Raw genomic sequence first — 115,343 nt, forward strand, 5'->3', positions numbered from 1 at the left:
GCATTTCGCTTCGCTCAACGCGAGCCGACCCTCCCCCTCCAGGGGAGGGTGAAGCAGCTCGGCACATCCAGGCGCGGGCGATCGCATTCGATGTCGTTCCGGGGCGCGCAAAGCGCGAGCCCGGAACCCATAACCACAGGCTGTCGTGCGGGGCACGCTCGGAGTTGCCGCCTCGCCACCCCGCAGCAGCCTGTGGCTATGGATTCCGGGCTCATTCGCGCTGCGCGCGAATGCCCCGGAATGACGAACTCATGGAGAGCGAGACTGGATCGAAGGGAGACTGCTCCCGCGAGCCGAAGGCTTATTTGCTGTCCAGCAACGGATCCAGGAAGAACGGTTTCTTCTGGCCGCGGGTGGCGGCGGGGGCGGAGTCGGCGCCGTAGCCGGAGTTGAACAGGCCGGGCTTGTTGGCGGCGTCCGTCGCGGTGTCGGCGGGCGCCGCGGACATCTGCGGGGCCGGCGGGGAATTGGCCGGCAGGTCCAACGGGCCCTTGCGGCCGCAGGCGGCCAGCAGAAGGGCGGAGGCGCCCAGGACGAGCAGGACCCGGGCGGCGGAGGTTGGACGGCGAGCGCGATTCACGTGTGAAATCCCCATGCGGGCGGCACCATACAGAGAATGCACCGGCCTGACGAGTGCGGGAGTGCCACGCCAGGACGATCAAATTGCGGCGATCGAATTTCGGGCGAAAGCCCTACTTTCGCTGCTTTTCCAGCCGCTTCAGCCAGGCCTTGGCCTGCGCGGCCACGTTCTTCGGCGCGGTGCCGCCGAAGCTGGTGCGGCTCTTCACGGAGGATTCCACACTGAGCACGCCGAGCACGTCGGCGGTGATCTTGGGCTCGACCTCCTGCATCGCCTTCAGCGGCAGCTCGTGCAGCGCCACGCCCTGCTTGGACGCCAGCGCGACGATGCGCCCCGTCACGTGATGGGCCTCGCGGAACGGCATCTTGAGGGTTCGGACCAGCCAGTCGGCGAGATCCGTGGCGGTGGCGTAGCCCTCGCCGGCGGCGGCCTTCATCCGGGCCTCGTCCGGCACCAGGTCGAGCGCCATGCCGGTCATGGCCCTGATCGCCAGAGACAGCGCGGCGAAGGCCTCCATCGCGCCCTGCTTATCCTCCTGCATGTCCTTCTGATAGGCGAGCGGCAGGCCCTTCATGACGATCAGCAGCCCGTTGAGCGCGCCGATGACGCGCCCGGTCTTGGCGCGGACGAGCTCCGCGGCGTCCGGATTGCGCTTCTGCGGCATGATCGAGGAGCCGGTGGTGAACTTGTCCGACAGCTTGATCAGGCCGACCAGCGGCGAGGTCCAGATCACGATCTCCTCGGCGAAGCGCGACAGGTGCACGGCGCAGATCGCGGCGGCCGAGAGCGTCTCCAGCACGAAGTCGCGGTCGGAGACGGCATCGAGCGAATTGGCCATCGGGCGGTCGAAGCCGAGCGCCTCGGCGGTGGCGTGGCGGTCGATCGGGAACGAGGTGCCGGCGAGCGCGGCCGCGCCCAGCGGGGATTCATTGAGGCGCTTGCGGGCGTCGAGGAAGCGGCCGCGGTCGCGGCCGGCCATCTCGACATAGGCGAGGAGATGGTGGCCGAAGGTCACCGGCTGGGCGGTCTGCAGATGGGTGAAGCCGGGCATCACGGTGCCGGCATGGTCGAGCGCGCGGGTCGCGAGCGCGTGCTGGTAGGCGGCGAGCGCGGCGTCGATGTCGTCGATCTCGTCGCGGACGAACAGGCGGAAATCGGTCGCGACCTGGTCGTTGCGCGAGCGCGCGGTGTGCAGCCGGCCGGCGGCGGGGCCGATCAGCTCGGACAGCCGGCTCTCGACGTTCATATGGATGTCTTCGAGTGCCCGCTTGAACGCGAACGAGCCCTTGGTGATCTCTGACAGGATCGTGTCTAGACCCTTCCCGATATTTTTCGCATCACCCGAGGTGATGATGCCCTGGGCGGCGAGCATGGCGGCGTGCGCCTTGGACGCGGCGATGTCCTGCGCGTAGAGGTGGCGATCGACGTCGATCGAGACGTTGATGTCCTCCATGATCTCGTCGGGACGTTCCGTGAACCGGCCGCCCCACATCTTGTTGCTCATGCCTGCCGCTCTTAAACCTTGATGACCGCGTCTGGATGGGACACATCATTTCGATGCCCCGAAATTCGCGCCTCTGATAGCCGCAACCGACCCGAGATGACAAACGATAAGCCAGAGCCGTCCCCCGCCCGCCCCGCCTCGCGCGGCCGAACCGTGCTCGTCGCCGGCGCGGTGGCCGTCGTCGCCGTGGCCGGCATCGCGGCGGTTTCGTTCGGGGGCTTGCTGAAGGGGAAACCGGCCGGCGACCAGGCCTGCCAGGGGGCGGTCGACACCGCGGCGCGGCTGGCGCCGCTGATCAAGGGCGAGGTGGCAGCGCTGACGGCCGCGAAGGCGCCGCTGCGGCTGCCGGACCTCGCCTTCGAGGACGCTTCGGGCGCGCCAAAGAAATTATCGGATTTCCGCGGCAAGACGGTACTGTTGAACCTCTGGGCGACCTGGTGCGTGCCCTGCCGCAAGGAGATGCCGGCGCTGGACGGGCTGCAGGCCAAGCTCGGCAGCGACGCCTTCCAGGTGGTCGCGGTCAACATCGACACCCGCGACCCGGAGAAGCCGAAGACGTTCCTCGCCGACGCCAAGCTGACGCAGCTCGCTTATTTCAGCGACGCCAAGGCCAAGGTGTTCCAGGATCTCAAGGCGGTCGGCCGCGCGCTGGGCATGCCCACCTCGGTATTGGTCGACGGCAATGGCTGCGAGATCGCCACCATCGCCGGTCCGGCCGAATGGGACAGCGCCGATGCGCTCAAGCTGATCCAGGCGGCGACGTCTAAGGCCGCCGCGGGGCTATAGACCTATCCCCACGGCCGTCATTCCGGGGCAGCCCGCAGGGCTGAACCCGGAATCTCGAGATGAGTCCGACGAACTCTGGATTCCGGGTTCGATGCTGCGCATCGCCCCGGAATGACCGTGGATCAGGGAGGAAGGCCCCTCGCGCTCAGGCCGCGATGTTCAGGTTGCCGCCGACGCCGGGGCCGACATTGGCGAGCGACAGCGTCTGCTGGGCGCCGCCAAGCAGGGTCAGGACGGCGTCCTTCTGCGCATCCAAATTCTGCTTCAAGACCGACGTCGCCACCTGCTGCTGGGTCGCACTCGCCTGCTGCGCCATGACCGCAGCCACCAAGCTCATATCCATACGCATATACCTCGTCTGGGCTGAACGGTAGCCGCTCAGCCTTAACGAAGCGTGTCGATCGTTTCGGATTGTTTCAGCGGGTCGGGACCGGCTTGGGGCCGCGATAGTCGTAGAAGCCGCGCTGCGTCTTGCGGCCGAGCCAGCCGGCCTCGACATATTTCACCAGCAGCGGACATGGCCGGTACTTGGAATCGGCCAGCCCCTCATGCAGCACCTGCATGATGGAGAGACAGGTATCCAAGCCGATGAAATCGGCCAGCTCGAGCGGCCCCATCGGGTGGTGCGCGCCGAGCTTCATCGCCGCGTCGATCGCCTCGACGTTCCCGACGCCCTCGTACAGCGTGTAGATCGCCTCGTTGATCATCGGCAGCAGCACGCGGTTGACGATGAAGGCCGGAAAATCCTCGGAGACGGCGACCTGCTTGCCGAGCCGTCCGACGAACTCCTTGGCCGCCTCGAACGTGGCGTCATCGGTGGCGATGCCGCGGATCAGCTCGACCAGCTCCATCAGCGGAACCGGGTTCATGAAATGAATGCCGATGAAGCGCTCGGGGCGGTCGGTGCAGGCGGCAAGCCGCGTGATCGAGATCGAGGAGGTGTTGGAGGCGATGATCGCCTCGGGCTTCAGGACCGCGCAGAGATCGTGGAAGATCTTGCGCTTGATGTCCTCTTTCTCGATCGCGGTCTCGATGACGAGATCGCAGTCGGCGAGGCCGTCGAGGCTTTCCGTGATCGAGATCCGGCCCAGCGCCTGGCTGCGCGCCTCCTCGGAGATCACCTTCTTGGCCACCTGGCGGGTCAGGTTGCCGTTGATGGTCGCCATGCCCGATTTCAACCGGTCGGAGGTAACGTCGTTGAGCACCACGTCGAGCCCGGCCAGCGCAGCGACATGCGCGATGCCGTTGCCCATCTGTCCTGCGCCGATCACACCGAGCTTGTTGATCTGAGCCATGTCGTCATCCACCGGAACGGCGCGAGGTCGGCGCCCATCCATGCCTTAACAGATGAAACACCGGCCGCGACAGTCCCATGCGCGGCCGGTGTGTAGGGTCTTACTTGCCGAGCGCGTCCGTCAGCTCGGGAACCGCCTGGTAGAGATCCGCCACCAGACCGTAATCGGCGACCTGGAAGATCGGCGCGTCCTCGTCCTTGTTGATCGCGACGATCACCTTGGAGTCCTTCATACCGGCGAGATGCTGAATGGCGCCTGAAATGCCGATGGCCACGTACAGCTCCGGCGCAACCACCTTGCCGGTCTGGCCGACCTGCCAGTCGTTCGGCGCGTAGCCGGCATCGACCGCGGCGCGCGAGGCGCCGACGCCTGCGCCGAGCTTGTCGGCGAGCGGCTCGATGTACTTGGCGAAGTTTTCGCGGCTCTGCATCGCGCGGCCGCCGGAAACGATGATCTTGGCCGAGGTCAGCTCCGGACGATCGCTCTTGGCGACCTCCTCGCCGACGAAGCTCGACAGCGCCGGATCACCGGCCGCCGCCACCGTCTCGACCGAGCCGCTGCCGCCTTCGCTCGCCGCAGCGGCGAAGGTCGAGGTGCGCACGGTGATGACCTTCTTGGCGTCCTTGGACTTCACGGTCTGGATCGCGTTGCCGGCATAGATCGGCCGCTCGAACGTGTCGGGCGCGACCACCTTGATGATCTCCGACACCTGCATCACGTCGAGCAGGGCGGCGATGCGCGGCATCACGTTCTTGAAGCGCGAGGTCGCGGGCGCGACGACCGCGTCGTAGTTGGCGGCGAGCTTGACGACGAGGTCGGCGAGCGGCTCGGCGAGATCATGCGCATAGGCCGCATCATCCGCCAGAAGCACCTTCTTGACGCCGGCGAGCTTGGCGGCGGCGTCCGCCGCGCCCTTCGCGCCCTGGCCCGCGACCAGCACGTCGACATCGGCGCCGAGCGCGGCAGCCGCCGTCAGCGCCTTGTTGGTCGCGTCCTTGATCCCGGCATTATCGTGTTCGGCAATCAGCAGCGTGGCCATCAGAGCACCCCCGCCTCGGTCTTGAGTTTGGAAACGAGCTCGGCGACGTCCTTCACCTTGACGCCCGCCTTGCGGCCGGCCGGCTCGGCGGTCTTGAGCACTTCGAGCCGCGGCGTGAGATCGACGCCGGTATCGGCGGCGGTCTTCTCGGCGATCGGCTTCTTCTTCGCCTTCATGATGTTCGGCAGCGACGCGTAGCGCGGCTCATTGAGGCGGAGATCGGTGGTGACGATCGCCGGTCCCTTCAGCTTCACGGTCTGCAGGCCGCCATCGACCTCGCGGGTGACCTTGAAGTCGGAACCTTCGACCTCGAGCTTGGAGGCGAAGGTCGCCTGCGCCCAGCCGAGCAGCGCGGCCAGCATCTGGCCGGTCTGGTTCGAGTCGTCGTCGATCGCCTGCTTGCCGAGGATGATCAGGCCGGGCTGCTCTTCCTGCGCCACGGCTTTCAGGATCTTGGCGACCGCCAGCGGTTCCACATTGCCCTCGGCCTTGACCAGGATGCCGCGGTCGGCGCCCATCGCGAGCGCGGTGCGGATGGTCTCGGAGGCCTGCGCGGGCCCGATCGAGACCACCACGACCTCGGTCGCCTTGCCGGCTTCCTTCAGCCGCAGCGCTTCCTCGACGGCGATCTCGTCGAACGGATTCATCGACATCTTGACGTTGGCGAGCTCAACGCCCGATCCGTCGCTCTTGACGCGGACCTTGACGTTGTAATCGACCACCCGCTTGACCGGCACCAGAACCTTCATCGATCCTCTTTCGCTCTTAATTGTCCGGGGTTGACCTTTCGGGCGCGGAACCTAAAGCGCCCGTACCCCCCGGTCAACGCGCGAGGGGTGAAAAAAGCAAGCTCGCACGCCGCCGGGTTAACGGTTCTGCCCGGGCACCCACAACACGTCGCCGGCGCCGTTCCGGTTGGCGGCGCGGCTCGCCACGAACAGGAAATCCGACAGCCGGTTCATATAACGAATGGCAGCCTCGCTGACCGGCTCGTCGGGTTTGCCCGCGAGTTCCGCCATGATCCGTTCCGCCCTGCGGCAAATGGTACGCGCGACGTGCAGATGGGCGGCCGCGGGGGTTCCCCCGGGGAGCACGAACGAGGTCAACGGCGCGAGCTTCTCGTTCAGCGTATCGATGTCGCGCTCCAGCCGGTCGACCTGGCTGCCGACCACGCGCAGCCGCTCCGCCTTGCCCTCGCGCTGCGGTACCGCCAGATCGGCGCCGAGGTCGAACAGGTCGTTCTGGATCAGGCCCAGCATCGCATCGATCTCGGGCGCTTCGGCGAGATGCAGCCGGACGACGCCGAGGGCAGCGTTGGTCTCGTCCACGGTTCCATAGGCGGAGACGCGCAGGTCGAATTTCGGCCGGCGCTCGCCATTGCCGAGCGCAGTCGTCCCGTCATCACCGGTGCGCGTGTAGATGCGATTGAGGACCACCATGCTGTTTTCTCAACGTCCCAGTTTGCCAGCGTCGAAGCGTCTCAGCGTCCCATCGCCCAGATCGCCGCCATGGCAATGACGATCGCGACGAATTGCAGGATCACCCGCCAGCGCATCAGCTTCTGCGACAGATTGGGCGAGCCGCCGCGCGTCATGTTGACGAGGCCGAGAAACAGCACCAGGGCCACCGCGCCGACGGCGATCGGAAGGATGAATTTACCGAGAAGTGAAGCCATTCGCGCTAGATAACACCGCAGACGCAGGAGCGCCATGCCGGATCGGGACGTCCAGGGCTGCAACTTCTGGCTTTTGCATCCGTAATATCGGATTGTAGGAGATCGATTGTTTCGCGGAGTGCAGGGACAGGTGAAGGCGCTTCGCTACATCTTCCACGTCGTCATGGATGCGTTCTACACGTTCCTCGCCGATGACGGCTGGGCGATTGCCAGCCACATCGCGCTGTCCACCCTGATGGCGCTGTTTCCCTTCCTGATCGTGTTGACGTCGCTCGCCGGCTTTCTCGGCTCCAAGGACCTCGCCGACCAGGCCGCCACCCTGATGCTCGAGACCTGGCCGGCGCAGGTCGCGGATGCGCTGACCGGCGAGATCCACGACGTGCTGACCACGACCCGGACCGACGCGCTGACGATCGGTGCCGTTCTCGCGGTCTATTTCGCCTCGAACGGCGTCGAGGCACTGCGGGTTGCGCTCAACCGCGCCTATGGCGTGATCGAGCAGCGGCGCTGGTATTGGCTGCGGCTGGAATCGATCGGCTATACCCTGGTTGCCGCGATCACGGCGCTGGCGATGTCGTTCCTGATCGTGCTCGGCCCGCTGATGCTGGCCACCGCCCGGCGCTATCTGCCGCTGGCGGTCGAGGCCAATGAGCGCTTCGTCAACCTGTCCCGCTACGGCATCACCATCAGCGCGCTGGTCGTCGCGCTGTTCATCCTGCACGCCTGGCTGCCGGCGGGGCGGCGCAGCTTCATGCAGATCATGCCCGGCATCGTCTTCACCTTCGTCGCCTCGCTGGTCTCGGGCATCGTGTTCGGCCAGTACCTGGCGCGCTTCGCCAACAACTACGTCACCATGTATGCCGGACTCGCGTCCGTGATCATCGCGCTGGTGTTCCTGTATTTCATCGCCGCGATCTTCGTGTATGGCGGCGAGCTGAACGCCTCGATCATCAAGTCGCGGTTGCCGCGCGGCGTGTCGCTCCAAGAAGCGCAGTCGCTAGAGCCCGCGGCGAAACGGGCTTGAGCAGGAAGGCATCGGCCCCCGCGGCGCGCGAGGCCGCCTCGTCTTCGCCGCGCCCGGACACGCCGATGATCGGAATGGCGCCATGGGGCGCACCAAGGGCGCGGATCCGGGCGATCGTCTCGATGCCGTTGATGCCGGGCAGCACCATGTCCATCAGCACGGCGTCGTAGCTGCCGGCAGCGACCCGCTCGGGCGCGGCTTCGCCGCGGCCGATGAACTCGGCCTGATGGCCGAGCTCGTTGAGGATGGTGTTGAGCACCACGCGGCCGAACGGATTGTCCTCGACGCCCAGGATGCGCAACGGCCGCGTCGGTGCCAGGGTCACGCCGTCCTCGCCGCCGCCTGCCGTCGTGTGCGGCGCAGCTGCAATGGCCAGCGTGACCGTCAGCGTGAAGGTGGTGCCGCCCCCCTCATTCGACGCCACAGCGACATCGCCGCCCATGGCGCGCGCCAGCTGGCGCACGGAGGACAGCCCCAGACCGGCGCCGCCGAAGCGGGAGGCGATCGAGACATTGGCCTGGCTGAACGGGCGGAACAGCCGCTTGATCTCCTGCAGGGTCAGACCGATGCCGGAATCCGAGACGTGAAAGGCGACCGCAACCTTTCCCTTGCCGGCGCTCCTGGTCGCCTTGCCGCGCGCCGACTTGCCGGCCAGGGCGATCTCAAGCGCCACACCACCCTGCTCGGTGAACTTGACGGCGTTGTCGATCAGGTTCTCGAGCGCCGCCCGAAGCCGGACGGGATCGCCGATCACCAGCCCCGGCAGCGCGTCGGAGACATCGACGCGCGCCTCCAGCCCCTTCGCGGCGGCACGGCCTGACAGCGAGTCGCCCGCAGCCCGCGCCAGCGCCCGCAGATCGAACAGATCCTCGCGCAGCAGCGCGCCCGCGGTCTCGTCCTTGGCCGCATCCACGAACAGCGTCGCCAGGCTCGACAGATGCTCCGCACCGGCCTTGATCGTATCCACCCAGCGCCGCTCGCGCTCGCCGAGCTCGGAGGTGGCGAGCAGGTCGCTGATGGCAAGAATGCCCGTCAGGGGCGTGCGCACCTCATGCGCGAACACCGCCAGGGCGGCCTCGACGACACCGGCCCCCGGCGACCCAGAGCCCCCGCCCCTGGACATCGAAGCCCCAGACATCGACTTCGTCGTTTCAGCCTTCCGGGCGTCGGATTTGGACGAGCTTCGCCGTCCGCCCGCCATCGCCGTGACCTGAGGAACATGTTTCTTGAGCGGCCGCGCCTTCGCGCGCTCTTTCGCCGGCGCAGCGCCCGCAGCCTTGCTTTTCGGCTTCTGCGTCTTGGACGACGGCCTTCGCGACGATGTCGTCCTGGTGGACGTCTGTCCCCCGGGCGCTCCGGACGCGCGGCCGGGCCTGGGCGCAGCCGGCTTGGCCGGTCGGGCCCGACGCCCCGTACTCATATTCCGAACGCGCTTCATCATGGCCCCTGTGACATGAACTCCGAAAAACGAAGGGGCACTTCTACTGTCATGTCTCGTCGTGCCGCTTTCGATTGAAGCTCCCGATTAACCCGCGCCACTGAGCAGCATGGCACGGTCGTTTCCGGGTGTCACGATGCCCCGGAGGTTGTCCCCGCCGGAAACATGCGGAGACACCGGGACTTGCGGCGGGACGCGGCTAGACCAAGCCGATCCTGTGTCGGATTTCCGCCGGCGGGACGCCTTCCGCGCGCAATGTGCGCAATCCCGTCGCCTGAGTGGACTTCGACAGCTTGCGGCCTTGCTCGTCGCGAATCAGTTGGTGGTGCCGATAGGCCGGCGCGGGCAGGCCGAGCAGCGCCTGCAGCAGGCGATGGACGCTGGTGGCGTGGAAAAGATCCTGTCCGCGCACCACCTCCGTCACGCCCTGCAGCGCATCGTCGACGACGACGGACAGGTGGTAGCTGGTGGGCGTCTCCTTGCGCGCCAGGATCACGTCGCCCCAGGCCTCCGGTCTCGCTTCGACCGTGCCGGTCTCGCCTCCGGGACCGCTGCCGGCCTCGTTCCAGCTCAACCGACCGACGCGGGCGACCGCTGCGGCCATGTCCAGCCGCAAGGCGTACGGCACGCCGCTGGCGATCAGCTCTGCACGCCGCGTTGCAGACATTGCCTTCGCCACGCCCGGATAGAGCGGCGCCCCGTCGGGATCCCGCGGCCAGCCACCATCGACATCCCGCTCCGCCACCAGCCGCGCGATCTCGGCACGGCTCTCGAAGCTCGCATAGACGAGGCCCATGGCCTGCAGCCGCTCCAGCGCCGAACGGTACTCGGCGAGATGTTCCGACTGCCGCCGCACCGGCTGCTCCCAGCGGATGCCGAGCCAAGCGAGGTCCTCGGTGATCGCCTGCTCATAGTCCGGCCGGCAGCGGGTCGGGTCGATGTCCTCGATGCGCAGCAGGAAGCGGCCGCCTCTCTCCTGCGCGCGCCGGACGTTCAGCAGCGCCGAATAGGCATGGCCGAGATGCAGATAGCCGTTCGGGCTGGGGGCAAATCGGAAAACGGGTGGCATATCATCTCGTCCTTGCAGGACTTGAGCTCGCGTGATCCGACACACATGCTCCTTCGCGGGCACGTTCGATCCGAGATGGATGCGCGGGTCAAGCCCGCGCATGACGATCCAGAAGGCCCTGTCACGATGACCCTCCACCTCGACACCCAGGCCATTCTCGAAGAGGCGATCCGCGACCTCGTCAGACAGGACACGCGCCTCGTGCCGATCCTCGCAGCCACCGGCATGCCGGCGCTGCGGCGGCGGGAGCCGGGCTTTGCCGGGATCGCCCACATCGTCTGCGGCCAGCAGCTGTCCACCGCCAGCGCGGCGGCGATCTGGGGCCGGCTGCAGGCTGCGTTCGATCCGTTCGATGCGGACGCGATCCGCCGTGCCCGGACCGACCGGCTGGGGCGGCTCGGTCTGTCCGCCGCCAAGATCAAGACGCTCAAGCACATCGCCCGCGAGCTCGGTGCCGGCCGGCTGAACCTCGACGTGCTCGCCAATGAGGACGCCGACGCCGCCCACACCACCTTGACTGCCCTGCCCGGCATCGGGCCATGGACGGCCGACGTCTACCTGCTGTTCTGTCTCGGCCATGGCGATGCCTGGCCGGCGGGCGACCTGGCCGTGCAGGAGGCGGTGAAGATCGGACTCGGCCTGGCCACCCGCCCGACCGCGAAGCAGATGATGCCGCTCGCGGAAGGCTGGCGGCCGCTGCGCGGCGCAGCAGCGCATCTGTGGTGGAGCTACTACCGCGTGCTGAAGAAGCGCGAGGGCGTGATCGCGCCTGCCAACTAACAACTCCGGTCAACGGCGTTTGAAACATAATTGGGGTGCAAAACGGTCATTGAGGTCGGCCAGAATCGCAAGAGATCCGTCCATGATGCCGAGGGGATCATCAGGGTTTCCGCCGGTGGCTGACCCGTGTAGCGTCGCGCAACGCAGCTTGCATGGGGAACAACGGCGATGACGACTCTCGGGACCGGCGACTACACCTATCGTGTCGTCAAGGACTGGGCGAAGCTGCCCGACGGTTGGGCGCTGACCGATGTCGCCTCGGTCGCCGTCGACAGCAAGGACCGCGTCTACGCGTTCAACCGCGGCGCCCATCCGATGATCGTGTTCGACCGCGACGGCAACTTTCTGCGCAGCTGGGGCGAAGGCCTGTTCAGCCGCGCCCACGGCCTGTCGATCGATGCCGACGACATTCTCTACTGCACGGATGACGGCGACCATACCGTGCGCAAGTGCACGCCTGACGGCAAGGTGCTGCTGACCATCGGCCTGCCGGAGCGCCCAAGCCCGTTCATGAGCGGCGAGCCGTTCAACCGCTGCACCCACACTGCGCTGTCGCCGTCGGGCGAGATGTATGTCTCCGACGGCTATGGCAATGCCCGGGTGCACAAATACACGCCGGACGGCAAGCTCATCAGAAGCTGGGGCGCGCCAGGCTCCGATCCCGGCCAGTTCAACATCGTTCACAACATCGCGACCGATGATGATGGCTTCGTGTATGTCGCCGACCGCGAGAACCACCGCATCCAGATCTTCGATGGCGATGGCCGCTACGAGACGCAGTGGAACAATCTGCACCGGCCTTGCGCGCTGTGTGCCTGCGGCGCCAAGCGCAAGACCTTCATCATCGGCGAGCTCGGCCCCGGCATGCCCGTCAATCTCAACGTGCCCAATCTGGGGCCGCGGCTGACCATCACCGACGCCGGTGGTCGGCGGTTGGCGCGGCTTGGCGGCGAGCACGGTCCCGGGCTGGAAACCGGCCAATTCCTGGCGCCGCATGGCCTCGCGATCGACAGCCGCGGCGACATCTATGTCGGTGAGGTCGGCGTCACCAATTGGAGCACGAGCTTTCCCGGCCAGGCCATGCCGGCAGAGGTCAACATCCACCGTTGCCTGCAGAAGCTGGAGAAGGTCCCGGCCTGACGGCATCGGGAAACCGCGAGGCTCGGCGACGCCGGATTTGCGAGCGAGTTGCACCGCAGAGATCCACGCTATTGCCTTGCATCCGACGTGCTTTGGGCGCAGGCTCGGAAGGTGGACAAGCGGGACCCAAGCCATTCTTGGGGCTTCACAATCCCGTCACGCTGCATGTAGTATGTCAGGGCATGCTGCTTCGCAGCCGTATATGGAGGCCAGGAGCGTTACTTGAACGCACATGTCTCACAAGGCGGTTGGCCGGTGTTGGTGCTGAACGCGGACTTCCGGCCGCTGAGCTACTATCCGCTGTCGCTTTGGTCCTGGCAGGACGCGATCAAGGCGGTGTTCCTCGATCGCGTCAACATTGTCGAGTACTACGACAGGGCGATCCGAAGTCCCTCCTTCGAGATCCAGCTGCCCAGTGTGGTGTCGCTGAAATCCTTCGTGAAGCCGACGACCCATCCGGCCTTCACCCGCTTCAACGTCTTCCTGCGCGACCGCTTCGCCTGCCAGTACTGCCACTCCGGCGACGACCTCACCTTCGATCACGTCATTCCGCGCAGCAAGGGTGGCCAGACCACCTGGGAGAACGTCGTCGCCGCCTGCTCGCCCTGTAATCTCAAGAAGGGCAACCTGACGCCGCAGCAGGCCAAGATGTTTCCCAAGCAGGCGCCCTACGCGCCGACGGTCCATCAGCTCCACCGCAACGGCCGCCTGTTCCCGCCGAACTATCTGCACGAGAGCTGGCTCGACTATCTCTACTGGGACACCGAGCTGGACCCATAGCGATAGGCCGCACGGCTGTTTGTCATACGTGCTCTGACCATCGCAGTGTCAGCTCGCGCGCGGCAGTCGTCCGCATCCGTCGAGGCTTGGCTTGGTGTGCAACCTCGCCATCCCTGCGACCAGAGTCTCCGCGCGAATCTGCGCCGCGCCGGTCTACAGATCGCCGCAACGACCACCGGCTGATCAGGCTTCGCTCGCACGCACGTCGATCCTCGCCAATCCAGGACAAGCGCCCCTCGTCCGCATCTCCCTCTGAGTGACGAGGATCACGCAGGCAGGAGGCCCGGTTCGACTTTCGGTTGTCCTGCTCGAACGCCGCCCGTCTCCAGTCCGACCGATGATCGCGGCGCCAAACGGTGCGTTCAACCGGGCACGCCGAACATCACGCCATTGATCAAACGGATACAGGAGAAGGACATGAAGCTTCCGGCCAAGATGAACTGTCGGGTCCCGGCATTGATCCGGAATCCGGTCACCGCTTTCACGCTCGCGACCCTCATCGCCGGGGCCGGGTCGATGTCGACGCCAGCGAGGGCGGCTGAAGGCTGCAACCCGCCATGCCCGAAAGGGCAGGTCTGCGCATTCAAGGACGCGAGAGGCGGCAATGGAGAAACGGTCTGCAAGACCCCGATCAAGATCGAGTGCCCCAACAACAACGACCCGCTCTGCGGTTTGAAGAACACGACCGGTCCGAGCTCACTGCGCGCCAAATAGCCGAGGCCGCCGCGGGCGGCGTCGAGCGACCGATCGCAGGCCTGTGACGCAACACCACCTCGACGCACTCCGCCGCCCGGCTCGCCGGCGCACGGCGGAGTGCGACCGCGGCTGTCTTGCCTTCGGCGAGAACGATCGGGGCGTGCGAAGCGGCGCGGCGCCGAAGGCCCGCACCGCCCCCACCAACGAAGTGGCGGCCGCACGGTATTATTTGACGGATTAACTCCACCTTAGGCCTCCGTTCAGCATGCTCCTGCGCTGCCGCATGGCCGCCACCAGAGCTGCCTTCATCCGTGACCGATCCAGCAGGGCCATCCGTTTCGCGCATGCAGACCGCTCCCACCGACCCCAAGGCGGCGGCGCTCGCGAAAGCCCAGGCCGCCAGCTCGCTGCAGAACATCGCCCTGACCCTGTTCGCCAACGTCGCCATCGCGGTGTCGCTGGCGCTGCTCATCTATCTGCGGGAGGGCAGCGCACCGATCCTGTGGTGGCTGGCCGCGGCCGTGGCCTTTGCCGTGCTGCGCGCCGCATGGGTCTCGCACCTGAAATCGTCGGGAAAGATCGAGCGACATCCGCATCGCGTGCTTCGCGGCCTGACGATCATGGCGTTCGTCAGCGGGCTGCTCTGGTCGGTGGTGCCGCTCGGCCTGCCGGTCTTCACGCATGCGCACAACGTCAACGACGTCGTCTTCATCATGGCCGGCACCACGACCGGCGCGATCATCCAGAGCCTGGCCTATTCGCCGATGGCGATCGCCTTCGGCGCGCCGTTGATGGGCGCCACGATCCTGCGGATGCTGCTCTCCGGCGGCGACGTCGGCTACATCGTCGCCGCCGACATCGCGTTCCTCACCGTCATGCTGTTCCGCGCGGCACGGCTCGGCGAGCGCAACTTCATCGCCAGCCAGAGTACGACCATCGCGGCAACCGAGCTGGCGGAATCGCTGGCCGCGGCCAACCAGACGCTCGAACGCCTCGTGAGCATCGACTCGCTGACCGGCCTGGCCAATCGCAGCCACTTCCGCTCCGTGGCCGGCGCCGCCTGCGCTGCGGGGCGCGGCGTCGCCTTCCTTCTGTTCGACATCGACAACTTCAAGATCATCAACGATACCCGCGGCCATGATGCCGGCGACCGCGTGCTGCAGACCGTGGCCGCGCTGCTGCGCTCGGCCTGCAGCGGCGACGATCTCCCGGTCCGCCTCGGCGGGGACGAGTTCATCGTGGTGCTGCAGGGTGAGGATGTGGCCAATCGAGCCGTTGCCCTCGGCGAGCGGCTGATGCAGGCGCTGTTGCGGCCGGTGATGATCGCCGGCCAGCCACTGGCCGTGAGTTGCTCGATCGGCATCGCCACGCAGGCGGAGGGCGCCATCGACCTGGAGGAGCTTTCGGCCCGGGCGGACGCTGCGCTGTACCGCGCCAAGGACGACGGCCGCGCCTGCATGCGGGTGTTCGACGCCAAGATGCAGTGCGCGCTCACGCTGCAACGCCGCCTCGACGCGGAGCTGCCGGCGGCGCTGGCGCGGCGCGAGCTCCATGTCGAATTCCAGCCGCAGGTCGCGATGGCGACCCAGGAGGTCATCGGCTTCGAGGCGCTGCTGCGCTGGAAGCACCCGACCGCCGGCCTCATTCCACCGCCCGACATCGTCTCCGCCGCGATCCGGCTGCGCCTGTCCGGCCAGCTCACGGAATTCGTCGGCGAGCGCGTCTGCGCGTTCCTGCGGGCGCTCGACCGCAAGAAGGCGCAGGCCATCCGGGTCTCGATCAACGTCTCGCCGCGCGAATTCCCGATCCACTCGCCGGCCCAGACGCTCAAGCTCGTGACCGAGCGCTACGGCGTCGATCCCAGGCGGATCGAAATCGAGGTCACCGAGGAGGCGATGTTCGATCCCAAGCGCTGCGCCGATGAGCTCAAGCTGATCGACGAGCACGGCTTCGCACTCGCGATCGACGATTTCGGCGTCGGCCATTCCTCGATCGCCAATCTGATGGCGGTCGAGATCGACACCATCAAGATCGACCGCTCCTTCATCGACGGCATCGCCGGCAATCGCAGGGATCAGCAGCTCGTCGCCGCCATCACCGCCGTGGCGCTGCCGCTCGGCCATCGCATCATCGCCGAGGGCGTCGAGCGCGAGGCGGATGCGGAGTGCCTGCGCATGCTCGGCTGCTCCTACGGCCAGGGCTGGCTCTACGGCAAGCCGATGAAGGAGGACGACGCGATCGCCTGGCTCGTCCGGCATCGCAACTCTGCTGCGCCGGCGGTTGCTCCGGTCGTGGCGCGCAGCGCCTAGCCGCGATTGCACGCTCGCCATCGTCGGCGTCCCGCGCTTCGCCCGCATCGCCTCAGGCATCGCGGCCGCCCCCATCATGCCGACGGCGCCAGAATGGCTGCGCAGCGAAGCGGCGCTCCTGGCCGTACCAGGCCACGAGGTGATCGTCATAGGCTTGCCGGATCGCAGCCAGGCCGGTCGCGTACTCCGGCAGCGCAGCAGCTTCGCCATCGAGGTGGCGATGGGCCGCCTCGGCCGCGGCAAGGCCGGTGTAGAGCGCGTTGAACAGGCCCTGCGACGACAGCGGGTCGAAGGCGAGCGCGGCGTCTCCGGCCGCGAGCCAGCCCTCTCCGGCCGGCGGTGCAAGCGCGGCGCTGTGCGCGGCGCAGACGCCCGATGACGCGTCCGGCGCGAAGCCGCTGGCGGCGAGAACGGCGCCGAGCTCCGGCAGCCTTGCGGCGCGCGCCAGCAGCGCCGTGGCGCTGCGAGTGTCGGACGCCGCGCCAAGGTCGGCATCGGTATGGAACGCGAGCACGCGGCGATCACCTGGCAGCGGCGCCGTGTACCACCAGCCCTCGGGCTCCGCGGCGGTGAAGGTCACGCCGGCGTCGGCGGGCTGTCGTGCGGCCCCCTGAACCCAGCCGCACAGCAGCTTGTCGCCGGCGTTGCGCTGGCCGCCGAACGGCCGCAGCAGGGTCGAGCTCCGGCCACCGGCATCGATCAGAAGCGGCGCCCTCACCAGCAGCCGCTGGTCGCGATGGGCGACGCGCAGCTGCCATGCGCCATGCTCCCACGCGACGCCGATCGGGTGCGCCGGCGACAGCACGGCGGTGCCGCGGGCCGTCGCAGCGGTGCGCAGCATCGTTTCGAAGCGGACGCGATCGAGATGCCAGCCATGGCCGAGGGGATCGCGGATCGAATCCTGCTCGTCGGCCGCGGCGCCGCCCCACACGCTGCGGCGGACGTAGCAGGGCGCATGGCGATCGGCGGCGAAGGCGTCCCACAGCCCCATGTCCGCCAGCAGGCGGCGGATCGCGCCGGGCACGGACTCGCCGATGCGCGGCGCGGGCGCCGCATGGCGCTCCAGCACCAGCACGCGGCGGAACGGCGCCAGATTGAGCGCCGTCGTCGCCCCGGCGGGGCCGCAACCGACGACGACGACATCGGCCTCGATCATTCCGTTCGACGTCCGAGACCTCCCGGGAAGCGCCGCACCTTCTCGATCTGCGTCAGGTCGACATCGACGAACACCGCCGGCGCGCCGCGCTGGCTCGACACCCGCGTCCCCGCGGCGCGCAGCTTCTTCTGCGCCTGCGGCGTATCGGTCGCGTCCTTGATCGGCTCGTGCTGATCCTCGACCTCGATCATGGCCGGGAACGCGGCATCGCCGGGACCCTTGCGCACCTCGACGACGCCGAGATGATCGAAGCCGTGGATCATGTTGTTGATCTGGTCGGTGTAGCTCGTCGTTCCCAGCGGTGCGATCCACGCGGCGCGGTTGGCGAAAGCGGCGAGCCGCTCCTGCATCGGCTTCCCGGTATCCATGACGATGGCGTAGTTCTCCTCGGTGAGAACCTGGTTCGGCACCCGCGCTGGCCAGAAGCTCGGCACATAGGGATCGTAGCTCTTGTCGTAGCCGGAGCGGCAGCTCGCGGTGTCGGTCTGCCACGGCACGGCCATCCAGCGCGTGATGCTGCCTGGCAATTGGCCGTAGAGCGGCCCGTTCGGAATGGTGACGCCGTCGCTGGTCAGCACCTCGCCGAGGCCCGGCTCGATCCAACCCTCAGGGGCGTGCAGGAATCGAAACGGTTCGAGATACATCGTCGCGGCCCGCACCGGCCACGTCATCTCGCAGCCGGGGTGGAAGGCATCGGCCAGGCAGAATTCGAGCGCGGCGCGCGTCAGGGTCTCGCCTTGCGCCGCGACCGGCACCTCCTCGATCGTCGCCGGGGCCTTGCGCGCGGGATCATAGTCGGGCTCGAAATCCCCCGCCGCCCATTGCTGCAACATCATCAGCTGCGTGTTGCTGAGAGAGGCGTGCTGCAGCGGCGTCTGCGCCGGCGGGATGTTCATGGCGTCGCCATACAGCCACGGCCACGGCACCGGCGACCAGGAATCGATCTTGTCGTTGCGGAACTGGTTGGCAATCACCTTGCGCAGCTCGGCATTCGCCGCGCTGCCGTCGCCGAGCCGCGCGATCCAGTCCGGGCTCGCGAAGTCGAACGCGCTGCGCCAGCCGAAGCCGGCGGCGAAGCCTGCATTCACCCATTGCAGGCCGTTGAGGCGCTGGAAGATCGGCAGGATGTCGAAACTGAAGGATGGTCGCGCCGGGCGCGGCAGCTGGCCGGCCGCGATGGCGACGTCGCGCATCAGGTCCCACAGCGTGCGCACCGATTTCTGCTGCGGTCCATAGTTCGGCGGCGCCACCACGACCCAGGCCGGCACCACGTCGAGCGGCGCGCCATCGAGCTCGACGCGCGCCGTCACCGGGCCGTCGGAGACGTCATCGTGCCAGCCTTCATTGTTGGCGAAGGTAATGGCGCGGGAGTGGTCGAAGGATGCCGAATGACCATGACCGCCGAGCACGAGCAGCCGTCCCTGCGCATCGGTGAAGACCTCGCCGAGATAGACGCGCTTGCCCATGAACTCGCCGCTGTCGAATTGTTGCGGCGGGGCGTTCGCCCCGGACACATCGCGACGACCGGGCTTGATCGACAGGCGCATGCGATCGGCGACGGCGGCGTTGCGCAGCACCGTCGGCGGCGCCGACGCCGCCTCGGGAATGTCGAGTGCGAGCTCGAAGCCATACCACGCCGCCTTGGTGTTCGCGAGCTCGACCGACCAGGTGATCTTGGCATCGGCCGCGGTGAGCTCCTTGACGATCACGCCGCGCGCATTGACGCCATAGACGCGAAAGCGCGCCGCCTGCCGCTTCAGCGCGCCTTGGGCATCGCGATAGAAGCCTTTGGGTGCCGGCGGCGGATCGGACACCTCGGGCCCGATGAAGTAGTCGCGCGGGCTGGTGCCGACGCGGGCGATGCCGATCGAGGGATAGATCACCGCCTTGACGATGCAATGATCGGGCTCCGCTTTGGGCTCTGCCGCCGGGCGCGGAGCTGTCGGGTCCTGCAGCGGCTGGCCGTTCGCGATATGGCGCACGTTCGCGCTCGACGCATAGACCACCTTGCGCGCCGCGGCGATCGTCGACTCCTTGGCCGGCGCATTCGCCTCCGGAACGCGCCAGATGTTGTAGGCGAGACCTTGGCCATACTCCGGCTGGCCGCGCTCGTTCACGTCCTGGCGGGGCAGCTCCAGGATGCCGACCTCGACGAACGGACTCTCGCTCTCCGGCCAGTCGACTGTCGCACGGTCGAGCGGCATCGTCGCCGGATTGGTGCGCAGCTGCACCATGAAGCGGAAACGATAGGGACGCTGTGACAGCCTGAGCGCGAGGTCGGTGGCGAGATAGTCGGCGGCGTCGTTGGGCACGTTCTCGGGCGGCGTCTCGGGATCGAGACGATACTTCACGAAGCGGTCGCCGCAGCGGAACGGCAGGATCGCCCAATAGGTCGTCGTCAGCACGCTGCCTTCGACCCGGGCCATGGCGTCGAGGATCTTCGCCGTCTTCGGATGCTTGGCGAGATAGCCGGGATAGTCGCCGGCGACGACGCCGGCATAGGTGAACTCACACATCTCCTCGGCATTGTCGACGAAGAACACCGGGTAGTTCTGCATGATGATGTCGGCGGTGTCGCCGTGGGTCCCCAGCGCATCGCTGCCGGCGACGCCGAACAGCTTGATGCCGATGCCGAGCGTCGACTGCAGGTCCGGCGAGGTCGGTGACGTATCACTCGAGAAGCGGACCCAGGCGGGCAGGCGGTGATGGGCGAAGATGCCGACCTTGAGATCGGCCGGCAGGTCGGCACGCATCTCCAAGGTCCCATGCGCAACGCCATGCAGCTTGCGGAACACCGGCCGCTCGGCCGGCCGCTGGCCGAGCGCGATGCGCTTCTCCTGGACGATGCCGACGAACATCTCGTCGAGGCGCTCGGTTGCCTGGTGAGCGCAGTCGAAGCAGGATGGAGGCGTGGGTGAGGACTCGTCGGTCATCGAAATATCTCCCGGCAGGAGCGAAGGGCGCGCGGCGCTGAGGCGAATCTAAAAATTTATGTAACCAATGGTTGTTGAGCCTAGTCGCGCCGGGAATGACGGTCAAGCGTCGGACCGCCGCGCTTGAGGGAGAGCATGATCGCGCGCGTCTCGTGTTGCTCCTTCAATGAGTGAGAAAATGTTGCGCGAGGTCTACGCCGAACGCGCCGGCCCACGCCGCAGCGACGACGAGAACGAGTCCGGGAACCAGCCGCAGCGCGAACGACGACCCGCCGCTGGTCCATGCCACGACGATCTTGCTGATCGTGTTCATCGACAGCGCGGCCAGGACCGGCAGCACGGCTGCGGCGGCATCGATCTTGCCGGAAGCGGCGAGCGTGGCCGCGGCCACGGCAGGCGCATGCGTGTCGACGAGGCCCGCGACCGCCGCGCTGAGCACGAGGCCGGTTTCGCCGAACATTTCGCGCAACCCGGCGGAGATCACCATCACCGCGGAGATCGTCGCGGCCAGCATCACGGCGCCCGGCAGGCTGAAGGCGCGTCCGGGCTCGAGCTCTGCCCTGCTCGCCTGACGCAGGCCGGCGATGGTGAAGATCGCTCCGTAGGCCGCCGCGGCCGCACCGGCGCAGAGCAGCGGGACCAGCAGCGCCCGCAGCGCGGCGGGGCTCGTTGCGGCGAGAACCGCGGCGAGCTGGATGACGGTCGCAAGGGTCGACAGCGTCGCGCCGGCCGCGGCTGCCCCGCGCAGCTCGGGCGTGGTGCGCGCCCGTGCGCCCATCGCGCCGATCGTCGCCGTGCTGGAAATGAAGCCCGACGCGAAGCCCGAGACGGCGAGGCCGCCACGGGCGCCGAGCAGCCGCATCGAGACATGGCCGGCGGCGCCGATCGCCATCATGAGGACGACCAGCATCCAGATCGCGCGCGGATTGAGCGTGCCGAACGGACCGAGCGGCCGATCGGGAAGCAGCGGCAGGACCACGAGGGTGGCGGCGGCGAAGATGAGGCCGTCCCTGAGCTCGCTTTCGCTGAGCACCGAGCGGACGAAATCGTGCAGCACCGGTCGCGCGGCAAGCAGCACCGCCAGGATGACGGCGACCCCTGCGGCCAGAGCCGCATGCTCGGTGGCGAGGCCACCGAGCAGAACGGTCAGGACGAGCGCCGTTTCCGATGTCAGCCCGGGATCGTCGCTGCGGGACCGCAGATAGGCGATCGCCACCAGGACGATCACCCCGGCGGTGACGACCGCCAGCAGCGTCCTGCCACCGGCCAGCATGCTGACGGCGCCCGCGAGCGATGCCGCGGCAAAGGTCCTCAGCCCGGCGGGCCCGCGCCCCGGCCCCTCGCCCTTGCGGCGCTCGCGCTCCAGGCCGATCAGAAGGCCGATGCCGAGTGCGACGGTGATCGCGATGATCTCGGGGCTCGGCGCCAGGCTCATGACGTCCGGCATGGGTCAGACCGACTGTTGCAGGGTCCGGGTCCCGTCATGGTGCGACGAACGCGCTGATGATCATCAGCATGCACGTGACGAGACCGATGGCAGGGACCCAGAGCGGCACCCGGACATGCCCGGCCGGCGACGCGACGTTGCGGGCCCGGAGCCGCAGCAGGCACAGATTGACGACGGCAAAGATCGTGAGCGTGACCAGCGACGTCCCCTCCGCCAGGCGCTCCAGCGGAAAGCTCAGCGCGAGCGCCGCAACCGCCAGCATGACGAGCCCGGTCGCGATCAGCGGCGTCCCGGTGCGGCGATCGACGCGTCCCGCAATCCGCGGCAGGTCGCCCTGCTCCGCCATGCCGTAGACGACACGCGCCGTCATGGTCATCTGGGCGAGAACCGTGTTCAGCGTCGACACGATGGCGATCATGTTGAATGTCGCCGGACTGATACGCGCCACGGCGTTGAACACCAGGCTGAGCGGTGCCGGCGACGCCGCGAGGACGGCCGGCGGCACGGCGCTGACGGCAATCGCGGCGATCAGCACGTAGAGAAGCGACGTGATCAGCAAGGTGAGCGCCATCGCCCACGGAATGTTCCGCTGCGGGCTCTTGGCCTCCTCGACGACGTTGGCGAGATCCTCGAAGCCGACGAACGCGAAGAAGGCGAGCAGGCCAGCAAAGGTGACGCCGGAGAGCACGCCGACATCGAGCGGCGGCGGCACGAGCAGCGCCGGGCCGAACGACACGCCGGAGTGAACGGCCGAGACGATGATCCACAGCAGTCCGCCGGTCTCGATCAAGGTCAGCAGGCCCGCGAGCATCACCGATTCGAGAATGCCCCAGGCGGCGACGACGCCGAGCGCCCCGACGATCACCAGGGCGACGAATGGCGCCGGCAGATCGATCAGCTGCCGGATATAGCCGGCGCCGCCGAGTGTCACTGCGGCCGCAGCAATCACGCCGGTGGCCAGCCGCAGCGAGCCGACGGCCGTCGAGAGCAGCCGCGACTCGAACGCCGCACGGACATAGGCGGCTTCGCCGGCACTGACGGGATAGCGGGTCGCGAGTTCGGCGTAGGAGGCCGCCGTGAAAGCCATCACCGTGGCTGCCAACGCGAAGGCCCACGACGAATAGACGCCGGCGTGACCAGCGACGGCGCCGATCAGGACATAGATGCCTGCGCCCACCGTGACGCCCGTGCCGTAGAGGACGAGCAATGGAAGTCCGAGCCGCCGCCGCAGGCCGGTTGGAGGCACGATGGGATCTTGCGGCACAACGGCGTCCATTCCTGATCACGACGAGCGACGGATGTTGTAGGGGCTTAATCGAGCAAGCGCGAGTTCTCTTGATCTCGGTCAACCGGGCCGCGCGCGACTCTCGGGGCTGCGGCGTTCGGTCGCCCGTCGGCGTGACGCGCGCGGAGACATGCGTTTGCTGCCTCGCGGCGCGGTTGGCCCGAGCTGTGCTGACGATGTCCCCTCTCCGCCATCGAGAGGGTGCAGGGAAGACCGAGCCTCGGCTGAGGCCCGTGGCCCCCGTGCGGAGAAAATGCACGGGGCAGGAACCACAGGTACAGCCGGAAACGACCCGGCCCTCCCTGCGCGATGGTTGGAACGGCTGCTCCGAGCTCTCCCCGGGGACCGGCTTGTTTGCCCCCGTCACCCGCGGCGACGCACGAACGTCATCGCGAACTTGGCGCCAGCTTCGGGGCGCCAGGACCACACGGCTTGACCGTCCGCCACGCTGCCAGTCGTCTGCGCGAAACGCGCCTGACATCGCGACGGCCACCACTCCCCACCTCCACGTATCGTGACGACGCGTACGTCCCTCTGCATGAGGCGGGATGCGCGGGAGATAAGCATGAATTCCGAAAATAAGAAACAAGAATCTTTTTCGTGGCACGGCTGGACATCGGCGGCGGATTGCGTGTGCCGGTTCGACCGATTTGCCCGACGGGCAGCCTGCGACCATCCCCTGTGCGCGGCGATTTGAACCACATCTCGTCGACGGTCGACAGATGATCCGGCATTCGGTCCTGCAGGCGTGGCTCCCGTCGCGACGACGTCGGCAGGTTGCGCATGCGGCGGCCCCGGAGACGGATGGCTCGGAGACGGACGGCAATGATGGACACGATGGCGCGCTCACGCCGTCTCGGCTCGATCGGCAGCGTGGTCGGGCTTTTCGCGCTCGTCGCAGCGGTCCTGCCTCACTGGGTGTTGCCTGTGATCGATCCGCCGCCGCCCATCGACAAGGTCGTTGTCGACGTCGGACACCGCGTCAAAGACCGGCTGGTGGCACGCATCAAGGGTGTCGACTACCAGGCGCCGGTACACGAGCCATCATGGACCGACCGGCTGCAACAGCAGTTGCCGGTGGCCGCGGTGTTGCTCGGCCTGCTCGCGATCATTCTCGGTGTGGTGGGCCAATTGCGCCGCGAAGAGCGCCACATCGCGGCGATGGCGACGACGCTGGGCAGCTGCGCGATCGCCGTTCAGCTCTCCTTCGTGCTGATGGGCGTTCTGATCGTGATGGCGATCATCTATTTCGTCGGCGATTTCCTTTCGCTGTTCTGATCGCGGGATGCGTGTCCACTCATTCGCTTACCGCGGGCGAAGCGATTTTTTGTCGATCGAGATCTTTCAACGTCATTGCGAGCGCAGCGAAGCAATCCAGGATGGTGGGCGGGACTCTGAATTGCGTCGTCGCTGCGCTCCTCGCAATGACGGAGAGAAGCAGACCACCACAGACGGATGACCCATTCGTGGCCTGTGTGCCACAGCGAGGCAGCGATTGCTTCCTGCACATTGCCAATGCGATCGTGATGTGATTAGTACGCGGCGGCGTCGAGCATTCCGCTCCGCCGCACAGGAGAAAGACGATGACTGCGATCATCCGTTGCTCCGCCAGGAGCCGCCGGGCCTGATCCTCGCGTGAGGCGGGGTGTGGCCAGGCACGCGCGCGGCTGCGCGCGCTGTTAGTCCCAAACCATATCTCCCTGTCTTTCTCCAAGGTACCCACATGGGCAATTCCCATCGCGTGGACGGCCGTGCGCCGGTCCACGGCTTCTACTCGTCCAGCTCCTGGATCGAGGGCGCCGCCGTGCGCCAACTCGAAACCGTGGCTGATCTCGATGGCGTGCGCGCGGTCGCCGGCCTGCCGGACCTGCACCCCGGCAAGTTCGGTCCCGTCGGCTGCGCCATTCTCGCCGACCACATCCACCCGGCCTTCGTCGGCGCGGACGCCGGCTGCGGCATGGCCTTGTTCGCACTCGATCTCGCCGCGCGCCGCATTCGCGTCGACAAGTCGGCCGACCGGCTGCGCGACATCGCCAAGCCCTATGACGGCGACATCGCAGGCGAGCTGGCCACGCATGGGCTGGCATCGTCCGACTTCGACACGTCGCTCGGCACGATCGGCGGCGGCAATCATTTCTGTGAGTTGCAGGCTGTCGAGCAAGTGTTCGATGCGCCCTGTGGCATCGATCGCGACCGCGCTTATCTGCTGGTGCATTCCGGCTCGCGTGGTCTCGGCCATGCGCTGCTCGAACGGCACGTCGCGGATGGACTGAAGCCGCTCGCGCCTGACAGCGCCGATGGCCAGGCCTATCTCGCGGCGCATGACCATGCGCTGCGCTGGGCCCGGCTCAACCGCGGCGTCATCGCGCGGCGGGCAGCAGCGGCGTTGCGCTGCGAGGCCGATCCGGTCTGCGAATGCTCGCATAATTGCGTGGTCCATCGCAGGGAAGGCGTGCTGCACCGAAAGGGCGCGGCGCCGTCCGACCAGGGGCTGGTCGTCGTGCCGGGCTCGCGCGGCGCGCTGTCCTATCTGGTCGCGCCGCTCGCGACGGCGCCGAAGGAGGCGCTGTGGTCGATCGCGCATGGTGCGGGCCGCAAATTCGACCGGTCGTCGATGATCGGCCGGGTCGGCGCCACCAAATCGGATCGCGAGCGGCTGGCGCGCAATCCGTTCGGCGGCCGCGTGATCTGCGAGGACCGCGCGCTGCTCGCCGAGGAGGCGCCGGAGGCCTACAAGCCGATATCAGGCGTGATCGCCGATCTCGAGTCCTTTGGACTCGCGCGCGTCGTCGCCAGCTTCCGGCCGCTGGTGACGGTGAAGAAGATCGCCACCGAGCGACGGCACAAGGAGGACCGCCGATGAGACGGCTCCTCCTCACCTCGGGACGCGGTCCGGCGGAATGCCGGATCGCCGTCGCGCATGCGCTGCAACGGCTTGCCGAGGAAGCCGAGGCTGCGGAGTGCGACTGCGCGATCGCGCAAGGCGACGCGGAACGTCACGGGCCGGCCAGCGCGATCGCCGTGCTGGACGGGCCGGGCGCCGACGCCATCGCGCAACGCTGGACGCAGGGCTCGCTGCTCTGGGTGTGCCGCAGTCCGCTGCGGCCGCATCACGGGCGCAAGAACTGGTTTGTCGGCGTGGTCGATCTGCCACTGCCCGCGCAGGTCCCGGCCTTGGCGGCGGTCGACGTCCGGTTCGAGAGCTTCCGCGCCGGCGGTCCCGGCGGCCAGCACCAGAACAAGACCGAGAGCGCGGTGCGCGCCGTGCATCTGCCGAGCGGCCTCACCGCGATCGCCCGCGACGGCCGCTCCCAGCATCGCAACAAGGCGCTCGCGCTCGCACGCCTCGCGGCGTTGCTGGACGGCCGCGCGCGCGTCGCGGAGGCCGGCGAGGCCCGGCTGGTGCAGGCCGCGCATGACCGCGTCGAACGCGGCGCAGCCGGCCTGCGCTTCGAGGGACCAGCGTTCAGGCCGACGGGGTGATGAAGAGCGGCGGGTGCCCCTGTGTCTCCACGTCGTCATGTCCGGGCCTGTCCCGGCCATCCACGTCGTCCGGCATACTGAGGACGACGTGGATGCCCGGGACGAGCCCGGGCATGACGGAGTAACTAACTGGCAGGATCGCTCCTCGAGGTGACTCCTGGCCGATATGCGATTGCCCTGAAAGCGGATGCGAGACGCAGCGCGTGGGAGAAGCCATGCGCCACGTGCGGATTCTTCATGCCCATCATGCCTCACATTCGCACATGACATTGCACTGCGAAACGGCTAAGCGGTCCGCCCTCCCCGGACGGAAAACGAGACGAGCATGGCGGCAGCGGCCCATTGCGGCATCGACTTCGGCACTTCGAACACCACGGTCGGCCTCAGCGATCACGCCTCCGCACAGCTCATCGCACTGGAGGGCGAGCAGCGGACCTTGCCGAGCGCGATGTTCTTCGACTTCGAGGATCACGGCGTGCAGTTCGGGCGCGCCGCGATCGAGCGCTATCTGACCGGCCATGACGGCCGCTTCATGCGCGCGCTGAAGAGCATTCTCGGCACCGCGCTGATCCACGAGAAGACCTACATCCGGCAGAAGGCGGTGCCGTTCTCCGGCATTCTCGGCTTCTTCTTCGCGCATCTGAAGAGCCAGATCGAAACGCGACTCGGCCACGAGGTCGACCAGGTCGTGCTCGGCCGCCCCGTGCGCTTCGTCGACAAGGACGACGCGGCCGATGCCGAGGCGCAGAGCGCGCTGGAGCAGATCGCGCGCGAGCAGGGCTTCAGGCACATCGCCTTCCAATACGAGCCGATCGCGGCCGCGCTCGACTACGAGCAGCAGGTGAGCCGCGAGGAGCTGGTGCTGATCGTCGACATCGGCGGCGGCACCTCGGACTTCTCGATCGTGCGCGTCTCGCCGGAGCGGCGCGGCAAGGCTGACCGCGAGGACGACATCCTCGCCAATGGCGGCATTCACATCGGCGGCACCGATTTCGACCGGCTGCTCAGCCTCAAGAGCGTGATGCCGCATCTCGGCTATGGCAGCCTGACCGCCGACGGCAAGCGCAATTTGCCGACCGCCTACTATCACGAGCTCGCCACCTGGCACCGCATCAACCAGCTCTACAAGAAGGGCGTCATCCACGAGTTGCGCCAGATCCGCTACGAGGCCGAGCGGCGCGATCTCGTCGACCGCTTCATCAAGGTGGTGGAGGAGCATCGCGGCCATACGCTGGCGATCGGCGTCGAGCAGGCCAAGATCGCGCTGACCGAGGCGAAGTCGCTCACCTCGGTGCTGTCGGAGAAGGACGAATGGGCGCGCATCAAGTTCACGCGCAAGGATTTCGACCGCGCCATCGCCGATTCCGTCGAGCGCGTCGTCCGCACCGTCACGACGCTGCTCGCTGACGCTGCGGTGGACGCCGCCGCCATCAACACGATCTTCCTCACCGGCGGCTCGAGCATGGTGCCGGCGCTGCGCCAGGCGATCCTGGCGCTGTTTCCGGCGGCGCGCGTCGCCGAGACCGACCTGCTCGGCAGCGTCGGCCTTGGGCTTGCGTTGGACGCGCGGCGCAAGTTCGGCTGACGGCGCGGCTCATTCCGAGGAGGCTGTGGCGGCCGGCCGCGCCGGCCTTTTCGGCGCGCCCTGAAGCTGGGTTCGGGTCACGGGATGCGGCACGGCCGACGCCGGCTCGGCGACACGGACGGGCGCAGGCTTTGCGCGGACGGGCCGAGCACCGGCCGGTCCGGTCCGCCCCGGCTCTCCGGCCCGGATGATGCCCCAGGGTCCGGCATTGGCCGAAGGCGACGGAGATCCCGAGCCGGCTCGGCTTGCGCGCTGCGTCCGTGGCAGCTCCGCGCGCGGCACCGGCGCCGAGGCGGGGACGGCCTCGGGAGGCGCGTCCAGCCGGGACATGGCGACGGCGGGCTCGGCCTTCGCACTGACGGCGAGCGTCAACGCGGGTTCGACGACGAGAGCGACCGGCGCGGGCGATGCGACTTCCAACGGAGCTGCGTGCACCGCTCGCTCCTCAGGCAAGTCCACGAGGGCCGGAGCGATGACAGCAGCGGCCTCGCGTCGGGCATCGATCGTATCGTCGGCCAGCCTGTGAAGCATATGGCTCGGCAGCAGGAACCCCGCCGCCGTCAAGGCGACGGCTACGCTCCGGCCAAGCCCGGCCTTCATGGCGTGAGTCGGGGCCGGCAGCGCGCTGGCGGCCCGCCAAGCCATGTCGACGCCAGCCACCGCAATGAATGCCGCAAGACCGAGGCTGCCGCCGACCATCGGCAGAACCGTCGAAGCCTGGACCAGAACCACGGTGAGGGTCAGCGCGGCCACGATCGGCTGCAGCGCGCCGGACAGCCGCTGCGGCGACGACATGCCGAGAAAACATCCAGCATAATAGGCATCGACCAGACAGCGTTCGTCGGACCAAAGCCCCTGCATGATTGCCATTCCGGCAAACGCCAGGGTGGCCGAGACGAAGGTGCGGGCCGCCCGCCCCGACTCTGCAACATGCGAAAGGCGTTGCATCAAGAGTGTCAGGACCGTTCCGGTGAAACAGGCTGCAAGAATCGCCAGCGAGCCGCCAAGCTCCCGGTCGAACTGATTCAGGTGCGCCAGATGGAGTGTTTCGCCGTGCCCGGCGAGCCAGGGTCCGAGGCTGACGAACAGCAGCGATCCGAGCGCAGCCAGCACGCCCAAGCGTCCGCCATAGCCCTGCAACAGCACGATACGCTGCCGGATTTCGATCGCGGTGAAAATGCAGAACAGCAGGCCGCAGAAGACCGACAGCAGATAAAGTGACGCCTCCTGCGGCAGTCCGGTGCGAACGACGCTTTCGCTGAGCAGTCCGATCGGCGTCATGCCGCTGAAGCTGCCGCCATAGACCGAGGACGAGAATGTGGTGGCTGCAAGATTATCGGGAGACGTCGTCACCAGACCTGCGCACAGCACGACCGTCACCGCCGCCGAGGCGAACGCGGGTGACAGGCCCAACGCGCTCAGATGCAACGTCGCGAGGCAGCCGAGACAAGCGCCCGCAAAGGACACGAGAAGCGCGACGGAGAAATCGAAACGCCGCGGCTGAGGACGCGGCTCGAACAGGACCGGCAGGCCTGTTCGCCATGGCGCGCAATCAGAGGCCTGCTGCATCTGCGAACCACCCCCATGTGGATCGACCGGGCTTCTCATCCCGTCCTGACCACCGGACGAGCCCCCCTAAGCACCGCACGGTGCACGATGAAGTGGAAACATGGCGAAACGCGTGCGGAGGTGTGGCGGTGGCGGGTTATCGCCTCAAAAAGGCTTGGCGTCTGCCGTCAGGGGGCCGCCGAGGTCGACGGGTCGGGCCTCCACTCCGGTGCAGGCTGCACATCCTGGCGAGCCATGATGCGCGGGCGCGGGGACGCGTGCGGGACCACCCGCGCCTGGCTGCGCTTGGGCAGCATCGTCGGCACCGTGGCCACCTGGCCATAGCGGACGACGCGCCGCTGCGGCTCCGAGGACATCGGCGCAGGCGCGGCCGGACTTTGCTCGCTGGATCGGCGCGGGGACGGCTCTCCGCCGTCCGGCCGCAGGATCTGCATGGGAAGCTGCGGCACCGGCGCGTTGACCGGCTTCTCGCCGGGCACACCGCCCTCGCCTCTTGCCTCGTCGGCCGGCGCCGTCTGCCGCACCGGCGCAACCGGCTTTGCCGCCGACAGCGTCGAAGCTGCCGGCTCCTCGCGCGGCTGCTCGAACAGCAGCTCGCTCGACAGCAGCACCGCGACGATGGCCAGGGTGGCGAGAAGACCGCGCGACCACGCGATCATGGTCTGCCGCGGCGATTCTCCGGCCTCGACGAACAGCCGCACGCCGGCGTCGACGAACATCACCGAGACGAAGGCGACGTAGCCGAGGCTGCCGCCGACCGCGGGAAGGATCGGGTATGTGAAAATGACCAGAGCCGTGAGCAGCACCGCCGCCGCCATCGCCTGCGGCAGGCTGCGCAGCCGGCGCGACGACGACATGCCGAGAAAGCAGCCGGCGTAATAGGCATCGAGCTCGGGGGCGTTGCCGGGGACGAATTGCAGCAGCAGGACCAGGCCGACGAACGCCACCGTCGCCGCGACGACGATGCGCACCGCACGCCGCGATCCTGCGACGGGGGCCCAGCGCAGCGCCGCCATGGTCGCCAGCATGCCCGCCGTGCACAGCAGGAAGGTGATCGCCGCTGCGCCGAGCCCGAGCTCCGGCACAGGCCGGCGTGCGATCGGAAACAGCTCGCCGTCGGCGCCCAGCAGCGGCGCCAAGCCGACGAACAGGAAGGATGCGACGGCCGCGAGCGCGCCCAGCCGTCCGCCATAGCCGCGGGCCAGCCCCCCGCGCAGCCACATGTCGAGCGCACATCCGAGACAGAACATCAGGCCGGTGAACAGCGACAGCAAGGTGAAGGCGGCATCGAGCGGCAGACCGGCGCGGATCACGCTCGCGTTCAACAGCGCCACCGGCGTCATGCCGACGAAGCTGCCGCCATAGGCCGATGAGAAGAACGTGCTCGGCACCAGATCCGCGGTGCGCGTCAGGATCAGCGACGCACAGAGCAGCAGCGCGGCAGCTGCGGACGCGACCTGCGGCGACAGACCGGAAGCGCTGAGATGCAGGGTCATCAGGCAGCCGAGGAAGGCGGCAATGAAGGAGGCCAGCGGCGGGCAGCCGAGCTGAAACAGCTCAGAGCCGTAAAAGGGCATCGGCCGGCTCAGCTGCCGTGTGCGCCACATGTGTGGATCGAACGCACGCTGCGCCTGTGAGCCACGCGACCGATGTCCCGCCGTCCCGCGATTCATGTCCAACACCTCATCGGGCGCAACTGGGCCCGCTCCGCCTCCGATACCTGCGGCGGTTGTACACACGCTGCATCCCTGCAATTGCGTGCATTCGATTCATGCACCGCAATGCAGCGTTGTGGAAGTATCTGGTTCCATCACGCGGTCGAAAGTCTTCCGTAACCTTAATCGGGGTAACGTCTCCAATGAATCAATGGGATAGCTCTTCGCGAGGCGACCGCGGGCTGGAGTTGCGATCCGCGTTGGTTAACGCCACCATGGCCCATGCTCACGCCCACGTTGCATACTGCTCGCTTGGTGCTGCGCCCGCTCGCGCTCAGCGACGCGCCGGCGATCCAGCGCCACTTCAACAATTGGAACATCATCCGCTCCCTCGCCGCCGTCGTGCCCTGGCCGTATCCGGACGACGGCGCCGAGACCTTCGTCAGGCTGCAACTCGACAAGATCGCGGCCGGCGAGGAGATCCATCAATGGGTGCTGGTGCTGCGGGACGGCGACGGCACGGCAATCGGCAACATCCACTTCCGGCCGCGCGTCGAGTCCCGTAAGGGCCATCGCGGCTTCTGGCTTGCGGAGCCCTATTGGAATCAGGGAGTGATGACCGAGGCGATCGCAGCGGTGAACGACTTTGCCTTCGGTCCGCTCGGGCTCGATGCGTTCTATGTCTGCAACGTCGCGAGCAATGTCGCCTCGCGCCGGGTGAAACAGAAGACCGGCGCCGAATTCTCCGGCTTCATCGACCTCGCGCATCACACGGGTGAGACCCGATCGGAGCGATGGATCGTGCGGCGGGAGACCTGGCTGCGCTACCGGGGCTCGCAGCAGCCTCCCGCCTGAGATCGTCAGGCGCCGGCCATCACGTCGATCACCGCCTGCGCGAAGGCGTGTGGCGCCTCCTGTGGTAGATTATGTCCGATGCCGCCGGTGATCAGCCGGTGCTCGTAGCGGCCGGCGAACTTCTTGGCATAGCTCTCGGGCGCAGGATGCGGCGCACCGTTGGCGTCGCCCTCCATCGTGATCGTCGGCACCGAGACGTCCGGAAATGTCGCCAGCTTCGCCTCGAGCGCATCATACTTCACCTCGCCCTGCGTGAGGCCGAGCCGCCAGCGATAATTGTGCACGACGATGTCGACGTGATCGGGATTGTCGAAGGCTGCCGCACTGCGGGCGAAGGTGGCGTCGTCGAACATCCATTTCGGCGAGGCCGTCTGCCAGATCAGCTTCGCGAAATCGTGCCGGTTCTTGTCGTAGCCCTCGCGGCCGCGCTCGGTGGCGAAATAGAACTGATACCACCATTGCAGCTCGGCGGCCGGCGGCAGCGGCATGCGGCCGGCCTGCTGGCTGCCGATCAGATAGCCGCTCACGGAGACCATCGCCCTGCAGCGCTCCGGCCACAGCGCGGCGATGATGTTGGCGGTGCGCGCGCCCCAATCATAGCCGGCGAGCGTCGCTGATTTGATCCCCAGCGCATCCATCAGCGCGACGATATCGGCGGCGACCGCGACCGGCTGGCCGCTGCGCAAGGCGGTCAGCGACAGCAGCCGCGTCGTGCCGTAGCCGCGAAGGTGCGGAATGATGACGCGATGACCGGATGCGGCCAGCGCCGGCGCGACGTCGGCGAAGCTGTGGATGTCATAGGGCCAGCCGTGCAGCAGGATCACGACGGGACCATCGGCGGGACCTGCCTCGGCATAGCCGATGTTGACGTCACCGGCGACGACCTGCTTGATCGGCCCCAGCGTCGTGGCGGTGCCCGGCCTGATCGCGGGCAGCTTCGATGCAGCCTTGAAGGTCTCGGCCTTCGCGGCATCGGAACCGAGCTGAAAGGCGGCGATGGCGGTTCCAGCCAAGCTCAGGAAATGGCGGCGGCTGTGCTGAAGGACGGTCGGCATGACGAAGCTCCTGGTTCGGATATGCCGGCCTCTTGTGCGCGGTGTGAGCAGGATGCGCTTGGAGAAGGCTTTGATTTTTCCTTGAGACCAGCTTGATTTTGCGTGAGGAGAAGGGGGACCGGTTCCCGCGGCAGCGATGGCGGCGCATGTGGTGTATTGCTTCGACGATTTCGTACTCGACGCCGGCCGCCGCGAGCTGCGCCGCGGCAGCAATCTGATCGCGCTGGAACCGCAAGTGTTCGACCTGCTGACATTCCTCATCAGGAGCCGTGACCGCGTCGTCAGCCGGGACGAGATCCTCGCCGAGATATGGGGCGGCCGCATCGTCTCCGAGGCGACGCTGGCGAGCCGCATCAGCGCAGCACGGAGCGCCATCGGCGACAGCGGCGAGGCACAGCGCCTGATCCGCACCATCCCGCGCAAGGGCATCCGCTTCACGGGCGAGGTCAGCGAGCAGGCCGAGGCCGAGCGGACGGCGACCGCCGCGGCTGCGACGTCGGTCGACGGCCCCGCCATCGCGGTGCTGCCCTTCACCAACATGAGCAGCGATGCCGCGCAGGACTACTTCGCCGACGGCATGGTCGAGGACATCATCACGGCGCTGTCCCGCTGCAGCGGGCTCGCCGTGATCGCCCGCAACTCGTCGTTCACCTACAAGGGCAAGGCGGTCGACATCCGTGAGGTCGGACGCGAGCTCGGCGTCGGCTACGTGCTCGAAGGCAGCGTGCAGCGTGCCGGCGCCCGCCTGCGCATCAGCGGCCAGCTGATCGACGCTCGCTCCGGTGCGCATCTGTGGGCCGACCGATTCGATGGCGAGGTCAGCGACATGTTCGCGCTGCAGGACCGCATTACCGAAAGCGTGGTGGCTGCCATCGAGCCGACCCTGGAGCTCGCCGAGAGCGCGCGGCGCCGCGCGCTGCCGCGCCCCGACGCCTATGATCTCGTGCTGCGCGCCGCCAGCCTGCGCGACGCCTTCACTCCGGAGAGTCTCAAGGCGGCGCTCGGCTGTCTCGACGAAGCGCTGGCGATCGATCCCGGCTATGCGCCGGCGATGGCCGCTAGCGCCTATTGCCAGGCGCTACGCCATTTCCAGGGCTGGAGCGATCCGGGCGAGACCTATCGCGAGACGGCCGTCGCGTTGGCATGGCAGGCGAGCGAGCGCGCCCCCGGAGATGCGCAAGTGCTGTGGATGGCGGCGTTCGCGATCTGGAACATGGCCGACGACATCGCGCCTGCGCGCGAGCTGTTCCAGCGCTCGCTCGCCATCAATCCGAATTCGGCGATGGCGCTCACCATGAGCGGCTGGATCGAGGCCATGGCCGGGCGCCCAGCCGAGGGGCGGGCGATGATCGAACGCGCCTTGCGGCTCAATCCGCGCGATCCGCGCGGCTGGTTCGCGGCCGGCGCCATGGCGATTTGCGCCGTGACCAGCGGCGAGCTGGCAGAGGCCATCACCTGGGCCGAGAAGGCGCTCAGTCAAAACCGCCGATTTGCCGTGGCGCTACGGGTCCTGATCGTCGCCTGGGTCGGAATCGGAGAGATGGATCGGGCCGCCGACATCGCGCGCCAGCTCCTGAGCGTGGAGCCTCATCTCACGGTGACGGGCTTCTTGAACCGCATCCCGTTCCCCGTGCGCGCCATGGCCACAACCTATGCGGAAGCGCTTCGCGCAGCAGGCGTACCCGCTTAGACCGATAGCGTGCAGAACAGCGCGGCTACGGCTGCAAATCACATCATTTCAGCAAAGTCGCGAAACTTGGTCGCACCCCATTCATACTACCTTAGGTTCCAACCCGTAGTTTCGCGGACGTCTCCTGGAGGCTGAATTCGCGGAGGTGGGAAGGGGAACCGATGAAGAAATTTCTTCTCAAATTTTATGAGGATGAATCGGGTGCGACCGCCATCGAATACGGCCTGATCGCTGCCGGCATTGCGCTCGCGATCATCACGATCCTCAACCAGCTCGGACTGACGATCGAGGGCATCTTTACGACGTTGACGACCAAATTGAACGGCGGCTGATCGAAGCACTTCGTCTGGATGGCGTTCTCAGGACCGGAGCAATCCGGTCGCCATGGTCGGACGGGCCGGGCCTTCGGGTCCGGCCTTTGCTTGTCTGGCACCTCCTGGTCTCAACGACCGTTCCCGGACTCAATGGGCCATGCTGCGCCCGGCTTCCTCGCAGGCGCTCATGCAGCGGCGGCAGGACTCGGCGCAGATGCGGCAATGCGCATGCATGCGAGCGTGCTTCTCGCATTCCTCGGCGCGGAACCGGCAGGCCGCCGCACAGGCGTCGAGCATGCGCCGGATCATCTCCTGATCCGATCCGGTGCGCCGAGTCGCCATCCGGCCCGTGATGGTGCACACATCGGCGCAGTCGAGGTTGAGACGGATGCATTGCGTCAGCTTGGCGACATTGTCCTCGGCGAGACAGGCATCGGCGCAGGACGTGCAAGTCTGCGCGCAGGAATAGCACTCCTCGATGCAGCGCACGAGCGCGTCATCGACCTGGCCGCGGACATGCGGATGGGTTTCGATCATCTGTTGGGCGTGCATGGCAAACTCCGAGAGCTGGCCCCCTCAGGGTCAATGATGATCCGCCGAGGAGGTTCTTAAATCGGAGCCCTGCTTGGAAGCCGCGATCTCATCCGGAACGGTTCGCCGGCGAAGCGGTTGTCCTTGCGCATGCCGGGTGACAACCGGCCACAATGGGGAACGGCGGACGCAGCTGATTTTGCCGGTTTCTGGCTGCGACATCAACGTATCGGTACGCGCTGACGCCTAACCTGTTCCCGGCATGCATCCCTTAATCTTCGGCGCGATCCGGTGCGCGGCAGCTCAACTGCCGTGACAGCAGCTGCCGCCGCCTGCCGGTCCCGCCGGCGTGTCCGCACTGAGCACACTCTTCGCGTTGCGCTCCGGAGGAATGTCGAAGCCGGCATTGGCGGCGAAGAAGCCGACCGGCTTGAGCACGAAGCCGGCATATTCGACCGGCATCACCGGAAAATCCTCCGGCTTGCACACATGGGTGTGCCCGAACGAATGCCAGACCACGATGTCGGCGTTCTCGATCGTGCGGTTCTGCTGGATGTAGCGCGGCAGGCCGTCGCCGCCGGCATGCACGTTCGGATAATCGCCGCTGGCGTACTTCTCAGCCGGATCAAAGGCGGTGACCCAGACGTGCCTCGTGGCGAAGCCGCCGCGACTGCGCACGAAGCTGCCCTCCTGCGCCAGCATCAGCGGGCTCGGATTGACCACGAGCTTGTAGCCGGGCGAGGCTCCGACGGAGTTCTTGACGTTGGGATTGGAGATCTTCCAGTAGCGGCCGGTCTCGCCATTGGCAATGCGCGCGGCGTCACGCTCGCGCGACAGCACGCGGCTCGTCGTATCGAATGCGTTGCCGTGCGGGTTGTCGCGCCCCCACGGACGCGGCACGAATTCGTGCTCGCTGACCGTGTTGCCGCCGCCGTCGATGTCCATGTGCAGGCGTACGTTGAAGAAGTGCTGATGCGTCGGACCGCCGAGATCGTCGTCGACCATGCCGCCCCACGGATAGGTCGCACCCGGCGCAATCGCCGCCGTCTGGATGATTCCGGTGAGCTTGCATTCGAGCTGGATGGTGCCGTCCTGGTACATGTACCAGTAGAAGCCGTAATCGTAGTTGCCGACGGTGGCGAAGAAGCTGATCACGAGACGGCGCGAGCGCCGCACCTCGAACAGGCCGTTGCGGAACTCGTAATGCTTCCAGAGGATGCCGTAATCCTCCTCGTGCATGCAGATCGCGTTCTTCATGACGAACGGCTCGCCCTTGCTGTCGGCGGCCGGCACGTCGAAGTAATGGATGTTGCCGAGGCAGTCGCAGCCGAGCTCGAGCGCGTTCGCCAGCATGCCGAGGCCGTATTCGCCGGCGTCGAACGCCGACTTCCAGAAGTGGTTGGCGGTCGGATCGGCGTAGGGCACCACCATCTCGGTGACGCTGGCGCGATGGATGATCGCCCGCTTGCGCGCGCCGTCCTGATAGGACAGCTGATGCAGCACGAGACCTTCGCGCGGTGTGAAGCCGACGCGGAAGCTCCATTTCTGCCAATCGACCTTCCATCCGTCGACGGTGAAGCTCGGCCCCTGGGGCTGCTCGATGTTGAGCGGCTTGATATCGGTGCGTGGGGCCGTCATTTCATGGGCGCCGTAATTGCGCTTCTTGCGGGGGATCGGAATGACCGGGTCCGCGTCGGTGAGATCGATGACCTTGCCGGCGATCAGATCGACCACCGCGACGACGCCTTCGATCGGGTGGGCATAGCCGTTGTCCTGCGGATGCTCGCGGAAGAAGCTGACGGCGCGGACGATGCGGGCTCCGCGCTCGAACGGCAGGTCGAAAAAGCCGGACGAGAACGGATCGACCTGCACCAGCTCGATGTCCTTGTCCGTGAGACCGCGCCGGTGCATCGCCTTGCGCCAGCCGGGATCGGCCTTCACCGCCGCCTCGCAGCGGAAGAACTCCTCCAGCATCACGGGCGGTTGGCCATAGGGCGCCTCTTGGTTGGGCACCGGCTTGCGGGAGACGATCGCCTTCTCGCCGAAATCGACGACATGCTCGACCGACTCGCCATTTTGAATGTCGAGCGAGACCACGAACGCCCTGCGCGGCAGCGCCTGCCCGCCGTCAAGGTCCGCAAGCTCGGCCTTCGTCGGCTCCTCGAGCCGCACGATCGGGAAGCGGCAGCTGTCCGCCGCCACGGCGCCTGCGCGTACCAGATTGCAGGCGGCGGCGATCTCTTCGGAGGTCAGCGGGTCGAGCGGGTGGACGGCGGCGATTGCCGGAGCTGCAGCGATGTCCTGCACGATGATTCTCCCTCGATCTGGTCGGTCCGTCTCGAAGGGGCAGGAGAGTACGCGTCCGACCGCGGCTTGTCTGGCCGCGAGACTGCCAATCAGACGCAGGACAGCGTTATCGAAATCGGGCAAAATCGACGTCTGCCGGTGCGACCGGCGGCCGGCCGGCGTGCATCTTGCACGGCGGTCTCATCAGATGACGCCGTGATGCCATGAGCTTGAAGCCGACGCATAGCGGGGCCGCGTGCCCGGGCCTGGTGCAGACGACCAGCGCCGACGTCGACGAGCATTGCGCGCAGCTCGGTGGCTGGCGTCTGACCTATGACCAGATCAGCGCCGGCGCTTTCCGCGGCAGCTTCACCCAATTGTCGCTGCCGCAGCTCGATGTCTTCCACGAGGTCACGAGCCAACAGGTGCGGCAGCATGGCGAACTCGGGCGCGACTGCTGCGGCCTGGCCGTGCCTTGCAGCGGCGAGGGCCCGGTGAATGTCAACGGCACGAGCATTTCGCAGGACGCGCTGATCGTCTCCTTCGATGCCGAGGTCGACATCTGCACACCGCGCGGCTTCACATTGCGCGGCGTGACCTTGTCGGCCAGTCTCGTCGACGAGATCGCAAGCCAGCTGGCGATCGAGCTGCCGCGCGATCTGCGACATCGCATGCGCGCGATGTCGGCACCGGCGGATGCGCTGGCGCGCTTCCGCACCGCGCTGACGACGATCGACAGGCTGCGCGGCACGCAGACGGAGCGGAGGCAGAGTGCAGCGCTCGGCCGCACACTTCAAGACGGACTGCTGCTGGCGATCACCGATCTGTTGCCGGACGCGCGGCCCTGCGACGACACCCGCAGCAGCGCCGCACGCAAGCGGATCGTCGATCGGGCCTGCGAGCTGATGCTGGCATCGTCAGACCAGCCCATCGCGTTGCTCGACATCTGCAAGGCGGTCGGCGCCAGCCGCCGCAAGCTCAGCTACTGCTTCCAGGACGTGCTCGGCACCAGCCCGATCACCTATTGGCGCGCGGTGCGCCTGAACCGCGTGCGGCGCGAGCTGAAGGCTGCTCACGATCCGCGCGACGGAATTTACGACATCGCCGTGCGCCACGGCTTCTGGCACTTCAGTCAGTTCTCGCTCGACTACAAGCGCCATTTCGCAGAACTGCCATCCGAAACCCTGCGGCGCGCGCGTATGGACGCACCATCCGAGTTGAGGCACAACACCTTCCGTCACTGACGTGCGGCGCGAGCTGCCGAACGAGAAGGGCGCGCGAACAAGTCGCCCGATGATGCGGAGGAAACATGCTGATCCCGATCGCGGATGTGCCGCGCTGGTACGCCGAGCGCAAACCGAAAGACAGCATCGCGGTTCAGCACGGACCTGATGCGCTGACCTGGGAGCAGCTCGAGCGCCGCGCCAATGCGCGCGCCCGTGCCTTCATCGCCAAGGGCGTCAAGCCCGGCGACTTCGTCGCCATCGGCCTGCCGAACGGGAATGCGCTGTTCGAGACCAGTTTTGCGGTTTGGAAATGTGGCGCGACGCCGACATCGCTGTCCTGGCGCCTGCCGCGGGGCGAGGCCGCCGCGGTGCTGGAGATCCTTCAGCCGTCACTCGTGGTCGGCGGCGAAGCCGATTGGAACGCGCCGAATGCGTTGCCGGCCGGCTTCACGCCGGAGGGATTTTCGGACGCACCGCTCACGGCTCCGGTTTCTCGCTATTGGAAGGCGATGACCTCGGGCGGCTCGACCGGCCGGCCCAAGGTGATCCTCGATCATCAGCCCGCGGTGACCGACACGGCGGCCGAGCCGCCGCTGGGAATTCCGAAGGGAGCCTCGCTGCTCAATCCCGGGCCGCTGTATCACAACGCGCCGTTCATCGTGTCGCACTACGCGCTGTTCGCCGGCGGCACGCTGACGGGCATGGTGAAGTTCGACGCCGAGGAAACGCTGCGGCTGATCCAGGCGCAGCGCATCCAGTGGGTCAACTTCGTGCCGACCATGATGCACCGGATCTGGGCGCTGCCGGATGCGGTGCGCAACAGCTACGACGTGTCGAGCCTGAAGATGGTGTTCCACATGGCCGCGCCGATGCCGGCATGGCTCAAGGAGAAGTGGATCGAATGGCTCGGCCCCGAGCGCGTCTATGAGCTCTATGGCGGCACCGAGCGGCAGGGCCGGACCATCATCTCCGGCACCGAATGGCTGCAGCACCGGGGTTCGGTCGGCAGGATCGATGAATCCTGCAAGCTGCGCATCTTGGGCCCCGACGGCAACGATGTCGCGCCGGGGGAAAGCGGCGAGATCTACTTCCTGCCTGCCGATGGTCCCGGCAGCACCTATCATTATCTCGGCGCTGAGCCGAAGCGGCGCGCCGACGGCTGGGAGTCGCTCGGAGACATCGGCCGGCTCGATGCCGACGGCTATCTCTATCTCGGCGATCGCCTTGCCGACATGATCCTGCGCGGCGGCGCCAACATCTATCCGGCCGAGGTCGAGGCGGCGCTGATGGCGCATCCCGACATCCGCTCCTGCGTTGTGGTCGGCCTGCCCGATCCCGAGCTCGGCCAGCGCGTGCATGCCATCGTGGAGATCGACCGGGCCAAGGACACGCAGGCGATCGTCGACGGCATGGGCGCGTTCCTGACCGAGCGGCTCAGCCGCTACAAGCATCCGGAGAGCTATGAGCTGGTCGACATGATGCTGCGCGACGATTCCGGCAAGGTCCGCCGGACCCTGCTGCGCGACGAGCGCGCCGCCTGGATCAAGGAGGGACGGGATTTTCGTCTGCTGCCGACCAGGGGGCGGCCGGCCGCGGAGTGAGGCCCGCGAGAATTTTTCGAACGTTTACGATGCTGGCATAGACTCCGCTTGGGGGTAAGGAGTGTCCGCGCCATGATCTCGAGACGACGGTTTCTACGCACCGCGGCTACGGCGGCGGCCCTGCCCGTGGCGCGGATGCCGGGGGCACGAGCCGAGCTGCGCACCATCCTCAACGACGCCAGCCGGCTCAATCCGACGCCCGTCGCCAAGCATGTTGTGATCAAGAAGCCGGCCACCGACGAATTGATCGCGCGCCTCCGCGCCGAGCTGAAGGAAGCGGCGGCCGCGAGACGCCCGGTGACGGCGGCCGTTGCCCGGCATTCGATGGGCGGCCAGAGCCTGCCGCGCGACGGCACCGCCGTCACGCTCGACGGCGGCGCGATCGAGCTCGACACCGCGGCACGAACCTATCGCACTGCCGCCGGCAACCGCTGGTGGGACGTGATCGCCACGCTCGACGCCAAGGGCTTCTCACCGGCGGTGATGCAGTCGAACAGCGATTTCGGCGTCGGCAGCACGTTCTGCGTCAATGCCCATGGCTGGCCGGTACCGTACGGCCCGTTCGGCTCGACGGTGAAGTCGATCCGCATGCTGCTCGCCGACGGCACGCTGGTGCAATGCTCGCGCACCGAGAATGCCGAGTTGTTCGGCCTGGCGATGGGCGGCTATGGCCTGTTCGGGATCATCGTCGATCTCGAAGTCGAGATGGTGCCCAACCTCCTGCTCGAACCGCGCTTCGAGCGCATGACGCCGGACAGGTTCGCCGAGCGTTTCATGCGCAGCGTCGACGGCGACGCCAATGTGAAGATGGCCTATGGCCGAATGTCGGTGTCGCGCAAGGCGTTCTTCGACGACGCGCTGCTCGTCACCTTCCGGCCGGCTCCCGATGCGCCGACGACGCTGCCTGCGGTGACGAACTCGGGCAAGCTCACGGGCGTCGCCAATACGATCTATCGCGCGCAAACCGGATGGGAGGTCGCCAAGGGCCTGCGATGGTTCATGGAGACGCAGCTCGGCCCGGCCATCTCCGACGGTCGATACACCCGCAATTCGCTGATGGCCGAGCCGGTCGCCAACCTGGCGCAAAAGGACATGCACCGGACCGACATCCTGCATGAATATTTCGTAGCGCCCGAGCGCTTCGGCGAGTTCCTCACCGCATGCCGCGAGATCATTCCGAAGGCACGCGCCGAGTTCCTCAACGTCACCTTGCGCTACGTTGCCGAGGACAAGACGCCTGTGCTCAGCATCGCGCCGGTGCGCCGGATCGCGGCGGTGATGTCGTTCTCGCAGTCGACCTCGCCCGAGGGCGAGATCGACATGATGCGCACGACGGAAGCCCTGATCGACCGCATCACCGCGATTGGCGGCGCGTTCTATCTGCCCTATCGTCTGCACGCCCGCCGCGATCAGGTCGAGAAGGCCTATCCCGCCGTGGCGCGTTTCGTCGCGGCGAAGCGCCAGTATGATCCGAACCTGTTGTTCCGCAACGCGATGTGGGACGCTTATCTCGCATGACCGCATCAGCCGACGGCTTCTCATTGGACCGCCATCGCATCGCCGCGCTCGCTCTCGCCGCGGCGCTGTTGTTCGCGGCCGCCACGGACTACATCCCCGCCTTCATCGATGCGCAGGGACGCGTGTTCGGCCTGTTCCAGCTCGACATCTACAAGGACGCCCTGCACGTCGCCTCCGGCCTCTGGGCGCTGGCCTCGACGCTGTCGCGCCGCAGCGCCGTGTTCTTCCTGCGCGTGTTCGGCACGCTGTATTTCCTCGACGGCATCATGGGCGTGTTCACCGGCGCGGGCTATCTCGACCTCTCGATCGTCATCGACGGCATCCGCAACACCTCACTCCTGGTGAAGGTGCTCTCCAGCCTGCCGCATCTGGCGCTCGGCGCGATCGGCATCGCGGTCGGCTGGTCACCCTGGGGGGCGAGACCCGTCACAGCATGAGCCTGCGCCGCAAAATCCTCTATCTGACCGGCGCGCTGGCGGCCGCTGCGGCGATCGGCATCGCCGCGACGGTGATCAGCGTCGAGACGGTCTGCACCGCCGACGTCCCGACACCGGTAGTGACGTCGCAGTTCGGCATCACCGATCCCGGCTATGTGAGGTCGCAAGGCGACAGCTTCCTCACCTTTCCCGAATGGTACATCGTGCACGCCTACAGCGATCTCGCCGGCGTGACGGGGCAGACCTCCGAGTCGGACTTCCGCTATCTGTCGAGCATCGCCGGGTTCTGGCGCAGCCTGTGCCGGGCCACGCGGCAGGCCGCAGGCTCGGGGCCGGCGACCTCGGACCAGAAGCTGACGAACTACATCATCGGCTTCAGCTTCACCGCGGAAATGGCGCTTCAGGGCGCCTATGAGAAGAGCATCGGCGCGCTCACCGAGGAGACGACCGACGGCGTCAAGACCGCCGAGGACGCCTTCAATCTCGCTCTGCTGAAGGACTACGCGGCATTTCTCTATCAGACCCCCTGGTATCGCTACCCCTTCGCCGCCAAGCTCGACCAGTTCTGGCGCGACACGCCGTTCGTGCCGTCGGTGCGCTCGGTGGAACGGCGATTCTCGCTCAGCCTGCAATATGCCGGCCGTGCGGCCTATGCGGCGGTCATCGGCTATGCGGCCGGCTATGATCCCGCGGTCCTGACGATCCGGAGCGTGGTGACGGGCCTGCCCGCCGCCGAGCTCGCGGCGATGCCGGGCGTGAAGGTGATCCGGGAGGTGAGCGAAGTGAAGGGCACCAAGGGCGTGCTGGTCGAGACCGCGCGCTACGCCAAGTTCGACGCGTTCGCCAAGGAGCTCGGGCGCCACCCCGGCGCCGCGCTCGCCGAAGTGGCCGGCAACCACCAGATCCTGGTCACGATCGTGGTCCCGCCGGGCGACGGACGGCTGGCAGCCTTCGACGGATTGCCTATATTCAGCATCCCGATCCAGTCCCGTCCCGGGGCCCGCCGCATTGGCGTCGATGTGCCGGTGCGGTCGCTGGTTCAGGACATCGCCCGTTTCGAAGCTGCCGGATACGATTTCGAGCATGCCTACGACTACTGACCGGCTCCCATTGTCGACCGCCCTGCCCCTGCGGGGCCTGCTGGCGGTCGCCTTCGCATGGTTCGCAGGCATGGCGGCCATGGCGCTGGTCATCAGGCCCGACGCGGTGGTCGTGTTCGGACCCGCCGACCGCATGATCCCGGCGGTCGTTGCATCCGATGGAGCCTTGCTCGACGCCGGGCGTTTCCACGTCGCGGCGAGAACGGGAACAGCGACGGTGGGCAGCCTCTACGCGGCCGGCGCGTGGCTGGTCTGGCCGATCATGGGCAGGGGTTGCGGCCGCAGCTAGCGCCGAATGCGCCGGGCCTCTCCGCGCGATTGCCGAGGCCTCGGAACTGGCGCCGACGCTCAAAGATGTTAAGCTCGCGTTGACGCTGTGGCGAAGACGCGAAAATCACGCGACACGAAGCAAGAGCCTGGTCGATGCCCCCCGGTTTTCGACAGGGCAGGAGAAAGCAATGCCTTCTTTGACCGAATGGAAAGTGCCGTTCGCCTTCCAGCCTCGCGCCGAAGACTATCAATACGATCTCGATCAAGCCTTGGCCTCGATCGTGGGCCTGCACGCGATCATTCCGCCGGATGCCTTCAGCGCGGAAACGCTGGGCACCGAGCGGGCCGGCAATGCAGTGGTCATCGACGACGGGCTGGTGCTGACCATCGGCTATCTGATCACCGAGGCGGAGTCGGTCTGGCTGCACCTCAATGACGGGCGCGTGGTCGAGGGCCATGTGCTCGGCTTCGATTTTGCCACCGGCTTCGGTCTCGTGCAGGCGCTCGGCCCGCTCGACCTGCCGGCACTCCCGCTCGGGTCTTCGGCGGCCACCAAGATCGGCGACCAGGTCGTGCTCGGCGGCGCCGGCGGCCGGACGCGATCGGTTGCGAGCCAGATCGTCGCGAAGCAGGAGTTCGCCGGCTATTGGGAATACCTGCTCGACGAGGCCATCTTCACCCATCCCGCACACCCCAATTGGGGCGGCACCGGACTGCTGTCCGCCAAGGGCGAGCTGATCGGCATCGGCTCGCTGCAGCTCGAGCGTGAGCGCGACAACAAGGCCGAGCACGTCAACATGATCGTGCCGATCGATCTGTTGAAGCCGATCATCGACGATCTCAGGCGCTTCGGCCGCGTCAACAAGCCGGCCCGGCCCTGGCTCGGCATGTACGCGACCGAGGTCGACGACCGCGTCGTGGTGATCGGCGTCTCCAACAACGGGCCCGCCGCGCGCGCCGAGCTGAAGGCGGGCGATATCATCCTCGGCATCAACGGCGACAAGGTCACGACCCAGAGCGGGTTCTATCGCAAGCTCTGGGCGCTCGGCGAAGCCGGCGTCGACGTGCCGCTGACGGTCCACCACGAGGGCGTCACCTTCGACGTCACGGTGGCGTCGACCGATCGCGCCAAGCTCTTGAAGGCGCCGCGGCTGCATTGAGCAGGACGCTGAGCTCGGCTCAGGCGATGACGTGCCAGGCTGCCGCGACCTGGTCGTGCAGCTGCGCATCGCTCGGCAGCTGCGAAGCCGCCGTCGGATCGAACCCTGGATGCGTCTGGGAGTAGGTCGCCATCGCCTGCACCAGCTGCGAGACGTGCGTATCCAGCTCCAGGCCCCCCGCCTTGATCTCCTGCAGCTGATAGGAGCCGCCGAGGAACCAATCGGCCACGGTGACCTGTTGATGGCTGCCGAGAATGTCGATCTCCAGGTCGTTGCCCGATTTGACGAACCAGAAACTGTCGGCGGTGTAGGCGGTCCCGAAATCGAGCGTGCCGGTCGGCTTGGACAGCGAGGCGATGCCGTTGATGATGACGTCGTTGCCGTCGCCCGGCGCGTACAGATAGGTCGCCCCGACACCGCCGACCAGGATGTTGTTGCCGGCTCCGCCCTTCAGCACGTCGCTGCCAAGGCCCCCGATCAAGAGGTCGTCATTGGCGGTGCCGAGCAGCGTGTCGTTGCCGCCGCCTGCGATCAGGAGTGCGCCGTCGGTGGCTGCGATCATCGCGCCCGACACGGGATCGATCGTCACGATCGTCGAGGCATCGCTCAGCGCGGCGCTGAGCCAATCAAGATTGTCGGTCTTGCCGCCCCAGAGCACGCTGATCGCCATGTCGATCAGGCCGGCATCCTCGCCGTCGAAGCCGGCAACTGCATCGATCAACGCGGTCTTGCCGAGGATGTCGACCGCCGACCCCGTGTCGGTGCGCGACCACAGATCGGACGACAGGTCCGCAACCAGCAGGTTGTTCGCAATATCCTGATACAGGATGCCGTGCTCGTGGCCGATCACGCCCGGCGTTGGCGAGGTCACCTCGTCGTGGTTCTGCGCCAGGAGCGCCGAATACTCCACCACGATCTCGGCCAGCGCCTTCTCGACGCCGCCATTCTTCAGATAGGTCGCCGCCGTCGCCGCACTGAAGCTGTTGCCGAGCACGTCGCCGCCGTTGAACAGTGCCTGCACGGCGCTGTTGCCATAGCCGCTCGCGTCGGTGACGGTCGAATAGGCGATCATGTCCTTCATCTTGTCGGATGGCGCGCCTTCACCGCCCACGCCCGCCGCCGGGATGCCGAGGGCCGAGGCGATCGCGTCATCCTCGAGCGGCGCCAGCAGCACGGCGGCCGCCTTCTTCCAGTCCTGCGCATCGTTGTCGCTGGCCCATTGCATCATCGTCAGCAGCGCGATCGAATGCAGGCTGACCGGATCGAGCCCGAGATCGGTCCCCGCGCCGAGCACCGTCTTCTGCTCGGACGAGATGCCGATCGCCGCATGCGCGATCGCCAGCGCTCCGGCGATCGGCCCGAGTTGCAGCAGCGCGAGCGGCGCTTCCAGCACGGGGGCCGCGGCGCGCACATATTGCAGCACCTCGCCGGACACGGAGACCATGTGGATGTCGTTGAAGCGATCGACGGGATGAGAGGTCAGTGCACCCCAGAAGCCGTGCAGCTGGTCGTAGCGGACTTCGGCCGCGAACTCGAACGGCATCGCGTCATACGCATAGGCCACCTTGTCGTTCAGCGCCGCAACGTAGCCGGCAAGTCCGCCACCCAGCGAATGGCCGGTGAGCGACACGTTCGACGTCGTCGCCCACGTCTTGTAGTAGGCCTCGGCATCGGGAAACTGAGTCGGCCAGCCGACAAGCCCCGCGCCGCCGAGCCAGCCGGGAACGTCCGCGATCGTGTCGGTGCCGCGATAGGAGATGATTCGCGTCGACGGATCGCCGGCGAGCTGATAGGTCGCGGCCTCGAAATTGTCCGCAGCCGAGGTCACGCTGCCTGCCACCAGCTCATAGCTGCCGATGCGATTGAAGTTGACCGCGAGCGTCGGATTGACACCCCTGTTGTAGACGTCCATGGCGAGCACGGCGTTGATCAACGCGGCCGACGGCGACTTGCTCATGATGCTGATCCCCCCTTGCAGCCGGTCGGCAATTTCGTCCGCGCACCGTGCTCCATTCGGAACCCAGGCTCGACTGCCGCCTTTCATGAAGTGCGACATCACGCCCGTTCTTTGTCAATCGCGATTCGTCCACACGTGCATTCGCCGATGTTGCGCCTCTCGCGCGATCCGCCCCGTCAATCGGCGCTGTCTTGCCGTGTTGTGTGCAATATGGTGCAGCAGAACGCTGCTCTGCGCAGATTGAACACACGTTCGGAAAATGATCATTGCCCGCAGAGCCGATTTTGCGTTGCATGAGAGCGCTGGCAGGCCAGCGGGTGACATATCAGGCCCGCCCGACCAAGGAGACCGCATGACCGAAGCCGTGGTGGACGACATCCTCATCATGTTGCCGCCGCTGCTGCAGACGCTCGAAGCTCTGTCCTACGTCGCGCGCTATCTGAACCCGCCGGATTTCGATCGCGTGATGGCCGACATCGGCGATCCCGAGCAGGTGCTGCAGACGGCGCGGGCCCATCTCACGTCGTGGCCGGCCGACTTCTCCCATATCCGTATCGCCTTCGACACCGCGGCCGACGCGGCGCTGATGTCATTTGCGGGACTGCGGGCGGTCCAGCGCGGCGAAGGCGATCTGGTCGACGTATTCAGGGCGTTGCGGCAGCTGCCCCGCGCGCTGGAAGCGCTGTTTCCACTCGCCGCGACCCTGCCGCCGCTCAGCGAATTCTTTCTCGATCCCGCGGTCGGGAACGACCAGGCGCTGCGTCAACTGCTCGCGGCGACCGCCGGCAAGGACGCCGTGTTTCACGACCACAACGAGATCGGTAACCGCGGCGGCTTCTCGCTCTACGTTCCCGAGTACTACACGGCCGACCGGGCCTGGCCGCTGGTCATGGCGCTGCATGGCGGCAGCGGCAACGGACGCGACTTCCTGTGGAGCTGGCTGCGCGCGGCACGCAGCATGGGCGCCATCCTGGTTGCGCCGACCGCAGTGGGACCGACCTGGGCCTTGATGGGGGAGGACGCCGATACGCCGAACCTCGTTCGCATCCTCGATCTCGTGCGCAGCCGTGTCGCCGTCGATCCCGCGCGCATGCTGCTGACGGGCATGAGCGACGGCGGCACCTTCTGCTACGTCAGCGGGCTGGAGCGCCATTCGCCGTTCACCCATCTCGCGCCGGTAGCTGCGACGTTCCATCCGCTGATGGCGCAGATTGCCGACCGGGATCGTTTGCGCGGATTGCCGATTCAGATCGTCCACGGCCGGCTCGACTGGATGTTCCCGGTCGAGATCGCGCGGCACACGCAGGATGCGCTGGCCAAGTCTGGCGCCCACATCGCCTATCGCGAGATCGACGATCTCAGCCATTGCTATCCGCGCGAGGTGAATGTCGATCTGTTGCGCTGGCTGATGAGCTGAAGCGGACCTGCTCAGCCTGCACATGACGGATGGGTAAGGTCGGCGACATAATCTCGACCGATTTTCTCCGCATTGATTGCAGTCTGGCCAAACAGCGGGGGCGCTGCTCAGGGCGGATGTGACGCCGCCGAAGGATCGCTCATGCCCTCGCCCGCCGCGCCTCCCTCCTCGGCCCGCCCCAGCGCCGTCCTGCTCGCGGATGGCGTCAGCCGCCTCGAGGTCACGCTCAAGCTGACCACGGCGATCCTGGCGCTCGCCGCCGGCGTCTACACCTATCTCGGCGTCCGCGAGCTGCTCAACGGCAGTGCCACCACGGTGTTCTTCGCAGCGGTGATCTATTCCGTCGCGGTCTCGGTCGGCATCTATGCTTTCTGGGTCTTCATGATGCAGTTCATGCCCCACGTGACCAGCGTGATGGGACGGCTGCTGATGGGCGGCTGCATGCTGCTGGGCTCGCTGATGATCGTCGCGATGTCGTCCTGGCTGAATGCCTCGGCGCTCGCCGGTGCCGCCGCGATCCAACAGCACCTGGCGATCACCGTACAGAACTACACCCGCGACCTCGACCGGGCCAACAGCCAGGCAATCGCGGCGCAGAGCCTGCTGCCCGACATCCAGCTCGCCTCCTCGCGCTTCGCCAAGCTGGCGGAGGCCGAACGCGCCGGCTCTCTTACCGGGACTTCCGGCTCGGGAACCGTCGTCCAACTGCTCAGTCAGATGTCGACGCAGCTCGATGGTCTCGGACAGCAGGTGCAGGAGTCCGGCAAGCGTGTCTCCGGGCTCTATGAGCAGGGCAGCAAGAGCCTCGCCAAGATGCGCGAGCTGATCTCCGACCGGGGTCCGATCGCCACGCGGAGCGATGCCTTCGCCACCGAGTCGCTCAATTTGATGGGCATCATTGCCAATCTGCAGCAGACCTCGGTGGCTCCTGCTGTAAAGCGTGCCGCGACCTCGCTGTCCGCCGGCTTCATCGCGCCCGCCGCCGGCGGACGCAGCGGCGACCTGGCCGAGCGCCAGACCGCCGTGGTCGGCAAGGTCGAAGGCGCGATCGCGACGCAGGCGGCCTCGCTTGCCGACGCTGCCGACAAGATCCTGGCGCTGCCGCGCATCGAGCCGACGCGATTCCAGACGCTGTCGCCGGCAGAAGCGGTGCTGCGCTATGCCGGCGATTTCATCCCGAGCTGGGCGGGCGCGATCTCGATCGACCTAATGCCGGCCGTGCTGGTGCTGATTCTCTGCGTCGTGCATGCCGCGATCCGCCGCGAGGGCCTGCCCGCCGCGAGCGCGTCCAGCCTCACCGCCAGTGATCTCGTCACGGCCCTGCAGATCGCCCGCGAGGTCGAAGATGCGCGGCGCTCAGCCGAAGCGCGGCCTGCTGCTACGCCGCGCGAAGTCCCTGCCGAGCCACCCATTGAGCCGCAACCGGCGCACGCATCAGGAGCTGTTGCGGACGAGAACGTCACCTCGCTGTCGTCGGCTCGAATCGGGAAGTAGCTCGTGGCTTCGGCTGTCAATCGACGTCTCCAAGCCTGGCTCGCCGACAATCCCGACGAGAGCCTGCTGCGCTGGACGTTCCGCGTCGTCCTTGCCGTGACCGTCGCGGTCCTTGCGGCCGACCTCGTCGAACTGAATGAGCCGCGTGTCACATCCGACACCGCCTCGCCCCCGTTCGACGTGCATCGGGAGCATGCCGACGGGCCGGCCGAGGCTCCTGCCGTGCTGGCACCGCTGCTGAAGCGGCTGATGCCGCTGCCCAAGAGCGATCCCGCGCTCGAGCGGCCGCTCAGCCTCGAACTGCGCGGCGGCGGCCGGCTCTATGCGACGGGCACGATCACGCCGGGCAGCGCGCGGACTTTCGCGGAAGAGGTCGATCGGCACGGCGAATACATCAAGACCGTCGTACTGAACTCCCCCGGCGGCTCGGTCGCCGACGCGCTCGCGATGGGCCGGCTGATCCGGGCGCGAAAATTCGCCACCGAGGTCGAGGCCGGCAAGCATTGCGCCTCGTCGTGCCCGCTGGTGTTCGCCGGCGGCACCGAGCGACGCGCCGGCGAGCGCGCGATGATCGGCGTGCATCAGATCGCCGCGGTAAGGTCCGCCAATGCTGCCCGCTCGGACGACGACATGAGTCTCGCACAGAACGTCTCCGCGCGCTGCCAGCGGCACCTTGCGGACATGGGTGTCGATCTCAAGGTCTGGATGCATGCAATGGAGACGCCGCATGACCAGCTGTTCACCTTCAAGCCCGACGAGCTCAAAGCGCTCAATCTGGTCACGTCGGCGCCGGAATCGCGTCCCGAAAAACCACGCACTTAGTTTGTCTGGTCCCGCTTGAACCTTCCGCTGCGACGGCGGAACCAAGCTACGGCGGCGGCGTTGTCGGCCGTCACACTGGAGAACATGATCATGCGGACATTCGTGGGAATGATCCTTGGTGCGCTCATTCTGGGATTTGGCGTCTACATCCACGATTCGATGCAGACCTCCGAGGTCGCCAACGGCCCGACAGCGCAGACGCGCCGGACCATCGTCAACTGGGACGTCGCCGCGGACAGCTGGAATTCGCTCAAGACCCGCGCGCACGACGATTGGGTTCGCATCTCGTCCAAGTAAGTCGTCAAAGTCAGGCGCAGCGTTGCTGCCGTGAAGGCGCCTCGGCCGATGCCGGGGCGCCTTTTCCATGTGCGCCTATTTGGTGGCCATCGCCTTGCGCGCGTCGGCGATCACCTGCTCGAACTGCGGCATCGTGAGCACGCCGGGGACCCTGAACTTGCCGACGATGAAGGACGGGGTGCCGCGGAAGCGCAGCCCGCGCGCCTGGCTGTCGTTGCGCGCCAGCATCGCGCCGATCGCCTTCGCATTGGTCGCGAGATCCCGCCTGGCACGATCGACGTCGATGCCGGCTTCCGACAGCAGCTCCTCGATGCGCGGCTCGGTGAGCTTCGAGCTGACACCGATCAACGCATCATGCGCCCGCGCGTATTTGTCCTGGTACTTGCAGGCCAGCGCCATGCGCGCGGCCACCACCGACACGGGGCCGAGGATCGGCCACTCCTTCAGCACCCAGCGCACCTTGCCGTCGTCGTGGACGATCTGCTGCAGCTCGGGATCGAGCTTGCGGCAATACGGACAATTGTAGTCGAACCATTCGACGATCGCGATGTCGCCCTGCGGGTTGCCGAGCACCGGCGCATCCGGATCACGCAGCACCGCGGCCTCGTCGGGCTCATCGGCCTCTTCGGCATGGCCGGCGCGCGGCCACAGGGAAACAGCGGCGCCGGCGGCAAGAAGGCCAAGAAGCCCGCGCCGGCCGGCATCGACCGTGGTCGTGTCCAATGTGCTGCGTGTCATGACGATCAGCTCCAGATGTGCAGCAGGCTGCGCGCCAGCATGTACAGCGCGACCGCCGCAATCACCGCCGAAAACACCATGTTCAATGCGCCGCGCCGCTCTGAGAGATGGCGCGCCAGGCGCGTGCCGGCAAGTCCCCCGGCGATCCCGCCTGCGATGAACAGTCCCGCAAGATCCCACGCCACGAGCCCGGACCAGGCGTAGCTCGCAGCCGTGGTCAGTCCGAACGTGGTCACGGCGACGAGCGACGAGCTCACCGCATTCATGATCGGCATGCCCGTCGCGGCCATCAGCGCCGGCACGATCAGAAAGCCGCCGCCGATGCCGAAGAAGCCGGACAGCGTTCCGGTCGCGAGACCGAAGCCGACGATCGCCGGCAGGTTGGCCATGCTCATCTTGACGTCGGGAATGCCGACGCGCGCCCGCGTCTTCAGCATCAGCATCGCGATGACCATCATGACCAGTGCGAACAGCGCCAGCAGCTTCTGGCCGTCGACCATCTTGCCAAGCAGCGAGCCCACGAACGCGCCGACGATGCCGGCGGCCGCGAACAGCGCCGCGACGGGCCAGATCACGGTGCCGCCGCGCGCGTGATTGACGAGATTGAGGGCGGCATTGGTGGCCACCGCAATCGCGCTCGATCCGATCGCAATGTGCGGCTCCGGCACGCCGACGACATAGACCATCAGCGGCACCGCCAGCACGGATCCGCCGCCGCCGACGAGGCCGAGCGAGAAGCCGACCATCGCGCCGCTGAGCACGCCGAGGATGCTTTGAGTGGCAGACATCATGGCGGGGACAAGGTCATTTCCCGAACATGAACGCAAGCCCCAAGATCACCGGAGCCGCAATGTCGCCGCGGCCGGCGCCAGTTGCAAGGAGAGCGGCAGCCGGACGCATCGCGCGCCCGGCCGCCGACGACATCATCGCCAGCCCGCTCAGGCCGCGCCCTTCAGCTTCTTGGTGCATTCGCTGAAGTAGCCGCCGCCCTTCTGGATCCACTTCATGCCGCCATTGGCGTTGGTCGCCTTGTTGGCATTGTACTGATCGACACAGGTGTGCATGCGGGCCTTGCCGGCGGTCTCCTTGGCGTATTTCGGATCCACGGCATTGGGGAACACGGCGGGACCGCTGGGCGCGGGAGCCGCCTCCTTCGCTGCGGACTTCGTCTCCTTCGCCGGCTTGGCCTCGGCGGCAGGCGCGGCTGGAGCCGCCGCGGCCGGGGCGGCGTCGCTGCCACACTGCGCCTTGCGGAAGTCGTTCCACTTCTGGCCGCCCAGCGTGCCGGCCTCCTTCGCCTGCTTGTATTTGGCGCTGCATTCCTGCGCGGTCAGCGCGTGGGCCGGCGCGGCGGCGAAGGCCGTGAGGCCGACCACGGCCAGCGCGGCCAGTGACGAACCAACCAGTGACGAACCAACCAATGATTTTGCCTGAAAACTCATCCCAGATCTCCCCGTGGAGCATGTTGAATGGGACGGTAATTCTAGCGAGGCGCCTGCGGCCGACAAAGCAGGCCGGAGCGTGGCTGCGCGAAAATATAATTTGCCTCGCGCGACGATCCGGCTCATTCCATTCACTCCGGGTTCAGCATGGCCGGACGTCGCGCCATGCCTTTCGTTCGAGGATTTCTGCATGACTTTCACTGCCCGGGCGGCTGCCGCGGCCGTCGCGACTGCCATCCTGCTGGCCGCGGGCCCGGCCTCGTCGCAACCCGGATTGACACTGCCGTCCCGCCCCGATGCCGCCACCGACAAGTTCGCCACCATGGACAAGACGGCGCGGCGGGCGATTTCCGTCGCCTGCTCCAAGGAGGCCGACGACCAGGGACTGAAGGGCAAGGCGCGCGGCAAATATCGCTCCGCCTGCAAGCGCGACAAGGCGGCGGCAGCTGCGGCCGCCGCGCCCGCGCCGACGCCGACGCCGACGCCGGAGAAGCCGAAATGATCGGCAGCGGCGGGCACCCGCACGCATGGCGCCTGCGCAATGCCGGGAATTGTTCGGAACGGCGGCTTTTGGCATAAGGCGCCGTGCGCCAGATCATCTCCTCCCTCCCCTTTGCTGCTCCGAACCGCGCCAAGACCCTGAGCGCGATCGAGACGCTTGCCCTCGGCACCGCCGGCGGTCTGATCTTCCTCGTCGCCCACCTGCCCGGCGGGCTGATCTCCGGGGCGATGATCGCCACCGCGATCGCCGCCATCGCCGGCCGGCCGCTGTCGATGCCGCCGATCCTCACCCAGACCGTGCTGCTGCTGCTCGGCATCTCGATCGGCGCGATCGTCTCGCGCGAGCTGATCACGCATGTCAGCGCCTATCCGGTGACGATCGCACTGCTGGCGCTGGCGACCTTCTGCTCGACCTTCGGCTCCAGCTTCTATCTGCAGCGCGTCCATGGCTGGGACCGCACCTCGGCGCTGCTCGCCGGCAGCCCCGGCGCGCTGTCGCAGATCACGATGCTCGCGGTCGAGCGCGGCGCCGACCTGCCGGCGATCGCGGTGGTGCAGACGCTGCGCGTGATCATCCTGACCGCGGCCCTGCCGCTGGTGCTGGCGCTCGCCGGGGTGGCGCCGGCCGAGCAGATCTCGCTCGGCCAGGCCGAGGCCTCGCCACTCGGCCTGCTCGCCCTGCTGGTGGCCTCGCTGGTCGCGGCCATGCTGATGCAGCTGATCAAGTTTCCGGCGAGCTGGCTGTTCGGCGCGATGGTTGCCAGCGGCATTCTGCACGGCACCGACCTGGTCGAAGGCGGCCTGCCGGAATGGATGCGCGGCGTGGCGCTGATCGGCATCGGCGCCCTGATCGGCAGCCGCTTCGCGCGGATGCGGGTAAAGACCCTGGTCGGCCATCTCAGGGCTGCGCTCGGCTCGTTCGCGATCGCCGTCGCGATCTCTGCCGCCTTCGTCGCCGTCATCGTGCTGACGACGCATGTGCGCTTCTCCGACACCATCGTCGCCTTCGCGCCCGGCGCGATGGACGCGATGATGGCGCTGGCCCTCACGCTGCACATCGACCCGATCTTCGTCGGCGCCCATCACCTCTCGCGTTTCGTCTTCGTCACCATCGCCACCCCCGGCATCGTCCACCTGTTCGGCCGGCCGCAGGAGGATGTCGACGACTAAAGCGCGATGAGATCAGGATGAATCGTCATCGCGCTTTAGGTTGTTGTTTGCGCATGATCTTTTCGGAAAACCGCTGCGCACTTTCCGGATCATGCTTTAGGCGGCGCTCGTCTTGCGCGTGACGCCCCAGGCCGCGACCGCGGCGATCAAGAGCGAGATCAGCACGCTGTAGCCGGCGAGCGACAGTCCGAGGAAGCGAAACTGCACCTCGTCGCAGCGCACGACGTGAACGCTGTCCAGCCGCTCCAGCAGGTTGCCGGCGCTGCCGAGATTGCCGATCGGCCCGGTGCATTCGGTCGGCCCCGGCCAGAAGCCCCATTCGACGCCGGAGTGGTAGACGCCGAGCCCGGCATTGCCGAGCGCCGCCAACGCGATCAGGCCGAGGCCGGCGAGCACCAGCGCGCGCGGCGCGCCGCCCCTCACCGCGAGCGCCAGCACCAGCCCGAGCGGCACGATCGCGTAATAGGCCCAGCGCTGCTTCAGGCAGAGCTCGCAGGGCTGCAGGCCCCAGACCAGCTGCATGTACCAGGCACCCGCCAGCGCCGCCGCCGCGATGCCGGCCGCGAGCAGCGCCGCCGTCACCGCCGGGCTCATGGCCCCCGCCGCCGGGCGCGCCATCACAGAGGTATTGCTCATCGGTCCTCCCGAACGGGCTGCATCCGGTCCAACGCCGGGCCGCTCCGGCTCCTACTCCCGCCAGCGAAAGCTGTCGAGATGAGCCGCCATCACGTCCGTGCGGGTTGACCCTGCCCCGCCGCCCGCTATAGTCCGGCCGCTTCGCTTGGTTCCTGCACAGGGCCACGGCGAATGCCCCTGTGGCGGAACTGGTAGACGCGCTCGACTCAAAATCGAGTTCCGCAAGGAGTGCTGGTTCGATTCCGGCCAGGGGCACCAAGGAATATCTTCCTAGAGACCGCTTTCGGTCATCGCAATCACCCCGCATGCCGGGCCACGATGGTGGCCGGCATACTGCCTATCGCGACGCAGCTTGTGCCCGTGCGGATCGGCGGACTGCTGCTGGGCGGTGGCGGCCGTCGATGGGCGGGGCAAAAGGGCCTCGTCGCCATGGCATGCGCTCGCCGAGAAGATGAGGCTGCGACCTTTCGGCTTAATCACGCGCTCGCACTTTTCGCTTCGAACATGGAATAGATGAATTGGCCGACATAGATGCCGAATGCGCTTTCCGTGACGCCAATCAATGTCTTGAAGGTGTCGAAGTCGGCGATTCCGACATTGTAGGCCCTCAGCGCGATCAGGCACAAAACAGCCGCCACAAACAATGCGGGGATGGCGCATGACACCAAGGCATAGACTGGATTGATTTTATTCTGGCCGTAACTCCTGTCGTCCTTGTGCTTGATTATGAAGGCGATGATCGCGCTAGTGTAGCCGGCAAACAGCGGGCCTATGATGCCGGCCGTCGTAGTCAATTCCTCAAACGAAAATCCGCCCGCAAATGTGAAGGCGACGAGCGCGATAAACACGGCGATATGGCTCGCGATCATGAACAGACCTACAGTGATTCTGTTTCGGTTCTCCGTCATGCCATTGCTCCGAGCTAGGGTGCTTGCCTGATCAGTGTTGCGAGCTGGCGGGCGAAGTCCTCCAAGGGGCGCGAATACTTCGGCTCCATGTCGCGGTCGTATCCTTGATCGGTCGAAGGCGGGTTGATGCCGGAACCGAGACTTCCATCGACTTGGATGCGGAGCCGGCGTCCCGCGGCAGCATTGGAAAGCGTGACCGTTATCTGAAGGCGCTCCCATTCACTGCTGCCGAGGATCACGACGCCGCGCATGCCGCGCGAGACCATTTCCAAATAGTCGCTGTCCTGTTCCACGAGCGTCACGCTGCCGCCGCGGCCGCTCAGATATGACCTGAGGGTGCGTTGAATGCTGCCGATGATGGCGCGATCCAACTCTATCTCGGTCGGCTTGACGAGTGCAGGGACGTTGCCAATTCTTTCTTCGTCTTCTTTCGACAGGGTGATCGGCGTGCTGCGCGACTTGCAAATGGACGTTTCCGGGCGGACGGAGCCTTCGGAATAGACGTGCCACCAGCAATCGCCGGAAAAACCGAGAACAATGTGGCGTCTTGGAACGCCGGAAAACATGCTGATCTTTCCGACAAGGGCTGTCCGGTAATCCATGCCCAATTGATCGTTGAGGGCCTCAGATATGGGTTCCCACTCGTCGTTTGTCTCATGAATCAAGAAGCCTACCTTGAGCTGAGGTTTGTTATTCACATCTTTTGACGCCATGTGGTCGAGGAGAGTGTTTAGTATGCCTTTGAAATCCCGATCGTAGGAATCAACTTGGAAATAACTGGCCAATTGATTTTCCTGAAGCCAGCCGAGAAGCGGGCCGGCCTCGGCCGGCAATATCAACGGGTTGAAGTCGTAGCGAAGGACGATGGTCGCGGCCGGCCGAGTTGAACTCCAGCAACGGAGATCGATTCGATAGGAGCCCTCGTGCGCGAAGTAGGTGTTGTTGAAATGCCCGCCGCCGGAACTGGAGCCCCTCTGTGATATTGCTTTGTTTCGGACGTCCTCGGTCTGAAAGTTGATGTTAGGTGCACAGTCGGAATCATCGATCTGGTGGCCTTCGAGAGTGATCCGACCCTTCTGTGGCAGTGTGACGGTAACCTGGATATTTGCACCCGCCGGAATAGCGACGTTCGTCGACGTCGATGGAGAAAGAGAAATCATCTGGGCGCCGGCATTCGACGGCGCTGAAAATGCCAGACCCCAGAAAATGGCAATCCAGAGAGGGACGAAGTGCGTCCGGCCGACAGGTAGCGATCCGATTTTTGGCATCTGCGCCCCCGGGAATTCCGACCACACGGTTAGGTTTTTTTGTTCTACTCTTCTCGCAAAGAGTGCGATATTTAGAGCTTCTCCGCAAGATGCCCTGGTGTTCAACGCGCTCTTTTTGACGGATCCGCCGAACGCGGTCGGCTAATCGCCAGCGCCCATGCGCCGTCAACGGTGCTCGCCGACCCGGCAGGTCGTGCTGAAAACCGCGATTGCCGCCGGCAGTGCCCGTTCACACTCCGAACGCCGACATCGTAAAGCAACGGCGAGGTAAACTTTTCGAGCGTCGTCAGCCTAGTCTAGCGTCTTCCGGATCGCCCCGGGGAATGCAGCTCAGGTCATCCGGCTTGGGCGATCTACTACATTGAGCTATGAGCCCCCTGTGGTTCGATACACGCGATTGATCGAGAGTATTCTTGAGATAACCCGTCGAGGATCACCTATAGAAAAAGAACTGAACCAGCCCTGACTTGGGACCAAAGATCGTGTGAGTAAGCCTGTGAGTACGCGTTCAATGGGCTGCTAAAGGGCCATATTTTGTAGCGTTATTGGTAGTTGCTCGATTCCGGCCAGGGCACCAACTCGGCTGTTCAGGCCCGTTCCAAATCGTCCGCAACCGTCCGCCCCCTGCTCGGGACCCCTTGAAAAATGGGCCTTTCCGCGCACATTCGTGTTCATCACGGTTTGTTCTCGTTCGATCCCAGCCACCCGACTTGTTGGTATTTTGTTGGTATCGTGTTGGTATCGGGAGAACAAACGTTCACGGCGACCTTCGCTATTCCGAACGAAGGATTGGAGCAGATGACCCGCAAGAATGGTAGCGCGTGCACAAAACCCACCCGGACTCTAAACGCTGCTGGATGAAACTTCGGTGGCAGGTCAAAGGCAGCAGGGTCTGGAGTTAGGCGACGTGAAGCTGCTGACAGCGTCAACTTTTTGGGTTGGTGTGGTCGGAATCCCTCTCCAGCTGTTGTCCGCCTCACTATCGGCGCTTGCGATAGTCGCCACCCTACATGCGGCTGGCTACTCCGTCACACGGAGGAGCGCACTCCCGTTCGGACCATGTCTGGCTTTTGGGCTGCTCGTCAGCCTTGCTGCGCAGGAAAGTGGATGGCTTGTTTGAGTCGTATACATCCGGGCACCCGCAGGAGGATTCTGCCAGCCCTGGGCGCTTGAACCATCAAGCTTAGAACGCCGTCAGTTTCAGGGACAGAGCTGAAGGTCGATCGTGCCCGCCCTGCACAATCTGCACACCCGACGGATCAATCATCTTCACCTGCCAGCCCTGATAACGTCTCGTTTTCGGTGACCCATATGCCACCGCCGGTGCCGATGGAAGGCAGCAGGCTAATATACGGCGTCCGGCCTTCGTATCAGAACATCGACCTGAACTCGCTCACACGGCGATCGAGGGATGTCGCCAGCATGCCGGCATCCCGGCCTGCTCTCAATCGCGTGCCTCGGCGACGGCTTGGGCCATGCTGTGGACTGATTTGGCCTTGCGAACCCGTTCCTCCAAGCGAGCTGCGTCCTCCTGATCCATCGACGACTCCTTGATCAACTTGATTACAAGGGCCTTGGCTTCCTCAAGGGTTAGGACCCGCGAATTGGACAATTGTAGCTGCACAACCAAAGGAATCGATAGGGTCAGCCACCCCAGCACCAGAAGCAGGACATAAGAGAATATCGGAGCGCCGAGAGTACGTGGGCCGGCGAATCCGACAGGCACCACCTCTTCGATCTCCGACAACTCCAATGATGAACTCAGAAGCCGAGCGCCCCGCAGCCTGCGCACCACCAACTCCCCCAGCGAGATGACACATTGTCTCGGCCTGGTCTCAATGATCCGCTCAAGCCTTGGGCCTCGCAGCCCTTCCCGTAAAATGAGCAACCCCGCCGGAGTCATTGGCACCCACATTGTCCTCCACCTAGACCCGAGATTCCGCCACCGACGCCTACGCCCTGAGCCCAGCCAGGGGCCCCGACGATCGTGCGCAACACTGGATTACGCGCATGCAGGAAGTTGTGCCACTCCTTGCTAGGCATCGGATTCAGGTTCCAGGGCTGATTCTTGATCCAATTCGGCACCATTCTGCCAACTGTACTTCTCTGCTCGATGAGCCAATGGTGCACTTCTTGACCTCTCTCGAGATCCCAGACATGCTTCCCGAGCCAACTCCTTGTCACCTTCCAGGCGTTAGATCCTGTTTTCCACATAAACGCTCCATCAGCCACACCACCAGTCAAGGCTCCTGCAATCGTCGCAATCCCTACGTCCGTCCAGTTGACGCACTCAATCCGGCCACCGTTCTCAACAAGTTGGAAAATCAAATCGAGCCCGCCAAAGAACGCCGCGCCAGCGAGGCCAAACTCGCCGGAGGGATCAACGTTGTGGACAGGATTTCCACCCGCGTAGAGGTAAAGGCTGGGGCCATCCACGAGCGCGAGCGGATCGGCCTGGGTGTATCTGCCGATCGACGCATCGTAGTGACGGTGCCAGTTGTAGTGCAATCCTGACTCAACGAGGAAATATTGGCCAGGAAAGCGCAGGTTGATGCTCGCGGTTCCCGTGATTGATCGTACTTCACCATAGGGCCAGTACCACGCATCCCAAGCCACATTCTGGTTCACGTCTGTCATCTTGCTCGGGCGGTCAAGGTGGTCGGGGTGGACGTAGAACTGCCTGGGCTCCGCCGTGTCGAGATCTGAAAACAGCGCCAGCGGCATGTCGTCCAGCCAAACATATTCCCGCTGTGTCGTTCCCACCGCGTTTGCTTCCGCCAGCAGGCGACCGGACCTGTCGTAGATGTAGTGTGTCGTCGCGGATGGCATCATGTTTTGCGTGTCGCGCACCGCCATCCGGTCCAGTCCATCATATGCATAACTGGCAGTCGGCGTCGAGCCGATCGATAGCCGGTCGAGCCGGTTGCGATTGTTGTAGTGGTAGTTGTATGTCGTTGTGCCCCTGATATCGGTCACGATGTTGCCGGCGCCGTCGTTCGTGACGCTGCGCAGCGTGGTCGGCCCCTCCGTGGTGCCGACATAAAGATTGCTGTTATAGGGATATCCCAGAACTCTGGTCGTCGTTGTGCTGTCAACCGTGAAAACGTCGCCAGTTCGATTGCCGACTGCATCCTGCCAATAGGTTTGCGTTCCCCAGTCGCCGTAGACGTTTTGCAGGCGATGACTCGGCGTGAAGACATAATTGTCCGTCCGAGGGGTGATATTGTTGTCCCACACGTTGGTAATATCGAAATCGTTGTACCAGTACGTGTATGCGCGATTGATGATCGAGTTCGCGCCCTGTTCGACGACCAGCGTACTAAGATTATAGTCCTGCGTGAATGTCTTCCAAAGGACCAGCCCGTTACCATACGAAAGCGATTGAAGCGGCCCAAACGATTGATAGGTAACCCACTTTGCCAAAAGAGATTCGACGCTCGTCGCGTCCGCCTGCTGCGTAACAGTCGTGATACGCCCGGCCGCGCCACGATAGTAGTTGACGATGCGGCCCGAAGGATAGGTAACCTTGGTGACCTGACCGTCGAGATCGTAGTCGTAGCCGACGACATAGACGAGCCCTGCGGTCGTCTTCTTCTCTTGGATGACCTGGCCAAGCGCGTTGTAGTTCCATTCGATGGAACCGGAGGCATCGTCTATCCGTGTCAACCGGCCGATGCCCCGATTGCCGCCCCCAGTGGAGTCCCAGGTGTATGTGATGTTCTCACCCGGCGAGGCCGGAAATTGCTTCGTCAAAAGCCGCCCAGCGAGGTCATAGGTCATATTGGTAACAATCCCGCGCCCATCCGTCATCTGGGTCGGCTTGCCTAATTCGTTGTAGACGTAGATCGTCGTGCCCGTATCAGGGCTGGTGCGCTGGACCACATCGCCAAAGCCATTTCTAACAAGGCCTGTGTTAAGCGAACGCGGGTCGCTATAGTTGGTGATATCGTCCCGCCCGTTGAATTGCACCGTTTCGGCGTTGGATTCCTCATCAGTCGTCTTGATCACTCGGTTCAACGCGTCGAAGCTCCAGCCGAAGATATTCGACCGAGGATCGGTGACTGAAATCCGATTGTCGGTTCTATCGTACGCATGCGTCCATGTCTGGTTCGATGCTCCGACGAACTTGAGCAGCCGGCCAAGCTGATCGAATACAGCTGTCTGCGAAAATTGCACGGTACCGCTCGGATCCCTGATCTGACGACCGGTGACGTTGCCCATGCTGTCCCGAGAGTAGACGATCGTCGCCCCGGTGTCGTCCTGCACTTGCGTAAGACGGCGGGCGCCATCATAGGAAAGCTTGAAGTACGCGCCGCTCGGACGCGTAATTTGGGTAATCTGCCCCACGCTATCATAGACAATGCTGGTGGTCGCTGAAAAGCCCGACGGATCGATCGTTATGCTCGTAGGCCTGCCGTAGCCATCATAGCGCAACGCATAGATCACACCGTTTGGGTCCGCAATGGTGGTGGGTTGGCCTCGATCATTCCAAGCCGAGACTGTGGTTACGAGTCCTAACTCGTCGGTAATCGATTGGATGAAGCCGATCGCGTTATAGGTGAAGCTCACCGTCTGATTCGCCAACGGGCCCGACACGCCTGAAAGCAGCCCATTGGCGCCGTAGGTATATGTGAGCGTTCGTGTCTGCCCCGCTGTTGAATATGGAACGGACGTTGTTGTCGTGTCGGTCTGCGTTAAGGACGTGAGTTGTCCGGAGTCGCTCCAGATGAACGAGCTGGTAAGTCCGGGCTCGACGATTTGGGTTGGTACGCGCCATTTGGCATTCCAGGCATAGGTCGTCGTGCTCGCACTTGACGAGCCCGAACCGCGAGTTACCGAAATCGGAAGGCCCGTCGATGGATCATTGACATAGGCAGTCACGCGTCCCTCGGCATCCGCCACTCCCGACAGGAATTGGTTCGAGTCATAGGAATAGCTTGTTGTTGCAGTCGGGAGAAAACTTGCCGCCTGTCTCTGGCGTTGAATCAGCAGCAGATTGGTTCCAGCTCCAAACGATGCGCCTGGGACATTGGCAGAGGAAGCGATCGCGTACGTCGCCACTTCGGTCGCGCCGAGTGGATTTGTTATCGTTGTTGCAATCGTCTGGGCGCTATAACCAGCGGCGGAACTAAAGTGGAGGCTCGCGGGAGAGTAGCTGAGAGCGGTCTGCCCCACGTTTCCCGCCAGGTTATTGGACACAACGCGAGACGATGAATCCATGCTCCAAGTCGAGTAGATCACACCACGGGAATCGGTGTAACTCGAAAGAATCATCCTGTTTGGATCGTTTGGGGAATTGACATACGAATAGGACGTTGTCTCATTCGTCGCAGCGAGGGTCACGCTGCCGAGAGATCCCGTTGCCTGTGCCGCAGCGGCCGGATCGCCGATCGGGCGAATCTGTGAATAGATCTGCGAGTAGATCGCAGCCTGGGCCGGGTTTGCAGCATAAGTGTAGCTTGCCACAATCGATCCGCCGGCGATCAGCGCCGTCATGTGCCCATAACCGTCATACTGAAAAGCGATGCTTCGGCCCAGGCTGTCGCTCACCGACGCCAAGTGCGTCGTCGCGGCGTCATAGTTTAGTGTCTGCGAATAACCTCCTGGATACTGAACGGCGACAAGGGAGCCGCGCCTTGCCGGACCTGTAAGACTGTTAGTGAAAACGTAGTGAATGCCATCCAGATCCGTCAGGGTAACCTGCGATCCGTCCGAGTTGATCGACACGGATTGACCGATGCCGCGCCCACCCGCCACAGACACCGCCTGGTCTGCTGCGTTCACATAGTAGAGTCCCGGAGCGTAATTACCCGAACCGGTCGAGTCGACAAAGAACAAGGTGTTGCCGCTGGGCAGCACGAAGTAGAGCGCGTGCGGATAGCGAGCTCCGGGGTAAGGATTGTACATCCGAGCATCGAAGTTGGAGCGCCACGCCCCAGTAACAGACTCCAAAATCGACTTCTGAAGCCAGATCGACGAAAGCCTTGGCTGATCGCTATTGGCGTAGTAGCGCTCAAATTTGAGCGGATACGGCCCGGCAGTCTGATAGTCGACATAGTGCTGAACTGGAAGTCCAGTTGCTGGATCTATTGGGTCTCCCACGCAAAAGCCGCACTTCGGATCGTCGCGATGCGGATGATCCGGTCTTATAGTCCCGCACCCCTCGCCCTGGATGTACAAGTATCCGGGATCGCAACCATCCCAGAATGCCGTTGCGTAACTCACGGAGAGGCTCGGCGCAATGGGACAATTCGGATGGGTATCATCGATAGCGTGGCAACTATAGTGCGCCTCGATCGTGGCGCCCGGACCGGACGCGCCCTGCAAGCAACCCGTGAAGTATTTGTAGTAAGTTGGATCCTGATTTGTCGGCCTGACGTACGTTTCGAACGATTGCTGCGCAAGCAAGCAACCATCCGTCCCCCTGATTACTTTGCCTACCCCATCCGACGCGTACCACACGTCGGCAGCCGCTGGCGCGCAACTTAGAGATATCGCAACCACCATGCGAACCAAGACAGTTGCGAGGGCAGTAGAGTAAATTGCTAGCCAACAGCAAATGGCGCCGACAAGCCGCTCCAAGGGCTCCATGAGCTTGGAGCGATAAGGCTCACGTCCGGCGACCGAACCCAAAGAGGTGCCTGCGAGGCGCAATTTCTCAAGGCGAACTGTTGCACACGGATCTATAAACCACTTTAAGTTGCATAACGCATTTGCAGGCGAAATGATCGTCATCTTTGTCCCGAATTCTGCGAACAACTGCACAAACTAAGGTTGTTTAATTCCCCTGATACCGCAAGCGGGGCCCTGGAGATTCTTATAGCGTTATCCACACGGATTCATTGTTGAGCCGCATTGCTAGAAAAACTCGATGCTCGCCGATGGAATGCATCGCGAAAAAAGAGCTGCTGACGGAGAAGACTGGCCTGTTTACACCGCGTCGGCTTTTTCCGCATCGGTGCTTAGCATCCGTTTGCGAAACAACCTCTGCGAGAACTTAGGAGCATTGATGAATTCCATGCTGATCAAATCGCTTCGCCATCTCTGCAGCTTCTACGACGGATTCCACTGCATGGTCTAGTTGTGACAGCCCTACGACACACTGACCGTCAGAGCCGGCAGACAACAGCCGCCGCGCGCCGAACGAATGGACCACGACCAAGAATCGGTTCCGCGGATATGAACCGTCTGCGCCACAGCCATAACGTCCCTATCAGGGCGGTGCCGAGCTTACGTCATCTTCCAGCTGAGAAGGAAATAGGGATGTACCGGATTGTCCGTCATTCGGATAACAGCTCGATATCGAGAAACCTGGCCTGACTTTGCGACTTCGATACAGATCATGAAGGCGCGACCGCGCAAGGATGACGTTGGCTCTTCGTTTGCGCCGATCGGAAATGGAGGCGGGCGATCTGAGCCCGCCCCTTGCTTACTGATCATCTCGGGCATCGCCGCCAGAGCTTCAGGTGTGGCACGTCGTGGGTCAACGAACTGGCTTCCGGAATACACGGTCACGGCAGGTTCGATCCGCTGGAAGAGAGCAGGCGTCATGTCCATTACGAGAAGAAGCTCGTCGACGCTCTGAAACGGACCGTTGCGCGGCCGGTGGGGACTATTCGCCGCGCGATAGTCGAACTCCTTGGCGCCATTAAGATGCTTCAGTTCGCTCGCGGTTCGCCAGTCCACGATCTTGTCTGCAAGCCCATTTGCCGCATCGGCGTTTAGCCCCGCCGACCGCAGCAAACTGGCAAGCAAGGCAGGGTCGGCCTGGTTGATGTCGATCTTGCCGAGCTCGTCCTGGATCACGATCCGGATCTCGGCTTCGCCAAAGTGGAGCAGGTGAACCTCGCCTACACCTGGCCGCAAGAGGCGGTCAGATTTTTGATCAAACAATCCCGACACGGCGTAGTCCAGCGCCCCGTCTGCAGTCGCACTCAGAATCGCAAGTTCACAATCGTTGCGGGCGAGGCGGTACGACACGTCGCTGCCCCAGAGCAGCGACAGTGACAACGTTGTCAATAATCCTAGCATCCACAGGACCGCTATGACTGGCATTTCGGATCTCTGGGACTGCCATGGTCCGAAGATCGCTTGGCGGACGACGGTTTCGAGAAGACATGTAAGAGACCCAGCTCATATGAGAGCATCGAGAGGCCGAACCAAGCAGGAACGACCAATTCGCGCTCCTCCTCTACGAGCGGCTGTCTGCGGATTGGCCCTTGATCTTTCGTCTGTGCAAACAAGGCTATTCTACTCCGGCTCGAGGGGCCGCAGCGCGGCCTGTATTCTTCAATTCTTGGGGTAGAGCTGCAATTCGATCGCGCGGCCCGCCTGCTCGATCCGAACACCTGACGCGTCGATCGATGTCACCCGCCAGCCCTGAAACGTCTCGTTTTCGTTGATCCAGCAGCCTGCGCCCGCGCCAACCTTGCTGAGCAGATAGGCCTTGCTCTTGCCGCCGTTGATCATGACACCGCCGACCAGGAGGCCCGGGTCAGTGGCCACCAGGGGCGGAGCGGCCACCGGCATCGGCGGTGGCGGCGCGGGTGGGGGCGGCACGAACGGCTCGCGCGACTTCTGGAACACCGGATGGGCCAGGATCTCGGCATATGTCTGCAACGGCTGCCGTCCAGCCACGCCCGCCATGGTCCGGGGCACCGGCGCTTCCCAAGCCGCGCGGCGAGCGCCGGGCGCTTCGCCGCCTCCGACCGACGTCGCGAGCCAGGCGCCGAGCACTAGATCAAGACCCGCCAGGAGCGCCAGAACTCCGGCAAGCGGCGTCACCCGCCATCGCACGAGGCTCCTCATTGCACCGCACCGTAGATATCGAGCTGCGCCTGAAGCACTGGCTCCTCGGCCGTTCCCGAGCGCACCGCAGGCGCGCTCTTCAGCACCGCATTGGCAATGAACAAATATGGCCTTGCGCTCTCGACCGCGTGGACCGCGCGCATGACGGCGGGCAACGGCCCGGACAGATCGATCCGCGCGCCGCTGTACTTGATCTGATCGACGGTCCGGCCCGGCAGCGATTGAATCGCGCGGGACTGGGCGCCGGCATTGCCCATGATCGTCTTCAGCTTCGTCTGCAGGTCGGCGGCGATCACGTTCTCATTCGCACCCGTCAGAAACTCCCCGTTCTGGAGCTGCGACTCGGTTTCGGAGGCAAGGCCCTCGATGGCCGATGCCTGGGCTGCGATCGCGCTCAACCGTGCCAGCAGCGCCTGCTGTTGCTGGATCCGCGCCTCCCGCTCGGCGAACATCGCCGCAATCGGCGCCACGAAGCCCCAGAACAACACCGCAAGCAGCGCGAGGTTGACGACGATGAACAGGCCGCGGCGTCCGAGCGCGTCCCTGCGCTTGGTCCATTCGCTCATGGCGCCACCTCCTTGATGGCATCGGGCACACGAATCCTGGCCTGCAATGAAAAGCGCTCCCGGTTCTCGATCGGATCCATCGCGACCGGCGACGTCAGGGCAGCGTCCACGAACAGTCTCGATCCACCCAGCGTGTTGATCAGGCTTGGCGCCGCGGCCGAGAATCCGGTCATCGCGACCCTTGCGCTCCGCGGGTTCGCTCCCTCCACGAGCCGCAATTCGGTCAGCCAGGAATGCTTCGGCAGAATGCGCGAGGCTTCATCCCAGACGTCGATCAATCCCGGCACTTCGCTGCGCTGCAGACGAAGGCGCGACAGCGCCGTCCGCCGCTCCCGCAATTGATCCACCAGGACGCGAACGCGCTCGGCGCCCTTGCGGGCCACAACGATCTCGGCATCGAGCCGGTCCAGCGTGGCCTGTTGCCGGGCGAAGGTCAGGACCGCGATGCCGGACCCTAGAAGCACGGCGAGCGCGCCGAGCCCTGCGATCGCAACGGTCGAGGTCTTGCGGGCAGCCGCAGGACGCGCCAGTCGGATCGATGGCGAGGTTTGATCGTCGCCGAACACGACAAAGTCGATGTGCGCGACGGCAAGCCCGAGCTGATCTGCGGCCTGCTGCACGTGATGGCGCCGCGTGACCCATTGCCGAACCGCGATCCGACCGTCAGGCGATGTGGCGGTCAAGTGGTCGCAATAGATGTCCTCCGCCTTGAACGGCGTCCGGCGCAACAGGTCCTGCGGCACGATCGTATCGATCGCGCCCTTCGCCTCGGGTGGAAGCATGAGCTCGCGGCGAAAAACACTCTCCTCCGGCAGACGCAAGCCCAGATCCACGTCGCGCCGATCCAGACCATGCCGCTGCAGGATGGATGCAATCGCCGCCATCACTTCACCTGCATCGGTCGTTTCACCAGCCTGCACTCCTGATCGGGGCTCGTTCAACTGAAGCCGGATCCCCGTGCCGTCGCGATCGACCAGAAGTCTCGGCCGGCCGGCCGGCGCCATCGCGGCCACGAACCGGTGCGGCAGCAGATCGAGCGCTTCCCTGCACCACCAGGCGGCAGCCGATTGCGCCCAGTCGCGTGGACGCGCCGCACGAACCGTGGCCAGCAACGCGCCTCTATCCTTGCTCTCATGCATCGCCCGTCCCGCCGCCCTATCCCATGCGCGTCGCGCGCAGAACTTCGTCGATCGTGGTCTCGCCGCGCCAGACCTTCCGGACTCCGGTCTCGTACATGCTCTGCATGCCCTGCTCGCGGGCGGCGCGCTCGATCGCAGTGTCCGACGCCTTCGCCAGGATCAGACTCTGACATGCCTCGTCGATGACCAGCATCTCCGCGATGGTCGAACGTCCGGAGAAGCCGGCATTGCCGCAATCGGAGCAGCCTTGCGGCTGGCGAATGTCTGGCTGCCCCAACGCACGGAGTCCGGTCACGGACCGCTCGAAGCTCTCCGCCCAATAGCTCGCCTGCGGATGACCATGCGAACAACGGGAACAGAGCCTGCGTACCAAACGCTGCGCAATCACGCCCTTCAGTGTCGAGGCCAGCAGATAGTTCTCGACGCCGATGTCGATCAGGCGGGTGATCGCGGACGCCGCATCGTTGGTGTGCAGCGTCGACAGCACGAGGTGACCGGTCAACGAGGCCTGGATGGCGATGCGCGCCGTCTCGAGATCGCGGATTTCGCCGATCATGATGATATCCGGATCCTGCCGGAGCATCGAGCGCAGCGCATGGGGAAACGTCAACCCGATCTCCGACTGGACCTGGACCTGATTGATCCCCGGCATCTGATACTCGATCGGATCCTCCACCGAGAAGATCTTGCGCTCGGTGCTGTTGAGCGCCTTCAGCGCCGTATACAGCGTCGTGGTCTTGCCGCTGCCGGTCGGTCCGGTGACCAGGATGATGCCGTTGGGCTGCTGCAGCAGCGCCTGTAGCGTCGCGATATGCTCAGCGGAGAATCCTAGCTCGGCAAAATCCAGGCTGACGCGATTGCGGTCGAGCACGCGCAGCACGACGCTTTCGCCGAAGGCCGTGGGGATCGTGGAGACGCGGAAGTCAATGTCGATGCCACGGACCGCGATCTTGATGCGCCCGTCCTGCGGCAGGCGCCGCTCGGCAATGTCGAGCTTCGACATGATCTTCACGCGGGACGTGATCGCGGCACGCAGGTCCGCCGCGAGCACCTGGACCGAGCGCAAGGCGCCGTCGATGCGATAGCGGACGAGCACCTGGTCGACATTGGGCTCGATATGGATGTCCGACGCCCTCGCCTCGACGGCGTTGGTGATGATCAGGTTGACGAGGCGGATGATCGGCGCCTCGCTCGCAAGATCGCGCAACCGCTGCACGTCGGCTTCGTTGGCCTCGGCGCCGCCGGTGGCGCGGGTCTCGTCGCTGCGCGACATGGCGGGATAGAGCCCGGCGCAGGCCTTGTCGAAATCTGCGGCCGTAAACAGCCGCATGTCGACCGAAAGGCCCGTGAGGAAGGCAAGGGCCCGGATCGGATCGTGGTTGAACGGATCGGTCACGCCGACGGCAAGCCGGCCATCGCTGCAGCCGAGCGGCAGCACATGATTGTGACGCACGAACTCCGCTTCGACCAGTTCGGGCAACACGGGGTCGATCGGAATCTGATCCGGACGCACCAGATCGAGTGCCAGGAATTTCGACAACGCCGCGACCAGACCGGCCTCCGACACCAGACCGAGCTTGGTCAGCACGGTGTCGAGCCTGTCTCCGGTGGTTTGCGCCGCGCGTCCGGCACGGTCGAGGCTCATACGATCGACGATGCCTTCCTCGCGCAGGAAGTCGCCAAAACTCTGCAACAATGCGGTCCGGTCCATGTCGGGCATGGACCGGTGCAGCTGCGCGCGCGGCTGCTCGAGGTCTGCGGCGAAGGCGTCGGCCTGCTGCATCGCTGGCCCTGGGCGTCCCGTCATCGCGTCCCCCAGCTCAGCACCCAATAGGGCTGCTGCGGATTTTCCGTCAGGCGCACCGCGACCTCGCCTTCGACCACGCGCGACGCCTGGGAAAACTCGGTCCGGATCGTGAAGGCGCGCCCACGCAGCACCGTCATCGGGTTGCCTTCGGCAAGGCCGGACCTGGCACCGTCGCGCGCGGCCAGCGTCGCTTCGGCACTCTGCGCGGTCATGCCGGGCAGCGCGCGCAGCACCTCGCGCGGCGCCAATTGCGGATCGACGAACTGCCGTCCCGAATGGACCGTGAGCGCCGGCGCGATCCGGGCGAAGATCGCCGGAGTCATGTCCATCACCAGGAGCAGCTCATCGACGCTCTGAAACGGACCGTTGCGGGGATGATAGGCGGCGTTGCGCGACGCGTAGTCCCGGTCCTTGGCGCCGTTCAGATGCTTCAGGGACGTTGCGGTTCGCCAGTCCACGATCTTGTCGGCCAGGTCAGCGGCGGCCCGCGCGTCCAGCCCTGCTGATAGCAGCAGGCTGTTCAGCATGGCCTCATCGGTCTGGTTGAGGTCGACCCGTCCGAGCTCGTCCTGAATCCGGATGCCGATCTGCGTGCCGTTGAAATCGAGCATGTAGAGACGGCCATCGGCGTGCCAACGGCGATCCGCCCTCGCATCGAGCAGACCGTCGATGGCGGCATTGACACCGGCGTCGACGAGTGCGTTCAGAGCGGCCTGCTCGATGCCATTGCGGGCAAGGCCATAGGACACGCTGCTCGACCATGACAGCGAGAGCGCAATCGCCGTCAGTAGCGCAAGCCCCCAGAGAACCGACAGCACCGGCATGTCGCCCCCTATCGCCCGCGACAGCGCATCGTGAGCGCGTCGTAGACGCAGGCCACATCGGCCTGCACCCGCGGCGCGATCACGAGCTCCGGCCAGTGACGGGCATCGCCGGGACGCATCAGGACCCGCAGCCGGATCAGGCCGGGAGCCTCGCTCTGATCCTTCCAGCTCGTGCTCCAGGCAGGACTGGCGTCTCCCGTTGCTCTTGCCGCATAACTGAGCTCGATCCGATCGATGTCGGACACCAGCAGCGTCCGCTCGGTGTCCGGCTTCACCGCCAGTTCGGGTCGGGACTGCAAAACGAGATCGCCCCCGTCACGCCTGCGGTCGGCGAACAGCTTGAAGCGGAAGCGGCCGGCCCCACCGGACACGGCTGGCGCGTCGCTGAGGAACTCGAGGCTCTCGGCCTGCCCGTCGACGTCGATGCGCCGCTGCGCCGCGCCTTCGCCCAGCATCATCGGATAGAGATTGCCGATCAGCCGCCGCAGCACGTCCTGCGCTACGAGCTCGCGCTGGAACGACTCCGCACGGGCGCTGCCGCTGCGCCAGGCCTGCACGCCGAACTTGACGCTGTCGAACAGCAGGACGGCGAGCAGACTGAACAGCGCCAGCGCAACGAGAACCTCGACCAGGGTGAAGCCGGCGTCGCGATCATCCATCCCGCTTGCTTTCGGCGACGTCATCGGTCTGGCTCACTGCGACCTGGAGACTCTAGGCCCGAGGCGAAGCGTCGAGAGCGCATAGGAGCGCGGGTCTTGCCCTTCCAGCCAGCCGATCTCGACCGAGACCTGGTACAGCTCGACCGGGCGTCCATCGCTGTTTGGCGCCGGCCGATAGGGCTGCATCGCGAGGCGCCACCGATAGCCGTTCGCCTCGGTGCCATCGCGCGTCTCGGTGCGCAGCGGAATCGAATTGCCGACCTGGGCCATGAGCGACTGCGCCAGCGCAACGGCACCAGCCACGCGTTCGGCCATGCCCGTTCGTGACAGTCCGGTCGAGAACAGGCTCATCACCAAAGCGAGGCCGACCGACAGCATGGCCAGCGCAACGATGACCTCGACCAGCGTGAAGCCGGCCTCGTCGTCGACAGGTGGGGCCATCACTGCCGCGACGCGCGTCATGGCTGCCAGCTCGTCACATTGGCATTGGCAGAGGTGTCATCCTCGCGTCCCTCGGGCCCGAGCGAGACGATGTCGTAGGCGCCGTGCTGCCCGGGAAATTTGTAGACATAGGGCCGTCCCCACGGATCGTTCGGCACCAGCGTGCCGCTGAGATAGGGGCCATTCCAGGTCGTCGCCGTGGCCGGCTTCTGCACCAGCGCGCCGAGCCCTTCGGCTGCGGTCGGGTAGCGGCCATTGTCGAGGTGATAGAGGTCAAGCGCCGAGGACAGGCTGCGGATCTGGATCCGCGCCGTCTTGAGCTTGGAGTCGGAGAGATAGCTCAGCACGCGCGGGCCGACGAGACCCATGATCAGTCCGATGATGGTGATGACGACCAGCATCTCGACCAAGGTGAAGCCGGCCTCGCCATCGCGGTCTCTGCGCAGACGAAGCCGGAATTGCCCGCGCCACGCGGCCACCCGCAGCTTCACGGCATCACGACATTCCATCCATCCCAGCATGCTCGTCCCCTCCCCTCAACACGTCGCGGCGGTCCGCACCGTCCCTGTCAGCCATTCGACACAGAGCCTGATGTGATGCCCGTTCAACTCCAGGCTCAGATCGCCGCCGGTCGACGAGCCGTCCGGAAAGAAGCGGAAGCCGCCCACGGCGGCGCCCACGCGCGTCGCGGCGGCATAGGTCAGCTTCGCCTGGATGTCCGGCGCGAAGGTGCGCGGCCGGACGACGTCCGAGCTGAAGGCCCGGCGGTCGACGTCGATGCTCAGGGTCATCACGCGGTTCTGCACGATCGCAGCCGAGCGCGTCGCGCGCAGCGCCGACGCAATCTCGCCTGTCGCCGCATCGAGGCTCACCGTGCCGGCGCCGCGTGATAGCAAAGGGACGGCGGCGGATGCCGTCAGCGCCAGGATGACGAGCACGGCAAGCATCTCGACCAGCGTGAAGCCGGCGCTCGCCTCGTCCCGTCCCACTGCCGCCCGCACGCTCATCGCCCCGCCAGATCATTGATGCTGAGGACGGCGTTCATCACCGGCATGATCAGCGCGCCGATGATCAATGCGATGCCGACCGTCATCGCCGGCGTCAGCGCGGCCATGAAGCGATCGACGCTGGTCTGCAGCTGCTTTTCCAGCATCTGCGCCACTCGCAACAGCATGCGGTCGAGCTTGCCAGCCTCCTCGCCGACCGCGATCATCTGCAGCGCCACGGCCGGCAGCGCGACCTCGTTGCGCAGCGCGCGGTGCAACGCTGTGCCCTGCTGGATCCGCTCGATCGCCTGTTCCATGCCGGCGCGGAGATGGCGGTTGTCGACGACGTCGCTCGCCGATTTCGTCGCTGCGATCAGCGGCACGCCGGCCATCAGCATGGTGCCGAGGGTACGGGCGAAGCGCGCGGTGTCCTGCTGCAGCAGGAAGCCGCCGAGCAGCGGCAGCCGCAGCGCGAGCCGGTCGAGACGCCGGCGGCGGCTGGGATCGGCCATGGTGAATGCCACGATGGCGCCGAGCAGCGCGACGGCGGCAAGGCCAGCGATCACGATCTCGAGCCAATGCGCCTTCAGCGCGAGCATCAGCTGGATGGTCAGCGGCACCGGCTTGCCGCTCTGGGTGAAGATCGGCGCCATCGACGGGATCACCCCGCCGACGATGATCGCGAGCGTTGCGAGGCTCAGCACGATCAGCATCGCGGGATAGATCAGGGCCGACTGGATGCGCGCACGGATCTCCGCCCGCCGCTCCAGGAGCTCGGCGAGCTCGGTCAGCACCTGTGCCAGCCGCCCGCCGCTCTCGCCGGCTCTGATGACAGCGACATAGTCGGCGGGGAAGATGCGCGGCTGGCCCTGCATCGCCTCCGACAACGGGCGGCCATTGAGGACATCGGCGAGCAGTGCCTCGACCAGGGCGCGCAGCCGTGCTGCCGAGGCCTGCGTGTGCACGATGCGCAAGGCATCGTCCATCGGGATGTCGGCCGCGCAGAGCGTGGCGAACTCGCGGGTGAATGCCAAGAGGTCCGCGCGCGCCGCGCCGTTGCCGAGCGTGATCTCGCGGTTCCACCATGCCGTGCCGGCGCTATCGGCGGCCTGCATCTGGAACGGCGACAATCCCTGCGCCCACAGCGCCGCGCTCGCCGCATCCGCGGACGCGGCCTCGACCGTCCCCTCCGCGAAGGAGCCGTCGGTGCCGTAGGCGCGGTAGCGGAAGCGCGGCATCAGTCGAGAATCCTGCGTCCGGTGTCCTCGACCCGCCGCCGCGCCGGCTGCCGGCGATGCGGACCCTCGATCGCCATGAAGTGGCGGTACTCCTCGGTCACGCTGCGCGCCTCGTCGAGGCTGCGCATCACGTGCGGCCTGATGAGAATGATCAGCTCGGTCTTGCCAATGACGTTGTCGCGGCTGCCGGCGAAATTGCCGATAAATGGGATGTCCCCAATGATCGGCAGCTGGCTGCGGCCGGTGGTGCGGCCCTCCTGGATCAGCCCGCCCAGCACCAGCGCGTCATTGTCGTTCACGACCACCGATGTCCTGATCTTGCGCTGCCGGATGGTCGGCGAATCGATGTTCGATGACGTGGTCGGCGCCACGCTCGACACCTCCTGCTCGATGTCGAGCAGCACGCGCCCGCTCTCATTGATGCGCGGGATGATCGACAGGATCACGCCCGTATCCTTGTAGCTCACCGAATTGACGATCGGCGCGCCGGGCGTCAGGGTGCCGGTCGCCGATTGCGTCGTGATCGGCACCTGGTCGCCGATCTGCAGCACCGCCGGCTTGTTGTCCATGACCGCCAGCGACGGCGAGGATACGATGTTGACGTTGGTGATCTGGTTCAGGGTGTCGATCGTGGCAGCGATGTTGGCCGCTGTCAGCGCGTAGGAGAAGCCGGGAAACACCGAGCTGACGGCGCCGGAGACCGCCTCCGTCAAGGTGAATTTCGAGCTGTGCTTCTGCATGTACCATTGCACGCCGAACCGCAGCTCGTCGTTCAATGTGACCTCGGCGATGGTCGCCTCGATCAGCACCTGGTTCGGCATCTGGTCGAGCCGCTCGATCACCTGCAGCACGCGCTTGTAGTCGGCCGAGGCCGCCTCGATCAGGATCGCGTTCTTGGCCTCGTCGGCGACGATCCGCAGCCGCGGCCCGTCGGCCTCGCCGTCGCGGCCGGTGGGTGCGGCCGGAGCCGCCGCCGGCATGACGCTCGGCGCCGCAGCCGCCGGCGCCGCATTGCGCATGCCGCCGAAGCCGCCACTGGATGCGCCGAGCCCGCCGGTGAAGGACGGCGACGACGATCCGGACAGTCCGCCGCCGGACGACGACGGCTGCGACTGCACGCTCGCCTCCTGGTAGTTCGGCGCCACCGTGCGCCGCCCGGCCGTCGCGGCCTGCGTATCGGTGGGGAACATCGACTGCAGCACGTCGACCAGCTCCTGGGCGCGGCGGTTCTGCACGGCATAGGTGAAGAGCTGCTTCTCGGAGCCTTGCGCCTGCGCGTCGAGCTTGCGGATCCAGCTCTCGGCGCGGCGCAGATAGGCGAGCTGCGGCGAGATCACCAGGATCGAGCGCAGCCGCTTGTTGGGCACGAACTGCACCATGCCGGCCATCGGCCCGTCGCCGCGGTCGGAGCCGAACACGCTTTTCAGCTCGGTCGCGATCGCGTCGGGCGCTGAGGTCTTGACCGGGATCAGCGCGAACGACATGCCCTTCATGGTGTCGACGTCGAACAGCGCGATCGCCTCCATCATCGCCGCGATCTCCTGGCGATTGCCCGAGAGCGTGATCAGGTTGCGCGCATCATCGACCCGCACCACCCCGCCGCGCGGCGCGATCGGCTCGACCACGCGCCGGATCTCTGAGGCCGAGACATATTTCAGCTGCACCACCTGCAGCCCGTTGCCGACCATCTCGCCGCCATCGGCTACATCATCGGTGCGATACGCGGATGACACCGCCGTCTGGTCCGCCGCCACGATGCGATAGATGCCGCGATTGTTGACCACGGCAGCATTGTTGGCCCGCAGCGCCGCCTGGAACAGATCGATGACCGCCGCCCGCGCCACCGGCCGCGGCGTCTGGATCGTGACCCGCCCCTCGATCCCCGGATCGACCGTGTATTTGACCCCGAGAATATCCCCGAGCACCGTCTTCGCCGCCTGCGGCACCGGCACCCCAGCGAGATTGATGGTGACGCCGTCAGCGACATCCTCCGCCCCGCGCGGCACCGCCCCAGTCGCCGGCTCCCCGACGAAACGCCCGGTGCCCTCCATCACGGTGGCAGGGCCGCCCTTGTTGTCATCGAGCAGCGGCGAGCCCGAGATCCTGCCGGCCCGGGCATTCCCAGCGGGCGCCCGCATCGCCGCCTGCGCCTGCGCTGCGGATCCCGCCTCCGCAGCACCCGTGCTCCAGGCGAACGACGACGTCCCCTCCTCCACGGTTTGGCACGCCGACAGCGCCAGCACCATCGGAAGCGCCATCCACCCGCGCCTGCACCCCTCGCCACGCACTGCTGTTCACCCCAAACCCCAAGCAGCTAGCGCTGCTCAACAACTAACAGGCGGAGTCTAGAGGGTTTTGGAAATGAGAGATATTGCTGGCAGGACACGCAGGTGAGTCATACACATGCTTTGATGCACGAGTTTGCGTCGAATGGCGCAACATACAATCATGGGTTGCGCCCCTCAAAATGTGATTTTGCCCCGCCCTCACCTGCCTGTCGATTCTCACGAACGCCGCAGAAGCACGGACCTATCAACCAACTAAGTGCACTGTCACCGTAATCCCGACATCCTCCGCCCCGCGCGGCACCGCCCCAGTCGCCGGCTCCCCGACGAAACGCCCGGTGCCCTCCATCACGGTGGCAGGGCCGCCCTTGTTGTCATCGAGCAGCGGCGAGCCCGAGATCCGGCCGGCCCGGGCATTCCCAGCAGGCGACCGCATCGCCGCCTGCGCCTGCACCGCCGATCCCGCCTCCGCAGCACTCGTGCTCCAGGCGAACGACGACGTCCCCTCCTCCATGGTCTGGCACGCCGACAGCGCCAGCACCACCGGAAGCGCCATCCACCCGCGCCTGCAAGCCTCGCCACGCACTGCTGTCCACCCCGACTAGAAGCAGCCAGGGCTGCTCAACGACTAACAGGCAGAGTCTAGAGGGTTTTCGAAGCGAGAGATATTGCTAGCGGGACACGCAAGTGAGTCATACACATGCTTTGATACACGAATTTACGTTCTAACGCCGCAAGACGCAATCAAAAGCTGTATAACGTCAAAACGTAATTTCGTCCAGACCTCATCTTCTCGTCGATCACCACGAACGCCGCAGCAGCGCTTACCTACCAACTAATTACGTGCAGCGTCACCGTAATCGCAACCGCACAGTCACTGAGATTATCGTGCCTCACTTGAGGGGCAGTCCAGCAGTGTCACCATTACCTATTAACTGTCCTGTTCACGTTACCATCTCCGGTTCTGCAATAGCCGCCTATGGAAATAGGCCAAGTTTGAAGACAAGGCCTCATCGTCACGACAAGTCTTCCGAACGGCTTCCAATAGTGACAGCGCTTCTTCCAATTTATAGAAACCGGAACTATTTATTCCAGGTGTAATAATAGACACCTCAACCCCAGCAACCTTGGAAGACATCGCATCTGTTTTCCGTGCACTTTCGAACGATTTTATATCTGCGATGACCTCATTCAATAGGGCTACGCCGACTACATGCGAGTCTACCAACCTCGCCTCGATTGGTCTCATCTTCGTCCGACGGTACCACTCTGCCCCCGCTTCAGAAGTACTGATAAGCACAGATCTTATAGGACTATCGGACTCCCCGATGTATTCAATCGCAATCAGTGAATATGTCACGCGCTCATTTGACTGAGCAAAGCAGTTCATTGCCGTTAACAGAAACACGATTGCGATCGCTAGTGCTCTTGTTGCCACACCTCTCATTTTCCACCCATTGGCATCAAATGCACCCCTTTTGCGTCGAGAGTAAAACCATACGAAATGGATTTAAGGACGTCATAAGAGCCATCCGAGTTTATTCCCACGAGAGACAAGTTAGCCTGCCACGAAATCGGCGTTCCCGTATACGCTCTCTGTGGGGCATCTGCAAACTTAACTACCCCCCCTGGATTTGCGCGTCCAATTCTTCCTGCGCGTTGAAAGATTTGGAATTGTAGTATGGCGCGTTATCGGGGGCAGCATCGAGGTACGGCACATTTGGCGAATTCCCAGGAGAAGGCATATTTGTAGTAACGGTTTGCACCCAATTATAATGTGCGTAAGCACTTGGATCACTTACTCTGGCCAGTAGGTCGATGGCTAAACCATCCCAGCCTGGCTTTCTTTGGAATTCCCGATAGTCGAGCACGTCGATGGTGGCTGATACAACGCGCTTCGCTGCCTCATTGAACAGATACCCAAACGCTCCTGTGATTGCGCCGTTGCCAAATTTCCCTCCGCCTGCGACGGAGGCCACGCCTCCGATTACAGCATGCGCCGTAACCGCAGCAGCGCCACTCAACCCTTTAAGCATGGGGCTGAATGCAGCGCTGGCGCCGGCGGATAGTGCTCCTGACTTACAGCTCCCACCTGATGCAACTGCCGATGCACAGCCTACAATCGCATGCCCAGCAACATTCACTCCATATGCCTCTGACATAAAGGTCGGAGTGCCGTGGCCGCCGCCGGGGAGCGGGTTCGCTCCGGGGAATTGGTTTGTGAGCTCGCCCACACCATAGAATGCGACGGCTGTGGCGGCGGCTATCACGCCAGCTTTCAAGACTTGCGTGAGACTACCGCCGAACATACCAGTGGTAACGGCTGCGCCGACGAATGCAGCAATAGGCGCAAACACTCCGGTCGCGGTCAAGGCAGCCGTAATGGCGATCTGCACCAGCGATTGCAAATTATTCGCGATAAAGTTGCCGATAGCCTTAGCGACGCCGCTAAAGAAGTGTCCGACGCTGCCGAAGAAGTTCGATAGCCAACTAAATCCGTTCGGATCCGTGAACGTCAGCGGGTCGTTGCCGACATAGGAGTACCTGTTCCAGCCCTGCGGATTGAGCGGCTCGGTCACGGTCGGATCGGCGCTGGTGAACCGCGCCAGCAAGGGATCGTAGACGCGGCCGTTCAGGTGCACGAGGCCGCCGACCGAGAGCTCCTCCTGGCCGGTGAAGCCGCGCGTGGTCTGGCTGGTGGTGCTGCCGGCGACGGCGTCGGTGCCGTCGACGTTGCGGCGCTTGCCCCAGGCGTCATAGGACAGACGCTGCTGCAGCAGGCCGTTCTCGTCGGTGAGCGCCACGATCGAGCCGAGATGGTCGGTGTGGAAGTAGCGCAGCGTCAGCGTCGTGCCGCTGGCGGCCGTCTGGGTGACGCGCATGCCGACCTTGGCATTGCCGACCGAGAGATAGTCGGTCCATTTCTGCGTCGTCGCGCCGGGGTTCTGCACCTCGGCCATCACGCCGAAGCCGGCAATGTACAGGGTGGTGCCTTCCGGCGTCACCTGCTTGAAGCGCTGGTGCTCGGTGTCGTCGACGAAGGAGATCGTCCGCGTGCCTTGCGTGATGCTCGCCGGCTTGTTGTAGGACGTATAGATGACACTGCGGCCGAGACCAGAGGTCTGGTTGCCGCTGGCATCGTAAGTGAAGGTCGCATTGATGCTGCCGCCGGCGACGCTCATCACGGCGTGCGGCAGCGGCGCCCCGGCTGCCGGATAGACGTAGGTGCCGACATCCGACTTCGACAGGATGTTGCCGATCGCGCTGTAGGAATAGGTCTTCACCAGCGGCGTCGGATTGAGGCTGGTCGTCGACGTCGTCAGCCGGTTCAACCCGTCGTAACTGAAGCTTTCGCTGACATTGGTGTTGGCGTCGCTGCGCGAGGTCAGATTGCCGAGCCAGTCGTAGCCGAAGCTCAGATTCTGCACGGCGCTGCCGGTGCCGGTGGCGACGCTGGTCAGCCGCCCCGTCAGCGGATCGAAGCCGCGGGTGGTGACCAGTCCATTGCCGGCGGTCTGCTGCGTCAGGTGCCCGTCGGCATCCATCGCATTCGCGGTCCAGAAGGCCTGGCTGGTGGCGTCGTCCTGCAGCTGGTTGGCGAAGCCGAGGCTGTTGTAGCCATAGCGCGCGGTGAAGCCAGAGGGGTAGCTGACCTTGATCAGCCGGCTGTTGGCGTCGTAGGTCGCGCCCATGGTGTAGGTGGCGCCATCGATAGTGGTCGCGACCTGCAGCGGACGGCCCAGGCTGTCATAGCTGAAGCTGCGGGCAAAGCCGTTGCCCGAGCCGGAGGTGATGCCACTCGAGGCCAGCTTGCCGATGCCGTTGGCCGCGGTGTCATAGGCCCAGACCGAGGTCATGTCCGGCTCGACCCGCTGCACCATGCGGCCCAGCCGGTCGTAGCTCAGGCTGACCGTCTGCCCCTTGGCGTCGGTCTGGGTGACCAGTTGCCCCAGCGTGTTGTAGCTGTAGGTCCAGTTGCCGAGATCGGGATCGCTGCTCGCGATCTTGCGGCCCCTGAGGTCATAGGTCGCGCTGACGACATTGCCCAGGGCGTCCGTGGTCTGCACCAGATTGCCGACCGCGTCATAGGCATAGGTCATGGTCTTGCCGAGCGTATCGGTGACCGCGACCACCTGGCCCTGGCTGCTCTTGGTGACCGTCCGCGTCTGGTTGAGCGCGTTGGTCTCAGTGGTCGTGAGACCATGATAGGCCGCCTGCGACACGCTGCCGTCTGGCTGCGTCGTCGTTAGGACCCGGCCCAGCGTATCGTAGGTGAAGGTCGTATAGCGCGGCGTGCCATCGTTCGCGAAATACGGCCGGCTGGTCTGCGTCACCCGTCCAAGCGCATGAGGGAATGAAGTGGACGCCGTTCTCGACCACGCTCGTCGCGGGGCCGCCTGAGACGTCGCAACAGCGCGAAGCCGGCATCAAATTCAATTGGGGAGACATGCTGACGGGAACCGTGGCGGTGTTCGACATCGACCGCGACAATGTTGCCTACACCACGTTCTATCTGCAAACCTCCTACAACTTCGATTGAGGTTCGACATGATCACACGCCGACAGATCGCGGCCGCAAGCGCGATGTTCGCAGCCATGCAACCGCGTCTCCAAGCCTTTGGTCAGCCGCGTCCGATGGACGTGGCAGACGCAGGGCAGCGGTCCGCCCACGACATCTCGACAATGCCGGCGCATTGGACGGGGAAGGAGCAGATCGCGCTACTGATCTATCCGGCCTTCACCGCGCTCGACATGGTCGGCCCACACTACATGTTCACCAACCTGATGGGCGCCACCACACACATCGTCGCCAAGACGATGGCGCCCGTCACCAGCGACACCGGGCTCGACAACTACTGGCCGAGTACGCGCCAGAGCCTCCGTTTCAGTCCGGCACACCGGCGGCCGCACCAGCCAGGACGCTCAAGCTGATGGACGACATGTTCGCCGGCTTCTTGGAGTACGTCAGAGTGGCGTGCGAGAGCGCTCGACGGAAATAGAACGAGGACGGCGCGTCACACGCCCCGAGGGGCTCGAGTCGCTTTCGGCGAACGTTCTCATTCCGTTCATCATGGGCGCAGGTCTCGGCTTGCTGTTCATGTTGGCGCTCTATCTGCTCGATGTCGGCCTGATCCCGGTCGCGCTCGCCATCGGGGCCGAGGAGCTCGTGATCGATGGCTGAGGCGAAGCGATCATTTTGACGCAGCGCAATGACTTCGAGGCGGCACCGCGTCAAATGCGCTTACAATGTTCGACTTCGATCAGCCGCTGTTCATCGCCGGGCTGCTGCTTGGCTTCTCATCCAGCCTGCACTGCTTCGGCATGTGCTCGGGCATCGCATCCAGCCTGCATTTCGCGGCCGACCTGGGCTCGTCTCGATCGCGGCCGAGTCCCGCGACAACGACCGTTCTGATCAATACGGGCCGCATTCTCGCTTACATGCTGGCCGGTGCCGTGGTCGGCGCCATGGGTTCTTCGGTCTTTGGCGCATTCGACCATGCGTTTGCTCATGCCATCCTGCGCTGGGCGGCCGCGGCGGCGCTCTCCTGGATCGGGCTTTCGATGCTCGATCTGGCGCCGCTGCCGACGGGCCTCTATCGCCTCGCATCCGGCGTCAGCTCAGCCATGACTCGCGCCGCGAATGCTGCGCCCCTTCCTCCGCGGCTGGGGCTGTTGGCGAGCGGCGCCGTCTGGGGCTTTCTTCCGTGCGCCATGGTCTATGCGGCGCTGTTCTATGCCATGCTGTCAGGCTCGTGGCTCGGCGGCGCTGTGGCCATGGGAGGCTTCGGCGTTGGCACCCTCCCCGCTCTGCTGGCCGCCGGTCTCGGCCTTCCGGTCCTGCGCCGCAGGGCCACATCGACGTGGCTGCGAAACATGGTCGGATTGGCCATCGTCACCGTTGGCGTCATGAGCGCCGTCATCCCGCCATCGACCCTGGCCGCGTGGTGCCGCTCCTGATCTGGCGATCGGCCACGCATCGCAACCGGGCTGATGCCGCCCGGGCATGGCTGTCTTCCAAAGCTCGCCTCGACGCGTCGATCATCAGCAATCGACCGAAGTGCCATCCGCTATTCGTCCAAGAGGTCCAGAAACTGTTCAATTCTTTCCAAGGCAGGCTCGCTGCTCCTCCCGGCATAGATGACCCGATTGCCATTACGTTGCAGCAGATGTGAGCACGACCTCCGGATCCGTCCCGGCAGCAGCATGGCCGCAATCGCGTCCGGCCCCACGTCGAGACGCATGATGCCGCGCTCTCTGCAACTGATCCTGAGCTTGGCAATTGCGAAAAAGTTGCTGGCCGCCAGCGGTAGCGTGCCGAAGCGGCGCTGCGTTTCGTCCTCCAGCTCCTCCAGCTGATCGTCGCTGCGGCACCGAGCGACGCGAGCGTAGATCTCGAGCCTGACGGCCTCGGACTGAATATAGTCCGAGGGAAGAAGCTCCGCGAGCGGCAGGTTCAGCTCAGGAATCCAAAGAGCGGACATCCCGTCTCGGTCGCCCTCGAGAGCCAGGGTCAGAAGATGGCCGTAGAGAGTCGGGCCAAACACCTGCACATGACCGGACTGACGATCCGAGAGCATGTCTCCACCACCGCGGAGATCGAGATCGCGGGCGCTGATCGCAAAGCCGGCGCCGGGGCGGTTCAGCTCCTCCAGAACAGACAGGCGCTGTTCCGACCGGCCGGAGCTGCCCTCGGTCAAGAAATGCGCAAATGCACGGATGCCGCCGCGCCCGACCCGGCCGCGCAGCTGATGCAATTGTGCAAGGCCAAATCTTTCCGGCCAGCACACCACGATGGTGTTGGCGCGCGGGATGTCGAGTCCGCTTTCCACGATGTTGGTCGCGAGCAAGACGTCCGCCTGGCCTTCGACGAAAGCCATCAGCCTTTCGTCGATCTCGTCGGCAGACAGCTTGCCGTGAAGCGACATGATCCGCAGTTCGGGCGCCAGCGTGTGGATGCGCGTGAGCATGGGATCCAGATCCTGAATCCTCGGGCAGACCACGAAGCTCTGACCGTTGCGTCGATGCTCGCGGACCAGGGCAGCCGCGATCGCAATATCCGACAGGGGCGCAACTTTGGTCACGACCGGCACGCGATGAACCGGAGGCGTTGCAATGACGCTGAGATCCCGCAAGCCGGTCAAGCCGGCCGCCAGCGTGCGCGGAATGGGGGTCGCACTCATCCAGAGCCGGTGACCGTTCTTGTTGAGGCTCGACAGCATGGCTTTGTCTGCCGCCCCGAAATGCTGCTCTTCGTCGATGATCACGAGCCCCAGATCGGCAAACTTGACCTCCTTAGATGCCAGCGAAAGCGTTCCGACGACGACCTTGAGCTCCCCGCTCTTCAAGCCTTCTCGGACCTTGCGCGCCTCGGCGGTCGAGGCGATCCGCGAGAGATTGCCGACCTCGATGCCGAGCGCAGCAAACCGCTTGCGGAACGTCTCGACATGCTGCCGCGCCAACACGGTCGTCGGGACCACAATGGCGACCTGCCTTCCAGCGAGGACCGTGGCGGCGGCGGCGCGCAACGCCACCTCGGTCTTGCCGAAGCCGACGTCACCGCAGACAATTCGGTCCATCGGGTGCCCCGAGGCAAGATCGTCCAGAACGTCGCGGATGGCATTGGCCTGATCGGGCGTGGTGAAATACGGAAAGCGCGCGACGAATTTCTCGTAGCTCGCCGGCCGCGGCACCAGCTTCGGTGCCGGCCGCCGCAGGCGCTGACTGCGCTGCTTCGCGAGCTCCTTGGCGACGACATGAATCTCGGTCTCGGCGGCCGCCCTCCGCGGCCGCCATGTCGTTCCATCAGCCTTGTCCAGAGAAGTGTCCCCGAGCTCAGCCGCGTACGGCCAGATCAAGGCCAGCTCCGCCAGAGGCACGAGAACGGCATCGTTCCCGGCGAAAACCAGCCGCACCATCTCGCGAGCAGAGACTCCGGCGCTGCCCATCGATCGCAATCCGCCGAGCCGGGCCAATCCACGTTGCAGATGAACGACCACCGATCCAAGCTCCGGCAGGTCCACGGCTTCGAAGCCAGGTGTCCAGGCCCAATTCGCGGGCTGCAGCTGATGGGCCCTGCTGCCGAGAACGTCGAACGCGGTGATGACGACGATCGGCTTGCGCCCTGGAACGACGAAGCCGGCGTCAAAGCCAGCCAGCAATGCGACTTCTCGCCTGCCCCTCGCGGTGGCCTGTGCCCAATCAGCGGCGCGCTCGGCTTTGACCCCGCTCATCCGCGCCATCAGGTGCAGATCCGCTTCGACGGCCGCAGCAAACACCACGCGCGCGCCGCCACGCTGGACTTCGTCGATAAATGCTCGAAGGGTCTTTCGGGGAGCGGATTCCTTGAAAAACTCCGGCGTTGCCCGGTATGGCGCGGCCGGCGGCAACACAGCGATGCTCTTTGCCGCCTGGACCCATTCGCGGCGGCTCACATACGCACGATCACGCTCCGCGCGAGGAGCCGCGTCCTCGATCGTGCTCAGCCAAGTGTCCGCGTGCTTGAGCACCTCGGCATCGGCGATCCACCTGGCTCGCCTGCAATACTCGAACAGGCTGGCCTTGTTCCGAGCTCGTGCCTTGAACGCCAGCCGCTCGGACATCGGATCGATCTGAAGCTCCTTGAGCTCGGAGATCACCTCCTGATTCAACGGATTGAAGGCGGCAATCCGCCGTATCCTGCCTCCGGAATGCTCGACCCTGACCGGGCCGCGGGCACCGGCAGGAAAGATCTCGAACGTTCTTCCGTGGAACAGCACACCGCCGGGATAGTCCGGGCTGTCGTCCAGGTCATATCCGAGCGCACCAAAGCGCGCCTCAAGCTGCTGTTCGGAGTAGGCGTCGCCGACCCGCATCAGCAAGCCAATTCGCGGCCAGTCGGCCGGCAGTGGAAGGCGCTCCATCAACGCCTCCACGGTCGTGATCAGCAGGATCGGCGTCTTTGCACACGCAAGCCTCCTCAATACGGACGTTCGCCTGCCGGCGATGTCACGCGACGGCTCGAGCAGATCGAATGGCAAGGTGTTCAGTCGTGGATAGACCAGCGCGTCACACGCCGGCTCGATATCCTGAATCACGGACGCCAGCCGCTCGGCTCTGCGCTCGTTCTTGGCCAGAAACACGAGGCCGCTTCGACCTGCCCCTTGCCACTCTGCCACGAGGTGCAGCGCCAAGAGTCCCAGAGGCGATGCGGAGGACACTGGAGGCCGCGCGGCCTCCGTCTTCTTGAGCGCGCCCGACATCTTCTTGCGCGGGGCCGGCTTCTTTGGTGCGGCGGATTGCTTTGGTGAAGTCGTTGTGCGCTGCGCCGAGCTGCAGGACGTACGAAGAACGGAGGGCAAAGATATCGGCTCGCGTGTGATTGAGGTCACCGGGAGGAAGGTCCGGCGCATCTGCCGACGATTAGCGGATTCGGACGCGCAAGGGCACCCCAGGATTTCGATTTGCATCGTCATTTTCCAACTCGACGTTGGACATGTCACTTGGCGGCATCATCGCATATCATGTGGTGTTCACTCCCCGGCCGAGCGTCTAGAACCATCCTGACGATCTGGATCACGTCAGACGAGCAATTTCCCGCCGACTGGACGCGCGCGGCTCCGGGCATGCGGTCGCATTCTCGCGGCTTCGTCAGCCCGAGGAATACATCCGTCGCGCACCTCGAAAGATGAGAGGCGCAGGGAGAGCCGGACCTCGACTGAGGCCCGTGGCCCGCCTGCGTAAAAAAATGCAGGCGGCAGGTACCACAGGTCCAGCCGGACGACCCGGCCCTCCCTGCGCGCTGGTTTTAACGGTGTCCTTCGTGCTCTCCTTGGGGACCGGGCTTTCTTGCCCCCATCGCCCGCGCGACGCTTGCGCATCGACCGCAGGCTTGACCTCAGCATCGGGAGGCCGGGACCACACGACTTCGCCGTCCGCGACACATGCGCTCGTCTGGCGCCGCATCCACGTCCACCGCAGCCCACCTCACGTATCGTGACGACGCGTACGCCCTCTGCACGAGGCGGGATGGGGCGAGTAGATCATCGATTTCTGAAAAATGGAAGATGAATATTTTCGCGGTGAGGTCTTGAAACGTAGCAAGCAATTGGGACGGCGGTGAAAATCGCCTTTCGGAGAATGTCTCCGCTGGCGCCGTTGGCCCCAAAGCTCGTTCCGCTTCGACGAACACCTCGCATATCATGGCCCCATGACCAAGCTCTTGGACAAAGCTGTCGAAGCCATCCGCCGCCTGCCGCCGAGCGACCAGGACAAGATCGCCCGCGCGATGCTCAGCCTCGCAGGTCATGAAGGACGAACCAGAGGCAATCGACCCGGCCCATGTGTCGTCAGTCCTCGAAGGACTGACTCAAGCCCAACGCGGCCAGTTCGCAACTGATGACGAGGTCCAGGCCGTCTTCCGCCGTTTCGATCGATGAGGCTGCGCTTGACGTCTCGAGCTGTAGAAGACTTGGGCGGGATCGCAGATTACTTCCACGATCGCTGCCGCCCGGCGCGTGCGTGCCGATAGCCTACACGCCCTTGAGCGGTTGACCGTCTATCCAGGACTGGGAAGACGGCAAAGCGTCGAAGGCATACGGAAGTCGGTCACACGAAAATACTCCTATTTCGTGCACTACATTGTTGAAGAAGCCAAGCGAGAGATCGTCGTGTTGAGCATTTGGCATCCTGCTCGCGAGCGTGAACACGAAGACGCGTAAGCTAGCGGGTCCGCATCTTGCGTCGCGATTTGGGACTTTCGGTGCTAGTAACGCAATTCTCCAGATCGATGAGCAATCGATGTCCAAAATCATATTGGCCCCCTTGCATCGATCAAGGAAGCTTGATCAATCTCCGCATCCAAGAGCTTGAAAATCTCGACCTTCGATCGGAACCGATCGGACTCATCCGAGCCCTTCTCGCCGTCATCTGGCAATTGCTGTGATAATCTACAAAACCTCTCACGCTGAAATTCGCAACTCAGTAAGGCAACTTTTTTTCGTGCCGCGGCGTCACAGCTGGCTCCTCCTTACCCGATGTCGCGCCGCAGCGTTGCCAATGAGGCGAATTGGGCGCAGGCTGCTCCCCAAGCGCGCAAGTCGCATATCATGGGAGAGACGCATGAAAGAGCCGGGACTCGACGGCCGCCACCGGGACAAGGATGGCGAGATCAGCAGGAAGCACGGCAATACGCTGGTTGGCACGTTGCGCAAGATCTACGGGAAATCGTTCGCGGCCGGCTATCCGGATGCGACCAAGCTCAGCGACGTGCTGCATCAGCTGAACGAGACGTCGCTCAGCCAGCTGCGCCGGGATCACGGCACCGGGCATCTGGAGCATAAGCTCAAGGAGGCTTCGAAGTAGTAGCCATTCTGACGGTGGTGGGATGCAGGTCGGAGGGCTGGCGGGACGCGCCGGCTTTGCGCCACCATCGGCTGACAAGTGCTGCACCATCGTCGCGCGCCGGGCAGACTTGAGGTCACGCGCAGATTTGAGATTGCGGGAATTGGCAAGACAACGTCGAGATTCCGGGCTCAAGGCCTGCGGCCTTGCCCCGGAATGACGTGGGTGTGATGCAGACGGTGCGCGGGACGCTGCGGATGGGTGACGAACGTCGGAAGCCCCGTGCACGGAGCTTTCCGACGCTTCGTGAGACCAGCTGACGAGTCTTACTTCCCCATGCTCCCCGCCTGGTTGGTGCCGGGTCCGACATTGCCCTGGCTCGACGAGGTGGAGTCGCGGCCGGACTTCATGCTGCTGCCGGTGGTCTGCATGTTGCTGCCGGTGGTCTGCGACGATGTCGTGGGCGTCGCGGCGTTGTGCTTCTTGGAATTCTTGGCTTGCGCGGCGAGCGGCACGGCGGCGAGGCTGACGGCAACGAAGGTGGCAATCGCGAGTTGCGTTGTCTTCATGGAAAGGGTCTCCATCGGGTTGAACTGCACGCTTGGCCAACCCGGCCGGGACATCACCGTTCCAGCGGGCGGATCAAGCGTTGTTGTCCGATGTCGACCGCGTGCGTGAAGGTGCGATGCAGCGGCGTCAGGCCGGTGCTTGCACCTGCGCGGCGGCCTGCTGCGGCGCAGGCCTGGGCAACGGCCTGAACGTCATCATCATCAGGACGGCGCCGAGGCCCATCACCCAGGAGCCGACGTAGAGCCAAGTGTAGCTGGCGAAGCTGTCGTAGATCAGGCCGCCGGCCAGGGGCCCTGTCGCCATGCCCAGGCTGCCGGCCATCGCCGTGCCGCCGATCACGGTGCCCATGATGCCCAACGGGAAGTTGTCGCGCGCGATCGCGGCGTAGAGCGGCATGGTGCCGGCATAGAGGAAGCCGAACGTCGCCGCGACGGCATAGAATGCGGCGAGGTCGCGCACCACCACATAGGCCAGCGCACCGAACGCCTGGGCGAGCAGGCCGAGCACCAGCACGCGCTTAGGCCCGAACCGGTCGCCGAGCAGGCCGAAGGCGATGCGGCCGCCGAGCCCGGCGAGCCCCTCGATGCTGTAGATCGTCACCGCCGCCATCAGCGGGATGCCGCAGGTGACGGCATAGCTCACGGTGTGGATGATCGGGCCGGAATGGGTGGCGCAGCAGAAGAAATTGGTGGCGAGCAGGATCAGGAACTGCGGCGAGCGCAGCGCCGCTGATCGCGTCATCTCAGGCGGCGCGTCGGCGGAACCCGGCGCGAGGGCGCCGCCGGGCGCCGACACGGGCGGACGGCCCACCAGCAGCGACGTGGGGATCATGATCACGGCGACGACGGCGGCGATGCACTGCATCGCGGTGCGCCAGTCATAGCTGGAGACGAGCCAGGCCGCGAGCGGCGACATCGTCATCGGCGCCACGCCCATGCCGGCCGACACCAGCGACACCGCCAGGCTGCGATGGGTGTCGAACCAGCCGGTGACGGTCGCCATGATCGGCGGGAAGATCGCCGCCGTCGCGACGCCTGCGATCAGGCCGAACAGCAGCTGAAACGCCAGCAGCGACGATGTCAGGCTTGCCAGCAGCAGACTGACGGCGAGCAGGGTCGAGCCGATCAGCAGCACGGGACGCGGGCCGATGCGGTCGGACAGCGTGCCCCAGGCCATGCTGGTGCAGGCCATCGCCAGGAAGCCGATCGTCAGCGCACTGGAAATGCCGGCGACGGACCAGCCGGTCGCGGCGGCCATCGGCTTGAGGAACACCGGCAGCGAGAACAGGCCGCCGACGGCGACGCAGCCGAGCACGCCTCCAGCCGCCACGATCACCCAGCGATAGTACGACGTGCTCATCTTGCGTCTCCTGCAGATTTCATCTGGAAGACGCGCCGCCGGTCGCCGAGACGACAGATGTCGGAATGTTTTTCAGCAGGGCTTGCGGAACTCCGCCGCCGCGGCGCCGGCTCACACCGGAATCATGCCGTGCTGGCGCTTGGTCTCGGCGGTCTCCTCGGAGACGAGATATTCGATGAAGGCGCGCGCGGCCTCGGCGTGGGCGCCGGCCTTGCACAGCGCCGCGGCGAACACGGTGCCCGGCTGCAGCGCCTCGGGCAGCAGGCCGACGATCTCGATGCCGGGCGCGCCGAGCATTTCGCTGAGCTGCTGGAAGCCGACATCGACCTCGCCGTCGGCGAGCAGCTTTGCGACGGGGATGCCGGGCTTGGCCTGAACCAGGCGGGAGGCCCCCTCGCCTTCCATGCCCCAGTCGCGGGCAAGCTTCTGCACATGGGTGCCGCTCGGCCCCGTGGAGATGCCGATCGCCTTGGCGTTCTCCATGGCCTTGCGCACGGCCGCCTCATCAAGCGGATCGGGCTTCGGGGTGCCCGTGCGCACGGCCATGGCCATCGGCGATTCCGCGATCTCGATGATGCTGCCGGAGACGAGATGCCCGTCGGCTTCGAGCTTCTGCAGCGCGTCCGACGCCAGCACCGCGAAGTCGAAGGCCTCGCCGGCGCGGATGCGCTTGGCGGCGTCGACGCCGCCGACGGATTCGATCGTGATCACCTCGCCCGTCGCCTCCTCATAGGCGGCCGCGAGCTCGGCGAGGATCTGCCGGGTGGCCATCGAGGAAATGCCGGCGGCGGTCACGCTCATGGTGGGCTCCGTTGGACAGGTCACGCGAGGATGCGGGGCATGCCCCAGCTCTCTAGCCGATAGGGTAAGCCGCCCGGCGAGGCAAGCCCGAGCGACCGGCCGACTGCTGCCATCGGACGCCTCAATCGCCGCTCGGCGGGGCCAGCGGCTGGACGATCTCCTGGAACGGCGGCAGCGCCTCGCAGCGGGCAGCGTGGGCGGCGAGCGCCGGATGGCGTGCCGCGTCGAACAGCTGCGGATGGGCTTCGCGCGTGAAGCGCAGCACGCAGGCGACGGCGATGTCGGCGTGGCCGATCCGTTCGCCATGCCAATAATCCGTCGTGACGGCCGCGCGCTCGGCCTCGAGCATCGCCAGCACGCCGGAGATCTGGGCCTCGCAGCGCGCGACCCACAGCGCCAGGCGGTCCTTGCGCAGCACGCGCTCGTAGATCAGGCTGACGGCCTTGTCGCCCAGTCCGGTGGCGAGCGCGATCGTATGCAGCTGCTTGCGGCGCAGCGCGCCGCCGCGCGCGAGCATGGCGCGGTCGGGGCCCACGGTCTCGTCGAGATGATCGAGAATCGCCGCTGAATCGATCAGCGCCTCGCCGTCGTCGCGCACCAGCACCGGGACGCGCAGCAGCGGATTATACGGCGCGATCTTGTCGGCGTCGCCGAAGGTCGACCACGGCCTGTGCTCGAACGGAATGCCGTAGAGCTTCAGCGCGATCGCCGTGCGGCGGACGAAGGGCGAGTCGTATTGGCCGATCAGGAACATGGGGAATCCTCCGATGCGCTGCATTGAAGCGTCAATCGGATGCGTTGTCAGCCGGCAAGTTCAGTCGATCAGCGGCACATGCGCGGCGACATCGCGCGGCAGGATGCCGTCGAGCCGCGGGTCGGGAGCGATCTCGACCTGCCGCCGATAGGGGCGAAAGCCGGAGCGCTGGTAGAACGCCAGCGCGCGCGGATGGTCGAAGCTGCAGGTGTGAACCCACAGCCGGCCGAGCGGCCGCGCCCAGGCGCGGCGCAGCGCGTGGTTCATCAGCAGCCGGCCGGCGCCGGTGCCGATCAGCTTCGCGGTGACCCCGAACAGCACCAGCTCGCACTCGTTCTTCCTGCGGAAGTCGAGCTCCAGCAGGGCCTCGTCGCCGCCGTCATGGGCGAGCGTGGTGATCTCGACGCCATCGGGGCGAATGCTTGCCGCAAGCTCGGCGTCATTCATCCGCAGGCGCTGCGACCACAGCCATTCACGGCCGACGCGCGTGTAGAGGTCGCGGTACCAATCCAGGCCCGGCTGCGCGACCCGGCGAATGGTCCAGTCGCCGACCGGGTCGGGCGGCAACACCGGCGCCGCCAACATCTCGAGCGAGGTGACGACGGCGGCGATCTTGCCGGGCGGGACGTCGAAAGTGCCGTCCGGAATGGCCATGATGAGTCCCATCTGTTTGTGCCTTCCGCACATGCGCTTGCCGGAAGTGCGGTGGAGGAGCGTGAGGTGTGCCGATTCTGAGAATGTCAGAACTTTTCGTCAAAGACAGGGGTTCATGACCGGCTCGCGCGGGTTCGCGAGGAGCTTCTTCACCGAGGCCCGGAGTTGCTCGGGAGCAATGCTGCGGAAGCGCTCAAGATCAGAACTTCGGCAGTGAATTTGGAGTCCTCGTCGCTGCCCTTGCGCGATATCCGCCGAAGCAGCGCGGCGCTTGAACTCGTCCAGCATCGCTCGTGTCGGTTTCAAGGAGGAATTCGCCAGGATGAAGTCGTCTATGGCGACGACCGCCTCGTCGATTGCATCGTCGGTCGATCGCCGAGGCAGCTCACACATCGCCGTTTGGGCCTGGACGGAAAGATAAATTGACCAGACGCATAAGACTGCGCCGTCGCCACTCTTGTCGACTTCGAACTGCCTTGGCCCAAGCACCATTTTCTCCTCACCGCGCGACGGCGCGGTGGGGAGAAGAAATCCGGCCAGGACAACGAGCATGTGAAAGGGCGAGAGAACGGGACGCGGCATCGAGACCTCCATCCAGCCGGTGACGCCGATACAAGCCCGCGCATCACAGCATGGTTTCTTGACGCCCCCTACTCGCCTTCGTCGCTCGCCAGCACGCCCTTCACGGCGCGGGCCCAGCCGGCGAGCTTGCGCTGGCGGGTCGCGGCGCTCATCGCCGGCTTGAAGCGGTGCTCGAGCCGCCAGTTGTCGGCGAACTTCTCCGGCTCGGGATACACGCCGGCGTGGAGGCCGGCGAGATAGGCGGCCCCTAACGCCGTCGTCTCCTGGATCATCGGACGGTCGACCGGCGCGTCGAGCAGGTCGGCGAGGCGCTGCATGGTCCAGTCCGACGCCGTCATGCCGCCGTCGACACGCAGCACGATCGTCGCCGCCGACGCATCCGGCCAGTCGGCGCGCATTGCCGCCCACAAATCGTAGGTCTGGTAGCAGACGCTCTCGAGCGTGGCATGCGCGAGCTCGGCGGGCCCGGTGTTGCGGGTCAGGCCGAACAGCGCGCCGCGGACGCGCGGATTCCAATAGGGCGCGCCCAGGCCGACGAAGGCCGGCACCAGATAGACCGACTGCATCGAGTCGGACTTGTCGGCGAGCGGGCCGGTCTCCGCGGCGTGCCTGATGATGCCGAGGCCGTCGCGCAGCCACTGCACCGCCGAGCCGGCCACGAAGATCGAGCCTTCGAGCGCATAGGTGCGCTCACCGTTCAACTGATAGGCGATGGTGGTCAGCAGCTTGTTGTTCGACTTCACCGGGGTGGCGCCGGTGTTGAGCAGCGCGAAGCAGCCGGTGCCGTAGGTCGACTTCATCATGCCCGGCGTGAAGCAGGCCTGGCCGATGGTCGCGGCCTGCTGGTCGCCGGCGATGCCTGCGACCTTGATCGGGCCGCCGAACAAATCGGGCATGGTGGTGCCGAAATCGGCCGAGGAGTCCTTGACCTCGGGCAGCATCGAGCGCGGCACGCGCAACAGCTCGAGCAGCGCATCGTCCCACACGCCGCCGTGGATGTTGAACAGCAGCGTGCGCGAGGCATTGGTGGCGTCGGTCGCATGCACCTTGCCGCCGGTGAGCCGCCACAGCAGGTAACAGTCGACGGTGCCGAACAGCAGCTCGCCGCGCTCGGCGCGCTCGCGCGCGCCCGGCACGTGGTCGAGAATCCAGGCCACCTTGGTGCCGGAGAAATAGGGGTCGATGATCAGGCCGGTCCTGGCGCTGACGGCCGGTTCGTGGCCTTCTGCTTTAAGTCGCGCGCAGATGTCGGCGGTGCGGCGGTCCTGCCAGACGATGGCGCGGTGGACGGCCTGGCCGGTGGCGCGGTCCCACACCACGGTGGTCTCGCGCTGGTTGGTGATGCCGATCGCGGCGATGTCCCCGGCCGTCAGCCCCGCCTTCTCCAGCGCGTCGCGGCAGGTCATCACGGTCGAGGTCCAGATGTCCTCCGGCTCGTGCTCGACCCAGCCCGACGCCGGGAAATGCTGCGGGAATTCCTGCTGCGCCACGGCGGCGATCGAGATGTCTGAGCGGAACACCATCGCGCGCGAGGACGTGGTGCCCTGATCGATGGCCAGCACGAAGGACATGGGGTTTCTTCCCGGGCAGTTGACGACGTTGGGCCGACAAGCAAGCGGATCATGGGCACGAGGTCAAGGTGGAGCCGCACATGCGGTGTTCACCCTCCCCTGGAGGGGGAGGGTCGGGTCGCATGAAGCGCAGCGGAATGCGAGACGGGGTGGGGTGAAGCCGCAAGCGCAGGTGCTTGTGGAGAGATCACCCCACCCCGCCTCACGTCTCGCTTCGCTCGGCGCGAGGCGACCCTCCCCCTCCAGGGGAGGGTGAACACCACATCAGCGCCGCCGCTTAGGCACGAGAGGCTACACCGCTGCCGTCGTCACGCCGCCATCCACCACGATGGTCTGGCCCGTCATGAAGGTTGACGCATCCGAGGCCAGGTAGGCCACGGCGCCGGCGATCTCGTGCGGCTCGCCGATCCGGCGTAGCGGTGTCGTCGCGCAGCGCTGCTTGAGGCGAGCTTCGTCCTCCCACAGCGCGCGGGCGAAATCGGTCTTGACCAGGCCCGGCGCGACGCAATTGACGCGCACGCCTTGCGGACCCCATTCGCCGGCGAGGCTGCGGCACAGCGAAAAGTCGGCCGCCTTGGAGATGCCATAGGCGCCGATCACGGTCGAGCCGCGCAGGCCGCCGATCGAGGAGACGATGATGACCGAGCCCTTCCCTCGCGCAGCCATGGGCGGAATCGCCTTGGCGCAGAGCCAGAGGTTGCTCTTCACGTTGGAGGCCATGATCTTGTCGAAGGCCTCGTCGGTGATGTCGAGCAACGGGCCGTAATACGGGTTGACCGCGGCGTTGCAGACGAGGATGTCGACCTGGCCGTAATGCTTGACGGCGCCGTCGATCAGCGCGTCGACCTCAGGCCGGCGCGAGATGTTGCAGGGGATGACATGCGCGTCGCCGCCATGGGCGCGGATGCCGCTCGCGACATCCTCGCAGGCGTCCGCCTTGCGGCTGGAGATCACGACCTTGGCGCCGAGCTGCGCCAGCAGCTCCGCCGACGCCCGGCCGATGCCGCGACTGGAGCCGGTGACGACAGCGACCTGGCCGGCGAGGTTGAAGGGGTTGGGGGTCATTTGTCGCTCCTCCGCGGCATCCTCACACTCCGCCGTCATCGCCTGGCTCGACCGGGCGATCCAGTACGCTGCGGCGGCTTTGATTGAGCCACGACGCCGGCGAATACTGGATGCCCCGCTTTCGCGGGGCGTGGCGGTTATTATAACAACATCGAGATTCCGGGTTCACGCGCATGCGCGCGTGCCCCGGAATGACGTCGTGGGGTCAGATCAGCCCACCCGCCTCGCTGACGCGGCGCATGTGGTGGTCGGTGTCGCCGAAGGTCAGCTCGATCATCGACAGGCGCTTGAAGTAGTGGCCGATCTTGGCCTCCATCGTCATGCCGATGCCGCCGTGGAGCTGGATCGCCTGCTGGCCGACGAACTTGGCCGACTTGCCGATCTGCACCTTGGCCGCCGCGATCGAGGTGGCGCGCTCCTTGGCATCGTCGAACTCGGCGGCCATCGTGGCGAACATCGACATCGAGCGGGCCTGCTCCAGCGCCACGAACATGTCGGACGCCCGGTGCTGCAGCGACTGGAACGAGCCGATCGCGACGCCGAACTGCTTGCGGGTCTTGATGTACTCGACCGTGGTCTTGAGCGACTCGTCCATCAGGCCGACGGCTTCCGCGCACAGCGCGATGCGGGCCTCGTCGACGACGCGCTCGATCAGCGGCAGGGCGTTGGCCGGATCGCCGATGACGGCGTCAGCACCGACCTCGACACCGGTGAAGGTGATGTCGGCGGCATGCAGGCCGTCCTGGGTCGGATAGCCCTTGCGGGTGACGCCCTTGGCGTCGGCCGGCACGATGAACACGCCGATGCCCGACTTGTCGCGCTGGCCGCCGGAGGTGCGCGCGGTCACGATCAAGGTGTCGGCGTTCTCGCCGTTGAGCACGACGAACTTCTCACCGTCGACGACCCAGCCGTCGCCCTTCTTCTTGGCGGAGGTGGCGACGTCGAACAGGTCGTAGCGCGACTGCTTCTCGAGCTGGGCGAACGCGAACGTCTTGCTGCCGTCGATGATTCCCGGCAGATGCGCCGCCTTCTGCGCCGCCGAGCCGCCATGGCGAAGGAAGCCGCCCGACAGCACCACGGTCGCGAGATACGGCTCGAGCACCAGCGCCCGGCCCATCGCCTCCATCACGATCATGGTCTCGACGCCGCCGGCGCCGAAACCGCCGTCTTCTTCCGAGAACGGCAGACCGAGCAGGCCCTGCTCGGCGAGCTTGGACCAGATCGCCTGGCTCCAGCCGCCCTTCTCCTTCATGTACAGCTTGCGCTTGTCGAAATCATAGGCATCCGCCAGCAGGCCGTCGATGCTGTCCTTGAGGAGACGCTGCTCCTCGGTGAGATCAAAATCCATGTGAGTTGCTCTCTCGAAACGCGTGCGTTTGTTGTCGGCGCCGTTGTCGCCATTCATTCCCCTGTCATCCCCGCGAAAGCGGGGATCCAGTACGCCGCGGCGGTTGTGATTTGCCACGACTGCCGCGGCGTACTGGGTCCCCCGCCTCCGCGGGGGACGACAGTTGTGTGTGTCGAACCACCTCGGCTCAGAGCCCCAGCACCGCCTTGGCGATGATGTTGCGCTGGATCTCGTTGGAGCCGCCGTAGATCGAGACCTTGCGGTTGTTGAAGTAGCTCGGCGCGATCTGGGCGGTCCAATCCATGGTCTCGTTGCTGTCGTCGTCGCCATGGACATCATAGGGCGCGGCGAACGGGCCGATCACCTCCATCAGCAGCTCGGTGGTGGTCTGCTGGATCTCGGAGCCCTTGATCTTCAGCACCGAGGAGGCCGGGTTGGGCTTGCCCTTGCCGTGCTTGCCCTCGTCGGCGACGACGCGCAGCTGCGTCAGCTCCAGCGCCTTCAGCTCGACCTCGCAGGCGGTGAGCTTCTCGCGGAACGACGGGTCTTCCAGCACCGGGCGGCCGCCCGCCTCGATCTTGGCGGCGAGCTCCTTGATGCGGCGGATGCGCTCCTTGGAGACGCCGACGCGGGCGATGCCGGTGCGCTCATTGCCGAGCAGGAATTTCGCGTAGTCCCAGCCCTTGTTCTCCTCGCCGATCAGGTTCTCGATGGGCACCTCGACGTCGTCGAAGAACACCTCATTGACCTCGTGGCCGCCGTCGATGGTCTGGATCGGCCGCACCGTGACGCCCTTCGACTTCATGCTGAAGACGATGAAGGAGATGCCCATCTGCTTCTTGGCGGAGGGATCGGTGCGGCACAGGCAGAAGATCATGTCGGCGTGCTGGGCAAGCGTGGTCCAGGTCTTCTGGCCGTTGATGATCCACTTGTCGCCGCGGCGCTCGGCCTTGGTCTTCAGCGAGGCGAGGTCTGAGCCCGAGCCCGGCTCGGAGAAGCCCTGGCACCACCAATCGTCGACATTGGCGATGCGCGGCAGGTACTTCTTCTTCTGCTCCTCATTGCCGAAGGTGTAGATGACCGGGCCGACCATGCTGACGCCGAAGGCGAGCGGCTGCGGCGCCGGATAGGCCTGCAGCTCCTCGTTGAAGATGTAGTGCTGCACCGAGCTCCAGCCGGTGCCGCCATATTCCGTCGGCCAATGCGAGACGCCCCAGCCCTTCTTGTTGAGGATGCGCCACCAGGTCACCATCTCGTCCTTCGACAGATGCCGGCCCTCGATCATCTTCCGGCGCGTCTCCGCGGGCACGTTGTCCCTGAAGAACTGCCGCACGTCCTCGCGGAACGCCTGCTCTTCCTTCGTGAATGCAAGATCCATTGGATCCTCCCGTTAGTATCTCGATCGTTCGTTTCGTCGTCCCGGCGAAAGCCGGGACCCATAACCACCGGCTGTCGTTGGGAGCACAGGCATCTGCCACCGTGCCTCAAGCGACATCACGCGGTATGGGTCCCGGATCTGCGCCCGCAAGCGCGTTGCGCTTGCGGGCTTGTCCGGGACGACACCTGTTTGAAATGCCGCGCGAGGTTCGCGCGGCATTTCAAGTATTATTGCAACACCTCGAACAGGCCGGCGGCGCCCATGCCGCCGCCGACGCACATGGTGACGACGGCGTACTTGGCCTTGCGGCGGCGGCCTTCGATCAGCGCGTGGCCGGTGAGGCGCGCGCCCGACATGCCGTAGGGATGGCCGACCGAGATCGCGCCGCCATTGACGTTGATCTTGTCGGGGTCGATGCCCAGCTTGTCGCGGCAGTACAGCACCTGCACCGCAAACGCCTCGTTGAGCTCCCACAGGCCGATGTCGTCGACCGTGAGGCCATGGCGCTTGAGCAGGCGCGGCACCGCGAACACCGGGCCGATGCCCATCTCGTCCGGCTCGCAGCCATGCGCGACGAAGCCGCGGAAGATGCCGAGCGGCTGCAGGCCGCGCTTGGCGGCGGTGGCGTCGCTCATGATCACGCAGGCCGAGGCGCCGTCTGACAACTGGCTGGCATTGCCGGCGGTGATCGAGAAGCCGTCGCCGCGCACGGCCTTGAGGCCGGCAAGACCTTCGGCCGTCGTCTCGGGACGCGGACCCTCGTCCTGCGACAGGGTGATGTCCTTGAACGAGATGTTGCCGGTCGCCTTGTCGGTCACCGCCATCTTGGTCGAGATCGGCGCCAGCTCGTCGTTGAACTTGCCGCCCTGCTGCGCGGCAGCGGTCCGGCGCTGGCTTTCGAGCGCATATTCGTCCTGGCGCTCGCGCGAGATGCCGTAGCGCTTGGCGACGATTTCGGCGGTGTCGATCATCGGCATGTAGACGTCGCCCTTGATCTCGAGCAGCGCCGGGTCCGTCGCCTGGAACGCGTTCATCTTGTCGTTCTGGACCAGCGAGATCGACTCGCCGCCGCCGCCGACCGCGATCTCGACGCCGTCAAAGATCACCGAACGCGCCGCGAGCGCGATCGCCTGCAGGCCCGAGGCGCATTGGCGGTCGATGGTGGTGCCGCCGACCGACACCGGCAGGCCGGCGCGCAAGAGCGCCTTGCGCGCGATGTTGCCGCCGGTCGAGCCCTGCTGCAGGGCCGCGCCCATCACGACGTCCTCGACCTCGGCCGGATCGACCTTGGCGCGCTTGACGGCCTCGCCGATGGCGTGGCCGAGCAGCGTGGCGCCGCCGGTGGCGTTGAGCGCGCCGCGATAGGCCTTGCCGATCGGCGTGCGGGCGGTGGAAACGATGACGGCATCGGTCATGGGCGACCTCCTGTTGTTGTTAGTGGTGTTGGCTGTGAGATGTGGATGATTGCTGCTGGCGCAATTCGTGGCGCGACAATTTACCGACCGGCGTGCGCGGCAGTTCGTCGACGAACTCGACCGCCGCCGGCAGTTCGTGCTTGCCGAGCTTGCCGGTGAGGAAGGTGCGGAGCTCCTCGACCGGGAACGGCGCGAAGCCGTCGCGCAGCTTGATGAACGCCTTGGCCGCCTCGCCGCGATAGGCATCGGGAATGCCGATCACGATCACCTCCTGAACGGCAGGATGGGTGTAGATCGCCTGCTCGATCATCTGCGGATAGACGTTGAAGCCGCCGGAGATGATCATGTCCTTCTTGCGGTCGACCAGGAAGTAGAAGCCGTCGGCATCGACATAGCCGATGTCGCCGGTGAGGAAGTGATCGCCGACGAAGGATTGTGCCGATTCTTCCGGCCGGTTCCAATAGCCCCTGGTGACGTTCGGCCCCTTGACGCGGATTTCGCCGACCTCGTTGATGCCGAGCACCCTCGAGGGATCTTCCAGCGACACCACGTCCATCTCGATGCCGGGCAGCGCGATACCGATCGAGCCCGGCTTCTCCGGCCCCTCCTTGGGATGGCTGGTGCCGGGCGAGCAGGTCTCGGTCATGCCCCAGCCGCTCTTCAGCTTCATGCCGACGCGGCGCTCCAGGATGCGTGCGACCTCGACGGGCAGCGGCGCGCCGCCCGAGCCGACGCTGGTGAGCGACGACAGATCGCGCTTGTCGAGATCGGGCAGGTTGGCGATCGCGATCCACATCGTCGGCACGCCCGGGAAATAGGTCGCGCGCTTGACCTCGATGTCGCGCATCACGGCCTCGAGATCGAAGCGCTGATGCAGCGAGACCAGGCTGCCGATGCGCAGCGCGGTCAGCAGCACGACGGTCAGTGCGTAGATGTGGAACAGCGGCAGCACGCAGATGACACGGTCGCCGCCGTCATGCTGGGTCCGCGTGGCGCGGCTCCAGATCTCGATGATCGAGACGGCGGAGGTGAGATTGCCGTGCGTCAGCATCGCGCCCTTGGGCAGGCCGGTGGTGCCGCCGGTGTATTGCAGGAGCGCGATGTCGTCGGGCGAAATTGCAGGCCACGCTGCGGGGGGCACGGCGCCTTCGACGAACGCGCGATGCGTGATCACCGCCGGATGATCCGGCAGCGCCGTCTGTGGCGTGCCGGCCTTGCCCCAATGATCATCCTCGCAGACGATCAGACGGTCGAGCAGCCCCTTCGCCAAAAACTTCAGCGCCATCGGCAGCAGCGCCGACAGGTTCGACGTCACCAGGATGCGCGCGCCGGAGTCGCTGAGCTTGTGCGACAGCGCGATCTCGCCGTCGAGCGGCGACAGATGCACGACACGGGCGCCGGCCTTGAGCGCGCCGAAGAAATTGATCGGATGGTCCGGCGAGTTGCCGAGGAACAGCGCGATCGAGGCCCCCTTGCCGAAACCGGCGCGCAGGAACGCGGCGGCGGCCTGGTCAACGTGGCCGGCGAGCTGATTGAAACTGATCGGACGATCGCGGAATTCCAGCGCATGGCGATCGCCGAAGTCGCTCACGGACTTCGCCAGCAGATCCGGCAAGGTGCCGCGCGCGATCGGCGCGTCCCAGCGGACGCCTTCGGGATAGAACTGTTCGCCGGGATGGGTCATGCAAGCTCAACTTCCGTTGGCGTAAGATAGCCCCGCTGCTTCCGTTCCCTCCCCCCTTGTGGGGGAGGGTCAGGGAGGGGGGGCGCCCCGGGGGAGACTGCCTGTGTGGACCCCCACCCCCGACCCCTCCCCGCAAGGGGGAGGGGAGTCGAGCCGTACGCGGAGCTACAGCGTGGCCGCTTCAAGCGGCCTTACCCTGAGCCAGCGAAGCGAAGGTCTTGCCTTCATCCGCGAGCCGCTTCAGCAGCGGGGCCGGCTCCAGCGACGGGTCGTTGGTCTCCTTCGCGTAGAACGCCAGCCGCTCGGCGATGTGCTTCAGGCCGACGCTGTCGGCCCAGTACATCGGGCCGCCGCGATAGATCGGCCAGCCATAGCCATACAGCCAGACCACGTCGATGTCGGACGGCCGCGCGGCGATGCCCTCGGCGAGGATCTTCGCGCCCTCGTTGATCATCGGATACATCATGCGCTCGAGGATCTCCTCGTCGCTGACGGCGCGGCGCTTGAGGCCGAGCTTGGCGAGGGTCTCGTCGATCAGCTTCTCGACGTCCGGATCCGGCAGCGGCGCACGCGAGCCGGCTTCGTATTTGTAGTAGCCCTTACCGGTCTTCTGGCCGAAGCGGCCGGCTTCGCACAGCGCATCCGCGATCTCGCTCTTGATGCCCCTGTCCTTGCGCGAGCGCCAGCCGATGTCGAGGCCGGCGAGATCGCCCATCGCGAACGGGCCCATCGGCATGCCGAACTTGGTGACGACGGCATCGACCTGCTGCGGCAGCGCGCCTTCGAACAGCAGCTTCTCGGCCTGCTTGCCGCGCTGCGCCAGCATGCGGTTGCCGACGAAGCCGTCGCAGACGCCGACCACGGCCGGCACCTTGGCGATCTTGCGCGCGATCGACACCGCCGTGACGAGCGCGTCCGGCGCGGTCTTGTCGGCGCGCACGATCTCGCACAGCTTCATGACGTTGGCCGGCGAGAAGAAGTGCATGCCGAGCACGTCCTGCGGACGGCTGGTCTCGGCGGCGATGGCGTCGATGTTCAGATAAGAGGTGTTGGAGGCCAGCACCGCGCCCGGCTTGGCGTACTGATCGAGCTTGCCGAACACTTCCTTCTTCACCGCCATGGTCTCGAACACGGCCTCGATCACGAGGTCGGCGTCCTTGACGTTCTCCAGGCCGACCTTGCCGTCGATCAGCGCCATGCGCTTGGCCGGCGCATCCGCCGGGATGCCGCCGCGCGCGGCGGTGGCCTCCCAGTTCTTCTGCATGATGCCCATGCCGCGCTTGAGCTGCTCCTCGGCGGTCTCGATCAAGGTGACCGGAATACCGGCATTGGCGAACGACATCGCGATGCCGCCGCCCATGGTGCCGGCGCCGATGATGGCGACGCGCTCGACCTTGCGGCCCTTGGTGCCCTCGGGCACGCCGGCAATCTTGGCCGCCTCGCGCTCGGCGAAGAACGCATAGCGCTGCGCCTTCGACTGGTCGCTGGCAACGAGCTTGAGGAATCCTTCGCGCTCGCGCTTGAGGCCTTCGTCGAACGGCAGATCGATCGCGTAGCCGACCGCATCGGCCGCCGCGAACGGCGCTTCAAGTCCGCGCGACTTCTTGGTGATCGCGGCCACCGCATTGGTGAAGATCGAACGATCGGCCTTGGCTGCGGCGATCTTCGAATCGTCATCCCGCAGCTTGCGCAGCGGACGGTTCTCCGCCACCACCTTGCGCGCAAAATCGACACCGCCGGACGCCGGCCCCTCGACGATCTCCTCGATCAGTCCCGACTTGAGCGCCTCCGCAGCGCCGATCGGGTCGCCGCCGACGATCATCTTGACCGCGAGCTCCGGACCGACCGCACGCGGCAGGCGTTGCGTGCCGCCGGCGCCCGGCAGCAGGCCGAGCTTGACCTCGGGCAGGCCGAGCTTCGAGTCCTTGGTGGCGACACGGTAATGACAGGCCAGCGCCACTTCGAGGCCACCACCGAGCGCGGTGCCATGGATCGCCGCGATCACCGGCTTGGGGCTGTTCTCGATCGTGCTCAGCACGTCGTTGAGCGCTGGCGGCTTCGGCGGCTTGCCGAACTCGGTGATATCGGCTCCGGCGATGAAGGTCCGCCCGCCGCAGGTCAGCACGATCGCCTTGATTGCGGGGTCGTCGATCGCCGCCTTGACGTTGTCCAGGATGCCGCCGCGGACTGCGGCACTCAGCGCATTGACCGGCGGACTGTCGATGGTGACGATGCCGATAATGTCTTGGCGATCAAGCTTTGCCACTTCGCTCACGCTAGGCTCCTTGGGATGTCGTTTCTTTGCGGCCGGTTAACGCCCCGACCCATTCTTCGCTCTTCATTTGCGCAGAGTATCAGCCTTGCTTGCGTCTACCCGCTGCCGAACGTCAATTCCGCAGTGCGAAATCTAATTCCACATCTTGACAGCCAGGGTTATTTTGAAGCACGAGCGTTGTCAACGAGGCTCATCAATCAACAGCCGATGACATGAAACGCCCAGGGAAGAAAGCTGCGACCGATCGCAACTTCGTCGTTGCGTTGTCGCGCGGCCTCGAAGTGCTCAGGGCTTTCAGGCCCAATGACGGCCTGCTGGGCAACCAGGAGATCGCCGCGCGCACCAACCTGCCCAAGCCGACCGTGTCGCGCCTGACATACACGCTGACCAAGCTCGGCTACCTCACTCCCGTTCCCCGCTTCGAGAAATATCAGCTCGCACCGTCCGCGCTGCTGCTCGGCTATGCCGCGCTCGCCAATCTCGGCGTGCGGCAGCTGTCGGAGCCGTTCCGCGAGCAGCTGATGCGCGAAACCGGCGGCGCGGTGGCGATCGGCGGCCGCGACCGGCTCAGCATGATCTATATCGGCCAGAGCCGGCACGGCGTGGTCAATGTCGAGCTCGATGTCGGCTCGCGCATTCCGATTGCGACCACCGCGATGGGCCGGGCATACCTCTGGGCCCTGCCCGAGGAGGAACGCACGGTCCTGATGCGCGAGATGCGCGAGCATTACGGCAACCGCTGGCCCAGGATTCGCGACGGCATCGAGCGCGCCGGTGAAACCGTCGCCAGGCACGGCTTCACGATCTCGGCCGGCGAGTGGCAGGACGACGTCCACGCCGTCGGCGTTGCGCTCAGGCTCAACGATGGAACAGGTCCCTACGCGATCAATTGCGGCGCGCCTGCATTCCGCTTCACGGAAGAGCGTCTGCTGACCGACATTGGACCTCGTCTCGTCGCGATGGTAAGGAAAATCGAAGCAGCGCTTGGCGGACTCGCTCCGCAAACTAATCAGACGAATACTCAGACGAGCCAATCGTCTCACAAAGAACCCAATAAAAAGCCGAAGCCAGGAGGAAAAGTTGCCCGTGTTGCCGAGGGTATCAGATAGCCTGCATCATCGCGGTCGGCTGGCGCCGCGTCCGTCCCTGAATGATTTCGGGAGGGGCGAGACGAGATGACGCAGGCACAACTCGCCCAGACTGACGCCCCGCTGCTCGCGGTTCGCGACGTCAGCGTCGTGTTCGGCGGCATCGTCGCGCTGAACGGCGTGTCGTTCGACATGCAGAAGGGCCAGATCCTCGGCCTCATCGGCCCGAACGGCGCCGGCAAGACCACGCTGTTCAACTGCCTCAGCCGGCTCTATCAGCCGAGCTCGGGCGACATCCTGATGGAAGGCCACAGCATCCTGAAGCGGCCGCCGCACCGCATCGCCGAGATCGGCATCGGCCGCACGTTCCAGAACGTCGCGCTGTTTCCCAATCTGTCGGTGCTCGACAACGTTCGCGTCGGCACGCATGCGCGCACCTCCAGCGACATCATCTCGGATTCGCTGCGGCTGGCCTGGATCCGGCGCAGCGAGACCTCGGTGAACACCAAGGTTCACGAGATCCTCGCCTATCTCAATCTCGAGGAGGTCGCGCACAAGACCGTGTCCGGCCTGCCGTTCGGCACGCAGAAGCGCGTCGAGCTGGCGCGCGCGCTCGCCGCCGATCCGAAGATCCTGCTGCTCGACGAGCCCGCCGGCGGCCTCAATCACGAGGAAGTCTATGTGCTCGGTGACCTGATCCGCCGCATCCGCGACGATCGTCACGTCACCGTGCTGCTGGTCGAGCATCACATGGGTCTCGTGATGTCGATCGCAGACCATGTCGTGGCGCTGAACTTCGGCCGCAAGCTCGCCGAGGGCACGCCGGCCCAGGTGCAGGCCGATCCCGACGTCATCAAGGCCTATCTCGGGAGCAAGGATCAATGACGGCGCTTCTCAACGTCAAGGACCTGCGCGCCTATTACGGCCAGGTCCAGGCCCTGCACGGCCTCTCCTTCTCGCTCAACGAGGGCTCGCTGACGACGCTGCTCGGCGCCAACGGCGCCGGCAAGACCACCACCTTGCGTGCGATCTGCAACATGGTGCGCTCGACCGGCGCGATCGAGTTCGAGGGCAAGCCGCTCAATAACAGATCCACCGAGAGCATCGTCCGCTTCGGCATCGCGCATGTGCCGCAGGGCCGCGGCACCTTCACCAACATGACGGTGGAGGAGAACCTGCAGCTCGGCGCCATCACCCGCGGCGACAAGGCGGCCATCGTCGCCGACATCGAGCGGATGTATTCCTACTTCCCGAAGCTCAAGGAGCGTCACACCCAGCAGGCCGGCACGCTGTCCGGCGGCGAGCAGCAGATGCTGGCTGTGGCCCGCGCCCTGATGCTGCGTCCGCGGCTGATGCTGCTCGACGAGCCGTCGTTCGGCCTGGCGCCGCTGGTGGTCCGCGATCTCTTCGGCATTCTCGGCAAGATCAATCGCGACGAGAAGGTGTCAATCCTCGTCGTCGAGCAGAACGCGCAGCTCGCGCTGGAGCTCGCCGACCAGGCCTATGTGATCGAGACCGGACGAATCGTCATGTCGGGCGCGGCCGCAGACATCGCGAACGACGAAAACGTCCGCAAATCATATCTGGGCTACTAACGGAGGCGGGACGATGGAACTCTTCACCAACCAGGTCCTGGCCGGCATTGCGACGGGCGCGATCTACGCCTGCATGGCGCTCGCCGTCGTGATGATCTACCAGGCCATCGACCATCTCAACTTCGCGCAAGGCGAGATGGCGATGTTCTCCACCTTCATCTCGTGGCAGCTGATGCAATGGGGCCTGCCCTATTGGGTCGCCTTCGTGGTGACGCTGGCCTTCTCCTTCGCCGGCGGCATCGCCATCGAGCGCGTGCTGTTCAAGCCGCTGACCAAGGCGCCGATCCTGACCCAGGTCGCGGGCTTCATCGCGTTGTACTCGATCATCAACTCGTTTGCCGGACTGACCTGGGACTTCACCATCAAGCAATATCCGACGCCGTTCGGCTCCTCGCCCTTCCTCGGCAGCCAACTGATCTCGACGCACCAGGCGGGCATGATCGGCATCACTCTGCTGCTGCTGACCGGCCTGTACTTCTTCTTCCAGTACACGAGGGTCGGGCTCGCCATGCGCGCGGCGGCCGCGGTGCCCGAATCGGCCCGGCTGGTCGGCATCAACACGTCCTGGATGATCGCGCTCGGCTGGGGCATGGCGGCGGCAATCGGCTCGATCGCCGGCATGCTGATCGCACCCGTCGTGTTCCTCGAGCCCAACATGATGGGCGGCGTGCTGATCTACGGCTTCGCCGCAGCCGTGCTCGGCGGCCTCACCAGCCCGTTCGGCGCGGTGCTCGGCGGCTTCCTGGTCGGCATCTTCGAGAACCTCGCCGGCACCTACATCCCGCATGTGGGCAACGAGATGAAGCTGCCGATCGCACTGGCGCTGATCATCTCCGTCCTGGTCATCAAGCCCGCCGGCCTGTTCGGCCGCAACATCGTGAAGCGAGTCTGATCATGAGCGCAGTCGAGGAAATCGCGTCCCAGACGCCTGCGGTCCAGGCCGTGCCGAAGCGGGCCATGACACTGAATGCCGGAACGGCCTTCGTGATCGTGCTGCTGCTGCTGGTCGTGCCGCTGTTCGTCAAGAACTTCATCATCTTCCAGATGACGATGCTCCTGATCTACGGGCTTGCCGTGCTGGCGCTCAACATCCTGACCGGCGGATCCGGCCAGTTCTCGCTCGGCAACAGCGCGTTCTACGCCATCGGCGCCTATACGTCGGCGATCCTGATGGAGCAGTACAACGTCAACTACGCGCTGACCCTGCCGGTCGCGGGCGTGATCTGCTTCGGCGCCGGCTTCCTGTTCGGCCAGCCGGCGCTGCGGCTGTCGGGCGTCTATCTGGCGCTCGCCACCTTCGCGCTCGCCACTGCCATGCCGCAGATCCTCAAGCTCGGCTTCTTCGAGCACTGGACCGGCGGCGTGCAGGGCCTGGTCGTCACCAAGCCGGACGCGCCGTTCGGGCTGCCGATGTCGCAGGACATGTGGCTGTACTACTTCACGCTGGCGATCACGATCGCGATCTACGTGTTCTCGGTGAACCTGTTGCGCTCGCGCTCCGGCCGGGCCTTCATGGCGATCCGCGACAACGAGATCGCAGCCTCCGCCATGGGCATCGACGTCGCCACCTACAAGACGCTGGCGTTCGGCGTCAGCGCCGGCATCACCGGCGTCGCCGGCGGTCTCGGCGCGATCGCGGTGCAGTTCGTGGCGCCGGACAGCTATACGATCACGCTGGCGATCTCGCTGTTCCTCGGGATGGTGGTCGGCGGCGTCGGCTGGCTGCCCGGCTCGTTCGTCGGCTCCGCCTTCATCATCTTCGTTCCCAACATCGCCGAAGGGATCTCCAAGGGCCTGTCCGGCGCGGTGTTCGGCGTGCTGCTGTTCCTCGTCATCTTCCTCGTGCCGCACGGGTCGCGGCAGGTGGCGATGGTGGCCCAGCAGCTGCTCGGCAAACTCAGAAAGAACTAAGGAGGAAATCTTGCAGGTCGTACAACAACTACGAATCGCCGCGCTCGCCACGGCGGTCATCGCCCTCTCCTCGGGCGGAGCACTGGCCCAGAAGAAATACGACACCGGCGCATCGGATACGGAGATCAAGATCGGCAACATCATGCCCTATAGCGGCCCTGCGTCCGCTTACGGCGTGATCGGCAAGACCGAGGAAGCCTATTTCAAGAAGATCAACGCCGAGGGCGGCATCAACGGCCGCAAGATCACCTTCGTGACCTATGACGACGCCTACTCGCCGCCCAAGGCCGTCGAGCAGGTGCGCAAGCTGGTCGAGAGCGACGAGGTGCTGTTCGTCTTCAACCCGCTCGGCACGCCCTCGAACTCGGCGATTCAGAAATATCTCAACGGCAAGAAGATTCCCCAGCTGTTCGTCGCCACCGGCGCCACCAAGTGGAACGATCCGAAGAACTTCCCGTGGACCATGGGCTGGCAGCCGAGCTACCAGAGCGAGGGCCGCATCTATGCGAAGTACCTCCTCAAGGACAAGCCGGGCGCCAAGATCGGCGTGCTGTTCCAGAACGACGATTTCGGCAAGGACTATCTCAAGGGGCTGAAGGACGGCCTCGGCGACAAGGCCGCGTCGATGATCGTGCTGGAGGAGAGCTATGAGACCTCCGAGCCCTCGATCGACGGCCACATCGTCAAGCTGAAGGCCTCCGGCGCCGACACCTTCTTCAGCGTCACGACGCCGAAGTTTGCGGCGCAGGCGATCAAGAAGCTCGCCGAGATCGACTGGCATCCGCTGCACATTGTCGTCAACGTCTCGGCTTCGGTCGGCAGCGTCATCAAGCCGGCCGGGTTCGAGAACTCGCAAGGAATCCTGTCCGCCGCCTACGCCAAGGACGCTGCTGACGCGCAGTGGGCGAACGATCCCGGCATGAAGAAGTTCACCGAGTTCCTCGCGCAGTACTATCCCGATGCCAACAAGCTCGACAGCTCGACCGTGTATGGCTACGGCGCGGCGCAGACCCTGGTGAAGGTGCTGCAGATGTGCGGCGACGACCTGACCCGCGCCAACGTGATGAAGCAGGCCGCGAGCCTGAAGGACTTCACGCCCGATACGTTGCTGCCGGGCGTGAAGATCAACACCTCGGCCACCGACTTCGCGCCCATCGAGCAGCTCCAGATGCAGCGCTTCAAGGGCGAGAAGTGGGAGCTGTTCGGCGAGGCGATCAGCGGCGCCATCGAGTAATCGCGCATCGCCGCAGAAAGCGGTGCCGATCTTCGACTGGCCCTCCGTGCTATCGGCACGGAGGGCCTTTTCATTGGCTGCGCCGTCATGGCCGCGAGCGGTGAGCCAGCACCGCCTTATTCATCTCAAGCTGTTCTTGCAAAGCACGCACCCGCTGAGATTGCGCCGCTCTCTCGCATGTGCACATGCATAAGGCCCCGCAACGTACCGCGAAAACACGGAGCGTGCCGTGATGTCGCAACCACGCCGCACCAGCTCTGCTATAGTTCCCGGACAATGAGAGCTTCCAACAAGGAAGCCGCAGCACGCCATCAACAAGGACACGGGAGAGAACGCACCATGATGATCACGCGAAGAGCCGCCCTCGCCTCTGCAGCCGCCATCGTCCTCGCTTCGAGCGGCGCAATCGCAGCCGACAAGAAGTACGACACCGGCGCCTCCGATACCGAGATCAAGATCGGCAACATCATGCCTTATAGCGGGCCGGCCTCGGCCTACGGCATCATCGGCAAGACAGAGGCGGCCTACTTCAAGAAGATCAACGCCGAAGGCGGCGTCAACGGCCGCAAGATCAACTTCATCTCCTATGACGACGCCTACTCGCCGCCGAAGACGGTCGAACAGGCGCGCAAGCTCGTCGAGAGCGATGAGGTGCTGTTCATCTTCAACTCGCTGGGCACGCCGCCGAACTCGGCGATCCAAAAGTACATGAACTCGAAGAAGGTCCCGCAGCTGTTCGTCGCCACCGGCGCCACCAAGTGGAACGACCCGAAGGACTTCCCGTGGACCATGGGCTGGCAGCCGAACTATCAGAGTGAATCGCGGATCTACGCCAAATACCTGCTGAAGGAGAAGCCGGACGCCAAGATCGCGGTGCTGTATCAGAATGACGATTACGGCAAGGACTATCTGAAGGGGCTGAAGGACGGGCTTGGCGCCAAGGCCGCGTCGATGATCGTCATGGAGGAGAGCTACGAGACGGCCGAGCCCTCGATCGACAGCCACATCGTCAAGCTCAAGTCCACCGGCGCCGACGTCTTCATGAACATCACCACGCCCAAGTTTGCGGCGCAGGCGATCAAGAAGATCAAGGAGATCGATTGGAAGGCACTGCACCTGCTCAACAACGTGTCCGCCTCGGTGGGCAGCGTGCTGAAGCCCGCAGGCTTCGAGAACTCGCAGGACATCATCTCGGCCGCCTATCTGAAGGACGTCTCCGATCCCCAGTGGAAGGACGATCCCGGGATGAAGCAGTTCCTCGACTTCATGGCCAAGGAGTTCCCGGAGGGTGACAAGCTCGACGGCGGTACCGTCGTCGGCTACGCCGTCGCGCAGACCCTCGTACAGGTTCTCAAGCAGTGCGGTGACGATCTGACCCGCGCCAACGTGATGAAGCAGGCAGCATCCTTGCGCAACTTCCGCACCGAGATGCTGCTGCCGGGAATTACGATCAACACCTCGGCGACCGATTTTGCGCCCGTCAGCCAACTGCAGCTGATGCGATTCAAGGGCGAGAAGTGGGAGCTGTTCGGCGACGTGATCTCGGCCGACGTCGGCGGCTGACGGTCCGACGAATTCGAACCGGATCTCCTGCGGCGTCACGCCGCAGGAGATCGCCTCCGCACAGCTCGATCGTCTTTGCCAAGCATTTCTTAAGCTAGGAGCTCAAAGGACGGCGGTCATGCATTCGCTGCAGTTACGTGTCGCGTGCTGCTGCGCTATTGGGACTCGTCTGGAGTGAAACGAGTCGCCCGTCTCACGGGCGGATCCAACAACAAAGCCAATCTCCAAGGCCGAGAAGGAACCCCATTGCGATGACCACCATCCTCACCCGCCGCACCGTGTCCGGCCTGCTCGGCCTCGCACTGGCCGGCGCCGCTGCCGGCAGCGCCTATGCCGACAAGAAATACGACACCGGCGCCAGCGACACCGAGATCAAGATCGGCAACATCGTGCCCTATAGCGGCCCGGCCTCGGCCTACGGCTCGGTCGGCAAGGCGATGACGGCCGTGTTCAAGAAGGTCAATGACGAGGGCGGCATCAACGGCCGCAAGATCAACTTCATCTCCTATGACGACGCCTATTCGCCGCCCAAGACCGTCGAGCAGGCGCGCAAGCTGGTCGAGAGCGACGAGGTGCTGTTCCTGTTCGGCGTGCTCGGCACCGCGCCCAATACGGCGATCCAGAAATATCTCAACGCCAAGAAGGTGCCGCAACTGTTCGTCGCGACGGGCGCGACCAAATGGAACGAGCCCAAGACCAATCCGTGGACCATGGGCTGGCTGCCGAGCTACCAGTCGGAGGCGAGGATCTACGCCAAATATCTCACCGCGCAGCAGCCGACCGGCAAGATCGCCGTGCTCTACCAGAACGACGACATGGGGAAGGACTATCTCAAGGGCCTCAAGGACGGCCTCGGCGATTCCTCCCGTCTGGTGCTGGAGGAGAGCTACGAGATCGCCGAGCCGACGGTGGAGTCGCACATCGTCAAGATGAAGTCGGCGAATCCCGACATCGTCGTGCTGTTCACGACGCCGAAGTCCGGCGCCCAGGCGATCAAGAAGCTCGGCGAGATGAGCTGGAAGCCGCTCACGATCATCTCCAACGTCAGCGCCTCGACGGCGGCCGTGATGCGCCCGGCCGGCGTCGAGAATTCGCAGGGCGTGATTTCCGCCGCCTACGCCAAGGATGCCTCCGATCCGCAATGGGCCAATGACCCAGGCCTCGGCGCGTTCCGCGAGCTGCTCGCCAAATATCTGCCGGAGATCAACCCCGTGGATTCGTCGGCGCTGACCGGCTACAACATCGCCACCACGATGGTCGAGGTGCTGAAGCGATGCGGCGACGAACTGACCCGCGCCAATGTCATGAAGCAGGCGGCAAGCCTGAAGCAGTTTGCGCAGGGCGGGCTGCTGCCCGGCGTCACGCTGACCACAGGTCCCGACGATTTTCAGCCGATCGAGCAGCTGCAGCTGATGCAGTTCAAGGGCGAGCGCTGGCAGCTGTTCGGCGAGGTGATGAGCGGCGAGCTGAAATAGGCTCCGTGCGGCACGCGGGCGGCGCCGCATGACCAGCCGCCGTCCGCTGTTGCGCGCGATCTTCGATGCCGCGGTCGCCGCGGCGCATCCCGACGTCGTGCTGCCGGCGTTCCTGCCGGCGGCTCCCAAGGGGCGCATCATTTGTCTTGCTGCGGGCAAGGGAGCGGCGGCGATGGCGGTCGCGGCCGAGCGGCATTATCTGGACACGCTCGGGTTCGATCCCGCGAAGCTGACCGGCATTGCAACCACTCGCCATGGCCATGGCGTGCCGACCCGCCGGGTGAAAGTCATTGAGGCCGGCCATCCGATGCCGGACGAGGCGGGTCTCAAGGCGGCGGACGATACGCTGCAATTGGCCGCGACTGCCGAGGCCGACGATCTGATGCTGGTGCTGATCTCCGGCGGCGGCTCGGCAAACTGGGTGGCACCTGCAAACGGCGTGAGCTTTGCGCAAAAACAGCAGCTGACCCGCGCCCTGCTGCGCTCGGGCGCGCCGATCGGCGAGATGAACATCGTCCGCAAGCATCTTTCGCGCATCAAGGGCGGTCGACTCGCCCGCGCCGGACAGAAGGCCGAGATCGTGACGCTCGCGATCTCCGATGTGCCGCATGACGATCCCTCGGCCATTGCCTCCGGCCCCACCGTGCCGGATCCGACCACGCTGGCCGACGCCCGCGCGATCGTTGCCAAATACAGACTTGAGGTTGACCCGGCGATCGCCCGGGCGCTCGAGGATGCCGCCAATGAGAGCTGCAAGCCCGGCGATCCCGCCTTTGCCCGCGCTTCTTTCGAGCTGATCGCGCGTCCTGCCAGCTCGCTCGAGGCGGCGGTCGCGGCCGTCAAGGCGGCGGGCTACGACGTGCTCGATCTCGGCGCCGATCTCGAGGGCGAGGCTCGCGAGGTGGCCGCCGATCATGCCAAGCTGGCGCGCGAGGCCCGCGCGCTCGGCCGCCGCATGGCGATCATCTCCGGCGGCGAGCTGACGGTGACCGTGCGCGGCCAGGGCCGCGGCGGGCCGAACCAGGAATATGCGCTCGCGCTCGCCGACCTGCTCCAGGACATGGACGGCGTCGCGGCGCTGGCCGGCGACACCGACGGCGCCGATGGCGGCGGCGGCAGCGCCTCCGACCCGGCGGGCGCGCTGGTCGACGCCGAGGTCATCGCGGCGATGCGGGCGCAGAACCTCGATCCGCAGGCCTTTCTCGCCAACAACGACGCCACTGCATTCTTCGCCGCCACCGGCGGCCTGCTGCAGACCGGACCGACGCTCACCAACGTCAACGACGTCCGAGTGATCCTGGTGGATTGAGGGCCCCGCGCCTTCAGAACTCCTCCGCGATCTTGGTCAGCATCGCCAGCAGCGCCTCGCGGCCATCAGGGCCGAGCAGCTCGTTCAGCCGCGCCTCGTGCTTCGAGACCACCAGCTTCTTGGCGCGCGCGAGCACGGCATGGCCCTTCTCGGTCAGCATCAGGATGTGAGAGCGTCGGTCATTGGCCGAGCGGACGCGGGTGCAGAGGTCGCGACTCTCCAGGCTGTCGAGCAGGGATACGAAGTTCGGCCGGAGGATGCCGAGCGTATTGGCGATCTCGGTCTGGTTGCGCCCGGGATTGGCATCGAGCAGCAGCAGCACGGAGAACTGGGCCGGCGTCAGCTGCAGCGGCGCGACGCAGTGCAGGAAGTCCTCGAAGACTTTCAGCTGCGCCCGTTTCAGCACATAGCCGAGCAGATCCGACAGCTCACCGAGCTGGACCGCTTGCGTCTCGTCGGCCGCTACGGCAGCTTCCTTGCGGCCTTCCTTCCTGCTGACGGGCTTGGCGCTATCGGCCATCACGGTCCGCCACATTCATCGCATTTGCTTCCATCCCTGGTCCCGAATGCCGCAGCCGGAACAGCGGCCTTGAGATTATAATCGATAATTGTTATCCACTATATCAAACACGGGCAGCCCAATTCAACTGCCCCGACCAGCGGCTGGCGCACGGCGCCGTCCGCACCCGGTCATCACAGAGGGGGAGCGTCCTGTCTTGAACACAACGATCTTGCTGTTCCTGTTGCAGGACGGCATTACCAACGGCGCGATCTACGCCCTGCTCGGGCTGGCGCTGGTGCTGGTATTCGCCGTCACCCGGGTCATCCTGATCCCGCAGGGCGAATTCGTCACCTACGGCGCCCTCACCTACGCCTCGCTTGCGGCCGGTCGCATGCCGGGCACCGCCAAGCTCGCGGTGGTGATGGGCCTCATCGCCTTTGCCTTCGATCTCTATGCGATGCGCAAGACGCTGCACGCGCCGAAGATCGCACGCGCCTTCGGCCTCAACCTCGCCTTTCCGGTGGCCGTGCTGCTCGCAACCATGTGGGTCGCCGACCAGCGCATGCCGGCCGGCGTGAGCCTCGTGCTGTCGCTGCTGATCGTCGCCTCCATCGGCCTGTCGCTCTACCGCATCGTGTTCCAGCCGCTCGCCCACACCTCGGTGCTGGTGCTGCTGATCGCATCGGTCGGCGTGCATCTGGCGCTGCAGGGCCTCGGCCTGCTGTTCTTCGGTGCCGAGGGCCAGCGCGGCCCGACGCTCTTGACCGCGAGCGCGACGCTCGGCTCGCTGCGCTTCACCGGCCAGGGCATGGCCGTCTACGGCATCACGATCGCCTTCATCGTCGGTCTCTGGCTGTTCTTCGGCCTGACCCTGTACGGCAAGGCGCTGCGCGCCACCGCCGTCAACCGGCTCGGCGCCCGCCTGGTCGGCATCCGCACCACGCTGTCCGGCCAGATCGCGTTCCTGTTGGCCTCCACCATCGGCGCGCTCTCCGGCATCCTGATCGTGCCGATCACCACGCTCTATTACGACACCGGCTTCCTGATCGGCCTGAAGGGCTTCATTGCCGCGATCATCGGCGGCCTGATCAGCTACCCGCTGACGGCGGTCGCCGCACTGGTCGTCGGCATCGTCGAGGCGTTCTCCTCGTTCTACGCCTCGAACTTCAAGGAAGTCATCGTCTTCACGCTGCTGATCCCGGTCCTGCTGCTGCGTT

At 65.4% G+C, this 115,343-nt stretch carries 98 protein-coding genes and 1 tRNA gene (1 of these 99 only partly in view); 42 read left to right on the forward strand and 57 right to left on the reverse strand.

All coding sequences use genetic code 11. The features are described 5' to 3' along the window. Positions 1-301: 301 nt before the first annotated feature. Positions 302-595, reverse strand: coding sequence for an LPS translocon maturation chaperone LptM (gene lptM, locus QXZ94_RS21260; RefSeq protein ID WP_315722063.1), 294 nt, complete (start codon positions 593-595; stop codon positions 302-304). A gap of 97 nt (positions 596-692) precedes the next feature. Beyond that, positions 693-2,084: an argininosuccinate lyase gene (gene argH / locus QXZ94_RS21265; RefSeq protein WP_315722064.1), complete on the reverse strand. Its 1,392-nt coding sequence runs from the start codon at positions 2,082-2,084 to the stop codon at positions 693-695. Between the two features lie 96 nt (positions 2,085-2,180). Here argH and tlpA point away from each other — a divergent pair, with 96 nt between their 5' ends. After that, entirely contained in the window at positions 2,181-2,870 is a 690-nt protein-coding gene (gene tlpA / locus QXZ94_RS21270; RefSeq protein WP_315722065.1) for a thiol:disulfide interchange protein TlpA, read from the forward strand. A gap of 145 nt (positions 2,871-3,015) precedes the next feature. Here the strand turns inward: tlpA and QXZ94_RS21275 are convergent, their stop codons facing one another. The 6 genes from QXZ94_RS21275 to QXZ94_RS21300 form a co-directional block, all read right to left on the reverse strand. Continuing rightward, positions 3,016-3,213, reverse strand: coding sequence for a putative motility protein (locus QXZ94_RS21275; protein ID WP_172111345.1), 198 nt, complete (start codon positions 3,211-3,213; stop codon positions 3,016-3,018). Between the two features lie 73 nt (positions 3,214-3,286). Beyond that, positions 3,287-4,165: a 3-hydroxybutyryl-CoA dehydrogenase gene (locus tag QXZ94_RS21280; RefSeq protein WP_172111346.1), complete on the reverse strand. Its 879-nt coding sequence runs from the start codon at positions 4,163-4,165 to the stop codon at positions 3,287-3,289. A 100-nt stretch (positions 4,166-4,265) separates the two neighbouring features. After that, on the reverse strand, positions 4,266-5,204 hold the full coding sequence (locus QXZ94_RS21285; protein ID WP_315722066.1) for an electron transfer flavoprotein subunit alpha/FixB family protein: 939 nt from the start codon (positions 5,202-5,204) through the stop codon (positions 4,266-4,268). Next, a complete protein-coding gene (locus QXZ94_RS21290; protein ID WP_008964844.1) occupies positions 5,204-5,953 on the reverse strand; it encodes an electron transfer flavoprotein subunit beta/FixA family protein in 750 nt (249 codons plus the stop codon). Before QXZ94_RS21290 ends, QXZ94_RS21285 begins: the two co-directional genes overlap by 1 nt. A 117-nt stretch (positions 5,954-6,070) precedes the next feature. Beyond that, entirely contained in the window at positions 6,071-6,643 is a 573-nt protein-coding gene (locus tag QXZ94_RS21295; protein WP_315722067.1) for a cob(I)yrinic acid a,c-diamide adenosyltransferase, read from the reverse strand. A gap of 41 nt (positions 6,644-6,684) precedes the next feature. Continuing rightward, complete coding sequence (locus tag QXZ94_RS21300) at positions 6,685-6,879, reverse strand: twin transmembrane helix small protein (protein ID WP_008964842.1); 195 nt, start codon at positions 6,877-6,879, stop codon at positions 6,685-6,687. Between the two features lie 130 nt (positions 6,880-7,009). On the opposite strand from QXZ94_RS21300, the gene QXZ94_RS21305 reads away from it, so the two are divergent. Further along, positions 7,010-7,903 carry a YihY/virulence factor BrkB family protein gene (locus QXZ94_RS21305; protein ID WP_315726423.1) on the forward strand — a complete coding sequence of 298 codons (894 nt, stop codon included), beginning with the start codon at positions 7,010-7,012 and terminating at the stop codon, positions 7,901-7,903. On the opposite strand, the gene QXZ94_RS21310 is transcribed toward QXZ94_RS21305, so the two are convergent. Both QXZ94_RS21310 and gluQRS read right to left on the reverse strand, forming a co-directional pair. Next, positions 7,830-9,026: an ATP-binding protein gene (locus QXZ94_RS21310; protein WP_315722068.1), complete on the reverse strand. Its 1,197-nt coding sequence runs from the start codon at positions 9,024-9,026 to the stop codon at positions 7,830-7,832. The two genes, QXZ94_RS21305 and QXZ94_RS21310, sit on opposite strands and share 74 nt — an antisense overlap. A 514-nt stretch (positions 9,027-9,540) precedes the next feature. Next, positions 9,541-10,410, reverse strand: a complete 870-nt coding sequence (gluQRS, locus tag QXZ94_RS21315) for a tRNA glutamyl-Q(34) synthetase GluQRS (RefSeq protein ID WP_315722069.1) — start codon at positions 10,408-10,410, stop codon at positions 9,541-9,543. 126 nt (positions 10,411-10,536) lie between these two features. Between gluQRS and QXZ94_RS21320 the strand changes: the two genes are divergently transcribed. The 5 genes from QXZ94_RS21320 (at position 10,537) to QXZ94_RS21340 (ending at position 16,115) form a co-directional block, all read left to right on the forward strand. Then, positions 10,537-11,190 (forward strand): DNA-3-methyladenine glycosylase 2 family protein, encoded by a 654-nt coding sequence (locus QXZ94_RS21320; protein WP_315722070.1) that lies wholly within the window; start codon positions 10,537-10,539, stop codon positions 11,188-11,190. 168 nt (positions 11,191-11,358) lie between these two features. Continuing rightward, on the forward strand, positions 11,359-12,330 hold the full coding sequence (locus tag QXZ94_RS21325) for a peptidyl-alpha-hydroxyglycine alpha-amidating lyase family protein (protein WP_315722071.1): 972 nt from the start codon (positions 11,359-11,361) through the stop codon (positions 12,328-12,330). A 222-nt stretch (positions 12,331-12,552) separates the two neighbouring features. Then, the gene (locus QXZ94_RS21330) at positions 12,553-13,110 is read left to right on the forward strand and encodes an HNH endonuclease (protein ID WP_172111355.1); all 558 of its coding nucleotides are present in this window, start codon (positions 12,553-12,555) and stop codon (positions 13,108-13,110) included. 417 nt (positions 13,111-13,527) lie between these two features. Further along, on the forward strand, positions 13,528-13,824 hold the full coding sequence (locus QXZ94_RS21335; RefSeq protein WP_315722072.1) for a hypothetical protein: 297 nt from the start codon (positions 13,528-13,530) through the stop codon (positions 13,822-13,824). A 326-nt stretch (positions 13,825-14,150) separates the two neighbouring features. Continuing rightward, positions 14,151-16,115 (forward strand): putative bifunctional diguanylate cyclase/phosphodiesterase, encoded by a 1,965-nt coding sequence (locus tag QXZ94_RS21340; protein ID WP_315722073.1) that lies wholly within the window; start codon positions 14,151-14,153, stop codon positions 16,113-16,115. A gap of 52 nt (positions 16,116-16,167) precedes the next feature. Here QXZ94_RS21340 and QXZ94_RS21345 read toward each other — a convergent pair whose 3' ends face one another. From QXZ94_RS21345 to QXZ94_RS21360, 4 genes are all read right to left on the reverse strand, one after another. Beyond that, positions 16,168-17,271, reverse strand: coding sequence for an NAD(P)/FAD-dependent oxidoreductase (locus QXZ94_RS21345; RefSeq protein ID WP_315722074.1), 1,104 nt, complete (start codon positions 17,269-17,271; stop codon positions 16,168-16,170). After that, positions 17,268-20,204 (reverse strand): LodA/GoxA family CTQ-dependent oxidase, encoded by a 2,937-nt coding sequence (locus QXZ94_RS21350; RefSeq protein ID WP_315722075.1) that lies wholly within the window; start codon positions 20,202-20,204, stop codon positions 17,268-17,270. The genes QXZ94_RS21345 and QXZ94_RS21350 overlap by 4 nt, the downstream gene beginning before the upstream one ends. Before the next feature lie 163 nt (positions 20,205-20,367). Continuing rightward, entirely contained in the window at positions 20,368-21,651 is a 1,284-nt protein-coding gene (locus tag QXZ94_RS21355; RefSeq protein ID WP_315722076.1) for an MgtC/SapB family protein, read from the reverse strand. Positions 21,652-21,685: 34 nt separating this feature from the next. Further along, positions 21,686-22,897 carry an APC family permease gene (locus QXZ94_RS21360; RefSeq protein WP_315722077.1) on the reverse strand — a complete coding sequence of 404 codons (1,212 nt, stop codon included), beginning with the start codon at positions 22,895-22,897 and terminating at the stop codon, positions 21,686-21,688. An 864-nt stretch (positions 22,898-23,761) separates the two neighbouring features. Here QXZ94_RS21360 and QXZ94_RS21365 point away from each other — a divergent pair. From QXZ94_RS21365 to QXZ94_RS21380, 4 genes are all read left to right on the forward strand, one after another. After that, a complete protein-coding gene (locus tag QXZ94_RS21365) occupies positions 23,762-24,214 on the forward strand; it encodes a hypothetical protein (RefSeq protein WP_315722078.1) in 453 nt (150 codons plus the stop codon). Positions 24,215-24,659: 445 nt separating this feature from the next. Next, positions 24,660-25,799, forward strand: a complete 1,140-nt coding sequence (locus QXZ94_RS21370) for an RNA ligase RtcB family protein (protein WP_315722079.1) — start codon at positions 24,660-24,662, stop codon at positions 25,797-25,799. Continuing rightward, positions 25,796-26,419 (forward strand): peptide chain release factor H, encoded by a 624-nt coding sequence (prfH, locus tag QXZ94_RS21375; protein WP_315722080.1) that lies wholly within the window; start codon positions 25,796-25,798, stop codon positions 26,417-26,419. Before QXZ94_RS21370 ends, prfH begins: the two co-directional genes overlap by 4 nt. 325 nt (positions 26,420-26,744) lie before the next feature. Then, a complete protein-coding gene (locus tag QXZ94_RS21380; RefSeq protein WP_315722081.1) occupies positions 26,745-28,004 on the forward strand; it encodes an Hsp70 family protein in 1,260 nt (419 codons plus the stop codon). Between the two features lie 9 nt (positions 28,005-28,013). On the opposite strand, the gene QXZ94_RS21385 is transcribed toward QXZ94_RS21380, so the two are convergent. Both QXZ94_RS21385 and QXZ94_RS21390 read right to left on the reverse strand, forming a co-directional pair. Then, on the reverse strand, positions 28,014-29,573 hold the full coding sequence (locus tag QXZ94_RS21385) for a hypothetical protein (RefSeq protein WP_315722082.1): 1,560 nt from the start codon (positions 29,571-29,573) through the stop codon (positions 28,014-28,016). A gap of 167 nt (positions 29,574-29,740) precedes the next feature. Further along, positions 29,741-31,150, reverse strand: coding sequence for a hypothetical protein (locus QXZ94_RS21390; RefSeq protein WP_315722083.1), 1,410 nt, complete (start codon positions 31,148-31,150; stop codon positions 29,741-29,743). 360 nt (positions 31,151-31,510) lie between these two features. On the opposite strand from QXZ94_RS21390, the gene QXZ94_RS21395 reads away from it, so the two are divergent. Next, complete coding sequence (locus tag QXZ94_RS21395; protein ID WP_315722084.1) at positions 31,511-32,083, forward strand: GNAT family N-acetyltransferase; 573 nt, start codon at positions 31,511-31,513, stop codon at positions 32,081-32,083. A gap of 5 nt (positions 32,084-32,088) precedes the next feature. Here the strand turns inward: QXZ94_RS21395 and QXZ94_RS21400 are convergent, their stop codons facing one another. Then, positions 32,089-33,138 carry an alpha/beta hydrolase gene (locus QXZ94_RS21400; protein ID WP_315722085.1) on the reverse strand — a complete coding sequence of 350 codons (1,050 nt, stop codon included), beginning with the start codon at positions 33,136-33,138 and terminating at the stop codon, positions 32,089-32,091. 136 nt (positions 33,139-33,274) lie between these two features. Here QXZ94_RS21400 and QXZ94_RS21405 point away from each other — a divergent pair, with 136 nt between their 5' ends. Then, a complete protein-coding gene (locus QXZ94_RS21405) occupies positions 33,275-34,828 on the forward strand; it encodes a winged helix-turn-helix domain-containing tetratricopeptide repeat protein (RefSeq protein ID WP_315722086.1) in 1,554 nt (517 codons plus the stop codon). Between the two features lie 161 nt (positions 34,829-34,989). Further along, a complete protein-coding gene (locus QXZ94_RS21410) occupies positions 34,990-35,160 on the forward strand; it encodes a Flp family type IVb pilin (RefSeq protein WP_315722087.1) in 171 nt (56 codons plus the stop codon). A 129-nt stretch (positions 35,161-35,289) separates the two neighbouring features. Here QXZ94_RS21410 and QXZ94_RS21415 read toward each other — a convergent pair whose 3' ends face one another. Then, positions 35,290-35,694 carry a four-helix bundle copper-binding protein gene (locus QXZ94_RS21415; RefSeq protein WP_315722088.1) on the reverse strand — a complete coding sequence of 135 codons (405 nt, stop codon included), beginning with the start codon at positions 35,692-35,694 and terminating at the stop codon, positions 35,290-35,292. Between the two features lie 282 nt (positions 35,695-35,976). Beyond that, positions 35,977-37,980 (reverse strand): primary-amine oxidase, encoded by a 2,004-nt coding sequence (locus QXZ94_RS21420; RefSeq protein ID WP_315722089.1) that lies wholly within the window; start codon positions 37,978-37,980, stop codon positions 35,977-35,979. Between the two features lie 203 nt (positions 37,981-38,183). On the opposite strand from QXZ94_RS21420, the gene QXZ94_RS21425 reads away from it, so the two are divergent. From QXZ94_RS21425 to QXZ94_RS21455, 7 genes are all read left to right on the forward strand, one after another. Continuing rightward, the gene (locus QXZ94_RS21425) at positions 38,184-39,203 is read left to right on the forward strand and encodes a helix-turn-helix domain-containing protein (protein ID WP_315722090.1); all 1,020 of its coding nucleotides are present in this window, start codon (positions 38,184-38,186) and stop codon (positions 39,201-39,203) included. Positions 39,204-39,268: 65 nt separating this feature from the next. Continuing rightward, positions 39,269-40,786, forward strand: coding sequence for an AMP-binding protein (locus tag QXZ94_RS21430; protein WP_315722091.1), 1,518 nt, complete (start codon positions 39,269-39,271; stop codon positions 40,784-40,786). A gap of 72 nt (positions 40,787-40,858) precedes the next feature. Beyond that, positions 40,859-42,304, forward strand: coding sequence for an FAD-binding oxidoreductase (locus tag QXZ94_RS21435; protein WP_315722092.1), 1,446 nt, complete (start codon positions 40,859-40,861; stop codon positions 42,302-42,304). Continuing rightward, positions 42,301-42,741 carry a DUF4383 domain-containing protein gene (locus QXZ94_RS21440; RefSeq protein WP_315722093.1) on the forward strand — a complete coding sequence of 147 codons (441 nt, stop codon included), beginning with the start codon at positions 42,301-42,303 and terminating at the stop codon, positions 42,739-42,741. The genes QXZ94_RS21435 and QXZ94_RS21440 overlap by 4 nt, the downstream gene beginning before the upstream one ends. After that, positions 42,738-43,841, forward strand: coding sequence for a hypothetical protein (locus QXZ94_RS21445; protein ID WP_315722094.1), 1,104 nt, complete (start codon positions 42,738-42,740; stop codon positions 43,839-43,841). The genes QXZ94_RS21440 and QXZ94_RS21445 overlap by 4 nt, the downstream gene beginning before the upstream one ends. Next, complete coding sequence (locus tag QXZ94_RS21450) at positions 43,825-44,130, forward strand: hypothetical protein (protein ID WP_315722095.1); 306 nt, start codon at positions 43,825-43,827, stop codon at positions 44,128-44,130. Before QXZ94_RS21445 ends, QXZ94_RS21450 begins: the two co-directional genes overlap by 17 nt. A gap of 169 nt (positions 44,131-44,299) precedes the next feature. Beyond that, positions 44,300-45,271 carry a S1C family serine protease gene (locus tag QXZ94_RS21455; RefSeq protein WP_315722096.1) on the forward strand — a complete coding sequence of 324 codons (972 nt, stop codon included), beginning with the start codon at positions 44,300-44,302 and terminating at the stop codon, positions 45,269-45,271. 19 nt (positions 45,272-45,290) lie between these two features. On the opposite strand, the gene QXZ94_RS21460 is transcribed toward QXZ94_RS21455, so the two are convergent. Continuing rightward, on the reverse strand, positions 45,291-47,228 hold the full coding sequence (locus tag QXZ94_RS21460) for an Mbeg1-like protein (RefSeq protein WP_315722097.1): 1,938 nt from the start codon (positions 47,226-47,228) through the stop codon (positions 45,291-45,293). Between the two features lie 352 nt (positions 47,229-47,580). Here QXZ94_RS21460 and QXZ94_RS21465 point away from each other — a divergent pair, with 352 nt between their 5' ends. From QXZ94_RS21465 to QXZ94_RS21480, 4 genes are all read left to right on the forward strand, one after another. Continuing rightward, the gene (locus QXZ94_RS21465) at positions 47,581-48,645 is read left to right on the forward strand and encodes a phospholipase (RefSeq protein ID WP_315722098.1); all 1,065 of its coding nucleotides are present in this window, start codon (positions 47,581-47,583) and stop codon (positions 48,643-48,645) included. A 141-nt stretch (positions 48,646-48,786) separates the two neighbouring features. Beyond that, on the forward strand, positions 48,787-50,139 hold the full coding sequence (locus QXZ94_RS21470; protein WP_315722099.1) for a hypothetical protein: 1,353 nt from the start codon (positions 48,787-48,789) through the stop codon (positions 50,137-50,139). A 3-nt stretch (positions 50,140-50,142) separates the two neighbouring features. Further along, entirely contained in the window at positions 50,143-50,961 is an 819-nt protein-coding gene (locus QXZ94_RS21475) for a hypothetical protein (protein WP_315722100.1), read from the forward strand. 90 nt (positions 50,962-51,051) lie between these two features. Continuing rightward, the gene (locus tag QXZ94_RS21480; RefSeq protein ID WP_172111383.1) at positions 51,052-51,258 is read left to right on the forward strand and encodes a hypothetical protein; all 207 of its coding nucleotides are present in this window, start codon (positions 51,052-51,054) and stop codon (positions 51,256-51,258) included. Between the two features lie 75 nt (positions 51,259-51,333). Here QXZ94_RS21480 and QXZ94_RS21485 read toward each other — a convergent pair whose 3' ends face one another. From QXZ94_RS21485 to QXZ94_RS21495, 3 genes are all read right to left on the reverse strand, one after another. After that, positions 51,334-51,996, reverse strand: coding sequence for a DsbA family protein (locus QXZ94_RS21485; protein WP_172183589.1), 663 nt, complete (start codon positions 51,994-51,996; stop codon positions 51,334-51,336). Between the two features lie 5 nt (positions 51,997-52,001). Next, the gene (locus tag QXZ94_RS21490) at positions 52,002-52,787 is read right to left on the reverse strand and encodes a sulfite exporter TauE/SafE family protein (RefSeq protein ID WP_315722101.1); all 786 of its coding nucleotides are present in this window, start codon (positions 52,785-52,787) and stop codon (positions 52,002-52,004) included. Positions 52,788-52,934: 147 nt separating this feature from the next. Next, complete coding sequence (locus tag QXZ94_RS21495) at positions 52,935-53,438, reverse strand: hypothetical protein (protein ID WP_315722102.1); 504 nt, start codon at positions 53,436-53,438, stop codon at positions 52,935-52,937. A 190-nt stretch (positions 53,439-53,628) separates the two neighbouring features. Here QXZ94_RS21495 and QXZ94_RS21500 point away from each other — a divergent pair, with 190 nt between their 5' ends. Together QXZ94_RS21500 and QXZ94_RS21505 are read left to right on the forward strand one after the other, a co-directional pair. After that, on the forward strand, positions 53,629-53,940 hold the full coding sequence (locus QXZ94_RS21500; RefSeq protein ID WP_315722103.1) for a hypothetical protein: 312 nt from the start codon (positions 53,629-53,631) through the stop codon (positions 53,938-53,940). Between the two features lie 83 nt (positions 53,941-54,023). Further along, positions 54,024-55,109 (forward strand): AbrB family transcriptional regulator, encoded by a 1,086-nt coding sequence (locus QXZ94_RS21505; RefSeq protein WP_315722104.1) that lies wholly within the window; start codon positions 54,024-54,026, stop codon positions 55,107-55,109. 96 nt (positions 55,110-55,205) lie between these two features. On the opposite strand, the gene QXZ94_RS21510 is transcribed toward QXZ94_RS21505, so the two are convergent. Next, on the reverse strand, positions 55,206-55,745 hold the full coding sequence (locus QXZ94_RS21510) for a disulfide bond formation protein B (RefSeq protein ID WP_315722105.1): 540 nt from the start codon (positions 55,743-55,745) through the stop codon (positions 55,206-55,208). Positions 55,746-55,918: 173 nt separating this feature from the next. Between QXZ94_RS21510 and QXZ94_RS21515 the strand changes: the two genes are divergently transcribed. Then, positions 55,919-56,003 (forward strand) — tRNA-Leu (locus QXZ94_RS21515). A gap of 218 nt (positions 56,004-56,221) precedes the next feature. Here QXZ94_RS21515 and QXZ94_RS21520 read toward each other — a convergent pair. From QXZ94_RS21520 to QXZ94_RS21605, 18 genes are all read right to left on the reverse strand, one after another. Further along, positions 56,222-56,653 (reverse strand): hypothetical protein, encoded by a 432-nt coding sequence (locus QXZ94_RS21520; RefSeq protein ID WP_315722106.1) that lies wholly within the window; start codon positions 56,651-56,653, stop codon positions 56,222-56,224. A gap of 14 nt (positions 56,654-56,667) precedes the next feature. Then, positions 56,668-57,921: a hypothetical protein gene (locus QXZ94_RS21525; RefSeq protein ID WP_315722107.1), complete on the reverse strand. Its 1,254-nt coding sequence runs from the start codon at positions 57,919-57,921 to the stop codon at positions 56,668-56,670. Between the two features lie 1,444 nt (positions 57,922-59,365). After that, on the reverse strand, positions 59,366-59,674 hold the full coding sequence (locus tag QXZ94_RS21530) for a hypothetical protein (protein ID WP_315722108.1): 309 nt from the start codon (positions 59,672-59,674) through the stop codon (positions 59,366-59,368). 146 nt (positions 59,675-59,820) lie between these two features. Beyond that, complete coding sequence (locus QXZ94_RS21535) at positions 59,821-64,329, reverse strand: RHS repeat-associated core domain-containing protein (RefSeq protein ID WP_315722109.1); 4,509 nt, start codon at positions 64,327-64,329, stop codon at positions 59,821-59,823. Positions 64,330-65,151: 822 nt separating this feature from the next. Then, positions 65,152-65,931 (reverse strand): type II secretion system protein GspK, encoded by a 780-nt coding sequence (locus QXZ94_RS21540; RefSeq protein WP_315722110.1) that lies wholly within the window; start codon positions 65,929-65,931, stop codon positions 65,152-65,154. Positions 65,932-66,210: 279 nt separating this feature from the next. Further along, a complete protein-coding gene (locus QXZ94_RS21545; RefSeq protein WP_315722111.1) occupies positions 66,211-66,729 on the reverse strand; it encodes a hypothetical protein in 519 nt (172 codons plus the stop codon). Next, positions 66,726-67,295: a type II secretion system protein GspM gene (gene gspM, locus QXZ94_RS21550; RefSeq protein WP_315722112.1), complete on the reverse strand. Its 570-nt coding sequence runs from the start codon at positions 67,293-67,295 to the stop codon at positions 66,726-66,728. Before gspM ends, QXZ94_RS21545 begins: the two co-directional genes overlap by 4 nt. Beyond that, the gene (locus QXZ94_RS21555; RefSeq protein ID WP_315726425.1) at positions 67,292-68,299 is read right to left on the reverse strand and encodes a PilN domain-containing protein; all 1,008 of its coding nucleotides are present in this window, start codon (positions 68,297-68,299) and stop codon (positions 67,292-67,294) included. Before QXZ94_RS21555 ends, gspM begins: the two co-directional genes overlap by 4 nt. Before the next feature lie 151 nt (positions 68,300-68,450). Further along, on the reverse strand, positions 68,451-70,241 hold the full coding sequence (locus tag QXZ94_RS21560) for a GspE/PulE family protein (RefSeq protein WP_409998763.1): 1,791 nt from the start codon (positions 70,239-70,241) through the stop codon (positions 68,451-68,453). After that, positions 70,238-71,065 carry a type II secretion system protein GspK gene (locus QXZ94_RS21565; protein WP_315722113.1) on the reverse strand — a complete coding sequence of 276 codons (828 nt, stop codon included), beginning with the start codon at positions 71,063-71,065 and terminating at the stop codon, positions 70,238-70,240. The genes QXZ94_RS21560 and QXZ94_RS21565 overlap by 4 nt, the downstream gene beginning before the upstream one ends. Positions 71,066-71,073: 8 nt before the next feature. Then, positions 71,074-71,748 carry a prepilin-type N-terminal cleavage/methylation domain-containing protein gene (locus QXZ94_RS21570; RefSeq protein ID WP_315722114.1) on the reverse strand — a complete coding sequence of 225 codons (675 nt, stop codon included), beginning with the start codon at positions 71,746-71,748 and terminating at the stop codon, positions 71,074-71,076. A gap of 9 nt (positions 71,749-71,757) precedes the next feature. After that, positions 71,758-72,186, reverse strand: coding sequence for a type II secretion system protein (locus tag QXZ94_RS21575; protein ID WP_315722115.1), 429 nt, complete (start codon positions 72,184-72,186; stop codon positions 71,758-71,760). Continuing rightward, positions 72,183-72,686 carry a type II secretion system major pseudopilin GspG gene (gspG, locus tag QXZ94_RS21580; RefSeq protein WP_315722116.1) on the reverse strand — a complete coding sequence of 168 codons (504 nt, stop codon included), beginning with the start codon at positions 72,684-72,686 and terminating at the stop codon, positions 72,183-72,185. The genes QXZ94_RS21575 and gspG overlap by 4 nt, the downstream gene beginning before the upstream one ends. 15 nt (positions 72,687-72,701) lie before the next feature. Next, complete coding sequence (locus QXZ94_RS21585; RefSeq protein ID WP_315722117.1) at positions 72,702-73,172, reverse strand: GspH/FimT family pseudopilin; 471 nt, start codon at positions 73,170-73,172, stop codon at positions 72,702-72,704. Further along, positions 73,169-74,389 (reverse strand): type II secretion system F family protein, encoded by a 1,221-nt coding sequence (locus QXZ94_RS21590; protein ID WP_315722118.1) that lies wholly within the window; start codon positions 74,387-74,389, stop codon positions 73,169-73,171. Before QXZ94_RS21590 ends, QXZ94_RS21585 begins: the two co-directional genes overlap by 4 nt. Continuing rightward, a complete protein-coding gene (gspD, locus tag QXZ94_RS21595) occupies positions 74,389-76,647 on the reverse strand; it encodes a type II secretion system secretin GspD (protein WP_315722119.1) in 2,259 nt (752 codons plus the stop codon). Before gspD ends, QXZ94_RS21590 begins: the two co-directional genes overlap by 1 nt. Before the next feature lie 274 nt (positions 76,648-76,921). Next, positions 76,922-77,230, reverse strand: coding sequence for a hypothetical protein (locus QXZ94_RS21600; protein ID WP_315722120.1), 309 nt, complete (start codon positions 77,228-77,230; stop codon positions 76,922-76,924). Between the two features lie 1,063 nt (positions 77,231-78,293). Next, positions 78,294-81,008 carry an RHS repeat-associated core domain-containing protein gene (locus QXZ94_RS21605; protein WP_315722121.1) on the reverse strand — a complete coding sequence of 905 codons (2,715 nt, stop codon included), beginning with the start codon at positions 81,006-81,008 and terminating at the stop codon, positions 78,294-78,296. 20 nt (positions 81,009-81,028) lie between these two features. Between QXZ94_RS21605 and QXZ94_RS21610 the strand changes: the two genes are divergently transcribed. From QXZ94_RS21610 to QXZ94_RS21620, 3 genes are all read left to right on the forward strand, one after another. Continuing rightward, a complete protein-coding gene (locus tag QXZ94_RS21610) occupies positions 81,029-81,214 on the forward strand; it encodes a TonB-dependent receptor domain-containing protein (protein ID WP_315722122.1) in 186 nt (61 codons plus the stop codon). Positions 81,215-81,357: 143 nt separating this feature from the next. Then, a complete protein-coding gene (locus QXZ94_RS21615; RefSeq protein WP_315722123.1) occupies positions 81,358-81,606 on the forward strand; it encodes a hypothetical protein in 249 nt (82 codons plus the stop codon). A gap of 315 nt (positions 81,607-81,921) precedes the next feature. After that, entirely contained in the window at positions 81,922-82,632 is a 711-nt protein-coding gene (locus QXZ94_RS21620) for a sulfite exporter TauE/SafE family protein (protein ID WP_315722124.1), read from the forward strand. A gap of 110 nt (positions 82,633-82,742) precedes the next feature. Here the strand turns inward: QXZ94_RS21620 and QXZ94_RS21625 are convergent, their stop codons facing one another. Next, positions 82,743-85,913 (reverse strand): DEAD/DEAH box helicase, encoded by a 3,171-nt coding sequence (locus tag QXZ94_RS21625; RefSeq protein ID WP_409998803.1) that lies wholly within the window; start codon positions 85,911-85,913, stop codon positions 82,743-82,745. Positions 85,914-87,771: 1,858 nt separating this feature from the next. Between QXZ94_RS21625 and QXZ94_RS21635 the strand changes: the two genes are divergently transcribed. Then, on the forward strand, positions 87,772-88,014 hold the full coding sequence (locus tag QXZ94_RS21635) for a hypothetical protein (RefSeq protein WP_315722126.1): 243 nt from the start codon (positions 87,772-87,774) through the stop codon (positions 88,012-88,014). Positions 88,015-88,319: 305 nt separating this feature from the next. On the opposite strand, the gene QXZ94_RS21640 is transcribed toward QXZ94_RS21635, so the two are convergent. The 13 genes from QXZ94_RS21640 to QXZ94_RS21700 form a co-directional block, all read right to left on the reverse strand. Continuing rightward, positions 88,320-88,562: a hypothetical protein gene (locus tag QXZ94_RS21640; protein WP_172111483.1), complete on the reverse strand. Its 243-nt coding sequence runs from the start codon at positions 88,560-88,562 to the stop codon at positions 88,320-88,322. Between the two features lie 127 nt (positions 88,563-88,689). Next, entirely contained in the window at positions 88,690-89,922 is a 1,233-nt protein-coding gene (locus tag QXZ94_RS21645) for an MFS transporter (RefSeq protein ID WP_315722127.1), read from the reverse strand. Between the two features lie 111 nt (positions 89,923-90,033). Beyond that, positions 90,034-90,723, reverse strand: a complete 690-nt coding sequence (locus QXZ94_RS21650; RefSeq protein ID WP_315722128.1) for a substrate-binding domain-containing protein — start codon at positions 90,721-90,723, stop codon at positions 90,034-90,036. A 121-nt stretch (positions 90,724-90,844) separates the two neighbouring features. Next, a complete protein-coding gene (locus tag QXZ94_RS21655; protein WP_315722129.1) occupies positions 90,845-91,477 on the reverse strand; it encodes a glutathione S-transferase family protein in 633 nt (210 codons plus the stop codon). A 60-nt stretch (positions 91,478-91,537) separates the two neighbouring features. Further along, complete coding sequence (locus tag QXZ94_RS21660) at positions 91,538-92,131, reverse strand: GNAT family N-acetyltransferase (protein WP_315726429.1); 594 nt, start codon at positions 92,129-92,131, stop codon at positions 91,538-91,540. Between the two features lie 99 nt (positions 92,132-92,230). After that, the gene (locus QXZ94_RS21665; RefSeq protein ID WP_315722130.1) at positions 92,231-92,713 is read right to left on the reverse strand and encodes a hypothetical protein; all 483 of its coding nucleotides are present in this window, start codon (positions 92,711-92,713) and stop codon (positions 92,231-92,233) included. Between the two features lie 68 nt (positions 92,714-92,781). After that, the gene (gene glpK, locus QXZ94_RS21670) at positions 92,782-94,284 is read right to left on the reverse strand and encodes a glycerol kinase GlpK (protein ID WP_315722131.1); all 1,503 of its coding nucleotides are present in this window, start codon (positions 94,282-94,284) and stop codon (positions 92,782-92,784) included. A 291-nt stretch (positions 94,285-94,575) separates the two neighbouring features. Continuing rightward, positions 94,576-95,349: an SDR family oxidoreductase gene (locus QXZ94_RS21675; protein WP_315722132.1), complete on the reverse strand. Its 774-nt coding sequence runs from the start codon at positions 95,347-95,349 to the stop codon at positions 94,576-94,578. Positions 95,350-95,554: 205 nt separating this feature from the next. After that, positions 95,555-96,697, reverse strand: a complete 1,143-nt coding sequence (gene pimD, locus QXZ94_RS21680; RefSeq protein WP_315722133.1) for a pimeloyl-CoA dehydrogenase small subunit — start codon at positions 96,695-96,697, stop codon at positions 95,555-95,557. 187 nt (positions 96,698-96,884) lie between these two features. Continuing rightward, positions 96,885-98,075: a pimeloyl-CoA dehydrogenase large subunit gene (gene pimC, locus QXZ94_RS21685; RefSeq protein WP_315722134.1), complete on the reverse strand. Its 1,191-nt coding sequence runs from the start codon at positions 98,073-98,075 to the stop codon at positions 96,885-96,887. Positions 98,076-98,302: 227 nt separating this feature from the next. Continuing rightward, positions 98,303-99,490: an acetyl-CoA C-acyltransferase gene (locus QXZ94_RS21690; RefSeq protein ID WP_315722135.1), complete on the reverse strand. Its 1,188-nt coding sequence runs from the start codon at positions 99,488-99,490 to the stop codon at positions 98,303-98,305. 19 nt (positions 99,491-99,509) lie between these two features. Further along, complete coding sequence (gene pimA, locus QXZ94_RS21695; protein ID WP_315722136.1) at positions 99,510-101,174, reverse strand: dicarboxylate--CoA ligase PimA; 1,665 nt, start codon at positions 101,172-101,174, stop codon at positions 99,510-99,512. A gap of 181 nt (positions 101,175-101,355) precedes the next feature. Next, positions 101,356-103,449: a 3-hydroxyacyl-CoA dehydrogenase NAD-binding domain-containing protein gene (locus QXZ94_RS21700; RefSeq protein ID WP_315722137.1), complete on the reverse strand. Its 2,094-nt coding sequence runs from the start codon at positions 103,447-103,449 to the stop codon at positions 101,356-101,358. 212 nt (positions 103,450-103,661) lie between these two features. Between QXZ94_RS21700 and QXZ94_RS21705 the strand changes: the two genes are divergently transcribed. The 9 genes from QXZ94_RS21705 to QXZ94_RS21745 all read left to right on the forward strand — a co-directional run bounded on the left by QXZ94_RS21705 (position 103,662) and on the right by QXZ94_RS21745 (position 113,624). After that, positions 103,662-104,558 carry an IclR family transcriptional regulator gene (locus QXZ94_RS21705; RefSeq protein WP_172183469.1) on the forward strand — a complete coding sequence of 299 codons (897 nt, stop codon included), beginning with the start codon at positions 103,662-103,664 and terminating at the stop codon, positions 104,556-104,558. 66 nt (positions 104,559-104,624) lie between these two features. Continuing rightward, entirely contained in the window at positions 104,625-105,422 is a 798-nt protein-coding gene (locus tag QXZ94_RS21710; RefSeq protein WP_315722138.1) for an ABC transporter ATP-binding protein, read from the forward strand. Continuing rightward, entirely contained in the window at positions 105,419-106,132 is a 714-nt protein-coding gene (locus tag QXZ94_RS21715) for an ABC transporter ATP-binding protein (RefSeq protein ID WP_315722139.1), read from the forward strand. Before QXZ94_RS21710 ends, QXZ94_RS21715 begins: the two co-directional genes overlap by 4 nt. Positions 106,133-106,145: 13 nt before the next feature. Next, positions 106,146-107,024 carry a branched-chain amino acid ABC transporter permease gene (locus tag QXZ94_RS21720; protein ID WP_172111499.1) on the forward strand — a complete coding sequence of 293 codons (879 nt, stop codon included), beginning with the start codon at positions 106,146-106,148 and terminating at the stop codon, positions 107,022-107,024. 2 nt (positions 107,025-107,026) lie between these two features. Further along, entirely contained in the window at positions 107,027-108,043 is a 1,017-nt protein-coding gene (locus QXZ94_RS21725; RefSeq protein ID WP_315722140.1) for a branched-chain amino acid ABC transporter permease, read from the forward strand. 10 nt (positions 108,044-108,053) lie between these two features. After that, positions 108,054-109,277, forward strand: coding sequence for an ABC transporter substrate-binding protein (locus tag QXZ94_RS21730; RefSeq protein WP_315722141.1), 1,224 nt, complete (start codon positions 108,054-108,056; stop codon positions 109,275-109,277). A 339-nt stretch (positions 109,278-109,616) separates the two neighbouring features. Beyond that, positions 109,617-110,840 (forward strand): ABC transporter substrate-binding protein, encoded by a 1,224-nt coding sequence (locus tag QXZ94_RS21735; RefSeq protein ID WP_172111502.1) that lies wholly within the window; start codon positions 109,617-109,619, stop codon positions 110,838-110,840. Between the two features lie 251 nt (positions 110,841-111,091). Then, on the forward strand, positions 111,092-112,315 hold the full coding sequence (locus QXZ94_RS21740) for an ABC transporter substrate-binding protein (RefSeq protein ID WP_315722142.1): 1,224 nt from the start codon (positions 111,092-111,094) through the stop codon (positions 112,313-112,315). A gap of 28 nt (positions 112,316-112,343) precedes the next feature. Next, positions 112,344-113,624 carry a glycerate kinase gene (locus QXZ94_RS21745; protein ID WP_315722143.1) on the forward strand — a complete coding sequence of 427 codons (1,281 nt, stop codon included), beginning with the start codon at positions 112,344-112,346 and terminating at the stop codon, positions 113,622-113,624. Positions 113,625-113,637: 13 nt separating this feature from the next. Here QXZ94_RS21745 and QXZ94_RS21750 read toward each other — a convergent pair whose 3' ends face one another. Beyond that, the gene (locus QXZ94_RS21750; protein WP_315722144.1) at positions 113,638-114,144 is read right to left on the reverse strand and encodes a MarR family winged helix-turn-helix transcriptional regulator; all 507 of its coding nucleotides are present in this window, start codon (positions 114,142-114,144) and stop codon (positions 113,638-113,640) included. Between the two features lie 196 nt (positions 114,145-114,340). Between QXZ94_RS21750 and QXZ94_RS21755 the strand changes: the two genes are divergently transcribed. Then, positions 114,341-115,343 carry the 5' portion of a branched-chain amino acid ABC transporter permease gene (locus QXZ94_RS21755; protein ID WP_315722145.1) on the forward strand. 38 nt of this gene lie beyond the right edge of the window, so only the first 1,003 of its 1,041 coding nucleotides appear in the window; its start codon is at positions 114,341-114,343; its stop codon lies off the right edge, out of view.

This window comes from Bradyrhizobium sp. SZCCHNS2022 (assembly GCF_032377575.1).
GTDB lineage: Bacteria > Pseudomonadota > Alphaproteobacteria > Rhizobiales > Xanthobacteraceae > Bradyrhizobium > Bradyrhizobium aeschynomenes.

What these genes read in the sequence shown, in the direction of transcription:
- QXZ94_RS21285 (WP_315722066.1), bottom strand. Translation starts at nt 5,204, where the DNA reads ATGGCCACGCTGCTGATTGCCGAACACGATAATGCCGGGATCAAGGAC.
- QXZ94_RS21510 (WP_315722105.1), bottom strand. Translation starts at nt 55,745, where the DNA reads ATGAGCAATACCTCTGTGATGGCGCGCCCGGCGGCGGGGGCCATGAGC.
- QXZ94_RS21735 (WP_172111502.1), top strand. Translation starts at nt 109,617, where the DNA reads ATGATGATCACGCGAAGAGCCGCCCTCGCCTCTGCAGCCGCCATCGTC.
- QXZ94_RS21650 (WP_315722128.1), bottom strand. Translation starts at nt 90,723, where the DNA reads ATGAGCGTGACCGCCGCCGGCATTTCCTCGATGGCCACCCGGCAGATC.
- QXZ94_RS21425 (WP_315722090.1), top strand. Translation starts at nt 38,184, where the DNA reads ATGAGCTTGAAGCCGACGCATAGCGGGGCCGCGTGCCCGGGCCTGGTG.
- pimA (WP_315722136.1), bottom strand. Translation starts at nt 101,174, where the DNA reads ATGACCCATCCCGGCGAACAGTTCTATCCCGAAGGCGTCCGCTGGGAC.
- QXZ94_RS21480 (WP_172111383.1), top strand. Translation starts at nt 51,052, where the DNA reads ATGCGGACATTCGTGGGAATGATCCTTGGTGCGCTCATTCTGGGATTT.
- QXZ94_RS21465 (WP_315722098.1), top strand. Translation starts at nt 47,581, where the DNA reads ATGACCGAAGCCGTGGTGGACGACATCCTCATCATGTTGCCGCCGCTG.
- QXZ94_RS21665 (WP_315722130.1), bottom strand. Translation starts at nt 92,713, where the DNA reads ATGCCGCGTCCCGTTCTCTCGCCCTTTCACATGCTCGTTGTCCTGGCC.
- lptM (WP_315722063.1), bottom strand. Translation starts at nt 595, where the DNA reads ATGGGGATTTCACACGTGAATCGCGCTCGCCGTCCAACCTCCGCCGCC.
- QXZ94_RS21495 (WP_315722102.1), bottom strand. Translation starts at nt 53,438, where the DNA reads ATGAGTTTTCAGGCAAAATCATTGGTTGGTTCGTCACTGGTTGGTTCG.
- QXZ94_RS21370 (WP_315722079.1), top strand. Translation starts at nt 24,660, where the DNA reads ATGGGCAATTCCCATCGCGTGGACGGCCGTGCGCCGGTCCACGGCTTC.
- QXZ94_RS21395 (WP_315722084.1), top strand. Translation starts at nt 31,511, where the DNA reads ATGCTCACGCCCACGTTGCATACTGCTCGCTTGGTGCTGCGCCCGCTC.
- QXZ94_RS21430 (WP_315722091.1), top strand. Translation starts at nt 39,269, where the DNA reads ATGCTGATCCCGATCGCGGATGTGCCGCGCTGGTACGCCGAGCGCAAA.
- QXZ94_RS21485 (WP_172183589.1), bottom strand. Translation starts at nt 51,996, where the DNA reads ATGACACGCAGCACATTGGACACGACCACGGTCGATGCCGGCCGGCGC.
- QXZ94_RS21290 (WP_008964844.1), bottom strand. Translation starts at nt 5,953, where the DNA reads ATGAAGGTTCTGGTGCCGGTCAAGCGGGTGGTCGATTACAACGTCAAG.
- QXZ94_RS21435 (WP_315722092.1), top strand. Translation starts at nt 40,859, where the DNA reads ATGATCTCGAGACGACGGTTTCTACGCACCGCGGCTACGGCGGCGGCC.
- prfH (WP_315722080.1), top strand. Translation starts at nt 25,796, where the DNA reads ATGAGACGGCTCCTCCTCACCTCGGGACGCGGTCCGGCGGAATGCCGG.
- QXZ94_RS21325 (WP_315722071.1), top strand. Translation starts at nt 11,359, where the DNA reads ATGACGACTCTCGGGACCGGCGACTACACCTATCGTGTCGTCAAGGAC.
- tlpA (WP_315722065.1), top strand. Translation starts at nt 2,181, where the DNA reads ATGACAAACGATAAGCCAGAGCCGTCCCCCGCCCGCCCCGCCTCGCGC.
- QXZ94_RS21410 (WP_315722087.1), top strand. Translation starts at nt 34,990, where the DNA reads ATGAAGAAATTTCTTCTCAAATTTTATGAGGATGAATCGGGTGCGACC.
- QXZ94_RS21555 (WP_315726425.1), bottom strand. Translation starts at nt 68,299, where the DNA reads ATGGCGCCGGCCGGCCGGCCGAGACTTCTGGTCGATCGCGACGGCACG.
- QXZ94_RS21500 (WP_315722103.1), top strand. Translation starts at nt 53,629, where the DNA reads ATGACTTTCACTGCCCGGGCGGCTGCCGCGGCCGTCGCGACTGCCATC.
- QXZ94_RS21390 (WP_315722083.1), bottom strand. Translation starts at nt 31,150, where the DNA reads ATGCCCTTTTACGGCTCTGAGCTGTTTCAGCTCGGCTGCCCGCCGCTG.
- QXZ94_RS21450 (WP_315722095.1), top strand. Translation starts at nt 43,825, where the DNA reads ATGCCTACGACTACTGACCGGCTCCCATTGTCGACCGCCCTGCCCCTG.
- QXZ94_RS21585 (WP_315722117.1), bottom strand. Translation starts at nt 73,172, where the DNA reads ATGAGCGTGCGGGCGGCAGTGGGACGGGACGAGGCGAGCGCCGGCTTC.
- QXZ94_RS21350 (WP_315722075.1), bottom strand. Translation starts at nt 20,204, where the DNA reads ATGACCGACGAGTCCTCACCCACGCCTCCATCCTGCTTCGACTGCGCT.
- QXZ94_RS21345 (WP_315722074.1), bottom strand. Translation starts at nt 17,271, where the DNA reads ATGATCGAGGCCGATGTCGTCGTCGTCGGTTGCGGCCCCGCCGGGGCG.
- QXZ94_RS21385 (WP_315722082.1), bottom strand. Translation starts at nt 29,573, where the DNA reads ATGCAGCAGGCCTCTGATTGCGCGCCATGGCGAACAGGCCTGCCGGTC.
- QXZ94_RS21705 (WP_172183469.1), top strand. Translation starts at nt 103,662, where the DNA reads ATGAAACGCCCAGGGAAGAAAGCTGCGACCGATCGCAACTTCGTCGTT.
- QXZ94_RS21440 (WP_315722093.1), top strand. Translation starts at nt 42,301, where the DNA reads ATGACCGCATCAGCCGACGGCTTCTCATTGGACCGCCATCGCATCGCC.
- QXZ94_RS21340 (WP_315722073.1), top strand. Translation starts at nt 14,151, where the DNA reads ATGCAGACCGCTCCCACCGACCCCAAGGCGGCGGCGCTCGCGAAAGCC.
- QXZ94_RS21335 (WP_315722072.1), top strand. Translation starts at nt 13,528, where the DNA reads ATGAAGCTTCCGGCCAAGATGAACTGTCGGGTCCCGGCATTGATCCGG.
- QXZ94_RS21470 (WP_315722099.1), top strand. Translation starts at nt 48,787, where the DNA reads ATGCCCTCGCCCGCCGCGCCTCCCTCCTCGGCCCGCCCCAGCGCCGTC.
- gluQRS (WP_315722069.1), bottom strand. Translation starts at nt 10,410, where the DNA reads ATGCCACCCGTTTTCCGATTTGCCCCCAGCCCGAACGGCTATCTGCAT.
- QXZ94_RS21600 (WP_315722120.1), bottom strand. Translation starts at nt 77,230, where the DNA reads ATGGCGCTTCCGGTGGTGCTGGCGCTGTCGGCGTGCCAGACCATGGAG.
- QXZ94_RS21645 (WP_315722127.1), bottom strand. Translation starts at nt 89,922, where the DNA reads ATGAGCACGTCGTACTATCGCTGGGTGATCGTGGCGGCTGGAGGCGTG.
- QXZ94_RS21320 (WP_315722070.1), top strand. Translation starts at nt 10,537, where the DNA reads ATGACCCTCCACCTCGACACCCAGGCCATTCTCGAAGAGGCGATCCGC.
- QXZ94_RS21545 (WP_315722111.1), bottom strand. Translation starts at nt 66,729, where the DNA reads ATGAGGAGCCTCGTGCGATGGCGGGTGACGCCGCTTGCCGGAGTTCTG.
- QXZ94_RS21445 (WP_315722094.1), top strand. Translation starts at nt 42,738, where the DNA reads ATGAGCCTGCGCCGCAAAATCCTCTATCTGACCGGCGCGCTGGCGGCC.
- QXZ94_RS21380 (WP_315722081.1), top strand. Translation starts at nt 26,745, where the DNA reads ATGGCGGCAGCGGCCCATTGCGGCATCGACTTCGGCACTTCGAACACC.
- QXZ94_RS21715 (WP_315722139.1), top strand. Translation starts at nt 105,419, where the DNA reads ATGACGGCGCTTCTCAACGTCAAGGACCTGCGCGCCTATTACGGCCAG.
- gspG (WP_315722116.1), bottom strand. Translation starts at nt 72,686, where the DNA reads ATGCTGGGATGGATGGAATGTCGTGATGCCGTGAAGCTGCGGGTGGCC.
- QXZ94_RS21610 (WP_315722122.1), top strand. Translation starts at nt 81,029, where the DNA reads ATGAAGTGGACGCCGTTCTCGACCACGCTCGTCGCGGGGCCGCCTGAG.
- QXZ94_RS21355 (WP_315722076.1), bottom strand. Translation starts at nt 21,651, where the DNA reads ATGCCGGACGTCATGAGCCTGGCGCCGAGCCCCGAGATCATCGCGATC.
- QXZ94_RS21565 (WP_315722113.1), bottom strand. Translation starts at nt 71,065, where the DNA reads ATGCCGGTGCTGTCGGTTCTCTGGGGGCTTGCGCTACTGACGGCGATT.
- QXZ94_RS21740 (WP_315722142.1), top strand. Translation starts at nt 111,092, where the DNA reads ATGACCACCATCCTCACCCGCCGCACCGTGTCCGGCCTGCTCGGCCTC.
- QXZ94_RS21720 (WP_172111499.1), top strand. Translation starts at nt 106,146, where the DNA reads ATGGAACTCTTCACCAACCAGGTCCTGGCCGGCATTGCGACGGGCGCG.
- QXZ94_RS21660 (WP_315726429.1), bottom strand. Translation starts at nt 92,131, where the DNA reads ATGGCCATTCCGGACGGCACTTTCGACGTCCCGCCCGGCAAGATCGCC.
- QXZ94_RS21525 (WP_315722107.1), bottom strand. Translation starts at nt 57,921, where the DNA reads ATGCCAAAAATCGGATCGCTACCTGTCGGCCGGACGCACTTCGTCCCT.
- QXZ94_RS21300 (WP_008964842.1), bottom strand. Translation starts at nt 6,879, where the DNA reads ATGGCTTCACTTCTCGGTAAATTCATCCTTCCGATCGCCGTCGGCGCG.
- QXZ94_RS21690 (WP_315722135.1), bottom strand. Translation starts at nt 99,490, where the DNA reads ATGACCGATGCCGTCATCGTTTCCACCGCCCGCACGCCGATCGGCAAG.
- QXZ94_RS21620 (WP_315722124.1), top strand. Translation starts at nt 81,922, where the DNA reads ATGTTCGACTTCGATCAGCCGCTGTTCATCGCCGGGCTGCTGCTTGGC.
- QXZ94_RS21675 (WP_315722132.1), bottom strand. Translation starts at nt 95,349, where the DNA reads ATGACCCCCAACCCCTTCAACCTCGCCGGCCAGGTCGCTGTCGTCACC.
- QXZ94_RS21615 (WP_315722123.1), top strand. Translation starts at nt 81,358, where the DNA reads ATGCCGGCGCATTGGACGGGGAAGGAGCAGATCGCGCTACTGATCTAT.
- QXZ94_RS21625 (WP_409998803.1), bottom strand. Translation starts at nt 85,913, where the DNA reads ATGTCGGGCGCGCTCAAGAAGACGGAGGCCGCGCGGCCTCCAGTGTCC.
- QXZ94_RS21415 (WP_315722088.1), bottom strand. Translation starts at nt 35,694, where the DNA reads ATGCACGCCCAACAGATGATCGAAACCCATCCGCATGTCCGCGGCCAG.
- gspM (WP_315722112.1), bottom strand. Translation starts at nt 67,295, where the DNA reads ATGAGCGAATGGACCAAGCGCAGGGACGCGCTCGGACGCCGCGGCCTG.
- QXZ94_RS21745 (WP_315722143.1), top strand. Translation starts at nt 112,344, where the DNA reads ATGACCAGCCGCCGTCCGCTGTTGCGCGCGATCTTCGATGCCGCGGTC.
- QXZ94_RS21590 (WP_315722118.1), bottom strand. Translation starts at nt 74,389, where the DNA reads ATGCCGCGCTTCCGCTACCGCGCCTACGGCACCGACGGCTCCTTCGCG.
- glpK (WP_315722131.1), bottom strand. Translation starts at nt 94,284, where the DNA reads ATGTCCTTCGTGCTGGCCATCGATCAGGGCACCACGTCCTCGCGCGCG.
- QXZ94_RS21490 (WP_315722101.1), bottom strand. Translation starts at nt 52,787, where the DNA reads ATGATGTCTGCCACTCAAAGCATCCTCGGCGTGCTCAGCGGCGCGATG.
- QXZ94_RS21640 (WP_172111483.1), bottom strand. Translation starts at nt 88,562, where the DNA reads ATGAAGACAACGCAACTCGCGATTGCCACCTTCGTTGCCGTCAGCCTC.
- QXZ94_RS21400 (WP_315722085.1), bottom strand. Translation starts at nt 33,138, where the DNA reads ATGCCGACCGTCCTTCAGCACAGCCGCCGCCATTTCCTGAGCTTGGCT.
- QXZ94_RS21575 (WP_315722115.1), bottom strand. Translation starts at nt 72,186, where the DNA reads ATGACGCGCGTCGCGGCAGTGATGGCCCCACCTGTCGACGACGAGGCC.
- QXZ94_RS21405 (WP_315722086.1), top strand. Translation starts at nt 33,275, where the DNA reads ATGGCGGCGCATGTGGTGTATTGCTTCGACGATTTCGTACTCGACGCC.
- pimC (WP_315722134.1), bottom strand. Translation starts at nt 98,075, where the DNA reads ATGGATCTTGCATTCACGAAGGAAGAGCAGGCGTTCCGCGAGGACGTG.
- QXZ94_RS21280 (WP_172111346.1), bottom strand. Translation starts at nt 4,165, where the DNA reads ATGGCTCAGATCAACAAGCTCGGTGTGATCGGCGCAGGACAGATGGGC.
- QXZ94_RS21570 (WP_315722114.1), bottom strand. Translation starts at nt 71,748, where the DNA reads ATGACGTCGCCGAAAGCAAGCGGGATGGATGATCGCGACGCCGGCTTC.
- QXZ94_RS21460 (WP_315722097.1), bottom strand. Translation starts at nt 47,228, where the DNA reads ATGAGCAAGTCGCCGTCGGCCGCGTTGATCAACGCCGTGCTCGCCATG.
- QXZ94_RS21295 (WP_315722067.1), bottom strand. Translation starts at nt 6,643, where the DNA reads ATGGTGGTCCTCAATCGCATCTACACGCGCACCGGTGATGACGGGACG.
- QXZ94_RS21725 (WP_315722140.1), top strand. Translation starts at nt 107,027, where the DNA reads ATGAGCGCAGTCGAGGAAATCGCGTCCCAGACGCCTGCGGTCCAGGCC.
- QXZ94_RS21455 (WP_315722096.1), top strand. Translation starts at nt 44,300, where the DNA reads ATGCCTTCTTTGACCGAATGGAAAGTGCCGTTCGCCTTCCAGCCTCGC.
- QXZ94_RS21750 (WP_315722144.1), bottom strand. Translation starts at nt 114,144, where the DNA reads ATGGCCGATAGCGCCAAGCCCGTCAGCAGGAAGGAAGGCCGCAAGGAA.
- QXZ94_RS21310 (WP_315722068.1), bottom strand. Translation starts at nt 9,026, where the DNA reads ATGTCCAGGGGCGGGGGCTCTGGGTCGCCGGGGGCCGGTGTCGTCGAG.
- argH (WP_315722064.1), bottom strand. Translation starts at nt 2,084, where the DNA reads ATGAGCAACAAGATGTGGGGCGGCCGGTTCACGGAACGTCCCGACGAG.
- QXZ94_RS21655 (WP_315722129.1), bottom strand. Translation starts at nt 91,477, where the DNA reads ATGTTCCTGATCGGCCAATACGACTCGCCCTTCGTCCGCCGCACGGCG.
- QXZ94_RS21635 (WP_315722126.1), top strand. Translation starts at nt 87,772, where the DNA reads ATGAAAGAGCCGGGACTCGACGGCCGCCACCGGGACAAGGATGGCGAG.
- QXZ94_RS21710 (WP_315722138.1), top strand. Translation starts at nt 104,625, where the DNA reads ATGACGCAGGCACAACTCGCCCAGACTGACGCCCCGCTGCTCGCGGTT.
- QXZ94_RS21520 (WP_315722106.1), bottom strand. Translation starts at nt 56,653, where the DNA reads ATGACGGAGAACCGAAACAGAATCACTGTAGGTCTGTTCATGATCGCG.
- pimD (WP_315722133.1), bottom strand. Translation starts at nt 96,697, where the DNA reads ATGGATTTTGATCTCACCGAGGAGCAGCGTCTCCTCAAGGACAGCATC.
- QXZ94_RS21365 (WP_315722078.1), top strand. Translation starts at nt 23,762, where the DNA reads ATGATGGACACGATGGCGCGCTCACGCCGTCTCGGCTCGATCGGCAGC.
- QXZ94_RS21560 (WP_409998763.1), bottom strand. Translation starts at nt 70,241, where the DNA reads ATGACGGGACGCCCAGGGCCAGCGATGCAGCAGGCCGACGCCTTCGCC.
- gspD (WP_315722119.1), bottom strand. Translation starts at nt 76,647, where the DNA reads ATGGCGCTTCCGATGGTGCTGGCGCTGTCGGCGTGCCAAACCGTGGAG.
- QXZ94_RS21275 (WP_172111345.1), bottom strand. Translation starts at nt 3,213, where the DNA reads ATGGATATGAGCTTGGTGGCTGCGGTCATGGCGCAGCAGGCGAGTGCG.